Annotated in this window: 96 protein-coding genes and 1 other RNA gene (1 of these 97 running past the window's edge); 57 read left to right on the top strand and 40 right to left on the bottom strand. The window is 31.9% G+C overall.

Annotated features, from left to right (window positions below; all coding sequences use genetic code 11):
- The 12 genes from GQS07_RS11980 to GQS07_RS11925 all read right to left on the bottom strand — a co-directional run.
- Window positions 1–823: the 5' portion of a LysR family transcriptional regulator gene (locus tag GQS07_RS11980; protein WP_158211023.1), read on the bottom strand. It extends 119 nt beyond the left edge of the window; 823 of the gene's 942 nt are visible here — the first part of the coding sequence; the start codon lies at window positions 821–823; the stop codon falls past the left edge of the window.
- A gap of 47 nt (window positions 824–870) precedes the next feature.
- Entirely contained in the window at window positions 871–1,152 is a 282-nt protein-coding gene (locus GQS07_RS13790) for a hypothetical protein (protein WP_233269275.1), read from the bottom strand.
- A 346-nt stretch (window positions 1,153–1,498) separates the two neighbouring features.
- Entirely contained in the window at window positions 1,499–1,993 is a 495-nt protein-coding gene (locus GQS07_RS11970; RefSeq protein WP_158211021.1) for an RNA polymerase sigma factor, read from the bottom strand.
- Between the two features lie 252 nt (window positions 1,994–2,245).
- The gene (locus GQS07_RS11965) at window positions 2,246–3,358 is read right to left on the bottom strand and encodes a TlpA disulfide reductase family protein (protein ID WP_158211020.1); all 1,113 of its coding nucleotides are present in this window, start codon (window positions 3,356–3,358) and stop codon (window positions 2,246–2,248) included.
- Window positions 3,359–3,466: 108 nt separating this feature from the next.
- On the bottom strand, window positions 3,467–4,591 hold the full coding sequence (locus GQS07_RS11960) for a TlpA disulfide reductase family protein (protein WP_158211019.1): 1,125 nt from the start codon (window positions 4,589–4,591) through the stop codon (window positions 3,467–3,469).
- Window positions 4,592–4,694: 103 nt separating this feature from the next.
- The gene (locus GQS07_RS11955; RefSeq protein ID WP_158211018.1) at window positions 4,695–5,078 is read right to left on the bottom strand and encodes a DUF423 domain-containing protein; all 384 of its coding nucleotides are present in this window, start codon (window positions 5,076–5,078) and stop codon (window positions 4,695–4,697) included.
- 8 nt (window positions 5,079–5,086) lie between these two features.
- On the bottom strand, window positions 5,087–6,028 hold the full coding sequence (locus GQS07_RS11950) for a transglutaminase-like domain-containing protein (protein ID WP_158211017.1): 942 nt from the start codon (window positions 6,026–6,028) through the stop codon (window positions 5,087–5,089).
- A gap of 15 nt (window positions 6,029–6,043) precedes the next feature.
- Window positions 6,044–6,889 carry a substrate-binding domain-containing protein gene (locus GQS07_RS11945; protein WP_158211016.1) on the bottom strand — a complete coding sequence of 282 codons (846 nt, stop codon included), beginning with the start codon at window positions 6,887–6,889 and terminating at the stop codon, window positions 6,044–6,046.
- Window positions 6,890–7,002: 113 nt separating this feature from the next.
- On the bottom strand, window positions 7,003–8,514 hold the full coding sequence (locus GQS07_RS11940; RefSeq protein ID WP_158211015.1) for a succinate CoA transferase: 1,512 nt from the start codon (window positions 8,512–8,514) through the stop codon (window positions 7,003–7,005).
- Window positions 8,515–9,360: 846 nt separating this feature from the next.
- A complete protein-coding gene (locus tag GQS07_RS11935) occupies window positions 9,361–10,230 on the bottom strand; it encodes a nucleoside phosphorylase (RefSeq protein WP_158211014.1) in 870 nt (289 codons plus the stop codon).
- A gap of 15 nt (window positions 10,231–10,245) precedes the next feature.
- Complete coding sequence (locus GQS07_RS11930; protein ID WP_158211013.1) at window positions 10,246–10,593, bottom strand: translation initiation factor; 348 nt, start codon at window positions 10,591–10,593, stop codon at window positions 10,246–10,248.
- A 196-nt stretch (window positions 10,594–10,789) separates the two neighbouring features.
- Window positions 10,790–11,737, bottom strand: coding sequence for an isopenicillin N synthase family dioxygenase (locus tag GQS07_RS11925; protein ID WP_158211012.1), 948 nt, complete (start codon window positions 11,735–11,737; stop codon window positions 10,790–10,792).
- Between the two features lie 245 nt (window positions 11,738–11,982).
- Between GQS07_RS11925 and GQS07_RS11920 the strand changes: the two genes are divergently transcribed.
- The 3 genes from GQS07_RS11920 (at window position 11,983) to GQS07_RS11910 (ending at window position 13,784) form a co-directional block, all read left to right on the top strand.
- Complete coding sequence (locus GQS07_RS11920) at window positions 11,983–12,219, top strand: hypothetical protein (RefSeq protein ID WP_090410308.1); 237 nt, start codon at window positions 11,983–11,985, stop codon at window positions 12,217–12,219.
- Between the two features lie 37 nt (window positions 12,220–12,256).
- Window positions 12,257–12,739 (top strand): Cys-tRNA(Pro) deacylase, encoded by a 483-nt coding sequence (gene ybaK / locus GQS07_RS11915; protein WP_233269274.1) that lies wholly within the window; start codon window positions 12,257–12,259, stop codon window positions 12,737–12,739.
- 262 nt (window positions 12,740–13,001) lie between these two features.
- Window positions 13,002–13,784: a hypothetical protein gene (locus GQS07_RS11910; RefSeq protein ID WP_158211011.1), complete on the top strand. Its 783-nt coding sequence runs from the start codon at window positions 13,002–13,004 to the stop codon at window positions 13,782–13,784.
- A gap of 33 nt (window positions 13,785–13,817) precedes the next feature.
- Here GQS07_RS11910 and GQS07_RS11905 read toward each other — a convergent pair whose 3' ends face one another.
- Window positions 13,818–14,801 (bottom strand): PhoH family protein, encoded by a 984-nt coding sequence (locus GQS07_RS11905; RefSeq protein ID WP_158211010.1) that lies wholly within the window; start codon window positions 14,799–14,801, stop codon window positions 13,818–13,820.
- 96 nt (window positions 14,802–14,897) lie between these two features.
- On the opposite strand from GQS07_RS11905, the gene GQS07_RS11900 reads away from it, so the two are divergent.
- From GQS07_RS11900 to dnaN, 5 genes are all read left to right on the top strand, one after another.
- Window positions 14,898–15,734: an S-adenosyl-l-methionine hydroxide adenosyltransferase family protein gene (locus GQS07_RS11900; RefSeq protein WP_158211009.1), complete on the top strand. Its 837-nt coding sequence runs from the start codon at window positions 14,898–14,900 to the stop codon at window positions 15,732–15,734.
- A 10-nt stretch (window positions 15,735–15,744) separates the two neighbouring features.
- Window positions 15,745–16,041 (top strand): putative quinol monooxygenase, encoded by a 297-nt coding sequence (locus tag GQS07_RS11895; RefSeq protein WP_158211008.1) that lies wholly within the window; start codon window positions 15,745–15,747, stop codon window positions 16,039–16,041.
- 7 nt (window positions 16,042–16,048) lie between these two features.
- Window positions 16,049–16,765, top strand: coding sequence for a gliding motility-associated ABC transporter permease subunit GldF (gldF, locus tag GQS07_RS11890; protein ID WP_158211007.1), 717 nt, complete (start codon window positions 16,049–16,051; stop codon window positions 16,763–16,765).
- Window positions 16,765–18,450: a gliding motility-associated ABC transporter substrate-binding protein GldG gene (gene gldG, locus GQS07_RS11885; protein WP_158211006.1), complete on the top strand. Its 1,686-nt coding sequence runs from the start codon at window positions 16,765–16,767 to the stop codon at window positions 18,448–18,450. The genes gldF and gldG overlap by 1 nt, the downstream gene beginning before the upstream one ends.
- Window positions 18,451–18,530: 80 nt before the next feature.
- Complete coding sequence (gene dnaN, locus GQS07_RS11880; RefSeq protein ID WP_158211005.1) at window positions 18,531–19,649, top strand: DNA polymerase III subunit beta; 1,119 nt, start codon at window positions 18,531–18,533, stop codon at window positions 19,647–19,649.
- Between the two features lie 495 nt (window positions 19,650–20,144).
- On the opposite strand, the gene GQS07_RS11875 is transcribed toward dnaN, so the two are convergent.
- Window positions 20,145–20,627 (bottom strand): hypothetical protein, encoded by a 483-nt coding sequence (locus GQS07_RS11875; RefSeq protein ID WP_158211004.1) that lies wholly within the window; start codon window positions 20,625–20,627, stop codon window positions 20,145–20,147.
- Between the two features lie 338 nt (window positions 20,628–20,965).
- Between GQS07_RS11875 and GQS07_RS11870 the strand changes: the two genes are divergently transcribed.
- Window positions 20,966–22,441: a hypothetical protein gene (locus GQS07_RS11870; protein WP_158211003.1), complete on the top strand. Its 1,476-nt coding sequence runs from the start codon at window positions 20,966–20,968 to the stop codon at window positions 22,439–22,441.
- Window positions 22,442–22,449: 8 nt separating this feature from the next.
- Here the strand turns inward: GQS07_RS11870 and GQS07_RS11865 are convergent, their stop codons facing one another.
- The 5 genes from GQS07_RS11865 to GQS07_RS11845 all read right to left on the bottom strand — a co-directional run bounded on the left by GQS07_RS11865 (window position 22,450) and on the right by GQS07_RS11845 (window position 27,326).
- Window positions 22,450–23,775, bottom strand: coding sequence for a hypothetical protein (locus GQS07_RS11865; protein ID WP_158211002.1), 1,326 nt, complete (start codon window positions 23,773–23,775; stop codon window positions 22,450–22,452).
- An 8-nt stretch (window positions 23,776–23,783) separates the two neighbouring features.
- Entirely contained in the window at window positions 23,784–24,728 is a 945-nt protein-coding gene (locus GQS07_RS11860) for a metallophosphoesterase (protein ID WP_158211001.1), read from the bottom strand.
- 216 nt (window positions 24,729–24,944) lie between these two features.
- Window positions 24,945–25,784, bottom strand: a complete 840-nt coding sequence (locus tag GQS07_RS11855) for a flagellar motor protein MotB (RefSeq protein ID WP_158211000.1) — start codon at window positions 25,782–25,784, stop codon at window positions 24,945–24,947.
- Window positions 25,785–25,855: 71 nt separating this feature from the next.
- Window positions 25,856–26,863, bottom strand: a complete 1,008-nt coding sequence (locus tag GQS07_RS11850) for a glycosyltransferase family 2 protein (RefSeq protein WP_158210999.1) — start codon at window positions 26,861–26,863, stop codon at window positions 25,856–25,858.
- 10 nt (window positions 26,864–26,873) lie between these two features.
- A complete protein-coding gene (locus GQS07_RS11845) occupies window positions 26,874–27,326 on the bottom strand; it encodes a type I restriction enzyme HsdR N-terminal domain-containing protein (RefSeq protein ID WP_158210998.1) in 453 nt (150 codons plus the stop codon).
- A gap of 56 nt (window positions 27,327–27,382) precedes the next feature.
- On the opposite strand from GQS07_RS11845, the gene holA reads away from it, so the two are divergent.
- Together holA and GQS07_RS11835 are read left to right on the top strand one after the other, a co-directional pair.
- A complete protein-coding gene (holA, locus tag GQS07_RS11840; RefSeq protein WP_158210997.1) occupies window positions 27,383–28,387 on the top strand; it encodes a DNA polymerase III subunit delta in 1,005 nt (334 codons plus the stop codon).
- 11 nt (window positions 28,388–28,398) lie between these two features.
- The gene (locus GQS07_RS11835; protein WP_090410321.1) at window positions 28,399–28,587 is read left to right on the top strand and encodes a CAL67264 family membrane protein; all 189 of its coding nucleotides are present in this window, start codon (window positions 28,399–28,401) and stop codon (window positions 28,585–28,587) included.
- Window positions 28,588–28,801: 214 nt separating this feature from the next.
- Here the strand turns inward: GQS07_RS11835 and GQS07_RS11830 are convergent, their stop codons facing one another.
- Entirely contained in the window at window positions 28,802–28,984 is a 183-nt protein-coding gene (locus GQS07_RS11830; protein ID WP_158210996.1) for a hypothetical protein, read from the bottom strand.
- Between the two features lie 308 nt (window positions 28,985–29,292).
- On the opposite strand from GQS07_RS11830, the gene ettA reads away from it, so the two are divergent.
- A complete protein-coding gene (ettA, locus tag GQS07_RS11825; protein ID WP_158210995.1) occupies window positions 29,293–30,981 on the top strand; it encodes an energy-dependent translational throttle protein EttA in 1,689 nt (562 codons plus the stop codon).
- Window positions 30,982–31,053: 72 nt separating this feature from the next.
- The gene (locus GQS07_RS11820) at window positions 31,054–31,788 is read left to right on the top strand and encodes an MBL fold metallo-hydrolase (protein WP_158210994.1); all 735 of its coding nucleotides are present in this window, start codon (window positions 31,054–31,056) and stop codon (window positions 31,786–31,788) included.
- Between the two features lie 448 nt (window positions 31,789–32,236).
- On the opposite strand, the gene gltS is transcribed toward GQS07_RS11820, so the two are convergent.
- Complete coding sequence (gene gltS, locus GQS07_RS11815) at window positions 32,237–33,442, bottom strand: sodium/glutamate symporter (RefSeq protein WP_158210993.1); 1,206 nt, start codon at window positions 33,440–33,442, stop codon at window positions 32,237–32,239.
- 247 nt (window positions 33,443–33,689) lie between these two features.
- On the opposite strand from gltS, the gene guaA reads away from it, so the two are divergent.
- From guaA to GQS07_RS11795, 4 genes are all read left to right on the top strand, one after another.
- A complete protein-coding gene (gene guaA / locus GQS07_RS11810; RefSeq protein WP_158210992.1) occupies window positions 33,690–35,216 on the top strand; it encodes a glutamine-hydrolyzing GMP synthase in 1,527 nt (508 codons plus the stop codon).
- Window positions 35,217–35,288: 72 nt separating this feature from the next.
- Window positions 35,289–37,355, top strand: coding sequence for a LysM peptidoglycan-binding domain-containing protein (locus tag GQS07_RS11805; protein ID WP_158210991.1), 2,067 nt, complete (start codon window positions 35,289–35,291; stop codon window positions 37,353–37,355).
- Between the two features lies 1 nt (window position 37,356).
- On the top strand, window positions 37,357–37,581 hold the full coding sequence (locus GQS07_RS11800; RefSeq protein WP_090408560.1) for a DUF3820 family protein: 225 nt from the start codon (window positions 37,357–37,359) through the stop codon (window positions 37,579–37,581).
- A gap of 325 nt (window positions 37,582–37,906) precedes the next feature.
- Complete coding sequence (locus GQS07_RS11795) at window positions 37,907–39,214, top strand: NAD(P)/FAD-dependent oxidoreductase (protein ID WP_158210990.1); 1,308 nt, start codon at window positions 37,907–37,909, stop codon at window positions 39,212–39,214.
- On the opposite strand, the gene GQS07_RS11790 is transcribed toward GQS07_RS11795, so the two are convergent.
- On the bottom strand, window positions 39,215–40,285 hold the full coding sequence (locus GQS07_RS11790) for a DUF3810 domain-containing protein (protein ID WP_158210989.1): 1,071 nt from the start codon (window positions 40,283–40,285) through the stop codon (window positions 39,215–39,217). It abuts the gene before it with no gap.
- Between the two features lie 651 nt (window positions 40,286–40,936).
- Between GQS07_RS11790 and GQS07_RS11785 the strand changes: the two genes are divergently transcribed.
- From GQS07_RS11785 to GQS07_RS11755, 7 genes are all read left to right on the top strand, one after another.
- On the top strand, window positions 40,937–42,316 hold the full coding sequence (locus GQS07_RS11785; protein WP_158210988.1) for a hypothetical protein: 1,380 nt from the start codon (window positions 40,937–40,939) through the stop codon (window positions 42,314–42,316).
- A 24-nt stretch (window positions 42,317–42,340) separates the two neighbouring features.
- Window positions 42,341–44,950 carry a hypothetical protein gene (locus GQS07_RS11780; protein WP_158210987.1) on the top strand — a complete coding sequence of 870 codons (2,610 nt, stop codon included), beginning with the start codon at window positions 42,341–42,343 and terminating at the stop codon, window positions 44,948–44,950.
- Window positions 44,951–45,183: 233 nt separating this feature from the next.
- Window positions 45,184–45,447, top strand: a complete 264-nt coding sequence (locus GQS07_RS11775) for a (2Fe-2S) ferredoxin domain-containing protein (RefSeq protein WP_090408553.1) — start codon at window positions 45,184–45,186, stop codon at window positions 45,445–45,447.
- 54 nt (window positions 45,448–45,501) lie between these two features.
- Complete coding sequence (locus tag GQS07_RS11770; protein ID WP_158210986.1) at window positions 45,502–46,053, top strand: hypothetical protein; 552 nt, start codon at window positions 45,502–45,504, stop codon at window positions 46,051–46,053.
- Between the two features lie 59 nt (window positions 46,054–46,112).
- Complete coding sequence (locus tag GQS07_RS11765; RefSeq protein WP_158210985.1) at window positions 46,113–46,412, top strand: thioredoxin family protein; 300 nt, start codon at window positions 46,113–46,115, stop codon at window positions 46,410–46,412.
- 322 nt (window positions 46,413–46,734) lie between these two features.
- Entirely contained in the window at window positions 46,735–47,367 is a 633-nt protein-coding gene (locus GQS07_RS11760) for a helix-turn-helix domain-containing protein (RefSeq protein ID WP_158210984.1), read from the top strand.
- 111 nt (window positions 47,368–47,478) lie between these two features.
- Window positions 47,479–48,705, top strand: a complete 1,227-nt coding sequence (locus GQS07_RS11755) for a DUF6051 family protein (protein WP_158210983.1) — start codon at window positions 47,479–47,481, stop codon at window positions 48,703–48,705.
- 70 nt (window positions 48,706–48,775) lie between these two features.
- Here GQS07_RS11755 and GQS07_RS11750 read toward each other — a convergent pair whose 3' ends face one another.
- Window positions 48,776–50,968 (bottom strand): S9 family peptidase, encoded by a 2,193-nt coding sequence (locus GQS07_RS11750; RefSeq protein ID WP_158210982.1) that lies wholly within the window; start codon window positions 50,966–50,968, stop codon window positions 48,776–48,778.
- Between the two features lie 197 nt (window positions 50,969–51,165).
- On the opposite strand from GQS07_RS11750, the gene GQS07_RS11745 reads away from it, so the two are divergent.
- Complete coding sequence (locus GQS07_RS11745; protein WP_158210981.1) at window positions 51,166–51,876, top strand: SDR family oxidoreductase; 711 nt, start codon at window positions 51,166–51,168, stop codon at window positions 51,874–51,876.
- Window positions 51,877–51,971: 95 nt separating this feature from the next.
- Window positions 51,972–52,376 (top strand): DoxX family protein, encoded by a 405-nt coding sequence (locus GQS07_RS11740; RefSeq protein WP_158210980.1) that lies wholly within the window; start codon window positions 51,972–51,974, stop codon window positions 52,374–52,376.
- A gap of 75 nt (window positions 52,377–52,451) precedes the next feature.
- On the opposite strand, the gene GQS07_RS11735 is transcribed toward GQS07_RS11740, so the two are convergent.
- Complete coding sequence (locus GQS07_RS11735; protein ID WP_158210979.1) at window positions 52,452–52,697, bottom strand: VF530 family DNA-binding protein; 246 nt, start codon at window positions 52,695–52,697, stop codon at window positions 52,452–52,454.
- A gap of 491 nt (window positions 52,698–53,188) precedes the next feature.
- Between GQS07_RS11735 and GQS07_RS11730 the strand changes: the two genes are divergently transcribed.
- The gene (locus GQS07_RS11730) at window positions 53,189–54,499 is read left to right on the top strand and encodes a gliding motility-associated C-terminal domain-containing protein (protein WP_158210978.1); all 1,311 of its coding nucleotides are present in this window, start codon (window positions 53,189–53,191) and stop codon (window positions 54,497–54,499) included.
- Window positions 54,500–54,865: 366 nt separating this feature from the next.
- Here the strand turns inward: GQS07_RS11730 and GQS07_RS11725 are convergent, their stop codons facing one another.
- Window positions 54,866–55,654 carry a helix-turn-helix domain-containing protein gene (locus tag GQS07_RS11725; RefSeq protein ID WP_158210977.1) on the bottom strand — a complete coding sequence of 263 codons (789 nt, stop codon included), beginning with the start codon at window positions 55,652–55,654 and terminating at the stop codon, window positions 54,866–54,868.
- Between the two features lie 127 nt (window positions 55,655–55,781).
- Here GQS07_RS11725 and GQS07_RS11720 point away from each other — a divergent pair, with 127 nt between their 5' ends.
- The 4 genes from GQS07_RS11720 (at window position 55,782) to GQS07_RS11705 (ending at window position 61,692) form a co-directional block, all read left to right on the top strand.
- Window positions 55,782–57,119, top strand: coding sequence for a TolC family protein (locus GQS07_RS11720; protein ID WP_158210976.1), 1,338 nt, complete (start codon window positions 55,782–55,784; stop codon window positions 57,117–57,119).
- A complete protein-coding gene (locus GQS07_RS11715) occupies window positions 57,119–58,192 on the top strand; it encodes an HlyD family secretion protein (protein ID WP_158210975.1) in 1,074 nt (357 codons plus the stop codon). Before GQS07_RS11720 ends, GQS07_RS11715 begins: the two co-directional genes overlap by 1 nt.
- On the top strand, window positions 58,182–59,777 hold the full coding sequence (locus tag GQS07_RS11710; RefSeq protein WP_158210974.1) for a beta-carotene 15,15'-monooxygenase: 1,596 nt from the start codon (window positions 58,182–58,184) through the stop codon (window positions 59,775–59,777). Before GQS07_RS11715 ends, GQS07_RS11710 begins: the two co-directional genes overlap by 11 nt.
- A 355-nt stretch (window positions 59,778–60,132) precedes the next feature.
- Window positions 60,133–61,692, top strand: a complete 1,560-nt coding sequence (locus GQS07_RS11705) for an NAD(P)/FAD-dependent oxidoreductase (protein ID WP_158210973.1) — start codon at window positions 60,133–60,135, stop codon at window positions 61,690–61,692.
- A gap of 65 nt (window positions 61,693–61,757) precedes the next feature.
- Here the strand turns inward: GQS07_RS11705 and GQS07_RS11700 are convergent, their stop codons facing one another.
- Window positions 61,758–62,258 (bottom strand): hypothetical protein, encoded by a 501-nt coding sequence (locus tag GQS07_RS11700; RefSeq protein WP_158210972.1) that lies wholly within the window; start codon window positions 62,256–62,258, stop codon window positions 61,758–61,760.
- A 205-nt stretch (window positions 62,259–62,463) separates the two neighbouring features.
- On the opposite strand from GQS07_RS11700, the gene GQS07_RS13715 reads away from it, so the two are divergent.
- From GQS07_RS13715 to GQS07_RS11690, 3 genes are all read left to right on the top strand, one after another.
- The gene (locus GQS07_RS13715; protein ID WP_199269099.1) at window positions 62,464–62,601 is read left to right on the top strand and encodes a hypothetical protein; all 138 of its coding nucleotides are present in this window, start codon (window positions 62,464–62,466) and stop codon (window positions 62,599–62,601) included.
- 406 nt (window positions 62,602–63,007) lie between these two features.
- Complete coding sequence (locus GQS07_RS11695) at window positions 63,008–64,204, top strand: hypothetical protein (protein ID WP_158210971.1); 1,197 nt, start codon at window positions 63,008–63,010, stop codon at window positions 64,202–64,204.
- The gene (locus GQS07_RS11690) at window positions 64,191–64,892 is read left to right on the top strand and encodes a hypothetical protein (RefSeq protein WP_158210970.1); all 702 of its coding nucleotides are present in this window, start codon (window positions 64,191–64,193) and stop codon (window positions 64,890–64,892) included. Before GQS07_RS11695 ends, GQS07_RS11690 begins: the two co-directional genes overlap by 14 nt.
- A 286-nt stretch (window positions 64,893–65,178) precedes the next feature.
- Here the strand turns inward: GQS07_RS11690 and GQS07_RS11685 are convergent, their stop codons facing one another.
- Window positions 65,179–65,412, bottom strand: a complete 234-nt coding sequence (locus GQS07_RS11685) for a hypothetical protein (RefSeq protein ID WP_158210969.1) — start codon at window positions 65,410–65,412, stop codon at window positions 65,179–65,181.
- Between the two features lie 526 nt (window positions 65,413–65,938).
- Here GQS07_RS11685 and GQS07_RS11680 point away from each other — a divergent pair.
- The 6 genes from GQS07_RS11680 to GQS07_RS11655 are packed head-to-tail and all read left to right on the top strand — an operon-like array spanning window position 65,939 to window position 78,505.
- Window positions 65,939–71,194 (top strand): beta strand repeat-containing protein, encoded by a 5,256-nt coding sequence (locus tag GQS07_RS11680; protein ID WP_158210968.1) that lies wholly within the window; start codon window positions 65,939–65,941, stop codon window positions 71,192–71,194.
- A 17-nt stretch (window positions 71,195–71,211) separates the two neighbouring features.
- Window positions 71,212–71,715, top strand: coding sequence for a hypothetical protein (locus GQS07_RS11675; RefSeq protein WP_158210967.1), 504 nt, complete (start codon window positions 71,212–71,214; stop codon window positions 71,713–71,715).
- Window positions 71,716–71,718: 3 nt separating this feature from the next.
- Window positions 71,719–74,295 (top strand): hypothetical protein, encoded by a 2,577-nt coding sequence (locus GQS07_RS11670; RefSeq protein ID WP_158210966.1) that lies wholly within the window; start codon window positions 71,719–71,721, stop codon window positions 74,293–74,295.
- Between the two features lie 8 nt (window positions 74,296–74,303).
- Window positions 74,304–75,629, top strand: coding sequence for a gliding motility-associated C-terminal domain-containing protein (locus GQS07_RS11665; RefSeq protein ID WP_158210965.1), 1,326 nt, complete (start codon window positions 74,304–74,306; stop codon window positions 75,627–75,629).
- Between the two features lie 12 nt (window positions 75,630–75,641).
- Window positions 75,642–76,577, top strand: a complete 936-nt coding sequence (locus GQS07_RS11660; RefSeq protein WP_158210964.1) for a type IX secretion system membrane protein PorP/SprF — start codon at window positions 75,642–75,644, stop codon at window positions 76,575–76,577.
- Between the two features lie 8 nt (window positions 76,578–76,585).
- Entirely contained in the window at window positions 76,586–78,505 is a 1,920-nt protein-coding gene (locus tag GQS07_RS11655) for an OmpA family protein (protein WP_158210963.1), read from the top strand.
- A 92-nt stretch (window positions 78,506–78,597) separates the two neighbouring features.
- Here GQS07_RS11655 and GQS07_RS11650 read toward each other — a convergent pair whose 3' ends face one another.
- Window positions 78,598–79,995: a LuxR C-terminal-related transcriptional regulator gene (locus GQS07_RS11650; protein WP_158210962.1), complete on the bottom strand. Its 1,398-nt coding sequence runs from the start codon at window positions 79,993–79,995 to the stop codon at window positions 78,598–78,600.
- 944 nt (window positions 79,996–80,939) lie between these two features.
- On the opposite strand from GQS07_RS11650, the gene GQS07_RS11645 reads away from it, so the two are divergent.
- Genes GQS07_RS11645 through GQS07_RS11630 form a run of 4 tightly spaced genes read left to right on the top strand, consistent with a single transcriptional unit; the run spans window position 80,940 to window position 85,412 of the window.
- Window positions 80,940–83,018 carry a hypothetical protein gene (locus tag GQS07_RS11645; protein ID WP_158210961.1) on the top strand — a complete coding sequence of 693 codons (2,079 nt, stop codon included), beginning with the start codon at window positions 80,940–80,942 and terminating at the stop codon, window positions 83,016–83,018.
- Between the two features lie 51 nt (window positions 83,019–83,069).
- A complete protein-coding gene (locus GQS07_RS11640; RefSeq protein ID WP_158210960.1) occupies window positions 83,070–83,822 on the top strand; it encodes a hypothetical protein in 753 nt (250 codons plus the stop codon).
- 4 nt (window positions 83,823–83,826) lie between these two features.
- The gene (locus tag GQS07_RS11635; protein WP_158210959.1) at window positions 83,827–84,573 is read left to right on the top strand and encodes a hypothetical protein; all 747 of its coding nucleotides are present in this window, start codon (window positions 83,827–83,829) and stop codon (window positions 84,571–84,573) included.
- Window positions 84,574–84,578: 5 nt separating this feature from the next.
- Complete coding sequence (locus tag GQS07_RS11630) at window positions 84,579–85,412, top strand: hypothetical protein (RefSeq protein ID WP_158210958.1); 834 nt, start codon at window positions 84,579–84,581, stop codon at window positions 85,410–85,412.
- A gap of 349 nt (window positions 85,413–85,761) precedes the next feature.
- Here the strand turns inward: GQS07_RS11630 and ssrA are convergent.
- Window positions 85,762–86,160: a transfer-messenger RNA gene (ssrA, locus tag GQS07_RS11625) on the bottom strand.
- 187 nt (window positions 86,161–86,347) lie between these two features.
- On the opposite strand from ssrA, the gene GQS07_RS11620 reads away from it, so the two are divergent.
- Entirely contained in the window at window positions 86,348–87,556 is a 1,209-nt protein-coding gene (locus tag GQS07_RS11620; protein ID WP_158210957.1) for an NAD(P)-dependent oxidoreductase, read from the top strand.
- Between the two features lie 17 nt (window positions 87,557–87,573).
- On the opposite strand, the gene GQS07_RS11615 is transcribed toward GQS07_RS11620, so the two are convergent.
- On the bottom strand, window positions 87,574–89,841 hold the full coding sequence (locus tag GQS07_RS11615; RefSeq protein WP_158210956.1) for an FUSC family protein: 2,268 nt from the start codon (window positions 89,839–89,841) through the stop codon (window positions 87,574–87,576).
- Window positions 89,842–90,003: 162 nt separating this feature from the next.
- Here GQS07_RS11615 and def point away from each other — a divergent pair, with 162 nt between their 5' ends.
- Together def and GQS07_RS11605 are read left to right on the top strand one after the other, a co-directional pair.
- Window positions 90,004–90,591 (top strand): peptide deformylase, encoded by a 588-nt coding sequence (gene def / locus GQS07_RS11610; RefSeq protein ID WP_158210955.1) that lies wholly within the window; start codon window positions 90,004–90,006, stop codon window positions 90,589–90,591.
- A 62-nt stretch (window positions 90,592–90,653) separates the two neighbouring features.
- Window positions 90,654–91,073, top strand: coding sequence for a DUF5606 domain-containing protein (locus GQS07_RS11605; RefSeq protein ID WP_090408460.1), 420 nt, complete (start codon window positions 90,654–90,656; stop codon window positions 91,071–91,073).
- Window positions 91,074–91,542: 469 nt separating this feature from the next.
- Here GQS07_RS11605 and GQS07_RS11600 read toward each other — a convergent pair whose 3' ends face one another.
- From GQS07_RS11600 to GQS07_RS11585, 4 genes are all read right to left on the bottom strand, one after another.
- Complete coding sequence (locus tag GQS07_RS11600) at window positions 91,543–92,439, bottom strand: hypothetical protein (protein WP_158210954.1); 897 nt, start codon at window positions 92,437–92,439, stop codon at window positions 91,543–91,545.
- Between the two features lie 92 nt (window positions 92,440–92,531).
- On the bottom strand, window positions 92,532–92,861 hold the full coding sequence (locus tag GQS07_RS11595) for a winged helix-turn-helix transcriptional regulator (RefSeq protein ID WP_158210953.1): 330 nt from the start codon (window positions 92,859–92,861) through the stop codon (window positions 92,532–92,534).
- A 22-nt stretch (window positions 92,862–92,883) separates the two neighbouring features.
- On the bottom strand, window positions 92,884–94,944 hold the full coding sequence (locus GQS07_RS11590) for a TonB-dependent receptor (protein ID WP_158210952.1): 2,061 nt from the start codon (window positions 94,942–94,944) through the stop codon (window positions 92,884–92,886).
- A gap of 74 nt (window positions 94,945–95,018) precedes the next feature.
- Window positions 95,019–95,330, bottom strand: coding sequence for a hypothetical protein (locus GQS07_RS11585; RefSeq protein WP_233269273.1), 312 nt, complete (start codon window positions 95,328–95,330; stop codon window positions 95,019–95,021).
- 363 nt (window positions 95,331–95,693) lie between these two features.
- Here GQS07_RS11585 and mazG point away from each other — a divergent pair, with 363 nt between their 5' ends.
- Window positions 95,694–96,467 carry a nucleoside triphosphate pyrophosphohydrolase gene (gene mazG, locus GQS07_RS11580; protein WP_158210950.1) on the top strand — a complete coding sequence of 258 codons (774 nt, stop codon included), beginning with the start codon at window positions 95,694–95,696 and terminating at the stop codon, window positions 96,465–96,467.
- A gap of 151 nt (window positions 96,468–96,618) precedes the next feature.
- Window positions 96,619–98,670: a S8 family serine peptidase gene (locus tag GQS07_RS11575; protein WP_158210949.1), complete on the top strand. Its 2,052-nt coding sequence runs from the start codon at window positions 96,619–96,621 to the stop codon at window positions 98,668–98,670.
- A gap of 50 nt (window positions 98,671–98,720) precedes the next feature.
- Here the strand turns inward: GQS07_RS11575 and GQS07_RS11570 are convergent, their stop codons facing one another.
- A complete protein-coding gene (locus tag GQS07_RS11570) occupies window positions 98,721–100,184 on the bottom strand; it encodes an amino acid permease (RefSeq protein WP_158210948.1) in 1,464 nt (487 codons plus the stop codon).
- 637 nt (window positions 100,185–100,821) lie between these two features.
- On the opposite strand from GQS07_RS11570, the gene GQS07_RS11565 reads away from it, so the two are divergent.
- From GQS07_RS11565 to acs, 7 genes are all read left to right on the top strand, one after another.
- Window positions 100,822–102,435 (top strand): CTP synthase, encoded by a 1,614-nt coding sequence (locus GQS07_RS11565; RefSeq protein WP_090409831.1) that lies wholly within the window; start codon window positions 100,822–100,824, stop codon window positions 102,433–102,435.
- Between the two features lie 60 nt (window positions 102,436–102,495).
- Window positions 102,496–104,403, top strand: coding sequence for a membrane protein insertase YidC (gene yidC / locus GQS07_RS11560; protein ID WP_158210947.1), 1,908 nt, complete (start codon window positions 102,496–102,498; stop codon window positions 104,401–104,403).
- 57 nt (window positions 104,404–104,460) lie between these two features.
- Window positions 104,461–104,574, top strand: coding sequence for an NAD(P)-binding domain-containing protein (locus GQS07_RS13785; RefSeq protein ID WP_262885441.1), 114 nt, complete (start codon window positions 104,461–104,463; stop codon window positions 104,572–104,574).
- A 48-nt stretch (window positions 104,575–104,622) separates the two neighbouring features.
- On the top strand, window positions 104,623–105,276 hold the full coding sequence (locus GQS07_RS11555) for a pyrroline-5-carboxylate reductase family protein (RefSeq protein WP_233269272.1): 654 nt from the start codon (window positions 104,623–104,625) through the stop codon (window positions 105,274–105,276).
- Window positions 105,277–105,380: 104 nt separating this feature from the next.
- Entirely contained in the window at window positions 105,381–106,595 is a 1,215-nt protein-coding gene (gene mnmA, locus GQS07_RS11550) for a tRNA 2-thiouridine(34) synthase MnmA (protein ID WP_158210946.1), read from the top strand.
- A gap of 18 nt (window positions 106,596–106,613) precedes the next feature.
- Window positions 106,614–107,552 (top strand): NAD(P)H-dependent flavin oxidoreductase, encoded by a 939-nt coding sequence (locus GQS07_RS11545; protein WP_158210945.1) that lies wholly within the window; start codon window positions 106,614–106,616, stop codon window positions 107,550–107,552.
- Window positions 107,553–107,683: 131 nt separating this feature from the next.
- Window positions 107,684–109,594, top strand: coding sequence for an acetate--CoA ligase (gene acs / locus GQS07_RS11540; protein WP_158210944.1), 1,911 nt, complete (start codon window positions 107,684–107,686; stop codon window positions 109,592–109,594).
- Window positions 109,595–109,678: 84 nt separating this feature from the next.
- Here acs and GQS07_RS11535 read toward each other — a convergent pair whose 3' ends face one another.
- Window positions 109,679–110,548, bottom strand: coding sequence for an EamA/RhaT family transporter (locus GQS07_RS11535; RefSeq protein ID WP_158210943.1), 870 nt, complete (start codon window positions 110,546–110,548; stop codon window positions 109,679–109,681).
- 203 nt (window positions 110,549–110,751) lie between these two features.
- On the opposite strand from GQS07_RS11535, the gene GQS07_RS11530 reads away from it, so the two are divergent.
- The gene (locus GQS07_RS11530; protein WP_158210942.1) at window positions 110,752–111,624 is read left to right on the top strand and encodes a helix-turn-helix domain-containing protein; all 873 of its coding nucleotides are present in this window, start codon (window positions 110,752–110,754) and stop codon (window positions 111,622–111,624) included.
- A gap of 66 nt (window positions 111,625–111,690) precedes the next feature.
- Here the strand turns inward: GQS07_RS11530 and GQS07_RS11525 are convergent, their stop codons facing one another.
- The 4 genes from GQS07_RS11525 to GQS07_RS11510 all read right to left on the bottom strand — a co-directional run bounded on the left by GQS07_RS11525 (window position 111,691) and on the right by GQS07_RS11510 (window position 114,803).
- Window positions 111,691–112,725 carry an o-succinylbenzoate synthase gene (locus GQS07_RS11525; RefSeq protein WP_158210941.1) on the bottom strand — a complete coding sequence of 345 codons (1,035 nt, stop codon included), beginning with the start codon at window positions 112,723–112,725 and terminating at the stop codon, window positions 111,691–111,693.
- A 7-nt stretch (window positions 112,726–112,732) separates the two neighbouring features.
- Window positions 112,733–113,419, bottom strand: coding sequence for a metal-dependent hydrolase (locus GQS07_RS11520; RefSeq protein WP_158210940.1), 687 nt, complete (start codon window positions 113,417–113,419; stop codon window positions 112,733–112,735).
- A gap of 12 nt (window positions 113,420–113,431) precedes the next feature.
- Window positions 113,432–114,343, bottom strand: coding sequence for a 1,4-dihydroxy-2-naphthoate polyprenyltransferase (locus GQS07_RS11515; RefSeq protein WP_158210939.1), 912 nt, complete (start codon window positions 114,341–114,343; stop codon window positions 113,432–113,434).
- Window positions 114,344–114,491: 148 nt separating this feature from the next.
- Complete coding sequence (locus GQS07_RS11510) at window positions 114,492–114,803, bottom strand: hypothetical protein (protein ID WP_158210938.1); 312 nt, start codon at window positions 114,801–114,803, stop codon at window positions 114,492–114,494.
- Window positions 114,804–115,343 lie beyond the last annotated feature (540 nt).

The raw sequence follows: 115,343 nt of genomic DNA, 5'->3' as shown, positions 1-115,343 counted from the left end.
TATATATTAAACTAATTTCTCTTGCTGGTTTAGGGTCTGTAAACTGAACTAAATTAGCTTGATCATCATTATTAAGACTTAAAGTATGTAAGTAAGGTAGTAAGGTGTAGCCTAAACCTTCTTTTGATAAGTTTATTAATGTTTCAAAACTTCCACTTTGTAGTTTAAAATTGCGAGACTCAGTTTCAATTTTATTATTGCAAATATTGATTATCCCATCTCTAAAACAATGCCCGTCTTGAAGTAATAAAAGCTTTTTCAAATCAAGTGTATCGGCTGTTAGTTCCTTGCCAATATTCTGACGAAACATTGGTGGAATATATCCTACAAATGGCTCATAGTATAATACACGCTCTTTAATATCCGACTCTATTAATGGTGTAGCTACAATTGCAGCATCTAAATAACCCGTTCTTAATTTTTGAATTATCTCTTCTGTTGTATATTCTTCTATAATTAAGTTTACTTTATCGTGTTTACTTAAAAATGTTTTTAAGAACATTGGCAATAAAGTAGGAGCTACAGTCGGTATTATTCCTAATTTAAACTCTCCTCCAATAAATCCCTTTTCTTGATCTATTAAGTCTTTAATTCTATCTGATTCATCAACAATCTTCTGTGCTTGTTTAATAATGATTTGTCCAATAGCAGTAGCTTGTATAGGTTTAGTTGTACGATCAAATATTTGAATTTCTAATTCTTCTTCTAATTTTTGTATTTGCATACTCAACGTTGGCTGAGTAACAAAAGTTTTTTCTGCTGCCAAGGTAAAGTTTTTGTGTTCTGCAACAGCTAAAACATATATTAATTGTGTGATTGTCATTGTTAGTTTATTTTGCTGTAAGTTAAATAAAATAAGGCAAAATGTCTTTATTCGTATTCTATTTTTTCCAGCTCTTTATAGTTCTTCATTAACTTCTTTATTAAGAAGCCGTAAATCACTTTATAATAAAGCCATACGATGCATATGAAAGTAGCACATATAAAAAGAATGATACCCATAAAAACAATAGTCAGTGTTATATTAGAGCTGTATTTTAAATCAGTTGTAAGTATATCAATAATTGTAATTAAGAATGCAATTGTTAAGATACCAAGGTTTGTGTAGATGTAGTAGTTTACTGTCTGCTTGGTTTTTAAAATATGTGTCATTAGTTTTTTGGTAGAATCGGCAACACATATTTTACGATAATTCAGATAGAATAATATTATAAAAAAGACTGACGTAATTACCGATATATAATCAATGTATTCAATTAAAAAATTGAATACAGGGCCTGTTTCTTGCTTGTTTTCTGCTTCAGAATCAAAATAAAAAACACTAAGTAGGTTTAAGCATATAAACTCAACTATACTAATGACAAATATCCACATCACTATAGATGAAGATTTTTTGTGTATCATTTTGTGTATTTCTTGAACTGATATTTTTGGAAAATTCTGGTTTTCATTCCAGTGTTTTTTCAATAAATCTAACTCCTTCATATTCGTATAGCTTCTATGGATTTAATATTTTTTTCAATTTTGATTTAATTCTATTCATTTTAACTCTCGCATTTACTTCACTAATACCGAGTGTTTCAGCTATTTCTTCATAGTTTTTGTCTTCGAGATACATGAAAACTAAAGCTTTTTCAATGTCATTAAGCTGATGTAAGGCTTTATACAATGATTTGAGTTGTTCTTCTTCTTGATAATTGTATTCTGAATACTCAAATTTATAGTTTGCTGTGTCAAATGGAATAGTATTTATATCGCGTTTTTTCTTTCGATATAAAGAAATGGCAGTATTTAATGCTACGCGATAAGCCCAAGTAGTAAATTTTGAGTCTCCTCTAAATTTGGGATATGCGTTCCATAATTGAATAGAAATTTCTTGAAACAAATCCTTGTGAGAAGCTTCGTCAACTGTATATAGGCGACAAACTTTATGGATAAGATTTTGGTTCTTATCCAATAAGGTTACAAATTCTGTTTCAAATTTTTTGTTCATATGCTATTGGACGGAAGTTTTATCATTTTGTTACAAAACACCTTAATTATTTTACTATTTAAAGATAGGGTGACTTTTATAGAAGTAATAGACTCTTATTAATTTCAAGAAAGCAATGGTTAAATTGTATATTATTTTAAATCTATAGTGTTGATTTTTAGTTAGATGGTTTTTAATATAATTACATAGTTTATTATAATAAAAAAACTCCTTTTTATGTTTTTGAAAAGGAGTTTACATTAAAATAATCAATTATTTTGTTATTAAATCTTCTATTATACTATTCAAGTTATTTTCTAAATGATTTGTTTCGATAATAACTCCGTTTTGATCTAATACATAAATTGTAGGAATAGAACGAATACCAAATTTAGAAGCATAATCTTGAGTATCAAGAATATGTGACCATGATAGGTTTTCTTTACTTATAGTGTTTTTCCAATCAATTTTGTCTTCTGTTAAGCCAACACTAAAGATTTTTAGACCTTTATTTTTAAAATTATTATTTAGCTCTTTTACTTTAGGTAATGTTTCGTGACAAGAAGAGCACCAAGGAGCCCAAAAATGTACAATTGTAGCTTTTGCTGAAGTATCATATAAAGTGATTTTTTCATTATCTTGATTCCATCCCTCCAGGTTAGGCATTTTACTGCCAATTACCATTTTGGATGATTGTTGCTTTTCAAGAATATGTTTTATAGCTTCTCCGAGATTTGTAGCTTTAATATCTTCATTAAGGTTGTTGTAGAATGCTGTCGCTTCTTGTATTTCAATATTATTATTTTGTAGACGTTGATAAATTACAATAGCACTTGTCATTGACTTAGGGTTTGTATTGACTTGATAAGTTATTGCATTATTGATATTTTCAACATATCCTTTAAACTCATTAGATAATCTTCTTAAAGTAATAGTGTCATTATCTTTAATAGCAGAAGTTAAAGCATCTTGATTTTTATCTTGATATTCTTTTGCTTCTTTTTGGTACTTTTTAACTTTGATATAAAAGTTACTTAATTCATCGTTATTTTTAGTACCTAAGACGCTGTTAGAGTCTAATTTGTTGGTGTTTAGCTTAACATTGATTGTGCCTTCTTCTAAAATGATTATGTCATTTATATCTTCAGAAAGCATAATCATACTATATAAAGGCCTTTCTGACTTTCCTTTAAATTCAAATTTTTCTTTATGAATAGGAGTAGAGTCAAGAGAAATAAATTGATGTGTATTGGAGTCAAGTACTTTTAGGTAAACCATTTCTCCTTCTTTTACATTTGTTGTTTGTCCTATAATTTTATAATTCTTCTCTTTTGGTGTAAAACTCATAAGAAGTAAAGCCATTAGAATAGATAAAGTATATTTCATTGTTTTAAAAAAGTTATTTTGATTTTTAACTCACTAAATATAATAAAAAAAGGACGAGTAGTTTTAGCTTTAAACCATTCGTCCTTTTTATATTATATTCAAAATTAATTATTTTAATAATTCTTGAATTTTAGCTTCTAATTTTTTACCTCTTAGGTTTTTAGCTACTACTACACCATTTTCATCTAAGATAAAAGTAGCAGGGATAGCTTTAATTTCATATTCTTGAGCGATAGGGTCTTGCCAAAACATTAAGTTTGAAATATGATTCCAAGCTAATTTATCTTTAGCAATAGCTTCAATCCATTTGTCTTTATCTTTATCTAAAGATACTCCAATAATGTTTAAACCCTTATCGTGATATTGATTATAAATTGCTACAACTTTTGGATTTTCAGCTCTACAAGGACCACACCAAGAAGCCCAGAAGTCTATGATTGTAACTTTACCAAGACTTTCTTTTAAAGAAATTGTATTTCCTTCAGGACTTTTAGCAGAAAAGTCAGGTGCTTTGTCTCCTATTTTAATTTTAGCGTCAGGCATTTCATCTAACATAACTTTGAATGCTTTACCGATAGTTGTTTCTTGTAATGCTTTATCAAACTTATTGTATTTTTCAATTAATTCTTCTTTTTGAAAAACCCCAGAAGAAGCATTCTGAGCTAATATAGTTAGTGTAGTGTAAGAATTAGGGTTCTGATCGATATACTCATCTGTATAATCTTCTAACTTCTCAGCTAATTTCATAAAACCATTGATGATACCTTCTGCAGCTTCTCTATCTTCTTTTTCTTTAGCTTGCATAAAAGCAATTTGATTGTCAGCTTGATATTGAATAATGTTTTTGTTTAGTTCTTCTGCTTTTTTAGAAAAAGCTGAAAACTCATCATTATTTTTTGTTCCTGTTGCTCCACTTTTAGTAATATCTTCTAAATTATAAGTAAAAGCTATATTTCCTTTTTCAAGTATAAATGGAACTCTACCTTCTTGTTCAGAGAATGTTATAAAGCTTTGCTCAATATTATCGGCTTTTCCTTTAAAAGCGAAAGCGTTGTTTTTCACTTCAGTAGAATCTACCTTTATTGGCATACCTGTTGTAACGTCTATTTTTTCAATATAAACTTTTGTTCCGTCATTAATTCCATTCGCATCACCGTTTATTGTGTATGAATTAGAATCTCCACAAGAAGCCAGAATTGTAGCAGCTCCAAGTAATGTAAATACTTTTTTCATTTAATTATAATTATTTTATAGGGTTTTTAATATAAAGTATGTTCTACTTTTTAACAAATATACTGAAAATAGTAGAAGTTGTACTTGTTTTAGTTTTAAAGACTTATAGAGTGATGAAATAGTATAATAACATTAACCATCCAATGACCATACAAAGTCCACCAATTGGAGTGATAGGACCTAATATTTTAATTTTTTTTCCAAAAGTTCCACTCAATGTTAGTCCGTAAATACTGAAAGAAAAAAGTAAAACTCCAATACTGATTATATTACTTGCGTGTCGTATAATTTCGGCATTTGGCATTAAACCAAGAATCAATAGAAGAATAGCATGATACATTTGATATTTTACGCCTACTTCAAAACTTTCAAGCTGGTCCTTATTCATATGTTTTTTTAGAGCGTGTGCTCCAAATGCTCCAAATATGATAGCAAGAGCGCCATAGATAGAACCGATTATAAGTGGAGTTGTATTTGTGATTAGCATATTATAAATTAATTTAAAGTTAGTTGTCCTAATATTTCTTCAGACATAAATGGGCCTCCAGGATATCTTGCTGTGTAATCTAAATTTAGCCAGATTTGTCCACGTTCGTCTATGTGATAATGAATTTCTTTTCCTTTACTTTCTTCTTTGAATAGTTCCTGCTTAATTAGATATATCACTTGTTCTAAATCTCCTTTATTAGGAATCAACATTTCAGGATACATATGTTCTTTAGTATGTATTAATCTTGGAGTTCCGCCAATTGCTCTAATTAATGCTGCCATTAAAATTGAGTAGTCGTCACAATCGCCTGAGAAGTGTTGTAATGATTCAGAAGCCGTAGCAATATATTCTCTACCTTTTGGATCATTTACATAGTTCCATCGTGATCTCACCTCTTTAAATATAGCCATTGATTGAATAATTTGACGATATTGATAAGCATTTGGCACATTTGTAAAATGCTTTCTTGTAGTAGCTAAAGCAAAGTTTCTTACTTCTGGTTTATCGTATTCAATAGCACTTATAACCTTACTCTTATTAGGAAAAGGGAGTAGTTTGGAGATAATAATATCTTGTGGAGAAGGATTTTCTGCCATTGAAAATATCATTGCTCTGTAATCTTCATAAACGGAATTATATCCATAGCCTCCAAATAACGATCCATAAATTAAAGCTCCTAAATAAATGAAAATAAGAATAAATAAAACTGTTTTCATTTTTTGTAGCAAAAATTGTAATACGGCTACAATAGCGATAAATAGGACAACACGGTCAATATGATATTGCCAGTCTGGATCAATTAAGTTTTGATGTGCAATTATAAAGATAGGAATCGTAATCAAGACGTTAAGAATAAGTATAACAATATTGTCCCAAGGCTTCGGAAGCCTTAGGTACATATACCATTTCTTTTTTGAGGAGTTATTCAATTCTTGATTATGCGTCATTTTATATTTGCTCTATTATAGAACGACTTTTTTGTAATCTGTAGTATGTGGAATAAGGTTTAATTCTTTCAATTGAGTTTGAACTTTGTCAAAATTTTTCTCTGAAAGCTGTTTTTGAGACCATTTAGTTATCATTAACCATTCTTTGATATCTTCAATTTGTAGATTAAACTTAGTTGCTAAAGTTCTGTCAATACTTGGAATATGTTTAAATTCACTTGTAGTCATATTTATACATTCCAATAAGTTGTCTATTAAACGTTTGTTTTTTGATGCAAACGTTTTAGTTGCAACTACAACAAAAGAAGGCCAGGGAGTAGGGCAGTCACCTAAACGTCTAAAAATTTTCTGGTCAACTAATGGTTTAGTCATAAAATGTTCCCACATAAAGTAATCAGCCTCACCATTAGTAAGTGCAACCACAGCATTATCTATATTGTTTACAATGACAAACTCTAAACTATTGATATCCCAATTCATCAGTTTAGCGTGAACGATAGCCATAAGATGAGAGCCTGAGCCGAAGCGACTTATGGCAATTTTCTTTCCTTTTAGGTCTTCTATTTTGGTATACGGTGAGTTTTCTGCAACATGTATTCCCCAAAGTAGAGGAGAAGCCACATATTCTTGAATAATTGTAGAGTTGTTACCATCAATTATATCTTTGATAATCCCTTCAGTCAGAATGACAGCTAAATCAGTTTCCTCATTGCGGAGCATTTGACACATTTTACCTGTTCCTTCAGGAATATCTTGCCAATGTAAATCAATTCCAAGCTCATTAAATTCCCCGTTTTCAATACATAAGTGCCAAGGAAGATTAAAATGTTCTGGCACTCCTATAATATTTACTTTTTTCATTTTTACTTATACATTTTACTGCTAAGATAGTAAAATGCGTAATGCTTTGGCGAATAAAATGGGTAGAAATAAAAAAATCTCTACTATAGAAAACAGTAGAGATTTTTGGTGTTTTATTCAGGTTTCATAGAACCTTTATCTTTAAATCTAATGTGGAATTTGAAAGCTTCTTCTAAAATGTGAGGAGTATGTCCTTGATTTAGTTTTGCTCTTTCAAAGTAATCTCTTAGTTCAGCTTTGTAATCAGGATGAGCACAGTTTTCTATAATAACTTCGGCGCGTTCTCTTGGCGATAAACCTCTTAAGTCTGCTAAACCTTGGTCTGTAACTAAGATATCAACATCATGTTCTGTATGGTCTGTATGTGAAACCATTGGTAACACGTGAGATATAACGTTGTTTTCTTTAGAAGCAGCTTGTGTAACGAAGATACTTAAATAAGCATTTCTTGCGAAATCTCCAGAACCACCAATACCGTTCATCATTTTACTACCACCAATATGAGTAGAGTTTACGTTACCGTAAATATCAAATTCAATAGCTGTGTTAATTGCAATAATACCCAATCTACGGATTACCTCAGGAGCATTACTGATATTTTGTGGTCTTAAAACAAGCTTGTCTTTATATTGGTCAAAGTTCTTAATTAATCTTTCATAGCATTCTTCTGTTACTGTAATAGACGAACCTGAAGCAAATACCATTTTACCAGAATCAATTAAATCAAAAGTACTGTCTTGCAATACTTCAGAGTACATTGTAAGGTCTTTAAAAGGACCATCAATAAATCCAGTTAAAACAGCATTAGCTACTTTACCAATACCAGCTTGAAGTGGAAGTAGAGAATGTGTTAGCTTTCCTTTTTTCACTTCTTCTTCGAAGAACTTTAATAAGTGACCTGAAATGGCAGAAGTTTTAACGTCTGGTTCTGGCAATAGAGCAGGAGTATCTTCAATACTTGAAAATACAATACCAACCACATTATCAGGGTTTAAACGAATGAAAGTTTCTCCAATTCTATCTTCACAATTGTGAATAGGGATAATCTCTCTACGAGGTTGTTTAATAGGCACACAGTTGTCGTGGATACCCTCAATACTCAATGGAATAGCAGAGTTTACCTCAATGATAATTTTCTTTGCAACACTTGCAAAGTACGCTGAGTTTCCAATAGAAGTAGTAGGAATAATAAAACCATCTTCATTAATATAAGTAGCCTCGATAATAGCGACGTCTACTTGTGGTATATGTTTTTCTTGTAACTGTTCTATTGTTTCACTCAAGTGCTGATCGATGTATTTAACCTGTCCACTATTAATAGACTTTCTTAAAACAGCATCAGCTTGAAAAGGCATTCTACGAATTAGAGCATTATTTGTTGCTAAATCAGCATCAGTTGTTTGTCCTAATGATGCACCAGTAATTAAAGTAATTGCAACATTTTCTTCAGCTGCACGTTGAGCAAATGCTGGTAAAACAGATTTACTATCACCGGCTTTAGTAAAGCCACTAGCTCCAACTACAGCTTGATCATGAATTAGGAGAGCTGCTTCTTCTGCAGAAATAATTCGTTCTCTATACGGAGCGAATTTTATTCTCTCTAATCTCGAGTCTTCTTTCGTCATTTCAAATAAAAATTTTAAGCACCTTAAATTTAAGGATATTTATATCAAACAATCAAATAAAAAAGAGTCTTACATAATTTATGTATTAATTAGTAGTATTTACCATATTCAATTCTATTTATGCTGTTAAAATTAAGATAGCAAAACTAAAGTTTTGTGTTTTGTATTTTTCACTGAATTTAATTCAAACCTTTAGGAGGGAATGATTGATAGATTCGCAAAAAAAAGCCTTAAAACGGGACTTGTAACCTATAATATTCATTTTTTAGTCAAAAAGTGACGTTATTATGTCGTTGTTGGGACTTGGTTTTTGAAAAATATTTAATAGTAATTAAACTTGTGGAATTACTGGTAGAAATTCCAGACTAAGGAAGATATAAAGTGTAAATAAAAGTTCAGTAATTAATTTGGCAAATATTTTTAAGAGCTATATAAGTGGAGTTATAGCACAATCCTTCGAGGTTTCTCTGAGAGTTGTTCGACAAAATGGCTTTCAGCCCACTATTCTCGAAGGAATGTCCCACTATTGTCGGAGAATTGTCTTAAAAGCATTAGACAAGAATAAAGGAGGTTTTTAGCTGTATGCTTTATATATAAAGGAGTTAGAGAGAGGAGAGCATTGAAAAATGTTATATAAGAAAGTCTGTGAATGGATTGTTTTTAACTAAAAAAGGAAGCTGAAATAATAGAAAATGAAGTGTTTATACTCTTTTGTGTACATTTTTTAATTAAAAAATGTAGAGATAGAATCTAAATTAGATTGAAGTGGTGGTATATAATGAAATAAAAAAAGCTACATTTTTACAATGTAGCTTTTCTATAATAATATTTGATGGAGCCCTAAAACTATTGAGCTAACTTATCTAATGTATATATGATCAATTTATCAACTGCAGCATAAGGATCTTCTGAGAAAGTACCATTAGCTCTATTTGCAATAATTGTATTTAAAGAAACCGCATGGTGTCCTAATAACTTACATAAACCATAAATAGCAGAAGTTTCCATTTCAAAGTTAGTAACTCTGTAATTTTCGAACTTAAAGTTGTCAATTTTGTGGTTTAATTCAGGATCTTGAATAGCTAAACGCAATACACGTCCTTGAGGACCATAGAATCCACCAGCAGTACCAGTAATACCTGTGTAAGTAAGGTCAGATGCTAATTTAGCCTCTAATTCAGGACTGTTTTGTACAAAGTAAGGACGTCCTTTTCTTAAATCCCAATTAGTGTGCTCGATAAAAGCATCCTCCATTGGAACGTTGATGATTTCGTCAATAACGTAAGAACGCATTAAGTTATCAAGACCTAAACCATATTGAGATAATACAAAACTATTAACAGGGATATCAGCTTGAAGTGATCCAGAAGTACCAATACGAACAATATTTACTGAAGTAAGTTCTTTTTTAATTTCTCTTGTTTCAAAGTCAATGTTAAACAATGCATCAATTTCGTTGATAGCAATGTCAATATTATCAGGACCGATACCAGTTGAGATTACAGAAAGTCTTTTACCTTTATAAGTACCTGTTGTTGTTTTAAACTCTCTTTTTTGTGTAGAGAATTCAATATTATCAAAGTGTTTAGTAATACGATCTACACGATATTGGTCACCAACAAAGATGATATCAGTAGCAATATTTTCAGGTCTTAAGTTTAAGTGATAAATACTTCCGTCAGGATTAAGTATTAATTCAGATGATTTTATCTTCATGATCTATTATTTTGATTATGAGCCTACACGTTTAACTTTGTAGCCTTCTTTAATTAAGTATTCCATTATTTTATCTCTGAAATTACCTTGAATGATAATCTCTCCATCTTTAGCGCTTCCTCCAACACCACATAAGGTTTTAAGTTTTTTAGCTAAAGTTTTTAAATCGTCATCAGACCCTTCAAAGCCTTTAATTATAGTGGCTATTTTACCACCTCTATTTTTTTTATCTAAATGAGCTTCAAGTCTTTGATCTTTATTATTAAGTGTCTCAACACTTTCTTCTTGTTCAAATTCAAAATCTTTATTGGTAGAAAAGACAAAGCCTCCTAAGTCTTCCAAGCTATTCATTTTTTTGCTCATAGATAATATTAGTATAAATATAGAGTTGTTAATATCTGATTACTATCAAAGATACGAAATAAGTAAAGGTTTAAAAAGACAAATGTCCTAAAAACGATATAAAAAAGGAATACAATAGTAGAATTACTATGTGATTAAAAACAAAGAGGAAGTAAATAAATACTTCCTCTTATGAGTCTTATTATTGTTTGTTTGATTATTTGATCAATCCTAATTCTACAAGTCTTTGGTGTAGAAATTCTCCTGATGTAATATCGTCATACAATTTAGGGTTGTTGTCATCAATACAGTTCTCTAAACAGTTCAATGGCATATCGCTCACTGGGTGCATAAAGAAAGGGATTGAGTATCTTGAAGTACCCCATAATTCTTTTGGTGGGTTAACTACTTGGTGAATAGTAGATTTCAATCTGTTGTTAGAATGTCTTGATAACATATCTCCAACATTGATTACTAATTCATCTTCAGCAGCGATTGCATCAATCCATTGCCCATCGTGGTTTTGTACTTGTAAACCTCTACCTTGAGCTCCCATTAATAGAGTAATCAAGTTAATGTCACCGTGTGCTGCTGCACGCACTGCATTTTTAGGTTCATTTACAATAGGTGGGTAGTGAATAGGTCTTAGAATACTGTTTCCGTTTTTAACGAACTTGTCAAAGTAGAACTCATCTAAGTCTAAGAATAGAGCTAAAGCTCTTAATACATAAACACCAGTTTTTTCAAGCATTTGGTATGTTTCTTTACCAATAGAATTGAAATTAGGAAGTTCTTTTACTTCAACGTTAGCTGGGTAAGTTTCCTCTAATTTCGGATCATTGTCAACATACTGACCAAAATGCCAGAATTCTTTTAAATCTCCTTCAGTTCTTCCCTTTGCACTTTCTTTTCCAAAGGCTACATAACCTCTTTGTCCTCCAATGCCAGGAATTTCATACTGTTCTTTAGTCTCCAAAGGAAGATTAAAAAAGTTACGAACCTCTGTGTATAGATTTTCAACTAATTGATCATCTAAAAAGTGTCCTTTTAATGCTACGAATCCAATTTCTTCGTAGGCTTTTCCGATTTCATTTACAAACTTTTGTTTACGTACCGGGTCATCCGATAGGAAATCACGTAAGTCAACACTAGGAATGTTTTGCATTTTCTAAGTTGTTATATATGCTTACTTGAGTTATTTGTCGCAAAAGTAAATTATTTTTCCACAAAATGATGTTGATAAGTCTATAAAATTTATTGATTGTAATTAATAAACGACAAAAAAGTACACTTTGTGACTATTTCATTTCTTTAAAAAACGTATTCTCCCTATAAAATATTTTTAAGAGTAGTGAAAATGTGACGTTTTTTTTTATAAATTGCTTCAATAACTGATAAAATAAGAAAAAGATGAAATTACCAATAGAATTAAAAGGAAACGAATTTGTTGTGTTGGTTACAGTAGAAATAGACCATAAGTATGCAGTAACTAACTTAGAAGAGTTTTATACCACATTGCCAAAAAGTTTTAAACCAATTTTTAAGAAGGCAGAAGGTTCAACTATTCGAATTTATTGCATTTGTGATAAGGAAGATGATTTTATGTTCTGTTTAAGACAAACAGGATACAAGACAACACTATTATAATTTAATAGTGTTTTTTTTTACTTTTGTCCAAAATAATATGATGAGTAAAAAAGTAAATAAAACGAATGCAATTCGTTTTTTAGATAGTAAGAAAATCAATTATGATCTTTTTGAATATGAGATAGAGGATGGTCTTATAGATGGTGAATCTGTATGTGCAAAGTTAAATGTTGCTGCAAATGAATCGTTGAAGACATTAGTAGCGAAGGGTAAAGGGAATTCTTTTTTTGTGTTTGTCGTTGCAATTGATAGAGAACTTGATTTAAAAAAAGCAGCAAAAATATCAGGAGAAAAGAAGATTGAGATGTTAGCTGTCAAAGATTTGCTTGATGTTACAGGGTATATTCGAGGAGGATGCTCGCCAATAGGAATGAAAAAGCATTATGCAACTTTTATAGATGAAAGTGTAAAAGACTTAGCTAAAGTGTATGTAAGTGGAGGAAGAAAAGGAATAAGTATCGGAATAGATCCAAAGGTATTAAAAGATATTACTTTAAGTGAGTTTGGGGATTTGACATAAAAGCTAAGTCATTTAATTAAAAACAGAAATGAAACAGTTATAGTATTGAAAAATAGCTTTGTTGTATTAATTTTATGTTATAATTTGTCAAATGTTGACGTCACGTGATTTTTTATAATTGCAGATGTGTTATCTTTGCAACCGAAAAGAATTAGGGTTTAATAAATTGCAGTGTATATTGTTAAAAAAAGCATAAATTAATGATAAATTTAAAGTTTGGCATTAGTTTGGATTTACCTTTGTACATTGAAAATAGAAAAATATGATATTGGCATTAACAGTTTCATTGTTTCCATCTTGTGGAGTTGACCATGTAAAGGAGAAAAATTATAAAGAGGGCAGTAATAAGCAAATTGATTTGTTGAATAAAAACGATCTTGATGGTACGTTTTTTAAAGCAGTTGCTCAAGATTCACCTCAGGTAGTTTCTATTAGTAGAAAAGGTATTGTTTATTCAAGTACAAAACCAAATCAAAAAATAGTGTTTCCTTTTGTAGAACCTTTGGTTGATGGAGAATGTAGGATATATAAGTCTCAAACTAAACATGAAGAGATTGAAATAGTTATTTATGAAGATGAGACAGCACGTGAATTTGCTGATGGTAGATTTGATCATTCTGTTGCAGTTAGATTAGTTAAGAAAGTTGATGATGTTGAAAACATTAATGATTTCGCTTGTTTTGGACATTATATTTATACGGAAAAATTATCAGGTAACTGGATTTTTCAGTCCTATGAAGATAAAAGGGTAGAGGAATTAGGGATTAATCAAATACCTATGATTTGTATTGATATCAATACAAGAAGTTTTTCTGGAAGTGGTGGCAACCATATGATTTATGGTGATATTCGTTGTGAAGGTGATTCTATATTTTTTAAAGTAGTTTTATCTCCGGAATATGTTACAGAAATGTATCAAAAAGAAAAAGAGTTACTTTCGGTATTGGATAGTTGTGATAAGTTTGAATTAAAAGATGATTACTTATATTTATTTGAAGGCAATAAACAAAAATTGACTTTTTTAAGAGATACTTATTCAATGTAAGAATTATAATGATACTTAATAAAAAATGGAGAACTATGAGTTCTCCATTTTTTTTATCTCTTCAATAGACATTAAATCGGGTCTATCTTCTGTTTTTTTGTATGCATCTACAATTTTCTTAACTAAACGGTGTCGTACGATGTCCTTATCATCTAAATACAACATTCCTATACCGTCTACATCTTTTAATATATATAGTGCTTCTTTTAGGCCAGAGGATACTTTGCGTGGTAAATCAATTTGTCCTGGATCACCTGTAATTATAAACTTAGCATTTTTTCCCATACGAGTTAAGAACATTTTCATTTGAGAATGTGTTGTGTTCTGAGCTTCATCTAATATTACAAAAGCGTGGTCTAAAGTTCGTCCACGCATAAAAGCAAGTGGCGCAATTTGAATAACTCCTCTTAAAATATAATCATCTAAAGTTTGAGGAGGAATCATATCTCTTAATGCATCATAAAGTGGTTGCATATAAGGGTCCAACTTTTCTTTCATATCACCAGGTAAAAAACCAAGGTTTTCTCCAGCTTCTACCGCGGGTCTTGTCAGAATTATTCTTTTAACTTCTTTATTTTTTAATGCTCTTACAGCAAGGGCAACACCTGTATATGTTTTACCCGTACCAGCAGGCCCTACAGCGAAAACCATATCGTTCTTTTCAACAAATTTTACAAGTTTATGTTGATTTGGAGTTAGGGGTTTAATGATTTTACCAGAAACTCCGTGAACAAGAATATCGTTAGACGGGAGTGAAGGTGGAGCGCTATCCATTACTAATCTTTCGATTGCATTTTCATCAATACGATTATATCGCGTAAAATACTTTATAAGTCGGTCAAAACTCCTTTCAAATTCATCAAGAACCTCTGGATCTCCATAAATTTTTAAGAAATTACCTCTTGCAACTAATTTTACTTTTGGATATAGCTTCTTAAGTATATCTAAATGAGTGTCTTGTGGTCCCCAAAAGTCTTTGGGACTAAAATCTGTGAGTTCAATTATCCTTTCGTTCAATACCAATGAGAGTTAATTAAAAAAAATAATCTAATTTTGTAGTTCAAATCTACTATAAAAAAACCATTTTTCTTAAAAATATATTGAAAAATAAAAATGCAAAGAATAATTACACTAACGACAGATTTTGGATATAGAGACCATTATGTAGGAGCTTTGAAAGGGAAGATCTATTCAAATATCATTGGATGTAATTTGGTAGATATCTCACATGGAATAGGGAAATATAATACGGAAGAGGCAGGATTTGTTATTGGTGCAGCTTATAAACAATTTCCTAAGGGAACAATTCATATCATTGCTGTTGATGCGTCTATTACGGAGTATTCTAAAGCTCTTTGTGTGAAATATGATGGACATTATTTTATTACATCAGATAATGGAATAATAAGCGTTGTATTAGGGAATAATGATTATGATGAGGCGATTTTCATAAATCACGATGGAATTATGAAATCAAATGATATTTTTGTTTATTGTGCTTATCAATTACACGAAGGAAGAGCTTTGAGAGATATAGGTGTTTTTACAGACACTATTTATGTGCCTAATCGTTTAGCAAGTAACCTTGTTGTGGGAGAAGACCGAATTTCAGGAAAAGTTATATACGAGGATTCTTACGGAAATCTTGTTACAAATATTACAAAAGAGTGCTTTGAATCTTTAGAAAAAGGAAGGGAATATGCCGTACGCTTTAAAGATTATAGAGTGAATAGGGTGAGTCATTATTTCGCAGATTTTAAAAATGCGGATTGGGCATCTTTAAGGGATAGAGCGGGAGAATTAGTCGTTTTATTCAACGATGTTGACTTGTTGACAATTGCTTTGTTTTATTCTAAACCTGATTCACCAGGAGGTACACCTCGTAATTTGATGAACATTAATTTGAACGATAGTATCGTAATTGATTTTAATCAGGAAGAACAAAATTAAAGAGAAAGATATGTTTATAAGAATTGTAAAGTTGACTTTAAAAGAAGATAGAATTAATGATTTTCTTGATCATTTTAATTCAGATAAGGAGAAAATTCGCCATTATCCAGGCTGTCAATTTTTAGAAGTATATCAAGATAAACATCAAGCTAATATTTTCTTTACCTATAGCTATTGGGATGAAGAACAGAGTCTTGAAAATTATAAAAAATCAGAATTGTTTGGACAAATATGGCCTAACGTGAAAACAATGTTCAAAGAAAGGGCAGAGGCTTGGAGCGTAGATAAGGTTGTTACTCTAAATTAATAGTTTTATGAAAGCAATTTGTCTTAGAGAAATAAAGTCCTTCTTTGGTTCATTAACTGGTTATTTAGTTATAATCAGTTTTTTAGCTATTAATGGAGGCTTGTTGTGGTTCGTTGATGGAGATTTTAATGTTTTGCAGAGTGGATTTGCAGACTTATCTCCATTTTTTAATTTAGCACCTTGGGTATTGATTTTTTTAATTCCAGCTGTTACTATGAAGAGTTTTTCAGAGGAAATTAAAAATGGAACTATTGAATTATTGTTGACCAAGCCATTGAGTGTTTGGCAAATAGTTTTAGGGAAATTCTTTGGAGTATTCTTTTTGATTGTTTTAGCTATTTTACCAACGATTGTTTACGTTTTTGTATTAAAGGACTTAGTGTTGCCAGGTCAGTTTTTTGACTTAGGAAGCATAGTTGGGTCTTTTATTGGACTACTTTTTTTAGTTAGTAGTTATGCTGCAATTGGTGTGTTTTCATCTTCAATTACAGAAAACCAAATCGTTGCTTTTATAATTGGAATAGTTTTATGTGCTTTCTTTTCTATAGGAATTGATATGATGTCTGGAGTATTTGGAGAATGGTTTGCAAAAACAGGAATGTTCTATCATTTCAGAAGTATATCAAGAGGTGTTTTAGATACTCGTGATTTGTTGTATTTCGGTTCTGTCGCTACTCTATTTCTTGGATTTACCGTTTTTAAAATTAAAATGCTACGCAAATAATGAAGAAGTTTTATAGAAAGGACGTTTCGTTACTGTTAAGGCTATTCGTTGGGTTGGTAGTTTTAAATGCTTTAGGGGCTTATTTATATGTTCGACATGACTTTACTCAAGATAAGCGTTATACTTTGTCTAAAGCCACTAATAACATTGTAGATAGAATTGAAGAGCCTATAGAGATAGATGTGTTTCTAAAAGGTAACTTTCCACAAGAGTTTAGAAAACTACAAAGCGAGACAAAACAGTTGTTAGAAGAGTTTCAAGCTCGTAATTCTAATGTGCGTTTTAGATTTATAGATCCAAGTGAAGAAGGTGGTTCACAAGAACAAATCTTGGAAGAATTGTTTAATTTCGGATTAAAACCTGTTACTGTTTCTGTTAATGATAAAGGGACTCAGAGTCAGCAATTAGTATATCCTTGGGCTATTGTGTCAAAAGGAGAGAAGGCTACTCGTGTTCAATTGTTGAAAAATTTAATGGGGGCTAATACAGAAGAGAAAGTGATTTCTTCTGTGCAACATTTGGAATATGCTTTTGCAGATGCATTGCATAAAGTTACAGAAGAGAAGAGTAAGAAAATTGCGATTCTAAAGGGTAATGGCGAATTAGAGGATATGTATATCGCAGATTTTTTGATGTCTGTAAGAGAGAGTTATCATATCGCGCCGTTTACATTAGATTCTGTAGCAGTAGCTCCACAAAAAACATTAGAGCAGTTAAAAGAGTATGATCTTGCTGTTATAGCAAAACCGACTAAAGCCTTCACAGAAGAGCAGGTAGAGGTTTTGGATCAGTATATAATGAATGGTGGGAAAACAATGTGGCTGTTGGATCAAGTACAAGCTGATTTTGATAGTTTGAAAAATACTGGTTCCTTGTTAGCTTATAATAAAGACCAGAGTTTAGGGGAGATGCTTTTTAAATATGGTGTGCGTTTGAATGCTAATCTTGTGAAAGATGAGATAGGTACTCCAATTAAGTTGGCTATTGGAAAACAAGGAAGTGAAACACAATATGGGGATTTTGTGTGGAAGTTTGCACCATTTGTTTATCCAGAGTCAGAACATCCGATCGTAAAAAATATAGAAGGAATAAAGCTTGATTTTGCCTCGTCAATTGATACATTGAAAAATGGAGTGAGTAAGACAGTATTGTTAAGTTCATCTAAGTACTCAATGTTGGTTGGAGTGCTAAACGAAATAAGTTTTGAAGTTTTAAATGAAGAAACAACACCCGAGCTTTTTGAAGGTAAAGGGAGTTATATAATGGGGGTTTTATTAGAGGGTAGTTTTACTTCTGTTTATAAAAATAGGGTTCTGCCATTTAGTTTAAAAGAACCTCAATACGAAAGTAAACCAACGCAAATGGTTGTAATTTCTGATGGAGATATTGTTCGTAATCAAGTCGATAGTAAAGGTACTCCGTTAGAATTGGGATATGATCGTTGGGTAAATAAGCTGTATGGAAATAAAGAGTTTTTATTAAATACAGTGAATTACTTGTTAGATGATAACGGCTTAATAGATTTACGAACAAAAGAAGTAAAGATACCAATGCTTGATAAGATGAAGGTCTCTCAAGTGTATAATACTATACAATTAATGGTTTTAATTATTCCAATTGTGATAGTTATGGTTTTTGGTGTTATATTTATAGTGTTAAGAAAACGTAAGTTCGTTAAAAAGTAGTCTAATATTGCTTTTATAATTGACAATTATCGAATATATTTGTGGCTGTAAAAGCATTTTACATATAAAATAATTATAGTATGAAGTTTATAGTATCGAGTTCCTACTTGTTAAAGCAATTGCAAGTTCTAGGTAGTGTAATCAACAGTAGTAATACCTTACATATTTTAGATAACTTCTTATTTGAGTTAGATAATAATATATTGAAGGTTTCTGCTTCGGATTTAGAAACTACAATGTCAGCTACTTTAGAGATTGAATCTACAAGTCAAGGAAGTATAGCTGTTCCTGCTAAATTGTTGTTGGAAACATTGAAAACATTTCCAGAACAACCTTTGACTTTTTCAGTTAAGGAAAACAATACCATTGAAATCAGTTCTGATGTAGGTAAATATGTGTTAGCTTATGCATTAGGAGAAGAGTTTCCTAAAGCTGAGTCTTTAGAAGATCCTTCTAAAACAGAAGTTCCTGCTGGAGTATTAGCAACAGCAATTAGTAAAACTATCTTTGCTGCTGGAAATGATGATTTAAGACCAGTTATGTCTGGTGTATTTTTTCAATTTTCACCTGCGGGATTAATTTTTGTTGCTACAGATGCTCATAAATTAGTTAAGTATTCAAGAGCAGATATTACTTCTTCAAATGAAGCAAGTTTTATTATGCCTAAGAAACCATTGACTATTTTGAAAAACATCTTAATGTCTTCAGGTGCAGATGTAACAATTGAGTTTAATGAATCAAATGCACAGTTTGCTTTTGAAAATTACTTCTTAACTTGTCGTTTGATTGATGGAAAATATCCTAATTATGAGGCTGTTATTCCAAAAGAAAACCCGAATAAGTTATTGATCAACAGAACACAGTTTTTAAGTTCGGTTAGACGTGTGGCTATCTATGCTAATAAAACTACACATCAATTAAGACTTAAAGTTGCTGGTACTGAGTTAAACATTTCTGCAGAAGATATTGATTATTCAAACAAAGCAGATGAGCGTTTAACTTGTGATTATCAAGGTGATGATATGCAAATTGGATTTAACTCTCGTTTCTTATTAGAGATGTTAAATAACTTGCAATCAGATGAAATCTTATTAGAGATGTCATTGCCTAATAGAGCAGGAATTTTAACTCCAGTAGATGGATTAGAAGATGGGGAATCTGTAACTATGTTGGTTATGCCAGTAATGCTAAACAATTAGTAAATAGTATTCTCTTATCTGAATAGATATATTTAAAAGGATCTTTATTTTATAAAGGTCCTTTTTTTATAGAGTAAATTTTAGAAATGGACGGTATTTTACAAAGTAAGTTAGCTTTTGTTTTTAGATTCTTTTAACTGAGTATATTTCTGTATGGAATTAAAAGCTGTCCATATAATGTAAGAGAGAATAAAAAGCGAACTTGTTAAGGAGATTACAAGTATGAAAATTGTAATTAAAAAAAGGTTGTCAGTACCGGTATATAAATTATTTGCAATACTATTAAATGAGTATATACTAATTTTAATTAGTACAAAAGCTATTATTGCTAAAAATATATTAGTGAAAAATTTCATGTGAAGTACTGTATAGTATTATTGTAGTAAAAAGTATGCCATTCTTTAATAGTAAATAAATTTTATTAAATGCTTATTATTTCTATCTGGAAAATGCAATATTTGCTTAAAGTAATAAAGAGTTTAGTTGTTATTTCTATTACATTGCTAATTCTATATTTGATATATCAGTGAGTGTGCTCTTGTGTGAAAGAGTAGTGTCACCATTGATTGATATACCTAATAATGATTGGAGGATATTTAGATGTCTTTTATACTCTTTTCTATTGGTTAAATACATAAGTTGATTATTGATTATAAGATCTATTTCCTGTGATTTATAATGAAGTAGTTCATTATCATTAATTTGAAATAATCGTTTTATAATCTTTAAATCAATAATGTGTTCTTCTTTAAAATAATGGTGTTTTTTAATGATTTCATTTTTGATATCAATAAGCAAGCTTAAAAAATATTTTTTTAAGCTTTGTGCATTGTATATGCCATTGTTTTCTAATAAAGAGTAAAAACCTAAAGAGGTAACATTATCACTAATGAGATAGTTAATTGCTTTTTGTGTAATGATATTATCACTTTTAAGTAGTTGAATTGATTCTTTAATATCTGAATTAAATTGTATCATAAGAGGTGTTCTTTTTTGATTTAAGTTGACTACAAAGGTAGGTTATAATGTTAAAATTGTGAATTTTAATTACATAATTATCTTAAATTATATAATTTATAACCAAAACTACCTTGTGTTGAGGTTTATTGTAATTAGTGTCTTTTTTTTCTTTTTTATTAGTATTAATGTCTTTTTTAATGAAAATTATCTATTGAAGATAATTGGCAATAATGAAAAATGAACGTTTTTAAAAAGTATCACTTAGAAATAAAGACAGATTTATGTAAAAAGAACTTGTATAATGAATATATTTAATACCTTGAGGTTAATTTATATTTTATGTCTTAAGTTAGTTTATGATTGAGATAGAAGCGAGTATCCACGATCCTTTTTCTTTAGAAATTAAAGTAGGGTTTAAGACGGATAAAGTAGGTGAAAAGAGAGAGTTTGATATTAATACTTGGATGTTTATTCCAAATTCTTTTGATATCAATGCCTCAACTTATTTAAAGCAACAGTTTTATTCAGACGTGAAGTCTAAGGTTAGATTTATTACGCCTGTATTTCATTTAAGGGAGATCGCAGATAATGGTGCTATACCATTAAATAATTTACGCGCATCGATGAATTTATTAAATAAAACAGCAGATGATCTAATTGAAAATAGTATGGAATACGAGTTTCAATTAAAAATGTTTATGGCTATTTTCAGAAGTTCAATAAGAGACAGCGTAAGTGAAATTAAAAACAAAAAATATACAAGTGAGTTATCTGATTTGTGTTCAGAGTATATAAAGAATTTACAAGGAATTATCGATTCTTTTAGAGAAGTAAAGGAATCAATTAAAGAGTTTGAAGGTAATTCTGATATAATGAATTATTATAGCTTTGGTAATGAATTCTTATCCTATTCTTCAGTGAATCATACATTCCAATTGATGGATGTCATAAAGGACGTTAAGGATAATCTTTCTACTGGTATATATAAAGAATTAGTTGATTCAATTATAAGAGAGAAAGAATATAGGAAATCAGAAGGGTTTTTAGATGTATTAATTGGTGATAGGGAAAACAATCAAAAGGTTGTCTATCGTCACGATATGCTTAATAAATACGTTGAATCTGATTTAGTATTGGTGTCTAATAAACGAAAAGATGAAGATGGTGTAATTGCGCAACAAATTTATTATAGTATAGCAGCTGGTGTATCAATGATTTTTGCTACTATGATTGCATTTTCATTTCAACAAAAATTCGGGAATTTCACAATGCCATTATTTGTAGCTTTAGTAATTAGTTATATGCTAAAGGACAGAATTAAAGAGTTGATGCGATTTTACTTTGCAGGAAAATTAGGCGGTAAATATTTTGATAATAATACTGTGATAAGTGTAAAAGATCAGAAAATAGGATGGATGAAAGAAGCTTCTGATTTTATAACTGAAGATAAAGTTCCAGAAGAGGTTTTGAATCTTCGTGATCGATCGGCTTTATTAGAAGTGGAGAATAGAATTCATAATGAGAAAATAATGCTATACCGAAAAAAAGTGTGTTTAGAAAACAGTAAGGTACTACAAGAAAGTACATATGCTTTTGATGGTATACACGATATTTTAAGATTTAATATTACTCGGTTAACACAAAGAATGAATAATCCTTATGTTTCTCTGTATACACTTAAAAAAGATGGAGAGCCTGATGCGATCTTAGCAGATAAGGTATATTATTTAAATATTATTTCTCAGATTAAATATGAAGATAAAGTTGAATATAAGCGTTTTAGATTAGTATGTCAACGTACAGGAATACAACGAATTGAAGCGTTGATGTAATTTTTAAGTTAAAAGATATAATCGTCTAAATGGCTCTTAAAAGGGATTGGAATATCTCTTTTAATTTGATCTTCAAATAGAATAAGAGAGTTAGAGTAAGATTGTAATACATCTAACAGTGTATCATTAGACTTTAATTTTACACATAATTTATATATAAGTATATTGCCCTCACTTATTGTAGAATGAAGGGAAAAGTATTCTATTTCTTTACGTGGTATTAAATGTGTGTATAAATCATCAGAAAAACCAACTTCATCATTGTTTTCGTCAATCCAAATGAATGTTTTATTGTGTGATATCTCTTGTATAAATGTAGGGATTCTATAAATATTAGGGTTTTCCTTATAAGCTTGAGTGTCTAAATAAATAGAATCATCCAAAGTAGTACAATGACTTATAGCAAGTTTTTGTGTATGTTTAGGATAAATAACAGATTCAGGGTATTCCTTTAGATTGGTAACTAAGAAAAACACCTTCATATTACCAGCATCTAAAGAGGCAGGATAAGCATTTGATAGATAGAACTCTTGATTTTCTGTTTGTATAGTAGTGCTTAAAATATATTCGTTCTCTTCAGTTTTATTAAGTTTTAAGCTATTTAATTCTTTGTAGTTTAAAAGTAGATTTTTGAGCTCAATGTAAGGTTTGTTGCAGGGGTCACTGTTTTCACAATATGAAAAGTAAGAGCTAACTGCAATATTTTTTCTATGACAATCATAAAAAGAAAAATTATTTAAGATAACATCTCCAACTCGTACTGGTGTAGTAAAAGTGTACTTAATTAAGTCGTCTTCATTGTCAGGTGTACAGACTGCTATTTCTTTTAAATTAATGACTTCGTCATAAGTTGTATCCCAAGATATAAAAGTTCTTTGTGAATTTTGAATTTCATAACCTTCTACTATATCAGTAGATGTTTTACTGTCTATAATAGTGTAATTTGTTTCGTTTTTTCTTGCCCAAATGAATAGATTTCTATCACAAAATGTAGTGCTTGTGAATTCAGGTAAGAGTTGTTTTGAAAAGCCTAAAACAATTGATAATTGCTCAAAAGTGTTAGCGAAGTTTTCAGAAAATATAGGGATATAACTATTATGTTTACCTGCAATAAACAACAATCCTTTGTTGTTTATGCAGGTAAAGTATAGAACTTGTATGTCGTCAATAGACTGATGACAATTATAATAGTTGATTTTATTTTTACTTATTAAATAACCATTTTCTATATAAATAACATCTTCATTTTTTAATAGAGAGTAATTGTCCACAGAAGTAATCCTTTCTCCTGTAGATACATTAGGTTTTAAAAAATGCTTGACGTACTTAAACATAAAAACTACTATTTTATAAAAGCAATTTTAGCTGAATCTAAAATGTTTTCACCTGAATAGCGGTAACAGATAAGTTTACCGTCTTTGGCGATGCTAAAATCCAGACAACAAACGTTATCTTTTAATACTGTAGGTTTCTGATTTTCAGAATATGGCATCCAGTAGTGACCAAAGAAAACAGGTTTTTCACCTTGTTTATAGTAGCTTTTCTCTTCTGATTGAAATGGTGTATTGGGCAAATTATCGATTGGGTGTATGCTCATATTGCTATAAGTCATTTCTTGAGGGTTTTCCCACCATTTAATACGGAATTCAGTTCTTAAAATACGATCATTATCAATAAAGCTCAACCCTTCAGGTAGAGTCGCTTCTTTTCCTTTTAAAGCGTGTTCAACAGCTAAATGAAGTTCCGTACCCATAGTACTTGATTCTTCTAATAGTTCATCTGTTAAACAATTATTGACTAACTTCTTTTTAAGGACATCAATCCCTTTATCATCCCAACAAGCGTGTACAGCTCTAAAACTATCATTCTCAAAGAAAAGAGGAAGTGTTTTAAACCATTCAATATACATTTTATACAATTCAGCGTCTTGCATAAAAGCTGCCATTGTAACCGCGTGTTGATTAAAGTTTTTCTTGTTATGTGGACGAAGGTATTCGCCCTTAGAAGATTTTGTGTTGTAACAAATAGCGTTATACTCGTGGTTACCCATTAGAGCAATGGCTTGATTGTTATCAACCATTTTCTTTACTATATCAAGTACTTCAATTACATTAACTCCTCTGTCAATATAATCTCCAATAAATAGTACTTTTCTTTCAGGATGTTGAAAATAGCCATTAGAAGTGGTGTATCCTAAAGCTGATAAAAGTTGTTTTAAATCGTTACTGTGACCGTGAATATCTCCAATGATATCAAAGTTGGTAAAGTTTGTTGTTATGCCGTTCATAATTAAATTAAATATCAATACTAAAAGTACGATAATTTATTCATATATGACTGTTATTGTGGGTAAATAAAGACATTAAACTTGTAAAGTATCTAAAAAGTAACTTTTTAGTAATACTTGCTTATAGAATTGTAATAATAGAGGTGGAGGGAGGTATAGTAGGAAAAATAAGGATAGGGTATAAAAAAAGCCACTCAATTAAGAGTGGCTTTATAATTAGTTTCCTTTTGCAAGTTCTTTCATTTCTTTTTCGATCATATCATAGAATTGATCGATTTTTGGTAGAAGAACGATTCTTGTTCTTCTGTTTCTCGCTTTGTTTTCTGCGCTGTCATTATCAACTAATGGCACATATTCTCCACGTCCTGAAGCTACTAATTGACCTGGGTTTAAACCAAAATCACTTTGTAATACTTGTACGATAGAAACTGCACGTTTAACACTTAAGTCCCAGTTGTCTCTCATCATAGCGTTTTTGATTGGCACATTATCAGTGTGTCCTTCAACCATAACTTCGAAGTCTGGTTTGCTTTTCGCGATAGCAGCAACTTTAGCTAATACTTTTTTAGCTTTATCGTTAACTTCATATCCTGCTGTTTTAAATAATAATTTATCAGCAATAGAAATGTAAACAACTCCTTTTTCTACGTTTACTTGAATGTCCGGATCGTCAAAACCTACTTCTTTCTTAACGCTTCTTACTAATGCTAAAGTAACAGAGTCTTTCTTAGTAATTGCATCTTGTAAACGAGAGATTTTTAAATCTTTCTCTTTTAAGCTTTCTAAAGATTTCTCAAGGTTTTCAGCCCCTTTAGAAGATAACATTGTTAAGTTACCTACATTGCTAATTAAGTCATTCGTGTTCTTTTTCAAGTGATCAACTTGATTTGCTAATGCGTTCTTTTCTGCTAAAGTAGAATTTAATTTAATAGTACAAGTGTTTAATAAATCTTGAACTTCTTTATTTTTTAATTCTAAATCAGCAATCTTTTGTTTAGTACCACATGATGTCATTACTAAAGCTAAAACTGATAATCCTAAAAATACTTTTCTCATAATTAAAAAAATGATTGAATTGTTATGTCAAATATAGCAAAATGCGTGCAAAATAAGAAGCGATTGAATAATTATTTTGTTTCGAATATTTTAAAATATTCTTTCTGATTCTGAAGATAATACAATTTTACTATAGACTTTGTTTTATAATAATCACATTTTGGCGTTTTACTGACTTTGTTTTTGAAGCTTGAAATACGCTTGTAAAATGCAAAATGTGAGCGTACAATAGCAAAACAGTGCTTTGGCTGAAACATTAGCATATATCTTACTCCTGCAATACCGTCTAAACATAACCGCAAAAAGATTGTACTAAACTTTCTCTTCTTAGGTAAGTTCTTATATAATGTCAATAGTGAGTTTCGAAAATTTAAATATGTTTTCTTTGGACTTTGGTATTGTAGCGTAGCCCCTCCAACGTGGAAAACTGTGGAAAATCCACAATATTTAATGTGGTGTCCTATATTATGTGCACGCCAACATAAGTCTATCTCTTCTTGATGGGCAAAGTAGTCTTCATCAAAACCTCCTAATTGTTGGTAAACTTCGTTACGAATGAAGAAACAAGCTCCAGATGCCCAAAAGATATCAGTAATGTCGTTATACTGACCATTGTCTTGTTCTATTGTGTCAAATATCCTCCCTCTACAAAAAGGGAAACCATATGAATCTATAAAACCACCTGCTGCACCTGCATATTCAAAATGTGTTTTTCTTTTATAGTCTAATATCTTGGGTTGAACAATTGCTACTTCTGGTTGACTATCTAATATCTCTTGCACTGGAGGTAACCAATTTGGGGTAACTTCGATATCAGAGTTAACCAAAACTAAGTATGGTTCTTTGATTGACTTTAAACCTTCATTATATCCTTTTGCAAATCCGTAGTTTCCTTGATTTACAATAATGTTAATCGTTGGAAATTCTTTTTGTAATACATCTATAGAGTTGTCTGTAGATGCATTGTCGATCACGTATATATTAGCTTGTTGTGAATTGTCTATAACGGAAGGTAAAAATTGCTTTAATAACTTTTCTCCATTCCAATTTAAGATAACAACCGCAAATTTTTTATTCATAATACAGTTCTTATAACCCAGTTTTATAATCGGGTAAGTTTTTTAAAAATATGTATTTACTTTGCTCATAATCCATCTTACAATAGTAGTGATTAAGGCCGTTTGTTACATATAAAAAGTCGGCTCGCAACTGAAAATTGTATCGAGCTATTTGGTCAAATGTTTGTTGCGTAATATTTATTTGTGGAGCTTTGCATTCAATTAGGATTGCAATCTCACCATTGGGTTTAAATACAACTACGTCGTAACGCTTTGTCATTCCGTTAATTCGCACTACTTTTTCTACACTTATTAGTGAAATAGGGTAGTTCTTAACGTATAGTAAATCGTGAACAACGTGTTGGCGAACCCATTCTTCAGGAGTAAGTAGTATAAACTTTTTACGAATAACATCAAAAATAGATAGCTTATTTTCACTATTTTTGAACCTGAAATCAAACGAAAGAAAATTAAGTCTTTGCATAATGCAAAGATATTTTTTTTTCTACATGGATTGAGCAATTTAATAAAACTAATATTTTGGATCAAGTTAAAGAGATAATTAAGGGTATAAAATCAGGGCAAACTGCACCGATATACTTTTTAATGGGCGAAGAGCCTTACTATATAGATAAGATATCTGAATATATTGAACAAAATGTATTGACTGAAGAGGAGAAAGGGTTTAATCAAATGGTGCTTTACGGAAGAGATGTTACTATTCCGGAGATAGTGTCTAATGCAAAGCGTTTTCCTTTGATGGCAGAAAAACAGGTTATTATTGTTAAAGAAGCTCAAGAGTTGGTAAGAACTATAGATCAACTTGAAAGTTATGTTGCAAACGTACAACCTTCTACAGTATTAGTTTTTTGTTATAAATACAAAACATTAGATAAGCGTAAAAAGGTTTATAAGGCTATTGAAAAAGCTGGTGTAATTTTTGAAAGTAAGAAACTAAGGGAGTATCAGATTGAAGGATGGTTAAAAAAACACCTAACTTCTATTGGGTATGATATTGAGCCAAAAGCTTTGGCAATGTTGGTGGAATTCTTGGGTACAGATTTATCTAAGATTGCAAATGAAATTAATAAGCTTACTATTATTTTACCTAAAGGGACTCAAATAACTGGAGATGTTGTTGAAAAAAATATTGGTATTAGTAAAGATTTTAATAATTTTGAATTAATTAAAGCAATTGTAGATCGCAATCAGTTAAAAGCTTATAAGATTGCTAATTACTTTGCTCAGAATACAAGAAATAATCCAATTGTATTAACAATGGGACTTGTGTATTCTTATTTTTCTAAGCTTTTATTATATCACGGGTTAAAAGACAAGTCGTCTGCCAATGTGATGAAACAATTAAAGGTTAGTCAGTATGCTATAAAAGACTATGAAATTGGCTTTAGAACTTATAAGATGAAACAAGTAAGTGCAATTATTGCACATTTAAAAGACATTGATTTAAAAAGTAAGGGAGTAGGAGCTCAAGCAATGCCCCACGCTGACTTGTTGAAAGAGATGTTGGTTAAGATTTTTAATTAAAAATACATATAATGGCTTACAAATTAAACAAAAACAGAATTTTAGGATATGCGACGTTGATTATGATTTTAATGGGAGTTCTATTAATCTGTTTGGGTGCATTCAAATACTCTGAAATAGCAGGATGGGGTTTCACAGCAGTTGGAATTGGTTTCTTTGCTATCGCTTGGGTCTTTAACGCATTGAAAGGTAGAGTTTAAATACAATACGAGTCATCTGGAAACAGATGACTTTTTTTATGCCATAAGGTGAAGTATTGAGCGTAGACTATAATGAATAACAAGCAATAGAAAATTGTTTTGAAATGTAAACGTTTGAGCCGTGTCTAAAAGGCTATATTATATAGGTAAAAAAAAATCTTGTAAACGACTCGTCTCACAGTAAGTCGCTTACAAGATTCTATAAAGCACTGCTTTAGATTCCAATATGATGTTCATACTCATCTTCTGTTTTGTCCTCTGCGTGGAATATAGAATTCGCAGGCGAAATAGCCTCGCAAGACGGACAAACGTATGCGTCGATTGATGGATCATAATAGTTGTTTTCGTGATTGTTTTCACAAAAATCTTTTTCTGTAAATAGAGAATAATTTGTCATAGCTGTGAGCTTATTTATTTTGACTACAAATTACTATTTAAAACACAATACTACAATAGATTTATGAAATATTTTTGTTAATATTTCGGTAAAATATATCGTGTATTATTTAGAAAGTAATCTTCTGTTGAAAGATTAAGTAAATCGCATTTTTACATAAAAAGATGTACTAAAGGACAATTATAACCTCAAAATAGAAAACAGCTTTTTAATCTGAGTAATAAATCTTATTTTTGGCTGGTCTGCTATGGAATTCCACTTGGAATTGTAGTAGGTTAGTAATCATTAAATTCAATATATTTTACTTTATGTCAGACGATAAAAAGGTAATTTTCTCGATGTCGAAAGTGAGTAAAACTTACTCATCGACAAATAAAACTGTTCTTAAGGATATTTATTTAAGCTTTTTCTATGGAGCTAAAATTGGTATTCTTGGTTTAAACGGTTCAGGTAAGTCTTCTTTGTTAAAGATTATTGCAGGGGTAGACAAGAACTATCAAGGAGATGTTGTATTCGCTCCAGGATATACTGTTGGATACTTAGAACAAGAACCACAGTTAGATGAAACTAAAACGGTGATTGAAATCGTTAGAGAGGGAGCTGCTGAAACTGTAGCTATTCTTGACGAGTTTAATCAGATAAATGATATGTTTGGTTTGCCAGAAGTTTATGAAGATGCAGATAAAATGCAAAAACTGATGGATCGCCAAGCTGAGTTACAAGATAAAATTGATGCAGCAGGTGCTTGGGAACTTGATACGAAGTTAGCAATTGCTATGGATGCATTACGTACGCCAGAAGGAGATACACCTATTAGCGTGTTATCTGGTGGAGAAAAAAGACGTGTGGCTTTATGTCGTTTGTTGTTACAAAACCCAGATGTATTATTGTTAGATGAGCCTACCAACCACTTAGACGCGGAGTCTGTACATTGGTTAGAGCAACACTTACAACAGTATAAAGGAACTGTAATTGCAGTAACCCACGACCGTTATTTCTTAGATAACGTTGCTGGATGGATTCTTGAATTAGACAGAGGTGAGGGTATTCCTTGGAAAGGAAACTATTCTTCTTGGTTAGATCAAAAGTCTAAACGTTTAGCTTTAGAAGAAAAAGTAGCTTCTAAACGTCGTAAAAACCTTGAGCGTGAGTTAGATTGGGTACGTCAAGGTGCTAAAGGGCGTCAAACTAAGCAAAAAGCAAGGTTACAGAATTACGATAAATTATTAAATGAAGACCAAAAACAATTAGAAGAGAAATTAGAGATTTATATCCCTAATGGACCTCGTTTAGGTACAAATGTAATTGAAGCGAAAAATGTTGCTAAAGCATTTGGAGATAAATTATTATATGATGATTTAAACTTTACTTTGCCTCAAGCTGGTATTGTTGGTATTATTGGACCTAACGGTGCTGGTAAGTCTACTATCTTCCGTATGATTATGGGAGAACAAACGCCAGACGGTGGTACATTTGATATTGGAGAAACTGTTAAGATTGCTTACGTTGACCAGTCTCATAGTAATATTGATCCTGAGAAATCTATCTGGGAAAACTTCTGTGATGGTCAAGAATTGATTATGATGGGTGGACGCCAAGTGAATTCACGTGCTTATTTAAGTCGTTTTAACTTTGGTGGATCCGACCAAAATAAGAAAGTAGCTACATTATCAGGAGGAGAGAGAAACCGCCTTCACTTAGCAATGACGTTAAAAGAAGAAGGTAACGTACTTTTACTGGATGAGCCTACGAATGACTTAGACGTAAATACACTACGTGCTTTAGAAGAAGGTTTGGAAAACTTTGCAGGATGTGCAGTTGTTATTTCCCACGACCGTTGGTTCTTAGACCGTATCTGTACGCATATCTTAGCGTTTGAAGGAGATTCGCAAGTTTACTTCTTTGAAGGGTCGTTCTCAGACTACGAAGAAAACCGTAAGAAGCGATTAGGAGATGTTGCTCCAACTCGATTGAAATACAAGAAATTAGTTCGCTAATGAATAGAAAAGCATAATTATAAATTTAATTATGCTTTTTTTATTTTATAATATCCCCAATTAAATTAATAAATGAGAATAGAAATATTAGAAATCAACGCACAATCGCCTGAAGGACTACCGGCAATTTTCACTCCTACATTAGTGAAATTCACTGATAAAACGAACTATTTAATCGATTGTGGTTTTACGTATAATTACCCTGAATTCAAACAAGAGTTAGAGAAATTTGGTGTTTCAATAGCGGATCTAACAGGTATAATTATTTCACACGATGATATAGATCACTTAGAAGGATTACATTGTTTTAAAGAAGAGAATGCAGCTATTAAAGTGATCAGTAGCGATGCTGAGGCAGATTCTGTAGCTGGTGTAATTCCTGCTGAACGATTAGTACAAGTAGAGGGAAGCCTTAATTTTATTCCGCAAGAAATGAAACCAATGATGGAAGGTTTTGTAAAGGAGCTTAAGGCAATTAAACGCTTCCCGGTAGATAGTGTTTTAAAAGATAAGGAAGTGATTAATGATACTTTAGTTGTTGTGGCTACACCAGGGCATACAAAAGGACATATCTCTTTCTATGATACAGCGAGTAAAACCGTAATTGCAGCAGATGCAATTGTAGTAGAGGAAGGCGAGTTTAATATTGCTAATCCACAGTTTACTTTAGATATGGATGCTGCTTTGGCATCAGTAGAGCGTATCAAATCACTACAGCCTACAAGAATTATTTGTTATCACGGAGGAATTGTAGAAGACGATATTCAAGATAAGTTACAAAGACTATTAGATCGTTATAAGCAATAAAATAAGTTTAAATGAGTAAAAGGGTAGCAGTAATGCTATCCTTTTTTTATGGAGTAAAGTGAACGGAAAAGGGGCATTGGAGCTGTTTTTTGAGAAGTGGATTACAGTGTTTTTTGATTAAAACATCTCAAATAACTAAAATATATAAGACAGGTGTTACACAAGTTTTAAGGATGTTTTAATATGAGTGCTTGTATAATGTATGTATACTCTATGTATAGTGGTTGTATACTTTTTATGTAAAAATATACAAGCAGTTTACATAGAATATATAAAGATTATACAAAGGGGCTGTATAAGATAGTTATAGGAAGTTGATAAGTGCTGTATTTGATTTAAGTAGAAGGCTGGTATGCTAATATGTATTGATGCCTATTGAGGAGAAATAAGGCAATAAAAAAAGGACTATCATCCGATAGTCCTTTTGTATATATTTTTTAAGTTTCGCTTAGATGAAACTAATAAACAAGTTTAATATTAACGCGTTTAAAATGTCGATAAAAAACGCTCCCACCATTGGAATGATTAAAAACGCTTTATATGATGGTCCGAAACGATTTGTAACAGCTTGAATATTGGCAACTGCCGTAGATGTAGCACCAAGTCCAAATCCACAATGTCCGGCACTTAAAATGATTGCATCATAATCTTTCCCCATTACTCTATACGTTACGTTTGCTGCAAACAACCACATTAAGATAACTTGTACAATTAAGATAACTAAAACAGGAAGAGCTAAATCAACAATTAACCAAAGTTTTAAAGACATTAATGCGCAAGCTAAGAAGATTGAAAGTCCAACGTTCCCTAAAATATCAACAGGTTCATTATTTATTTTAACTTTTAAAGCGTTGCTTAAAACGTTTCTAATGATTACACCTACAAACAAACACCACACAAACGTTGGTAGTTTAAAAGAGTACTGTGCATTCCAATCAGCTAATACTTGTCCAAGCACCAAACAAACAGAAAGCATTGTTACCGTAATCATAATTGACTTATAAGTTACTTTTTCTGCAGGGAAAGCTTCGTCAGACATCTCGTGAGTTTCTTCTCTAAATTCAATTTCCTCAGGGCTTAGTTCAGTATAGTTTTTCTTCTTTAACAAACGATGTGCTAAAGGACCTCCAATTGTTCCACCAAAAATTAAACCGAAAGTAGCACAAGCTAATCCAATTTCTTTTGCTCCCAGTAGTGGGTTTCCGCTTGCCATGAAGTCGTTAGCCCAAGCACCAGCAGTACCGTGTCCTCCTGTTAAAGTAATAGAACCAGCAATTAATCCAAATCGAAGGTCGATGTTCATTAATTTTGCCATCAGTACTCCGAGAGAATTTTGACATAAAATGAAAAGAGCTGCAATAACTAAGAATATTACAAGAGCTTTACCTCCTTTGATCAATTTAGAAAAGTCAGCGTTAAGACCAATCGAAGAGAAGAAGATGTACATCATACTATTTTGAAGACCTTCGTGAAAAGTGAACTCTTTGTCAAGTAATGCAAATACACCCCAGCTGAGTAAAGCTACAAGGAACCCCCCAACTACGGGTTCTGGAATGTTATATTTTTTGAAGAAATTAATTTTTTGAACCAAAAAACGACCTAATAAAAGCACTAAACAGGCCAACATAAGCGTTTCGTATATTCCGAATTCCATATAACGATAAGTTTTTTTGTAAATAATTAAGTGAAGAAAATAAATTCTTTGACAGGCAAATATAACTAATCGAGATTGTAAAATAATAGAAAACGATGTATAATTACCATAAAATTAAAAAATTAGTATTTATTTTCAGGTTCTCTTGTTAAAAAGAACTTCAAGCTTTAGAATACATATATTATACCAAATTGAAAGAAATATAAAAATCTTTTTTTAGATACGGTTGAAATAACTATTTTTGCGCATGCAACACAATGTACTTATTTTAGATTTTGGATCGCAATACACTCAGTTGATTGCGCGAAGAGTTCGTGAGTTAAATATATTCTGCGAAATCTTACCTTTTAATGATTTACCACAGGACTTATCAGCTTACAAAGCAGTAATTTTATCAGGAAGTCCTTATTCAGTTCGCTCGGAAGAAGCGTTACACCCTGACTTGTCTAATATTAAAGGAAAAATGCCTTTATTAGCTGTGTGTTATGGTGCGCAATATCTTGCTCATTTCTTTGGAGGAGAGGTTGCACCATCTAATACAAGAGAATATGGTAGAGCGAATTTAGATTTTATAGCTGAAGACGTTTTCTTTAAAGACATTCCTCAAAACAGTCAAGTGTGGATGAGCCACAGTGATACTATTAAAACTTTACCTACTAATGCTGTTCTTTTAGCAAGTACAAAAGACGTTACTAACGCTGCGTACAAAGTTGAAGGAGAGCAAACGTATGCAATTCAATTCCACCCAGAGGTTTATCACTCAACGGATGGAGCTACATTGTTGAAAAACTTTTTAGTAGATATCGCAGGAGTAAAACAAGATTTTACACCTAATGCTTTCGTAGAGGAAACAATTGAAGATTTAAGAAATAAAATCGGAGATGAGAAAGTAGTTTTAGCACTTTCTGGAGGAGTAGATTCTACTGTAGCTGCTGTGTTATTACACAAAGCTATCGGAGAGAACTTACACTGTATCTTTGTAAACAATGGTTTATTACGTAAAAACGAGTTCCAAAGTGTATTAAACCAATACAACGGAATGGGATTGAACGTAAAAGGAGTTGATGCTACAGACCTTTTTATGACTGCATTAGCAGGATTAGAAGATCCAGAGCAAAAACGTAAAGCTATTGGTAAAGCGTTTATCGATGTTTTTGACGCAGAGTCAAAATTAATTGAAGATGCTACTTTCTTAGGACAAGGAACTATTTACCCAGACGTTATTGAGTCTATTTCTGTAAAAGGACCTTCTGCTACTATTAAATCTCACCACAATGTAGGTGGATTACCTGACTTTATGAAGTTGAAAATAGTAGAGCCTTTACGTATGCTTTTCAAAGATGAGGTACGTAGAGTAGGAGCTTCTTTAGGAATTGATCCTGAATTGTTAGGAAGACACCCTTTCCCAGGGCCTGGATTAGCAATTAGAATTTTAGGAGATATTACACAAGAGAAAGTTCGCTTATTACAAGAAGTTGATGCTATTTTCGTAGAAGGATTAAAAGAGCACGGATTGTACAACCAAGTATGGCAAGCTGGAGCTATTTTATTACCTGTAAATAGTGTTGGTGTAATGGGAGACGAGAGAACGTATGAAAAAGTTGTAGCACTTAGAGCAGTTGCTTCTACAGATGGTATGACTGCTGACTGGGTTCACTTACCTTATGAGTTCTTAATGGAAATCTCTAATAAAATTATTAACCGAGTAAAAGGTGTAAATAGAGTGGTTTACGACATTAGTTCAAAACCACCTGCAACAATTGAGTGGGAATAATTAAAATATTTGAATAAGTCGCTGTAACTTTGTTGCAGCGACTTATCGTTTTTTATAAATTCATATTGCTACATGAAAAAGAAATTATTTATAGCCTTAACGGCGTTTGTTTTTACTACTACTGCATCTTTTGGTCAACAGGGATCTTTTGTTCAATACAGAGTGAATAAGGGGGATACTGTTAGTAAAATTGCAAGAGAGAATCAGGTTCCTGTATCTGAAATCTTGAAATATAATCCAGATGCTAAGAGTGGTATAAATGAAAATAGCTTTTTATTAATCCCCACCAAAGAATTTTTAGAAAAGGAGAGTAATAAAAGTTCAAATCCACTGAAAAAAGAAACGGTTAAACAAGCTGTGTCTCCTGCTTCTGCAGATACACATACTGTTCAACCTAAAGAAACGCTTTATAGTATTAGTAAAAAATATGGCGTATCAGTTACTGATTTATACACTTGGAACCCATCTTTAAAAGATGGTGGTTTGAAATCAGGAAGCACTATTTATATTGCTGCGGCTGATACTTCTAAAAAACAAATTTTTGAAAGTAAAGAGGTAGTTGTGTCAAATCAACAACCTAAGCGTATTCCTGCTAAGTTACCTTCGTCTACAGCAGATACTATTAAAGATATTAATAATATCTACTTTAAAACAATTGACGTAGAACCACAAGCTACTTTGTATAGTTTGGCTGTGATTAATAATACTACTGTGCAACGATTATTGGAGTTGAATCCAGAATTGAAAGACGGTTTAAAGAGTGGTCAAAAGATAAAGGTGCCTGCTTATGGATATAAAGCTGGTGAAAAGGTAGTAGAACTTACTGCTGGTAAAGCTAAGCCTACGCCAAGTAATACGACAACTATTATTGTAGAGCCTAAACAGACGTTATATAGTATTAGTAAACAATACGGTGTTTCTATCACTGATTTAGTTAAACAAAACCCAGAGTTAAATCAAGGATTGCGCAGTGGAATGGAATTGATTATTCCTACTGATGGTACTCCTGCTGTGAAAAAAGAAGAGTCAAAAGTAGATTTTGATATTCCACAAGCAAGTGTTAGTACGGGAGGATATGTTGATTTTTCAACTTCTGTGGTTCGTTCAAATAGAAAAGAAATAGCTTTATTGTTGCCTTTTAATGCCAATAAAGCAGGTATTGATTTAGATACAAGATTACAGTCTGATGGTTTTTTAAACCTAACATTGGATTTCTATACAGGAGCTTTAATGGCAATTGACTATGCTAAGAATTTAGGTCTGCCATTAACAGTTAATGTGTATGATTCAAATGAGACAAAGAATAGTTCTTCTGTAAAGAGTATTTTTAAAACAGAGAACTTTGACGATACAGATGTTATTATTGGGCCTTTCTTTAAAGCGAATGTTGATGAGGCTGTAAAAGTGTTGCCGAATGATAAAGTGGTTGTAATTTCTCCATTGTCAAATGAGAAAGCTACAGCGTCTAATCGCTTGGTGCAGACTATGCCTTATAGCGATGTATTAAAGAGCCAATTATTAGATCATTTTATCAGAAGTGGTGCTAAAGTAACTGTGGTTGTAGATGATAAAAAGACATCGACAAAACAGTTTATGCAAAGACATTATCCTAATGTAAAAGTAATTAGTACAACCTTGATTAAGGATGTTGATAAAACATTAGTTTCAAGTCAAAACAATGTGTTTATATTGGATTCTAATAGTATTGCATCAGCTTTACTATTAACTGATAAATTGAAAAATAAAGTACGAGATTTCAATGTTCAAGTAGCTTCGTTTGATAAGAATGATATATTTGATTACAGTGAAATTAAAATACAAACATTAGTAGATTTAAAATACACATTCCCATCTGTAACAAGAGATAGTGAAGAGTCTAAAATGGAGTCAGAATTTGCAAAAGAATACAAGGATAAATATAACGTGTATCCAAATAGATTTGCTACACGAGGATATGATGTTACTTTAGATGTTATTTTGAGAATGTTCCAAAAAGATGGTTTCTTGAAAACAGCAGGACAAAAAACACAAGAAGTAGAGAATCGCTTTATCTATAGTAGAAATCCTGAAGGAACAATTAGAAACACAGGTGTTTACTTAATGCAGTATAGCGATGATCTAACAGTGAAAGTATTGTAATATGCTTGGTGATCAAAAGTATTTAATAGAGTTAGCTCACGCAAAAATGCCCTTTGGTAAATACGAAGGAAAGTATCTGATAGATCTTCCGGAGTATTATGTGGTTTGGTATCACAACAAAGGATTTCCAAAAGGAAAGTTAGGAGAGCAATTAGCATTGGTTTATGAGTTGAAATTAAACGGCTTAGAGCCAATGATAAGAAATATTCGCAATAACTTTAAGTAAAAGGTTATTAGTATAAAAAGAGAAAGATAAGTTGTTTATAATGACTTATCTTTTTTTTTATAGATATTTTCCGTTAAATCTTAGTGATCTAAAGGTTGTAACAGAAAAATAACAAAAATTGTAAAAAAAACAGAATAGCTTGTTTTTTAGCATTAGAAGTAAAAATTCTATAATTTGATTAATTCAAATTGTCAAAATGATAAAAAAGGACAATATTATTTGCTTTGTGTCAATTATCACAAGGCTTTAAGCAGGGGTAGAACGAATGTGAAAAATGCGAATAACAATAATATGTTGTAAATTTGTCGTGTAAATTCGATTGATTATGATGAATATTCCTACTTCTAATCGTCCACGTGTTGTTATCATCGGTGGAGGATTTGGAGGGTTAGCTTTAGCAAAAAAGCTTAAGAATAAAAACTTCCAAGTTGTGTTGTTAGATAAGCACAACTACCATACTTTCCAACCATTGTTATACCAAGTAGCAACAGGAGGGTTAGAGTCTGGGTCTATTGCGTACCCAATTCGTAAAGTAGTACAAGGTTTTGAAGAGATATACTTTCGTTTAGCGAATGTACAACGTATTGACACAGTCAATAAAAAGGTAGTAGCTGATATTGGTACTATTTTTTATGACTATGTTGTAATTGCTACAGGATCTAAAACAAACTTCTTTGGAAACGAAGCAATTAAGACGAATAGTATGGCGATGAAGACAATTCCTCAGTCGTTAAACATTCGTAGTTTAGTATTAGAGAACTTTGAGTCTGCGTTATTGACTACAGAAGATACAGAGCAACGCGCATTGATGAATTTCGTTATTGTTGGAGCAGGACCTACAGGAGTAGAGTTAGCTGGAGCATTAGCAGAAATGAAGAAGCAAGTGTTGCCTAAAGATTATCCAGACTTAGATTTAAGTAAAATGGAAATCAACGTTATCCAAGGGGCAGGTAAGGTGTTAGACGCAATGTCTGATAATTCATCTAAAAAAGCACAAGAGTTTTTAGAGAAATTAGGAGTAAATGTTTGGTTAAACGAGATTGTAACAGATTACGACGGTAAAGTTGTATCTACTAAATCTGGTAAAACATTTACAGCTGAGACTGTAATCTGGACAGCAGGAGTTATGGGAGCTGCGGTAGATGGATTTGACTCTACTGTAATTCAAAGAGGTAACAGAATTAAGGTGAATGAGTATAACCAAGTAGAAGGTTTTACTGATATTTTTGCTATTGGTGACGTTGCAACAATGATGACAGAAAAAACGCCAATAGGACACCCAATGATGGCACAACCAGCAATTCAGCAAGGGCAATTATTAGCAAATAACTTAATTAACCTTAGAGATGGTAAACCGTTGAAAGCTTTCGTTTACAATGACAAAGGATCAATGGCTACAATCGGACGTAATAAAGCAGTTGTAGATTTACCTAAGTTTAAGTTTAGCGGATTCTTCGCTTGGTTTGTATGGATGTTTGTTCACTTAATGTCATTAATTGGATTTAGAAACAAATTAGTTGTTTTCTGGAACTGGTTATATAACTATTTAATGTTTGACAGACAAGCGCGTTTAATTGTAAGACCATTTAAACGTAAAACAGAGGAGAGCTTCAAAGATCATAATGAAGATTAACTACTCATATAAAGCATATAGTTTATCGTAATTGATTAATAAGTCAACAAACTTATTATAAGAATGAATACCTTCTTTTTGGTTGTTTATTTTTAAAAAATTACTGTAAAAAAGTTTAAAAAATGAATCAGTGATATTCTTGTAAGAATTCCAAAATATAGTATTCTCGTTTATATTTTCCATTACACCTGTATTGAGCATACTAAGGAGTTCTTCAAGTTCATCTGGTTCATTTTTTGCAATATTAGATAGGCAGTATCTCAAAGCGAAGATATTTGCCCCATATCTATATACTTCATTCGGGTGATGGTATGCTGCCATAAACCCAACAAAATTAGCATCACTTTCTTTTGCATATCCCAATTGATGAGAAACTTCGTGAGAAGCAGTAACGATCATTGTTGTTTTGGGTATTAAGTAATTTACTTGAGCTTCATTAGTAAACGGATTGATGTATCCTGAAAATCCCATATAAGTAAGAGGCTTACTAAAAAGCGACTCTTTAATAGAGGTAGGAACATTGCCAAAGTTAAATGTTGATTCAATCTGTTGTAAACCAATTTTTGCATCTCCCAGTATTTCTTCTGTTGTAAATTGATTATTGACCGCTTTAAGGCTATCATTTGTCAAAGACAACTGAATTGTGTTCGTTTCTGTAATAATGCGTTTAGTAAGCGTTATAAGCTCTGTATTGTCATATCCTTGTGCTATTTTAAGTTGTGAATGCAAAGAAGGTCTGAAATTGTTTAATCCCCAGCCTATAGTAAACAATATATAAAAAGTAATAGAGAATTTAATAGTTCCAACTGCAATTGTTTTCACCCTTATTTTCCATTCTTTCTTACGTCTAAATACGATTATTAGACTCTTTATAATTTGAAGAATTGCGATGAGGTAAAGCAAATCTCCAATAGAAAAGGGTATCCAATGCGTTATGGAGTCCCACATTGCACTATAATATTTATAAAATCCCGTTGTGTAATATGATTCGATGATATTAGGATAAAGCGTGATGCTTTGAATACCAATAAGGAATAAGATTAAACAAAGTATCCAATAACGTAATTTCATAAGGAATGTAATTTTACAAAAACAAAAGTAAGTGTATTTGTTATAAGTATCAAAAATGAAGTACAAAGTTAAGATAGGGTAAGAGCAACTTTATTTAATGCCAATAAAAAGTTATTTAAAAAGGAGCGTGAACTCATAAGTATGAATGACTTGTATAGTAAAAAAGATAATTGATGTATTTAGATACTTCTGTTAAAGTAATAGAAATGAAAATAACTGTTGAAATCATATTTTTAGTTTATTTCAGTTATGAAAGTTGACTCCTAATTTGTTACTAATTTCAAAAAAGTATAATATTTTTTTACCGTAAAATAGACATTTCTAAAATTTTGATTTAATATAATTTATTCTTTTGTTTATTCTTTTGATTTATATTGCTTATTTCGTATTTATTTTATGTATTATGTTGTAATTATTCGCAGGAATTGAAAATAAAGTGCATTTATTTTTTGTATTTCACAACAAGGTAGAATTTAATTCATTCAAAAACTTGTGTGGTTAACTAAATATATTTATAATTTGTTAAAATTTAGAAAATAACCAAAATAATATATGTTGTATTGTAAATAATATGTTTTTGTTGGCTATTTTAAGTTAAATATATGTGCTGTTTGTATATTTGATAAGATTATGATAGTAAATAAAAACAGCATGAAAAGAATATTACTTACACTATTTGTGTTTGGTTATACTGCGATAGCCTTAGCACAAGAAAAAGGAGGAATTGGAATAGGTATTCCATTGCCTGATCAATCTGCAATATTGCATATTCATTCTTCAGATAAAGGTGTGTTAATACCAAAAGTGTCTCTGGAAAATGAAAAAGACATTAAAACTATTAAAGGAGGAGGTATGATGCCTGAAAGTTTATTAGTTTATAATACGAATACAGCTAATGGCTTGACACCTGGGTTTTATTATTGGAAAAAAGATGAAGTAGATACAGCAAATTCAAAGTGGATTAAGCTTTTGACAGATGTTGATAAGGGAACTTTATTAGAAGGACAAAAATTGCCTGAGTTTATTAATCAATTAGGTGCTGATGGGAAGTTATCAGATAACTTCTTATACACTCCAGATAGTGCTAAACCTAATGTTGATACATTGTCTATTAAAATGCCTGAATTAGTAAAAAAACATCAAACACTTACAAAATTAGATGTTCAGTTGCGTAATATATGGCATTTAAAAGATGGTTCTAAGTTAATAGTGCAAACAGATAGACCAATTGACAACGACTTACCAATTATCGATATAGAAGAAAGAATTCCTGTGATTTCATACAAAGATGAAAAAGGATTGACGCAAGATGTTGTTGTGAAAGATTTATTGTCTGTTGGAGAAACACCAATTACTTCTTTAGTCTATTCACAAGGAGATGCAGCTTTGCTATTTACAAATGAGCAGGGAACAACAAATAGTATAGGTTTAAAATTGCCTATAGAAAATCTTCAAACTTTAACCAAGTTTGAATATGATGAGGGTATGAGTACTATTGCTTATACAGATGAAAAAAGACGTACACATACGTTTAATATATCAGGAGTTGTAAAAACTCCTTGGTTGTCAAAAGAGAAAGAAGATATAGTACAAGCAAATACAAGAAGTACAAATGTTTTTACAAATGCGGAATGGGTTGGTATTGGTTATGATGAGAAATCTACAATTGGAGGTGAGGCACTTAGAATAAAAGGAGCCATTACAGCAACTAACAGTTACTATGCCGATTATGTTTTTGAAGATTATTTTGATGGTGAATCTCTAATTAAACCTGAATATTCTTTCAATGCTTTAGATGTAGTAGAAGAGTATATAACAACAAATCGTCATTTACCTGGAATTACACCGATTGATGCTTTAGAGAAGAATGAAAAAGGATATTCTTTTAATGTTTCTGAATTAAGTATTCAATTGTTAGAGAAAACAGAGGAGTTGTTTTTGCATACAATAGAACTTAATTCTAAGTTGAAGCAATATGAAAAAGATATAGAATTGCTAAGACAAGAAATACAACAATTAAAAAATAAGTAGGTATTTACTAAAAATAAATATACAATGAAAAATATACATATATATCGAATAATACAACTTCTGTTATTATGTTTTGTTTTTAATGTTTCTTTTGCACAAAATGGTAAGAATTTAGGTACAAAGATTTCGGATAAAACAGAAGTTCAACCAAGTAATTTAAAGAGTAATTCTATTTTAGAATTAGAAAGTAAAGCTAAAGGTTTTTTACTTCCTCGTATGACAACGGCAGAGAGAAATGGAATTAATGTTGATGTAAATAATAGTGTTGATACTGGATTAGCAATTTTTAATATAGATAATGATTGTGTAGAGTATTATACTGCTATTTCTAAAAAATGGGTGAGCTTATGTGGTACATTACCTCCCGCTAAAATAGAGTTTAATGGTATCTGTGATCAGTTACAAATTACTAAGCCAAATGATTTTAAATTTGTAGCAGGTACTCCTATAACAGGGCAGAATGTACAAGTTACTGTACCGGTTAAAATTAATGAAGTAGGTACCTATCAAATAGATGTTTACTCAAGAAAAGAAGGAAAGAGTAACGGATATTATTTTTCTACTACAGGTACGTTTCTAAGTAAAGGTACAATAGAAGTAGCTATTATTGGTCAAGGAACTCCTATTGATGGATATGATGATCTGAATCAAGGAGATACGTTTGTAGTTAATTTAAATGGTACTGAGGTCTTGGTTTGTGATAATAAGCAGTATGTAAAAAAAGCAGCTACAAAGTTTACGATTATCCCTAAAGAGTACCAGGTAAAGGGGCCTTTATATTTAGGAGTAAATACAACTAATTTAAATACAGTTGAAATAGGAGTAAATGTAACTGGAATTGGGAAATATATAATTGAATCATTAGGAGATGGAGTTAATGGAGTATCTCTATATGGTGAAGGAGAGTTTACAAGACTTGGAGATAATATTGCTGTTTTAAGAGCAAGTGGAATACCTGTGTCGAATCTCCCTTCTGATAATAAAGGTTTTGAAATTCCAATAAAAACTAATTCTGGTACACAAGGTAGTGTTCCTGTTGGTACACATATTTATGCAAAGGTTGAACCAACTAAACTAACACCAATTTGTGTAAATATTGAAAAAGAAGGGCAATTTGTAAAAGGAAGTGCAATAGATGTAAAAGGAAATGTTCTTAGAGTACCTGTAAAGGTTTTATCACCAGGTAAAGCATCTTTAAAAATGGTTTCAAAAGATGGATTTATTTTTAAATCTGATGAACATAATTTTACATTTGATGCAGATAAAGACAATATTACTGAAGTTGTTTTAAGACCAGAAAGTAAGGTTATACCTTTTACATTAGACTCTACAGAATTTACTTTTGAAACAAATTCAGCTTTAGATTTAACTGGATGTAAACCATTTAGAATTGATTTCGAACAACCAGCAGTTGATTATGAAATTGAGAATTGTAATATTATTCTTAGAAGTAAAAATTACCCAGTTGCAAAACCTCTTCCTGTTGAGAAATTTGGAATTGATATTAAGGTAAAAGTAAAAATTGCAGGACCTTATACAATTGCTACAAAAGATCTATCAAATAGTGGTGTTTCATTTACAGCAAGTGGTGTATTTAAAGTAGAAGAGCAAGGTAAAGTAGTACAAGTAACTTTAGTGCCATCTGGTGAATTCGGAGGAGATCCTAATGCAAGTACACCTTATAATTATTCAATATATAAAAATATTGAGCAGAGTGAAGTTTGTAATTTTACAATTAATGCGGGGTTAAGAATGTTTAATATATTGCATTACGGAAGTTATTCTTTACCTATTCATTTTAATCAAGTTTATAGTACCGAAAATTTTGGACCTAAAGGAAAAATTGCTGCAGTATTGGGGATAAATGCTTTTAGTAGAAGAACACAAGCAGCAGGTTTGTCAATTCAAGATGAAGCAATAGCTTTAAAACAATATATTTTAAACAATGAAATAGATATTGTTGTTTTTGATATATTTTATGGTGATCCTTTTGCTCGTAATAGTTCTGGTTCCGAGATTATAGATGTGTTTGTGGATTTGGTTAAACAGAAAAAAATAACTTTGTTATATTTTAGCGGTGCTTATCAACGTCCAGATCAGCATACGTCCAGATTAGGTTCTTGGATAAATAATGTTGGGCAAAAGTTTTATCCAAATGATAATCTTCGTCCAAGTTGGACTTATCAATCTAGGTTGGTCAATAGTGATAACGGAGTCTATGAAATGGGGATAACTAAAAAAGAGAGTACTCATAGGTATTTAAATCCAAAATATTTAAGTGCAAGTAATCCTAATTTAGGTGAGGCAATCAGAAGTATTAGTTTAAAAGATAAAAAAATATTTGCAGGATATAGTCGATTTTACTTTAGTAATGTGGTTTCTGATAATTTTATTGTTTTAAGTGAAAGAGTAGATTTTAAATATTCACAAGTAAATGGATCAGGCTATGTATATTATGCAATGAAAGATTATCCTGTTATAGTAATGAATGGTCAAACTCCTTCTGAAGGTGCGTTTGATAAAGTAACAGGTTTTCCAAGAACTGATAGTAGGGATAAAGGTGTTTCATACGAAGGTTTCCTATATATGTCAATTATTTCAGAAATGATAGAACAAATTAAAGAAGGATTATAAAATTTTAAGCATTTGATTTATGTAGAAAGGTCATCTCTAATTAGAGGTGACCTTTCTTTTTTTGTATATACGTTAGTTTGTAGCCATTATTATATAATGTAGAGTTATGCGAAATCAATTAGAAATGAAGGTAGTTAAGTATTAAATAGTGTTGTTATAGGAGAAATATAATTTTACTAAACTTTTAATTAGAATAGATAAAAATAGATATATTTGTATCAAATTCTAATACGATGAGTAAAGTTAAGAAAGGAGAGAGAACAATCTTCGTTTGTGACGGAAAAAAATGTTGTAGATATAACGATGAAGCAAAAAGTTGTTTCAAAGAGTTATTGGAGGAAAATGGTATGAGTGATAATTACAGCATTTGTAAGATGAAATGCCAAGGGATGTGTAAAAGTGCTCCTGTGGTTTATTTATCTGCTCACGATAAGTATAAGAAAGAAGTTACGAAGAAGAAAGCGAATAAGATATTTGAGAAATATATTAGTGCATAAAATTGTTAGATCGCTTTTTTCAAGTATGTTAGCTTAAATTTAAAATCAATAGATATGCATAGAGTAGTTTATTTAACACTGTTTTTTTTTGTTAGTATATTGAGTCAAGCACAATCAGTTAATTCAGAAGTGTTTTTAAAGAATTTAGCTAATCACTGTGGAAAGTCGTATAAAGGACAAATAATAAGTAATCCAATTCCGAAAGACTTTCAAGATAAGGAATTAGTGATGAAGGTGATATTATGTGAGAAAGGAATAGTAAAAGTACCCTTTTTTGTTGGAGATGATTTATCCCGTACGTGGGTTTTTAGTTTAAAAGACGAACGTTTAGAGTTAAAACACGACCATAGAAAAGAAAATGGAATGCCCGATGAGGTTACTATGTATGGGGGAACAGCTACAAATCAAGGATTAGTTGATACGCAATTTTTTCCTGCCGATCAATTTACAGCTAATTTAATTCCAAGTATTGCAGGTAATGTATGGTGGGTTACACTTTCAGATAAAGAATTTACTTACAACTTAAAGCGTGTTGATAGTGATGGAGTATTTAAGGTTGTTTTTGATTTAACTACTTCCATAGAATCGAATAAAACACCTTGGTAAAATTGTAAAGTAAAAAGACTTATTTTAATTTGCTTACTTTTAAGGTAAATTTCGAGAACATGACAGTAGAAGAACTTAATAGTTTAAATAAACCAATATTATTACAATTCTATGCAGATTGGTGTGGACCGTGTAGAATGTTAAAAGAGACAATGGTAAAACTTGAACCCGAGATAGTAAATTTAAATGTTGAGGTTGAGAAAATAAATATTGATGTTAATAGAGAATTAGTAGAAGAGTTTTTTATTCGTTCAGTACCAACACTTGTTTTACTTAATGCTGCAGGAGATATTATATGGAGACAAGGGGGATTACCTTCTCCTCAAAAGATATTGCAAGAAATACTACAAGTAATTTAGAAATTGTATTATAAAAAGGATTATTCGCCCTGAATAATCCTTTTTATATTTTTTTTAATACCTATACGTATTAGTTTTTACTTCTATATTAATAATGTATTTATAATAAATATAACTTTTGTGATAAAAAAATGATTTTTAATTCCTTATATTTGTTAAAATTAGTATTTAAAATTGTCTTGATTGGGAATAGAGACTGTTGCTATAAATTACTATTAAAAGGGAAAATAAGATTGTTTCAATAATTAAGCTTTACACCTTGCTAAACTACATTCAGTGGTGGTACTGAAGTCTGGTTATTGAGATATTAATAAAAAGGATTATGAAAAGTAGTATTGAGGTTATTAAAAAATTAAAGGAATTATTAGAAATAAAAACAGATTTTCAATTAGCTAAGTTGTTAGATGTTAAACCAAACACTGTATCATCGTGGAAGTCACGGGAATCTCTGCATTTTGAAAAGATTATAGCTTTATGCGAAATACACAAGATTGATTTGAATACTCTTTTTTTAGAGGGATCAGAAAATATTAATGGTTTTAATCTTCATAAAAGAAGGGTTAAAATGATATCTGTTGAGCATCATTTTGAATACTGTTTAGATGCTAAAAATGCATTAGCAATTTGTCCTACTTTTATATTTCCAACAGAAGAAGAAATTGATACAGCATTTCAGATATCAAGCGAAAATATGTATCCTACAATTAAGGTAACTTCTTATGTTTTAAGTGAGAAAATCAGTTTACAAGATCTAAAACCTTGGAATGTATACGTATTAGTCTTAAAAGATAAAGGAATTGTTTGTTATAGGTTCAAACGTAAGACTGATACAAATGAATTATTTTTTATAAGTGATAATGAAAATTACGAAAATTTAATTGTACCAGAGAACCAAGTAAAAGAAGTTTTTTGTGTTCGCGGGGCATTTATCGGTAATAATAAAAATATGAGTTAATAAAACTTTAATTAAAAAAATAAAAAAGGACTTTCTTTTCTTTGAAGAAAGTCTTTTTTTTTGAATTATTCCCGAGACAAATGATTACTTTTAGTAAAATATTTTTGACTTATGCAGTATTACCAACTTTATGACGCCTTAAAAGAACTATATTCAACAGAACAGAATTACCTTGAAAGTTCTGAGTTAGGGATAGAAATTTTTAATTATGACTTTTTATCTCAAAAAGGTAAAAAAGTATTGTATGGTTCTGATGATTTGAGTTGTGGTAAACACGATATTGACTACAAGGAAGAAGTAACTAAAGGTGAAATAGAAGATCATTTGTTGGGATGTCCTGATTTTAATATAAAACAGAATGAACGATTTAAGATATCAGTCTTAAGAACTAAAGAAAGTAAAGTTTCTAAGGGTGTCATTGTGATGTTTCACGGTTTGAATGAGAAAAAGTGGGACAAGTATTTACCTTGGGCGTATGAGTTGGCTAAGCAAACAGGAAAAGCGATTGTTCTATTTCCGATTAGCTTTCACATGGATAGAACTCCAGCGGAGTGGTCTGATCGTAAGTTAATGTTTGGTATTGCTCAGAAAAGAGCAGAAGACTGGAAGACTAATTCAGATACAAGTTATGTGAATGCGGCTATTTCAACGAGAATGGAAGATAATCCTTTACGTCTTTTTTGGTCTGGTTTACAAACGTACTACGACTTTATACAATGGGTAGAGGAAGTGAAGAAGGGAACTTATCCTACCATTGACAAGAATGCTACTATTGACTTGTTTGGTTACTCTATCGGCTCGTTTTTATCGCTAATCATCTTAATGGCCAATCCTAAGGGGCTTTTAGACTCTTCTAAGTTGTTGTGTTATTGTGGGGGAATGACAATAGATCGTATGGCTCCAATATCAAAGTACATTATGGATGCTCGTGCAACTATTATGATGCAGAAGACATTTGCACAATTACTGACAACTTCTTTTGTGTCTGAACCAAGATTAGAACACTATCAAGATATATTGAAACATCCAGAGGAGAGTTGGTTTAGAACAATGTTGCGCTATTACCATTATCAGGAGAATAGAGAAAACCGATTTAAAGAGCTTGAAGGACGTATTAAGTCTATAAACTTGATGAAAGATGATATTGCTCCACCCGTAGAGGCATTGAATACGCTTCAAGGGGCCTACCGCACTATAAATATTGAAGTAGATGTAATAGACTATCCGTTCAATTATAGTCATATGATTCCGTTTCCTTTAACTGTGAAGAACGCAGATGAGGTAACAGAGGCGTTCAATATGACCATAGATAAGATGGTCTCTTTTTACAAAGAGTAAAGTATAAAACAGAAAAGGCGAACTATATAGTTCGCCTTTTCTGTTTTTATAGTCTTACAAGAAGATTGACTTACTTTTTAGCTGGTTTAGCCAAGTAATCAAAGAAGTAATTAGCAATCTTCGTATTCAAGTGAACTCTGTCTATCCCTGATACATTGTGTTCGTGAGATGGGTATAAAAAGAAGTCAACTTGCTTTTGTCCTTTGATAGCTGCTTCAATAAAGTCCATTGTGTGTTGTTGAACAACAACTGGGTCTTGAGCACCGTGTATTAACAATAACTTATTGTCTATTTTATTCGCTTTATTAATCAAGCTTGTTTTCTCATATCCTTCCGGATTTTCTTGAGGCATGTCCATGTATCGCTCACCGTACATAATCTCGTAGTACTTCCAATCCATCACAGGACCACCAGCAACACCTACTTTGAATATTTCAGGGTGGTTGATAGAAAGCGTAGTAGTCATAAATCCACCAAAGCTCCATCCGTACACACCAATTTTATCTTGGTCAACAAAAGAAAGTGTTTTTAGATAATCAACCCCTTTTAGTTGATCAGCCATTTCATTTTGTCCTAACTGTCTGTGAATTACTTGTTCAAAATCACGTCCTCTGTTGAAACTACCTCTGTTGTCCACGGTAAACACTATATAACCATTTTGTGCCATGTAATGGAAGAACAAGTTAGCACCTCCTAACCAAGAGTTAGTTACCAACTGTGCGTGTGGTCCTCCATAAACGTAAACCATCACAGGATACTTCTTAGACGCATCAAAATTGGTAGGGTAGATAACACGTGCATTCAGATCCGTTTTGTTGTCAGCCGCCTTAATAGTTACCAATTCCATCTTAGGCATAGTAATAACCCCATCATACGGATTCTTAGAAACTAACAAAGCATCTTCTTTTTTGTTGTCTGTATTGACAACAGCAACCTTATTAGGCGTATCAATATTATTAAACTGATCGATGAACAAGGTTTTGTTTTTGTTCAATACAACATTATGTGTTCCCGAAAGCGTAGTAATTTGCTCTGTTTTACCCTTTTTAAGGTTTACTTTAAACAATTGTCTATCCAACCCTTTATTAGTAACTCCAGTGTAGAACGCATTTTTACCATCCTCATCAAAACCTAAAAACTCAGAAACAATCACATTCTCGTGTCCTAATTTCTTTTCAAGCTTTCCATCTGTATTGTATAAGTACATTTGTCTGTACCCTTCATTTTCAGAGAAGTGAATAAAAGTCTTATTGTTACCTGGTGTAAACACTAAACCTTGAGATGGCTCAACATAAACACTTGACTTCTCTTCAAACAATGTTTTCTCAAAAGCACCAGTTGCCGCGTTGTATTGGTTAACTTTCAAATGGTTTTGCTGACGGTTTAATACCCCAACATACACATAGTTTCCTGACGGATCCCACGTAACCATAGTTAAGAATTGATCTTCAAAACCTGTTTGTAACGTTACCTTTTCCTGCGTTAAGACATCATAAACAACTAAAGAAACTCTTTCATTGCTCATACCTGCCATAGGGTACTTAATATTTTTGTTTTCAGCCACGCGACCTCCCCATTGTACAAGAGGATAATCAGTCACTAAACTTTGATCTTTGCGGTAATACAACAATTGGTCTTGTTTAGGACTCCACCACATTCCTTTGTTGATTCCAAACTCATTGCGGTGAGTATCACTACTACCATTAACAATATCGTGTGTAGGATCATTGGTAACCTCAATATCAGTTCCATTGTGAGAAGTGATTACAATGTTGTTATCCTTTAACCACGCTAAATAATTGCCATTGCGAGAAGTAATCTCTTGCTCTGCATCTGCATTATATTTAAAGCTATTCGTTACCTTTTGCTCTTTAATATTAACTTGAATCGCATATTTAGCTTTGCGCTCTTTATCAACTTGCGTAAAGCTAATCTCGTTATTGTTTAACCATTGTAAATCATAAGGCAACATACGCAATGCAAACGTTGCATTCTTGATATTCTTATTTAAAATTGTCTCAAGTTCTTTTGCAGTAAGGATAGTCTGGTTTTCCCATTTATTCTCTTTGCTTTTGATCAATAAGCTATCTCTATTAGTAGTAACGATAGAAAAAGCATTGTCACTTTTCCATTTCGGTTGAAGTATCTTTTCAGGAGAAAACTTAAAGTATTGTCCATTAGTTGCTTCCGTAATCGTAAGGTCGCGTTGTGCAAACATTACGTTTCCTGCTAATAATAGAAATAATAATGATTTATTTTTCATGTTGATTTACGAGTTTATATTGTCGCTAATTTAAACTAATTCCGTGCTGAGCACAATTTTTATGCAAGCAAATTAGCTTTCTTTTCTTTTTAACTATAAAATCGTCTTAATATAAGCTATGTGATATTTGTAAAAAAGTATATTCTTAATACCTTTATTACAATAATTAATGTGTAATATAAATAAACAAAGCATATATGAGTAATTCTTTGCAAAAAGTAGCCTATATAACAGGAGGAACAAAAGGAATTGGAAAAGGGATAGCTGAAGCCCTATTACAGAACAATTATAGAGTGGCTATTTCTGGGCGTGAGCTAAGTGTAGTGCAAGAGATCGCAGCACAATTAGGTAAATCAGACCAGGTGATTGCTATTAAGTCAGACGTAAGAAACTACCAAGAGGAAGAAAAAGCTATTCAAACGATAGTAGAACAATTTGGTCGTGTAGATGTTGTAATTGCAAATGCTGGATTGGGAATATTTGCTTCTATTGAAGACCTGTCTTTAGAAGATTGGAATGCGATGATAGACACGAATCTAACAGGGGTGTTTCACACACTAAAAGCAAGTATCAAGCAGTTAAAAGAGCACAAAGGGTACTTTATTAGTGTAGCGAGTTTAGCCGGAATCAACTTTTTTGCAAGTGGTGCTGGATATAATGCAAGTAAGTTTGGTGTAGTTGGTTTCTCACAAGCGGCAATGTTAGATCTGAGAAATGCTGATATAAAGGTTACAACAATTTTACCGGGGTCTGTTACCAGTAATTTCAATAACCACGAACCATCAGAAGCAGATGCTTGGAAGATTCAACCAGAGGATATTGGCGAATTAGTAGTAGATATCTTGAAGATGAATCCTCGTGTATTGCCAAGTAAGATTGAAGTACGTCCTTTAAAAACAAGTAAGTAGTTTTCGTTGTATTACATCGTTTCAATAAGAGAGAATAATGCTATAAATAAAGCAAGTAGAGCAGTAGTCGTTTATTAATTATAAAAAATAAAGATATGAGTACAGATTTAGGTAAGTTTATCCTGCGTTTAGGAGTAGGAGGCTTAATGATATTTCACGGGATATTTAAGCTTATTCACGGCCATGATTTTATCATCAATCAATTATCGGCAAATGGTTTGCCCAAATGGTTGTGGTTAGGCGTTCCGGTAGGAGAGATTGTAGCGCCTTTATTTTTGATTGTAGGCTTTGCAACACGTGTTTCAGGTGCTATCATTGCTTTTACAATGTTTATGACGTTCTTTTTAGTTAAAGGAACTGCAGGTTTTGGTATTGATCCTAATACAGGAGGATTAAATGCAGAATTGAATATATTGTATTTAATGAGTGCCTTAGCTATCGCATTTATTGGTCCGGGTAGTTATAGAATATACAAAGGGAAAAGCGGTATATTATCATAAATCAGTGTGATATTAATATCAAGGTATTAAAAGCTTTTTTAGTTATCACTATCTTATATAAAAACAAACCTCAACTTATTGTTGAGGTTTGTTTTTTTTTGCCTTTTGGCGAAGTACATATAAATATAAACTTTCCGTCTTTTCTCTTGCCCAAGGAGTTTTTCTTAAAAACTTCAAAGAAGAGTTTATGCTTGGGTCGTGTGTAAAACAACGAATATTGATTTGATTCCCCAAACCTTCAAAACCGTCGTAATATTCCACTAATTCTTCTAATATATCAACAAGCTTTTTGCCGTGTAATGGGTCTTTCGAAGTCTGCATATTATTCTATTTTCAACAAAGATACAGTTATTCAGTATAATGTGTCAAACAATTTGACCTAACAATAAATTATAGTTTGTTCAATAATGGCTTTTTATAAAGCCAATTCACTCTAATAAAGAGAAAAATATTACTTATGAGATATAGTAAAATATTTGCTTTAAATACAATATGATAAAGAGATATTGAGGAATGCTTAATGAAAAATAGAAGATTGTATTTGTAATGTAATAAATCCATATTTCAATAAATAGATCAATTGTTGCTTTTGTTCGCAATATGTATTTTTTTATATTAAAGTGTAGCGTAAATAATGTATTTTAGCATAAATGTTTTTTTATTTATAGTTCAATTCGATTTCTACAGGGGTAATTTTTTGTAAATTATAAGAAAAATAAGTAGGCTTTGTTGATTATAAAATTAAAACAGATACAAGAAAGTAGATAGCTAATTTAAAGAGTTGTGCTGTGGGGATAAAGCACCAATTTAATATGAAAAAGAAGTTTTTAATAACCTCAATTACAGGTGTTCTATTACTTGGGGGAACGATTTATGGTCAAAATGATTTAAGCAACTTTAAGTTGCGAAATACAGGGATGGTAACTGTAGCTCCTAATACTGTAGTATCTACAGGTTTTGACTTTATTAATGAAGAAAAATCATCTGTTAAAACAGATGGAATAATCTATTTCTTTAAAGACTTTACTAATAAAGGAGTCTTTGATTTTAGTTCTAAGCTTAAAACATCTACAGTATATTTCCTTTCAAAGGACTCTGCTACGAAAGCTAAAGTACTGCAAGGAGATGAGGTTTCAAACTTCTATAATGTTGTGTTTGATAATCCTACGTACGGAATAGACTTAAAAAACAATATAGAGATTTTTGGTGTAGCTGATTTTAAAGACGGAATAATCAAAGTTGACTCTACCTTAAATGATAAGACAAAATTATCATATGGTATGGTTAGTTTTCGCAATGGAGCTACGCATAAAAATGTAAGTGATAAAAGTTATGTTGAAGGCGAGGTAGAGAAAGTAGGAAACGAATCTTTTGTATATCCAATTGGTGATAAAAAAATGTATCGTCGTGCTTCTATTTCAGCTCCAAATAATATTAAAGATGCAATAAGCGGAAAATATATAGTTCGTGATAAGAAATTCTTTGAAAAGCATACTGCCGTTTCAGGGGCAATAGACAAAATAAATACTGCTGAGTATTGGGAACTAAAGTCAACTAAAACAGGTACAAATAGAGTAGTTCTTACATTGAGTTGGGATGAGCGTATTACACCCGCGGAGTTATTAAATAATCCAGAGAAAAATCTTCACATTGTTCGTTGGGATAAACAGCAAAAAATGTGGGTTGATGAAGGAGGAGTGGTTGATATGGAAAAGAAAGAAATATCTACTTTAGCAGAAGTTAGTGGCTTTGTATATTTTACCTTGGCAAATGTAAAAGATATCTTGTTAGATGGAGACGTTGTTATTTATAACCTGGTAACACCAAACGGTGATGGTATGAATGACTACTTTATCATTGATAACATTAATAAATACCCGAATAATAAGGTACAGATATTTGACCGTTGGGGAGTATTAGTTTATGAAACGACTAATTATGATCCGAAAGGCGATGGTAGTGAGAATGTTTTTAATGGGTATTCAGAAGGAAGGGTTACTTATAACAAGAATAAGAAACTACCAAGTGGTACTTATTACTACATTGTTATTTATGAATACAAGGATAAAAATGGTAGTCGTATGATTAAAAAAGCGGCTAACTTACACTTAGATAATAATTAGTGAAATTATAATGATAATGGAGCTGTCTCATAACTTGAGACAGCTTTTTTTATTTCTACTATTGATGGTTAGATGCTAAAGTAAGTGTAGTACTGTACTTTTAACTTTTGATTCGGCTACAGATACTAAAGTCTAACAGCATACACCCAATAGTAACTGTTTTCTATTTTATAAAGCTATTATGCTATATTTAGTAGGATGATGTTCGAGACACCTACCACTCAAGTACCACACTACTTCGGATTTAAGCCTTTTTCTCGAACATATCTGGTATATGTGTGGTACTTGTTTCGAATATGTCCCGTGTAAGACCCGTATTTGTTTGGATTAAGAGTGCTTGATTGACTTGTGAAAAACTAATTATTATTATTTATTCTTTCTCATCTCTAAAGGGCGTCTTCCTGTAAATTCACAAAAAGCGTTGCTAAAAGCACCTACGGTATTATATCCAACATCATTGGCTATTTCACTAACCGAGTATTCTGTTTTTAATAAAAGTTCTATTGCCTTTAAAATGCGCAGTGCTTTTAGATATTGGAGAAAAGAAATCTGTAGTTCTGCCTGAAATAAACGTGAGACAGAGCGTTCGCTTAAATTGAAGTGATCGCTAATATCTGATAACGTCAACGGCAGTCCAAAGTTGACATCTAAGTAATCCGTTATCTTGACCATCCGCTCATTATCGCTAAAGGGCAATTGCAACTGCATATTCTTACTTACAAAAGTTGGCAGTATATTCTTCAATGCTTGTAAGAAAGCAAAGTTATACGTTTGTTCATCTACCATTTGCTCATGCCAACATTGCGTATAAGCAATCATTTCAACTACTAAATCAGAAGCGGCATATATTCCCAATTCGTTATAGAACGGATTTTTATCATCGTCATCTGTATAAAAGTAGATAGAGTGAAGAACGGTAGCGGAATGACTTAGGCGCAATACGTGGGGTACACCTTTAGGAATCCAGAAAAAGTAGTGAGCAGGCACAACGTGTGTTACATTGTCCACAATTAAATACGTGATGCCCCCTTCTACATAAGTAAGCTGCCCTTTTTGATGTTGATGTAAAGGGTATCGCTTCTCTGATTTTTCATGTTTGATATAAACACCGTTGGGGACAGTATCGATTAAATCAAGGGAATCAATAATCTTCATTTGAGGTTTGTTTTTTTCTGATACAAAAGTATACAATGATTTTGTCTGGTTTCAATAAAAAATTGACTATTTAAGAAACACAACATATTGCGTCTGCATTATACTTTTGTGCGGTTAAAAATAATTTATGAAATCCGATAGTTTCTACCTCTTTGCATTGCTCGCAAGTGGCATTATCACTGGCTACAGCCAAAATAAAAATCCGTCAGACATTGATAGAGATACCTTAAAAATAACCTTAAAAGAGGTTTGGCAACAAACGGATGTTCGCAGTAAAAAAGTCTTAATACACCAGAAGGAAATAGAAATACGCCAAGAGAACACGAAAGACGCAAAAATGGAGCGTTACCCTGTATTTAACGCTTTTGGTCGTGTAGAAAAGGCAAGTAATATTCCCGTGTACACAAATGGTCTTTTTCACAAACCAGAACAGCACGATGTAATACACACCTTGTACAACAGTGGCGTTTCAATGTACCTCAACTTATACAATGGTAATAAACAGAATCTGGAAATAGAAGAACGAAAGACGCTGGAAGACAAAGCGGTTATTACAGCAGAACAATCTCAGTCTGAGGTTCGCTTAGAAGCAGCTAAAAGTTACCTCGCTCTTGCCAAGGTGATGAGGTTTAAAGAGGTAATGATAGCCGATATCGCAGACCAAAAGAAACAGCTTGGTCAAATGGAAAACCTATACAAGAATGGTGTAGTGCTAAAAAGCGATGTACTTCGTGCTTCAATGGAAATATCTAAAAGAGAAATGACCTTGGTTCAGATTGAAAATGATATTCTAATCGAAAACCAGAAACTCGTACTGCTTATGGGAATAAGTGACTCAGATTTCATTAAACCTCAAGATATATATGCTGAAGTTGCACCTGTAGAATCGTATGAGGAGGCTTTAGAAATAGCAGAAGAACACGCTCACAAACACTTGTTGTCTGAAGAAGACTTAGCCTTAAGTGAGATAGAGCTTAAAAAGGTGAAAGCAAACACCAAACCAAGTATTGGGTTAATAGGGAACTTTACAATGGCTAATCCACAAATCTTCCTTTATCCTTATAATCCAAGTTGGTATAGTTTAGGAACAATAGGAGTGCAAATATCCTTTCCGATTTCTTCACTTTACCACAACGTTCATAAAAAGCGCAGCCACGTGTTAGAACATCACAAAGAAGAAATACAACACTTACACGTACAAGATCAAATTAAACAAGAGGTGCAAGAGGCTTATCTACGCTACCAAGAATCGCTTGTGCAAATTCAGGTGTGTACCAAGAATCAAGAAGAAGCATTTGAAAGTGCTCGAATCATAAAAAACACATATTTCAATAGTACATCTCTATACATCGATTTACTCGATGCAGATGTTCAATATTTACAAACACAATTTGAACTTGAAGCTGCAAAGTTAGACAGCATTTACAAATATTATTCTCTACAATTAGCTAAAGGCTTACTATAATGGACATTAAAACTCGCATCAAAATTACAGACCGTTTTATTACACGTATTACGCGTTATATCGCATCGATAATCATTATCGTTGGTTGTATTTGGGGAATTCACACGCTTTGGATTTATTGGAAGTATGAGCAAACAAACGATGCTCAGGTGCAGGAATATATCAATCCGGTTATTGCCAGAGTAGGTGGCTATTTGACAGAAGTGCGCTTTGAAGAAAATCAAATGGTTAATAAAGGAGATACACTATTGTTAGTAGATAACAGAGAGTATATCTATGACCAAGCACAGACAAGAGCAGAAATAGAAAAACAATATGCACAGATTAAAGAGCTTGATGCGCGTCAATATACTTTATCGCAAACTGCCGCTGCTGCTGAGAGTCAAATTCAAGGACGCGAATCTAAGTTTCACCAACAAGAATTAGACTATAAACGCTATAAGAAGTTATATGATGTAGAGTCTGCTACAGCGCAACAGTTGGAAGAAAAACAAGCTCAGTTAACCATAGATAAGAGTAATTGGGAAAGTAGCATAGAAAGTGCACGTGCCGCTACAGCAGGGCTTGCAGATATAGAAGCACAAAAGAGAGTGCTTGAAAAGGAAATTAGCCGTTTAGAGCAACTTGAAAAGCATAAGAACCTAAATGTAGATTACACAGTAGTTACTGCGCCATATCGCGGTAGAATGGGTAAACGCAGTATAGATTTAGGACAAATGATTACACCTGGACAAGTATTGACCTATATTGTGAATGATGAAACACCAAAATGGATTGTTGCCAACTTTAAGGAAACACAAATACGCAATATCCAAACAGGCGATGAGGTAGATATTGTGGTAGATGCTTATCCGGATACAGAGTTTAAAGGTCGCGTTATTTCTATCGCACCCGCTACAGGTTCAAGTTTTTCTTTACTACCACCAGATAATGCAACAGGAAACTTTGTGAAGATTGTACAACGTATTCCCGTTCGTATAGAAGTAACATCACCTGCAGATTCTGAAGAACTACTAAAAGCTGGTATGAATGTAAATACTTACATCGCCAAAAAACAAGCTTATGCAAAATAGTGAAGTTCCTAAGTTATTTGCAGATTGGGTACCAGAATGGATGATTCGCATTATTCTGTTTGTACTCCTAATGCCAAGTATTGTATTATTCTTTTTGCCCGCGGCAAATCCAGTTGCAGCGGCAGGTTTTTTTGGATGCGACGTTAGAGATATTCAGTTTTCTGTATCTCTTCTTTATGCAGGGTTTGTTTCGTTCTACAGCCTTGAACGTCGCTTCTTTACCTATTTAGCTACAAAAGAATATTTTATCATATTTAATATATTACAACTTTTAGGGTGTGTAGCACTGTACAATACGCAGGCGTTGTGTATTATTTATCCCGTGCGTTTTTTACAAGGAATGCTCTTTGCAAGTACGGTGAACTTGAGTATCTCTACAATGTATATGCGCCTTGAAAGTTCAAAAGCCAGAGAGATTACCTTTTCGTGTTTCTATGGTATTCTAATTTGTGCAACCCCCGTAAATCAATTGATAACAGCTGATTTTATTGACCAGTACGACTATTCGTTTCTGTTTAAAATGGCAGCGTTATCTTTTGTGCCCGGGTTGTTCTTAGTCTTGATGAGTATGCAGTATGTGCGTCTAAGCAGAAAGCTTCCGCTGTCTAATTTAGATTGGGAGAGTTTTGTGCTCTATGCCGTAGCAGTTGTTCTATTTGGATATATCACTATCTATGGGCAACAATACTATTGGTTTGAAGATGCAGATATACGTTGGGCAGGATTAGGAATACTTTTAGCAATGTTGTTTTTCGTTATCCGTCAAAAGCATTTAAAAAGACCTTATATCAATTGGACAGTGTTGAAATATAGAAACTTTAAAGTAGGGTTGTTCTTGCTTTTTATTCTTTACATCTGTCGTTTTGCCTCAGGAATATCAAATGTACACTTTACAACCTCTTTGCGATTAGACCCGATACACCTATCATACCTAAATATCTTTAATCTGATAGGGTTGGTAGCCGGAGTAACGCTTGCGTGTATGTGGCTTATCAAACGCTTACAAATGCGTTTAATATGGAGTTTAGGCTTTCTGTTCTTATTCATCTTTCACTTTGGAATGTATTTGCAATTTGCACCAACGGCCAATCCAGACTCATATTTTATGTTATTGTTCTGTCAAGGGTTTGGCGTAGGGCTGTTAATGGTACCGACAATTATTTACTGTGTAGCCTCAGTGCCAATTGAATTAGGAGGATCTGCTGCCGCTGTTTGTTTAGCAATTCGCTATTTAGGCTATACCAGCAGTACAGCTTTGATGAATTACTACAACTTGTATAGTTCCAATCAACATAAAAATAGGTTCTTAGATTATATGAACTTTTCAAATCCTATTTTGCAAAGTAAGTTATCTCAGAATGCGGCAAAACTTCAAGGAAGAGGTTTGCTAAATACCCCAGCTGAAAAAGCAAGTGAAAAACTGCTGATGCTTGATTTGAATAAGCAGATTCAATTGCGTTATGCGATGGACTATTATGAAGTAATGTGCTGGTTATTATTGGTGATTTTACTATTAGTAATATTCACCCCATACCTAAGTAAAACTTGGGTGTACTTAAAATCGAAAACACTTTCGCCATTTTAAATTTTCTCTCTCAAAAGCACGTAGGTTAGATATGCTAAGTATCTAATTTATGTGCTTTGTTTTTTATACGTCATTATCAAGCAAAAAATAATAAAAAGATTGTGTTGCGTTGACTATGTTGTAAAAATGTAATAATTATCATTAAAAAGTTTTGTTTTAATAAACTACAAGACGTTTTACGTGATGTAAATAATAAGGAAGTTGTGCTGAGGTAGGGTAATATTTTAAAAAATATGCTGTAACTTTTTATATTACAGTAAGATATCTTATTTTGCAGGATAGCGCATTTTGTTGTAAATCATTGTGATTTTAGTTTATTTTTGCGCTTTAATTATAATTATTGCCTAATAGAAATATGCCAAAAGAATTACAATTACAAGTACTACCTGAAGTTGCTGCTTCAGCAGAATTATTGAATCAATATGTAGCCAATAATTTGGGGTGTTCTACGATAGATATTCAGCACATCACCATTTTAAAAAGGTCTATTGATGCCAGACAACGTACTGTAAAGATAAATTTGACAGTTGACGTCTTCTTACAAGGAGAAGAGGTCGTTCATAGACAAATTGATTTCCCTGAATATAAGAATGTAAAGGATGCAAAGCGAGTTATCGTTGTAGGAGCAGGACCTGCAGGTTATTTTGCCGCTTTACAGTTGATTGAGTTAGGTGTAAAGCCTATTGTGATAGAAAGAGGAAAAGATGTAAGAGGAAGACGTAGAGATTTAAAAGCAATAAATATTGACCACGTAGTTAATCCAGAGTCAAACTATTGTTTTGGAGAAGGAGGAGCAGGTACATATTCAGATGGAAAACTGTACACTCGTTCTAAGAAACGTGGAGATGTAAACCGTATTTTAGAATTATTGGTTGCCTTTGGAGCAACACAAGATATATTAGTAGAAGCACATCCGCATATTGGTACGAATAAGTTACCAAAGATTATGCAAGATATGCGTGAGAAGATTATTGAGTTTGGCGGCGAGGTATTATTTGAAACCAAAGTAGTTGATATAGTCGTTAAGAATAGCGAAGTACAAGGGGTTGTTATAGCAAATGGCGATACTATTGAAGCCAATAAAGTTATTTTAGCAACAGGACATTCGGCTCGTGATATCTATGAGATGTTAGACCGCAAGAATATTTTGATTGAAGCGAAACCATTTGCCTTGGGAGTACGTGCAGAACACCCACAATCGCTTATAGACAAAATACAGTACTCTTGTGATTACAGAGGAGAGTTTTTACCACCAGCGCCTTATTCTATCGTAAAACAAGTGAATGGTCGCGGAATGTATTCATTCTGTATGTGTCCAGGTGGTGTAATTGCACCGTGTGCTACAGCTCCAGGTGAAGTTGTAACAAATGGTTGGTCGCCTTCTAAACGTGACCAAGCAACGGCAAACTCTGGAATTGTAGTAGAGTTGAGGTTAGAGGATTTTAAACCATTTGAAAAATTTGGAGCCTTAGCAGGAATGGAGTTTCAAAAGTCAATTGAACAAAGAGCATTTTTGTTAGCAGGGGAAACACAACGTGTACCCGCTCAACGAATGGTTGACTTTTCACAGTCTAAAGTGTCAGAGTCAATTCCTAAAACATCTTACTTACCAGGTACTACATCTGTGGAATTAGGTAGTGTATTTCCAGGCTTCTTAACACAGATAATGAGAGAAGGGTTTCAAGAGTTTGGTAAATCAATGAAAGGATACTTTACCAATGAAGCTATTTTACACGCTCCGGAGAGTAGAACATCATCTCCAGTCCGTATTCCTCGTGATAATAAGACATTAGAACACCTTCAGATTAAAGGATTATATCCTTGTGCAGAAGGAGCAGGATACGCAGGGGGAATCATCTCAGCGGCAATTGACGGAGAGAAATGTGCTATTATGTGTGTTGAGAGTATGTCATAAAAATTAGATAAAATCCCATATAAATAAATAAGCCTAACTATTTACTATAATAGTTAGGCTTATTTTTATTGTACTATTCTGTACGAGATTACTTTTGTTAGTTCACTATCGTATATCCATTCAATTGTCACGATTACTTTAGCATTAGCTGTGTTATTTGCTCTTAGTTTTTGTATAGATTTCATTCCCTGAAAAGGAACAAACTCAGCTTCAATTCTCTTTAAATCATTTCCTAAGTCTTCTAATTGTTTAAACTTATTACCATGTTTTAAGTAAGCATATTCTAAATTAGAATTACCAATCAAGGCATCCAGGCTAATTTCTCCGACTAACTTATCTAATTGTTCGTATTTTTCTTTTTTATCAATAAACTCAGGATCATCCGAATAAGTAATAGTTACGATTGCGGGCTCAGAAATCTCGATATTCTGATAAGAGTCGTAATCATTTAAAAAAGAGAATAGTTCCTTTTCACTTAGTTTTAATGCTTTATCTGTAGGGGTTTGACAATTAGCAAATAATAAGCTACTAAAAATGGCTATAATATATATTTTTAAATTTCGCATGCGTATTCTTTTAATATCTGAAGCGAATATAAAAGTTATCTAATGTTGAGGTGTGAATTATTATTTTAGATGAGTCTTTTTTTTAGTTAAGGCATGAAAAGTAAAATGAAATAGATAATTATTTTATTTAATGTTCTGTAGTAAGTTATAGCTGTAAAATTTAAATTTGTATAAAATTATGTCCACTTGATTAATTGTTATAAGTATGAGTAGAAATACCCCTGCAAACAGAAAAGCAGCAAGCTTGAAAATAGCTCAAAAAAAGAAGAAAGAAAAAGAAGCTGTGGCTAATAGAAAAGCTGCACTAAAAGCTATTGTTACTCAAATGAATAAGAAGGAGTAAATTAAGGAGGTGTTAGATTATGTCAATGAAACGCTTATAGGTTATAGTAAGTAATTCCTAATTCTTTACTTAAATAAGACAAAACAAGCCTAACTGTTAAAAACAGTTAGGCTTGTTTTGTTTTTGGGCTTATTACTATGAAAGATAGATGTTGTATTGTAATGCTTTTTTTGAAGAGTCATTGATTGCAAAGTGTTTTTATTAACATTTTTTATAAAGTCAAATTATTTAAAAAAAAGTAAATAAAAGAAAGAGAATATTATTGTAATAATGAATATTTATTAGAAATATGTTGTATTAAATCATGTTAAATAGTTTTGTATTTATGTAAAATTCAGAAAGTAAGTATGTTAGGTTATTTTAATATATAACTTTGCTTTGATATTTTAAATAAATCTAAATAAAGATGAAAAACATAACTAAAAACTATCTATTGACCAGTGTATTATTGATACTAATAATGACAATTTCTTGTTCGTCAGCTGATGATCAGCATATAAATCCATCTGAAGATAAAGAGGTAATATATGAGGGAGTAGAACTAAAAGACCTAAAGTTAGGTCAGCGTGGTGCAAAACAGTTGAATTATGATTCTGATTTTCCAATTTCATTTGAAGTTAAGTTAGAGGATAAAACAGATCAATTGTTAACTGTAGACGTTGTATTGAAGGATAAAGAGACTATTCTTTATAATGAAACATTTAAAGAAGTAACTACTATGTTTTCAGAGCATATTATTGTTTTAAAAGATGAGAAAAAATTTGAAGATAATAAAGAGTATATCTTGGAGTTAAAAGTTTCAACGCAAAAAGGAGTAACAAAGAAAATAGAAGAAAAAGTAACTTTTGCTGATTTTTATATTGAGAAAGTAGAAGTAGGGAGTTATGATAGTAAAAATGACTATCCTAATCAAATTATGATTAATAGTAATAATAATAATTTACAGTATTTAGACCTACATTATAATGGAACCTTGCAAGAAGTACGTTATTTATTTGAAAGTAAAGAAGATCCTACAAAAATATTTTACATAAACCTTGATCCCAGTGACTTTAAAAATGATGAAGAAAATTTGGTTAATTTACTTATTTACAAAGATAATCAGTATAGTAAAGAAGGTGAAGAATATAATATAACACCAGGTAATTATAATTTATACTTTGAATATAAGGTAGAGGATATTTTTAAAAAACCAATATTGATAAAAGAAGACATAAAAATAATTGATTCGCCATCTATTTATGACTTGAATAAGTTAATAATTGCGTCTGATCAAACATTCGTGAATGTTGGGAAATATACAGTTAATAATAATGTACTTCAGCTTTATGTGAAGGGGTTAAAGGAGTTGATGATAGAAAATGAAGAGATTGTTTCTATAGGCTTAAGGATTATTAATAAAGACAATGGCACTATAACTGCAAGTTTTCAAAACTTAATTTTTGTGGATGAGGGTGTTGAGGCACTAAAAGAAAACTATGTATTTAGTTTTGAACTTAGAAATGTGATTTCATCATTTGAAGCCTTTATTGATATAGAATATAATAATCGTTTAAGTGAATCTATTAATTATGGAAAAATAGAGCTTTATGAAAAAAAATAAACTTAGAAGATGGTGGTCAATAGGTGCTCAATGTTTAGTCATATTGAGTTTACTAACAAGTTGTAGTTCAAATAGTAGTGATAATGATGTAACTGAACTTTCAGAAATTAAGAAACAAGCTATAGAAAAAATTGACCACGCCACTAATTTGGATCAAAATGAAAAAAAAAGATTTAAAGAAGACGTGAAAAATGTGCAAGATGAATTAGTTGTCAATGTTCTGAAGGAGGTAAATTCTCAATTACCACTTTCGTTCAAAGATTTAAAATTTACAACTATTCAGAAAGAGGAATTAATTGATGGAAAAAGTACAGGATGGAAAAATATTAATGATTTAGAAGGAGATCAAGAGACCATTTTTGAGTTTATTAGTAATACTGCTTTACGTGGGAAATTTTATATTGATGCATCAAGAATAGCTGATTATAAAAATACATATGATATAATAATAGGTGATAAATATGTTTATAATAGAAGTGATAAAACGGTAATGATGACAATTTCTTCTTTAAAATTCACTTATTCTATAAAAGAATATGACCACGAAAAAGGGGAGATTTTTCTTCATTTTATTAATTATAATAATGGTAAAGATTTTCCACCTGGGATTCCATATTATTATGAAGGAGCATTCAAGGATAGATATCTCCAAAATATATATACACTGCGAATGAAGGTGATTAAATAAAGTCATACTAAGATTTTATTTAATTCGTGGTAAATTTGCCATAAAATAATTAATGGTCTTCGCTCTCCTGTAAAAAATCTGAATTATCAGTGTTGTAAAGTGTTACAAGATGATGTTGCTGATTTATTTTAATAAGAAAAAATTAAAGATAAAATAGCTGTAGACATATAGCAGAGAATTAGTATAGTACTCAGTTATTATAAAAGAAGACTTTAGTATTTGATATAAATATTAAAACAAAAGAAGTTGTTTGTAAATCAGGCAACTTCTTTTGTTGTTATATTCATTAATGCTTATACTTTTTAGAATGTTTGTTTTTCTTTTGTCCTGGAGCATATGGTTTTGCCGATTTTGAACCTGTTACTTTTTTTACTTGTCCAGGAGGCATACCTTGATTTCCATTAGACTTTACTTTTCCATGTTGATGTTTGTGGTTCTTATGTGATTTAACCTGTACTGAACATGATGCTAACAGCATTGTGGTTAAAAGTGTAACACCAATTTTCTTTATTAGTTTCATAGCTATTTTTATTAATGTTTAAGAATATAAGAAATACGCATTTTTATTAGGGTATCTCATATATAGAAACAAAAGTAAGTAAATTTTAAAACTGTAGCTTGAAAATTTGCTAAACAACAGATCTGGGGCTATGTGTCATTTTATAACATATTCAAAAGAAGGAGATAAAGATAAGCACCAAATAACATATATTTTTCTTCTTTTAAATACCTTAAATGACATATAACGCAGATTATTTTAAAAAAAAAGAAAATGTAAGAATAGGTTTAGTCTTTTGTATGGATAGTTTTATTAATACTAATTTGGATAGGTTTGTTTTTGTTTTAAATCGTTGTTTATGAGCTTGTTGTGTTTTTAAAGTATTGTTTTTTATTTAGAATAGTCTAATTGTTTTCAGGTCTAACAGTTTGCTTCACCAATAAAATGAAACCCATTTAACATTTCGTTTTATAAAATTTGTTCGTATTAAACAGTGAAAATTGTTTTGTATTCAATCGTAAGAAAACCTAATAATGAACTACAAATTATGAACAAAAAATTACTTTCAATAGCGTGTTTGATGGGGACATTCTCCATTTATGCACAAGTTGGAATTGGTACGAAAATTCCAAATAAATCTGCAGAATTAGCTGTGGTTTCTGACAAAAGGGGATTGTTGATTCCTAATGTTTCTTTAAAGAGTAAGACTGATATAACAACAATCCAAGCAGGTAATATAGAAAGTTTATTGGTCTATAATACTAATAAAACTGATCAATTAAGTATCGGATATTACTATTGGCACAATAATTTATGGAATAAGTTACTTGTAGAAAAGGATATTCCTGAATTAGTAATAAACTATTTTGAAGAAATTACGCAAGGTGGTGATGTTACCAATATTATTAAAAATATTGTAAGAAAGACAGAAGGAAATGTGTTTTATGAAAATGGTAAGTTTTACTATATAAATGTAAACGGAGATAGAGTAGAAATTGATTTTTCAAATATTCACTTTAATGAAACACTTACTATTTTAAAGTATGATGCAACAAATGGATTACTTACTTATACCAATGAGAAAGGACAAGTTGTAACTATTGACATTAAGGCATCAGTTAAAGCATTTGAAACTCTTACTAAAATTGTGCAAGATATTGATAAAGGGACAATTACATTTTATGATGAAAATGGAGATTCTACTGTATTGTTAATTGCAGATTTTGTTCAAAAGTATGAGACAGAAACAACTTTAGTTAGAAATAGCCCTGGAAACTATAGTTATACAAATGAAAAAAATGTTGTTACTGAGATTACAGTTATAGGAGATTTTGTAGAAGTAATAAATAATAAGTTAGATCAATTATTATATCAAACATTAAAAAACTTTGTTGATTTAGAAGAGACTGTTACAAAGTTAGAGTATAATGCATCTACAAAGATGTTAGTTTATACTGACGAAGATAGACAATTGCACAATATTGATATTACTCAAATAGTAAAAGACAATCAAGATATCACTCGAATTGACAGCAGCAATTCCAAAAACATTACTGTAAGCAGTATACAAAGTGGTAATATACTGACGTATGTTTTAGAAGTTAATGCTGCTACAACTTCTGACTTAGGTGTGGTGAAGCCAGGAAGTGGATTAATTGTGGACGAATATGGAGCATTGAGTGTAGATGTTACAACAATTTTAAATGGGAAGCATTTAAGTGGAAATGAAAAAATAGTTGTAACAAATGGTGCTGGTTCGGTTTTAAAAGAAGTATCCTTAGATATTAATGAAGCTAAGCTAAGTCTTCAAAATATTGGAGGAGTATTAAATTTAAATCAATTATATAGTGGCAATTCGGGTGATATTCTATTTGTAGATGCATCAGGTAATGTTGTTTGGTCTGCATTAGAAACAGTAACATCAAATAAGCTAACTCTAAATCAGGCAGAATTGAGTTCTAATGTTAATGGAGTTTTATCATCAGTAAGTCTGGTTGATAAAATCTCAAATGAGATGATTCAAAGTCGCGCAGTAACGCAAGAAAAATTAGGTGCTTTAGAAAGCCAAGTGTCTATGGTACCTGTTGTTCAAATTGACGGTAGTGTTAAGTATCAAAAGATAAATGAAGAACAAATTGAAGGTAAGTTATTGGAGTCTGCTAATAATTTATTGACCGTAACTTCGGGTGTTGGGTCTATTTTAAAGGATGTAACTTTAACTGTAAATCAATCTAATTTCGAGCTCAATAAGATTGGAGGAACTTTAAGTATCTCTAAGATTGAAGCAGGACAAAACAATACTGTTCTAATTACCAATAATACTGGAAATGTTGAATGGGTTGATCAGAATTCACTTGTACCTACAACTACTAACGCTTTAGGATTAGCAGGGAATACACTTACAAGTACGGTAAACAATATATCATCATCTGTTGATTTGGATGAAAGCAATGTTATTTCAAGCAAGGCTATTACGGGAACAGGTATTACAGTTGACGGTGGAGCTGGTGCTTCCTTAACAGATGTGAGCTTGAAGATTACCCCAGGAGCAGAAGAGCAAGTGTTAATTACACGCAATAACGCTACAGAATGGGTTGATCAGAATTCTCTTACTCCAACAACCACTAACGCTTTAGGATTAACAGGGAATACACTAACAAGTACAGTAAACAATATATCATCATCTGTTGATTTGGATGAAAGCAATGTTATTTCAAGCAAGGCTATTACGGGAACAGGTATTACAGTTGACGGAGGAGCTGGAGCATCCTTAACAGATGTAAGCTTGAAGATTACCCCTGGTGCAGAAGAGCAAGTGTTAATTACACGCAATAACGCAACAGAATGGGTTGATCACAATTCACTTGTACCTACAACTACTAACGCTTTAGGATTAACAGGGAATACACTTACAAGTACAGTAAACAATATATTATCATCTGTTGATTTGGATGAAAGCAATGTTATTTCAAGCAAGGCTATTACGGGAACAGGTATTACAGTTGACGGTGGAGCTGGTGCTTCCTTAACAGATGTGAGCTTGAAGATTACCCCAGGAGCAGAAGAGCAAGTGTTAATTACACGCAATAACGCTACAGAATGGGTTGATCAGAATTCTCTTACTCCAACAACCACTAACGCTTTAGGATTAACAGGGAATACACTAACAAGTACAGTAAACAATATATCATCATCTGTTGATTTGGATGAAAGCAATGTTATTTCAAGCAAGGCTATTACGGGAACAGGCATTACAGTAGACGGTGGAGCTGGTGCTTCCTTAACAGATGTAAGCTTGAAGATTACTCCTGGTGCAGAAGAGCAAGTGTTAATTACACGCAATAACGCAACAGAATGGGTTGATCAGAACTCGCTTACTCCAACAACTACTAACGCTTTAGGATTAGCAGGTAACAAACTTACAAGTACGGTAAACAATATCTCTTCATCTGTTGATTTAGATGAAAGTAATGTTATTTCAAGCAAGGCTATTACGGGAACAGGTATTACAGTTGATGGTGGAGCTGGTGCTTCCTTAACAGATGTAAGCTTGAAGATTACCCCAGGAGCAGAAGAGCAAGTGTTAATTACACGCAATAACGCTACAGAATGGGTTGATCAGAATTCGCTTGTACCTACAACTACCAATGCTTTAGGATTAGCAGGGAATACACTTACAAGTACGGTAAACAATATATCATCATCTGTTGATTTGGATGAAAGCAATGTTATTTCAAGCAAGGCTATTACGGGAACAGGTATTACAGTTGACGGTGGAGCTGGTGCTTCCTTAACAGATGTGAGCTTGAAGATTACCCCAGGAGCAGAAGAGCAAGTGTTAATTACACGCAATAACGCTACAGAATGGGTTGATCAGAACTCGCTTACTCCAACAACTACTAACGCTTTAGGATTAGCAGGTAACAAACTTACAAGTACGGTAAACAATATCTCTTCATCTGTTGATTTAGATGAAAGTAATGTTATTTCAAGCAAGGCTATTACGGGAACAGGTATTACAGTTGATGGTGGAGCTGGTGCTTCCTTAACAGATGTAAGCTTGAAGATTACCCCAGGAGCAGAAGAGCAAGTGTTAATTACACGCAATAACGCTACAGAATGGGTTGATCAGAATTCGCTTGTACCTACAACTACCAATGCTTTAGGATTAGCAGGGAATACACTTACAAGTACGGTAAACAATATATCATCATCTGTTGATTTGGATGAAAGCAATGTTATTTCAAGCAAGGCTATTACGGGAACAGGTATTACAGTTGACGGTGGAGCTGGTGCTTCCTTAACAGATGTGAGCTTGAAGATTACCCCAGGAGCAGAAGAGCAAGTGTTAATTACACGCAATAACGCTACAGAATGGGTTGATCAGAACTCGCTTACTCCAACAACTACTAACGCTTTAGGATTAGCAGGTAACAAACTTACAAGTACGGTAAACAATATCTCTTCATCTGTTGATTTAGATGAAAGTAATGTTATTTCAAGCAAGGCTATTACGGGAACAGGTATTACAGTTGATGGTGGAGCTGGTGCTTCCTTAACAGATGTAAGCTTGAAGATTACCCCAGGAGCAGAAGAGCAAGTGTTAATTACACGCAATAACGCTACAGAATGGGTTGATCAGAATTCGCTTGTACCTACAACTACCAATGCTTTAGGATTAGCAGGGAATACACTTACAAGTACGGTAAACAATATATCATCATCTATTGATTTAGAAGATGTAATTCAAGGTGCACAAAATACCTATGCAGTAATAGATGGAGTAAATACTACTGTTGTTAGTACAACCACTGCTAAGCATACTGATTATAGTGTGAATGTTAGTAAAAATGCTATTCAAAATGCACAAAAAATAAGTGAGGTTATAGCAGGTAATGGAGTGTTAGTTAATTCTGCAGTTGTTGATGATACAACATCATATACAGTTGCAGTAGATCCAAGTTCAATTCAATTAATCGGAGATGTAACAGGACCACTAAACTCAAATAAAGTAGTTGCTATTCAAAATGAAAACGTAAGTGCAACTACCCCATTGAATAAACAAGTGTTGATCTATGATGGAGCGTTACAAGAATGGACCCCAGCAACACCTCAAGTAAATGTAGATGATATTTTAGATGGAAAAGCATTGACCTCAACTGATTTAGAATTGTCAACAAATGCACCAACAGCATTGTTAAAAGCAGTTACAGCTAATATTAAGACAGGTGCAGTTACATCAGATAAAATTTTAGATGGAACTATTTTACCAATTGACATAGCAAAAGCAGGATCACTTGAAGCGTTAATCACAGATAGTACAGGAATGCCTAAATGGAGTAGTCAGCAGACACTTGTACAAGATAACCAGAAAATATCACATGTTGCAGCAGGTGAAAATGTTAATGTAGTTGAGTCTTATCTTGATAATACGACAACATATACAATTGATGTTAAATCAGCATTACCAAAATTCTTCTATATGCCTTCAGTTTTAATACCAACAGCAGAAGGACAATCAAGTCAAAACGGAGTAACATATAGTAACGCAACAAGAAAAGGATCAATCAACTTATATGAAATCTACAATACACAATTTAGTACCCCAGTACTAAGTAGTCGTAGTGGGGTTACGTTACCTGTTATTGATGTGGCTGATTTAGATTTCATTATCACTTACATTGATAGTAGTGTGTTTTTTAATCTACAGTTAACTGAACAAGGACTCTTAACATACGAAGTTAGGTCAACAGCAAATGTAACAAATGGCTCGTTTATGAATATTGTTTTTAGCATTCGTTAATTTAAAAATTAATAGAGATGAGAAAATATAAGTTAATAGTCTGTCTTTGCTTTTTAAGTATAAATGTATGGGCTCAAAAAATCACCGTAACAACATATCAAGATATTGAAACTATGCTGTCTAAAGAAAAGACACAAGAGTTAAAGAAATTGGTAAGTGGAGAAAGAACTTTTATGAGTTCTTATAGCGACGGTACTGTTGAACGTTATCAAAGAGATGATAACAATGTGATAAAAGCATTGTTTATGGAAGGATATTTTTCACCTTCTATTATAGAAAACAATGAGGAGTTTACAAGGATTGCAAGGGATATTGAAGTTGTATCGATCAACTTACATAAAAGTCCAATGCAAAGTGAAGTAAAGTTTGACCTAAGTCTTTTTAAGGGCTTAAAATATGTTGTTGTAAATTCTTTTAAACAAAGTGATTTAACACAAATAACAACAGATTTTAAAGCTTTGAGTAAAGAGAATGGGCAAGAGATTATTGTTGTAAGTAATTTAATGGAACAAATAAGGTAAGCTATGAAAAAACAATATAAAAAAATGTTTAAGAACACTTCCTTTTATACTTTCCTATTAGTGCTATTGATGATAAGTAATGCTTTTGGACAAGTTATAAATAAAGTTCCTTTTACATTGAGAACATCATCAATGGCACCCGAACCATATAAAAATAAAAGCATTTACAATCTACGAGGAGATTTTACAATGATAGGTAATGCTAACTTATTTGATAGTAGAGTATGGGGAAATAAACCAAAAGATGCAAATGCTAATAATGGTTTAAATAGCTATATGGCTTTTTATAAATTACCAAATGAGATAAGTAGTATTAAGAACTCATCTTCCTCTACTTTAGTACATCCTTCAGGATTTGACGCAAGCTGTACTACTATAGTTTATGTGGGCTTATATTGGTCTGGAAGAGGGGATAATACAGATGCGGATGTTTTACCAAATGGGTTAAACAAAAAAAAGATAAAGCTGAAACTACCAGGTCAATCGTCATACCAAGAGTTAACAGCAAACGGTATTTATAAAGGAACGTCTACTGAAAGTGGGATATACTCATCATACGTAGATATCACTGATAAAGTTCGTGCATTAGGAAATAATGCTTGGGGAACGTATAGCGTTGCTGATGTAGCTACTACTATTGGAGATGGCGGTTCTGTAGGATATTTCGGAGGATGGGGAATGGTTGTGATCTATGAAAATTCGATGATGAAATGGAGAGATATTACCGTTTTTGATGGTTATAGCTTTATAGAAAGTAGTAATGAACAGTATAGGACTGGGATATTAAATGTTCAAGGATTTAGAGCAGCGCAGAATGGAAATGTAAATATTAAAATGGGGATGATGGCTGGTGAAGGAGATAGTCCTATATCAGGAGATTCATTTGAGATTAAAAAAAGACTTTCAAGTGACTGGGAGAAATTGAAACATTCAAGTAATGGAGTAGATAACTTCTTTAATTCTACTGTTTTGATATCGCCTAACACACGTGTGCCCAATTATACCAATAACTATGGGACTGATATAGTAATGTTTGATTTGGGAAATACTGGGAATAAGTTCATTGACAATGGACAAACAGAGACCAGTTTTAGATTTGGTACAAATCAAGATACTTACATTATTTACAACATAACATTTGCTGTGGATGCATATGTGCCAGAAGTTGAAGCAGAGAATAATATTTTAACAAACAATGTTGTACATAATGCCAGTATAGTTCCCGATCAGCTGTTAGATTTTGAAATTGCATTGAGAAACAAAGGAACAGAAGCCGTGAAGAATGGTAAATTAGAAATCCCTATTCCTCCATCAATGCATTTTGTCTCTGCAAGCGTTGATCAAACATTACCTGTGAAGGGAACTGTTACTTGGACACATCCAAATTCTACAGATTCAAATATAACACCCGGAGGTACGCTGACTTGGGAGTTTGATCAGAATTTACCTTTTGGAGATATTTTAAAAATTCTGGGAAAACTAAAGTATAAATTAAGAGTATCTAATGATTGTACCTTACTAACTACTTCAGCGAATGGTTGCATTTTAAATATTAATATAAATGGAAAAGTAACAGGAACAGGAGTTACTTCTGGCAATGCAGTTAATGCACCTTTAGTACGTGGATACGGACAAGGAGCGTGTCCTGCACCAATATTTGATGATTTGCAATTAAAGATTATAGTGGATAATTCATTTTTAGCAAATTGTCCTAATGAGATTATAAATAACGAACGTGTGTTTACTGCTTTTTGTGCTAATGTCAGTGACGTTATTCCGCGTAGTGATGTTGTTAATTCATATCCAGCAGGAACAAAGTTTTATAGTCAAGAACCAGGTACTTCAGGTTACGAAAGCTCAATAGTTACAGGAGATTTTCCTTTAAGTACTTCAGGTAAATTATTTTACGCAGTGGTTTTAGGAGCACAGCAAGGATGTTATTTGAAGTTAAGGACAGTATTAGAAAACATAGAAACAGTACCAACTGTGTCATCTGTGCAAGTGTGTGAAGGAGAGTATTATGAGTTGAATAACCAATTATCAGCTAATGGAGTACAAAGAGGGTTAAGTCTATATTATTTTGCAAGTGAAAATGCTACTGTTCCATTAGAAAATATTCCTAATCCTACACAAGTAGGAAGTCATATATATTATGTGTCAGAGGGTAAAGTTAGTAGTTCAGGAAGTTGTTTTGGAAACAAAGTAGCCTTTAATATAACAATCAATGAATTACCTGTAATTGACTCATTACCTGTTATATGGGAGTTTTGTCCAAATGCAGATGCAACATATCAATTTACTTCAGATGCAAACCAAACTATTATTTGGGAGTACACATTATCATCACAACCAACAGTTTGGTATAGTTTACTTTTAGCTCCGTTAGGAAATAATGTACTAACAGCTAATCAAGGGGAATTAAAAGTTTCTCATGCAAATAGTATGATTGATAAACTACAGATTAGAGCTAAAGTTATAAATGAAAATGGTTGTGCAACTTACTCAAATCCAATGCTTTTATCGTTAAAATCGTGTAATGCAATTACTAATCCATCCTTGCCAAGTAAGGCAGGTAAATAGTTTAAAGTATGAAAAGCAAATTAAATATAACGGAAGTATTATTGTTTGGATTAGGTATAATGCTAACAATAACGAGTAATGCTCAGAATCCAAATAATGAATATTTTGTTAATGCTGGACTAATGAGTGTTGGGACAGAAGGAGTTGTGGGAATTGGTTATGATTTTTCAAATGAAGAAAGTGCAAGTGTAGTTACTGATGGAACCATTTATTATTATAGAAATTTTAGTAATGACGGAACGTATGATATTACTATTAATAAAAAAAATAGTAAAACAATATTTACTCGCATTGATGAAGAATATGGGACACAAGAACTTACAGGAAATGGAGTAAGTAATTTTCACGATGTCGTGTTTGACAACGAACAAAATACGATAGCCTTTGATTTGAAGAATAATATTGATATCCACGGTGAAGCAAATTTTAAACAAGGAATTGTTAAAGTTGATTCAACAGAAAATGCAAGAACGCAGTTATCAAAAGGTATGGTTAGTTTTTTAAATGGTTCAACGGTAAAAAATGTGAGTGATAAAAGTCACGTAGAAGGAGTTGTTGAGAAAATAGGAAACCAAGATTTTACGTTTCCCAAAGGAGATGAAGGTTATTATAGACCCGCAATAATAACGTCTGCAAGAAATGAATCAGATGTATTTACAGGTAAGTATACTTTGAATGATTATGCTTTCTTTAGAGCACGTTCTACTGCTGCAGGAGTGATAAACAAATTAGATAACAAAGAGTATTGGATAATTGAGAAAGGGAGCAATAATAGCAGTGATATTATATTGACTTTAAGTTGGGATGATAGAACAACACCATCAGAATTACTAACTAATCCAGAGCGTGATTTACGTATTGTTAGATGGGATACTAAGCTTCAATTGTGGGTTGATGAAGGAGGAATCGTTGATGTGTCAAATAAATTAATTACTACTCCTACTACAGTCAAAGGGTATGGTTTTTTTACACTTGCTACAGTTAAAACAGATTGGTTGATTGAAGGAGATGTTGTTATTTACAACTTGGTCAGTAAAAACGATGATAGTAAAAACGACTATTTCTTGATAGATAATATATATAAATTCCCTAATAACACGGTTCAAATTTTTAATAGATGGGGAGTAAAAGTGTATGAAACAACGAACTATGATTCAACAGGAAATGGTACTACAAATGTTTTTAGAGGCTACTCAGAAGGAAGAGGTACAATTGCTAAAAAAGAACCATTACCTACAGGAACATATTACTATGTTGTGTCTTATGAATATAAAGATGCATCAGGAACACGAATGATTAAGAAAACAGGGTATTTACACTTAGACACCCAATAAAAACAGAAAGAGATGAAACAATATGACAATGTTAAAATCGGCATATTCAGTATCTTACTGTCTATTGGTGCTGTAGGAACTGTATTTGGTCAGCAAGACCCTCAATATACTCAATATATGTATAATCATGCTAATATTAACCCTGCCTATGCAGGAAGTTTAGAGTCTTTAAATATTTACGGACAATATAGAGCACAATGGGTGAGCCTTGATGGAGCACCCAAAACTGCAACTATGTCTGTGACATCAGCTATAGGCGATACTGGCCTTGGAGTAGGAGCTCATTTTTACAATGATAGATTAGGAGCTATGACAACAAATAATTTTGCGATTGATATTTCATACTCAGTTGATTTGAACGTAGATTATAAATTAGCATTTGGGGTAAAAGGATCTGGGAATTTATTGGATGTTGATTATAGTAAACTGAATATTTATAACCCTTCAGACCCTGTAACACAGCAAAATATTGATAATAAATTTACTCCAAATATAGGAGCAGGACTTTTCTTATACTCTGAAAAAGCTTATGTAGGTGTTTCAGTTCCTAATTTTTTGACAATGACGCGCTATGATGATAATTTGGTGAAGACAATGAGGCAAAAGATGCATTACTATTTAACAGCAGGGTATGTATTTGATGTTAACGAGTCTTTAAAACTAAAACCAAGTGTACTTATAAAAGCAGTTGAAGGAGCTCCTTTGCAAGTAGATGTATCAGGTAATATGTTGTTTAAAGAGAAATTTACCTTAGGTATTGCTTACAGATGGGATGCATCAGTTAGTGCATTAGCTGGTTTTCAAATTACAAAAGGGCTATTTATAGGGTATAATTATGATATGGATACCACAAAACTTAGTAATTATAGTGGTGGATCACACGAGGTTTTTATGAGATTTCAATTGTTTAATTTACCTAATCGCACGAAAGCGCCAAGGTTCTTTTAAAGGTAATTATGATGAACAAAAAACTACTTAATATCGGACTATTTATTGCCTTTTTTATAGTTAATCCATGCGTTTTTTTTGGACAAATTAGACAAGATAGAAAGGGAAGTAAACAATTTGATAACTATGCTTATAGTGATGCTATAGAGACATATATGAAGATTGTGAAAAACGGAAAGGCAACTTCCCAAACATACGCGAAGTTAGGAGATGCTTACTATTTTAATGCAAAATTACCTGAAGCGAATCAGTGGTATGACGAACTGTTTAAGTCAAATGATAAGGAGGTAATTGATGGACAGTATTACTTTAGATATACTCAAACTTTAAAAGCAGTAGGAGATAAAGAGAAGGCTGCAGAGATCATGCAGTTTTGGCTCAATAATTACGCTACAGAGAAGCAAAGAAGCTATTATCAAGATCAAAGAGTTAACGATTATGGTCTTATTGAGAAAAACAAACAAATGAAGCTTAGTATAGTAGATTTTAATAGTGATTTCTCTGATTATGGAGCTTTTGGAACTAATGAAGGTGTCTTTTTTACTTCAGCGAGATCAATAGGAAGTAATAAAAAAAAGGTTGATAGATGGACAAGAGAACCTTTTACAAGCCTGTTTGAAGTAGGGACAATGGCAAATGGAGAAGTTGTGGCAGTAGACTTAGAACCAGCGTTGAAATTGGTAAATCAGTCAACTGTTGCAATTTCTAAAGACGGGCATACGATGTTTTTTACGAGTAATAGTTTTAATCGTAAAGGAAAAAGACGATATAATAAGAAAGGTACTTCCTTGTTAAAAATTTTCAAAGCGTCAAAGTTAGCAAATGGTACTTGGGGAAATATTAAAGAATTGTCTATAAACTCGGATAACTTTAATACAGCTCACCCAAGTTTATCTCCTGATGAAAAACTCTTATATTTTTCGTCTGATAGACCAGGAGGCTTTGGTGAATCAGATTTGTATAAGGTGGAGTTAAAGGATTTAACTCCAGTAGGTCAAGTTGTGAATCTCGGAGAAGGAATTAATACAAGTGAAAGAGAAACATTCCCATTTATAACAGATGATGCCTTATATTTTTCATCAGATAGCCGAATTGGTTTTGGTGGTTTAGATATTTTTAAGGTGGATATTCTGAGAAATGGTACACTGGGTGAGGTTAAGAATTTAGGAGAAAATTTTAATAGTGCATTCGACGATTTTGCCTTTTTTAAATTGAATAAAAGTACTGGATACCTTAGTTCAAATAGGCCAAATGACAAGTTTAAATCGGATAATATATATATTTATTCGCTTTGTATCACTGAGCTTTTTGGACAAGTTAAAAATGAACAAACACTTGAGGGAATAGGTGAAAGTCAAATTAAAATAAAGGGGAATGGAAGGGAACTTAAATTATTGACTAATGCGTCAGGTGGCTTTTATACAGAAGATTTATCATGTGGAGAAGAATATAATCTCTTAGTAGAATCAGTAGGGTATGAGTCTAAAGTTATATCACTAAAGTTTAAAGAAGAATCAAGCGTAATTAAGCAAGATATTTTACTTAAACAGATAAATAATGCAAAGTGGGAAGATATTGTTATCGAACCAATCTATTTTAATTTTGATAAAGCATTTATACGCTCTGAGTCTATAGCTACTTTAAATAAGATTTTAAACGTATTAGATACTTATAAAGATGTCATTATTGAAATACGTTCACATACTGATAGTCGTGGTACGCAGGCGTACAATTTAAACTTATCAAATAAGAGAGCCTTGGAAACAGCTAATTGGTTGATTTCAAACGGAGTTGATAAATGGCGTATTATTTATAAGGGAGTAGGAGAGTCTGAACTTCTTAATGAATGTAAAGATAATGTTCTATGTACAAATGAAAAACATGCAATTAACAGACGAAGTGAGTTTAATATTATAAAAAAGCAATAAACAACAGCCAATAATATCCCCCTTTTCTTAGCTGAGAATTTTTTAAATAAAAAATCAGTAAGAAAGAGAAAGAGTGCAAAGCGCACTCTTTCTTATTTTGCATATGTTTTTTTTAAATATAGTGCTTCAGAGCGATTGTTTATTTCAAGCTTTGTATAAAGATTTTTAACATGATATTTGACTGTACTGACTGATATAAAAAGCTTTTCGGAAATTTGGTTGTTGCTCATTCCTTCCCATAAACACGTTAATACTTCTGTTTCTCTATTTGTTAGATTATACTTTATTTTTAGAGAATCTAAAGGACTTATTTGTTTATTGCTTTTAATTTCTTCAGATTTTTTATCAAGTACAATTAAATAATTATCAATTTCTTCTCTATAAATTTGATTTAAGTCTTGAAGATCTTTTACTCTGTAGATAATTGCAAAAGTTATAATAATAGTTTCTAAAGCGCTTACAAAACGGAAAGCATTGATATTGAAGTATCCAAACTGTTCCATATTTATATTCATAAATAAAACAAATCCAATACCAAAAAGAATCATAGCTCCAAAAGAAATTAATAAGAAACGGGCATATATATTCTTTTTTATAAGTGTTGCTGCAAGTATAAGGCAGAAAAAAGGACTTATAAAGCTTAGAATAGTAATTAAGTCAAGTACAAATTTATAAGGAAAAATAGTAAATATTATAGAAGCCAAAAAAGTAATAGAAAATAGTGAAATAAAGATTACTCTATATTGTTTGAAATAGTTTCTACTGTCAAGAAAATGAACAGTAAAGAGGCAAGCTAATAGAGAAGTAATAGGAATATTCCATGCTAATAAATATTTCATTTGGAATTGGCCATTAGAAATATAATAGATCATTCCATCTTCATAAAACAAGGAAATAAAGATGCAGAATTGTAGAGCAGTGTAACTCAAAAATCGCTTATCTCTAAAAATAAAATAGAAAATAAAGTTTACAATAATTGAGAGTGTTGCTATACCATAGTAATAACCAATGTATAATAATTGCTTTGCTTCGTGTGCCGCAAATAAACTCCGTTCAGTAGCAATTACTTTTAAATTTTCAATTGTATTTTGATGGAGGTTTAAGTAATATGTTTGATTATCGGTTATTATATAGTATTGGGCATATCTGCTTCTAACAAGATTGTCTTTACTATTTAAGTTTGGTTCAATAAAATGTAAATCGTTTCTATTATAGATATACATATCGTAAGAAAAGATATGAGCATTGGGTATTTGATATATAATTGGAGCGTAGATATTTTCTTTTTCAAATTTACCTTTTATCCAAGTATTGTTTAGTGAGTCAATGGCTATCATTAAGTTAGTTGAGCCATTAAGAGGACGATAGGTTAAAGATTCTATTTGTTGTTGAAGGTTAGTTGATATTTTTGCTTCACTATAAGTAAACTGAGTTAATATTACAATAAACAAGATAGACTTCATTAACTTTTTTAAATTAATAAGCTTCATTTATTAGGTGTTAGTGTGTGGTATTCAAATGTAATATTTTATTGTATATTTTTATTTTAAAAGTTTGTAAATCAATTATTTATGCGAATTTATTTAAGAAAAATTAATAAAACATTTAAAATTAGTTTTTTTATACAAATACATAGATAATTTGTTCTGTTATATTTAAAATACTGATTTTAAGACATTTGTTTTTAAAGAGTATTGTAATTGAGATAAAACAAAAAGGGAATTTATTAGTTTGTCAAGTGAAGATGTAGAATGGCAAAAAATATCCACTTATATGTTTGTATTTTTTAGATTGACTTTTTTATTTGTTTGGAATCACACGGTTTTGCTGATTTCAAACCTGTTACTTTTTTTCTTTGTATAGAAGTTATACTACAATAATTATTAGACTTTATTTTTCAAGCTGTTTATAACGATCTAAAAATGTATAGGTTACTATTTCGTATAATTTCGAAGTTGTTCTAAACCTTTTTTTTATTGGTTTTAGGTTTTAAAAGTGAGAAAATCAAAGATGGTTGAAATTGTATTTGTGAAAAATATTTGTATTATATGATTATTCTTTAATCGTTTGTTTTTTGTTAATGTTCTGGTTTTTAGTCTTTTGTCTTTTTGGGTTTATTGGTTTAGAATAAATTTATTCACATTCTGTAAATAAATAAGATTGTTTTATTGCGATTGGTATAGTATTTGATTTTGACGATTTAACAAGTCTTACTTTAATATTAATGAATATAGTATCAGTAAACAGTAAGGTTAAAATTTAAAGTAAAACAACCTTTTTGATACTGATTATTGTAAAAATATGTGTTGTATTAGAGATAAAATAAACTCTTGAATTTTCCAATTCTATATTCTGATAGTAGGACAAGGATATAGTCGTCTTTTAGTTTAAAAGCTAAGGAAGAGATTATTCAATAAAATAAAAATAAAGTCAAATGAATAGAAATCTATTACCGTTATCATTGCTGTTTATGTCGAGTATTGCTGTGGCACAAGTAGGAATAGGTACTCCCAATCCAGACAAATCAGCAATGCTTGATATAGAGGTGTCATCAAATAACTTAAAAGGGGTTTTAATCCCAAGAGTTCCTCTAAAGTCCTTAGCAGATAATACTAATATTAATAATGGAGTGACAGCTAATAGTTTATTGGTATTTAATACAACTCAAAATTCCGAGTTAAGTGTAGGGTATTATTATTGGTTTGAAACCACTTGGATACGTTTAATTACAGATCAAGATTATCTGTATAGAGATATTCCTAAAAATGAAGAATTTGCAGTAAATCAGATAGAAGAAACGCTATATCTAAAAGATTCTTTTCAAAATACGGTATCTGTACCTTTAGTAGATGTTAACATTTTAACTACACTGGAGAATAAAGGGAAGGGGAAATATGTTTATACTTCTGAAAACGGTAGTGAAACTCTTGTTGACGTAGTAGGAGATGTTATCAACAATTTCGAGGAGATCATTAGTAATGAAGACGTTCAACACACTTTAAACGAGTATTTCAACAATGCTTTGCCTTTGGGTAACGTAACCTACGTTAAAGAGGGGGATAACTTTGTGTTTAAATACTTAGATGAAAAAGGAGAGAATCAGGTAATTGATATTTCATCTATTGTCAAAGCGAATGAAACTGTTACTACGATTACTCCAGAGGTAAAAGACGGTAAAAAGACAGGTAAGTACGTTTATAAAAACGAGAGCTTAGATGAAGTAACTATTGATGTAGTAGGAGATGTCATCAATAACTTCGATGAAATCATTAACAATGAAGATGTACAAAATATCTTAAACGAGTACTGGGAATTACATGAACCAATTGGAAATGTAACCTACGTTAAAGAGGGAGATAGCTATGTGTTTAAATACATCGACGAGAATGGAGATAGCCAAGTGATAGATGTAGAGGCAATCGTAAAGAAATATGAAACTGTTACTACGATTACCCCAGAGGTAAAAGACGGTAAAAAGACAGGTAAGTACGTTTATAAAAACGAGAGCTTAGATGAAGTAACTATTGATGTAGTAGGAGATGTGATTACTAACTTCGATGAAATCATTAACAATGAAGATGTACAAAATATCTTAAACGAGTACTGGGAGTTACATGAACCAATTGGTAACGTAACCTACGTTAAAGAGGGAGATAGCTATGTGTTTAAATACATCGACGAGAATGGAGATAGTCAAGTGATAGATGTAGAGGCAATCGTAAAGAAATATGAAACTGTTACTACGATTACTCCAGAGGTAAAAGACGGTAAAAAGACAGGTAAGTACGTTTATAAAAATGAGACCTTAGATGAAGTAACTATTGATGTAGTAGGAGATGTTATCAATAACTTCGATGAAATCATTAATAATGAAGATGTACAAAACGATTTGTATTTAACAGTTGCTAATAATGGAAAGAAACTATCATCAGATAATTCAATTACTGTTGCATCTGAGAACAAGGCAGTATTACAAGATATAAAAATTGCGGTTGCGATTGAAGGAATTCAAACAACACACTTAACTAATGCAGCTGTAACAACAAGTAAAGTAAAAAACAGTGCAATTAATATTTATAAAATCAATTCAGGGAAAACATTTAATGAAGAGGAAATAGCAAGTAACTTTGAAGAAGGTGAAGTGCTAACAGCAGATGGTAAGGGAGGTGTAATATTTAAAAGACCAGAAATGAAAAACACATTGGTAGATTATTCTTTTGAAGAACAAGTTACAGGACAAAAATGGATAGGTACTGATAAAGAAGTGATTCAGAGAGTTTTTGAAGTAGAGTTTTCTCAAGCCGAGAATAAAGTAACATTAGATGGTGACTTTATAGATGTTGTATTAGATGCGAGATTTATAAATCAATCAACCAATTCTTCTACGCGTGGCTTAATTAAGAAAGAGATTGTAAATGGCAAAACAATTCTAACACTTGGGACACCAGGAACTTTAACGGTGAAGCATCCCAAAGGGAAATACTATCTTATATTAGAGTACGTGAAAAAATAAACATAAGGGTGGTTATTTCAAAAGTAATCACTCTTATTAAAAAAGGGAAAGATGAAAAATAAGATATATTTATTAATAAGCATACTTACTTCATATGTAGGTATGGCACAGATTGGTATCGGTACAGAAAATCCAGAAAATGGAATCGAAATAGAAGGAAGTATAAGATTTCGAAATTTAGAAGAAGGAGACTTGAATGTATTTAACAGAGAAGTTCTGATGGATAAAGAGGGAAAGTTAGGATACTTAGAAATTGAAAACGATCGTTCTTACTTTGTTAAAATGATTTATGATGAAATGGAAGATAGTGTTGTGATAAATAAAACAGATGAAAGTAAAGATCTGTTGTTAGATATTGAATTAGAATTATTACCTAATACCATTTCTGTATTCGAAATTCATTACAATGTTCCTCTTTATTTTGAAGTGAAGCAAAAAGAGTCTTTTCACGAAATTCCTTTAGTTAGTGAAGTTGGAGTTAGGTTGATGAAAAAAGAGGAGGGTAAAGATAATAGCTATGTTAATTTAGTTGAGGGTAATAGAGCACTATCTTTATCAGTAGACTTTGAAAATGCTTCTCGTAAATTTGAATATAGAGATATTTTTATTGAAGGGATGAATGTTCAAGAAGTCGTAAACTCAGGAACAGAATTAAAAAAAATAAGTTATAAATTAATGAGTTATTCTAAAAGTAATCAAGGAGTTATACAATATGGGGCAAATGGTGATAAAGGATCAGGTGTAGGGATGATGTTGGTAAAAGTATATCACAAACCTTATTATGGGAATAAAAATAAAATGTAAAAAAATGAGAAGGATAATTTGTGTTTTTTTGATGTTTTATGGCTTTGTTTGTGTAGCTCAAGTGGGAATTGGAATTGAAAATCCAACAGCAGCAGTTCATTTTGGACAAAATGTAAAACTAAAAGATATAAGTAATGTAGTTGGGTCGATGGAAGAATATCCACAACACTTAATTGCTGATGAAAAGGGAAATTTAGCAGTGTTTTCAGGGTTGCCAACTAATTTACTGTTTAAAAATGTTGTCACAAAAAAAATGAATGAAATAGTAGAAATTTTTTTAAATGATGTGCAAGGAGGGAATAATTACGATTATACCGAGAAGGCTCTAAACTTGAATACGTCTATTGTAATACCACCAAATAAAACTTTTGTATTTGAAGTAACGTATAGTGTTCCTGCAATGCTTCCAGGATTCGGAAACCCTAAAGGAGAGTTTGGTGTATTTGCAAAAAGGAAACTTGGAAATCTTGAATTTGAAAAGATAGAAGAGTCAGTTCGTGTGTTTTCTCCTACTTCAAGAACACCAGGTACAGCAACAGCAAATGGTAGGGCTGTTGGTTTTACTTATGTAGATACGGTGCGCAATGATACTGATCAACCTCTTGAAGTAATTTATGATATATATGGATTTACTGATCATATCAACTTAAGTAATTATAGAATTATATTTGGAGCTTATTCAAATAGAGGTGAAAATTATAATTGGGGAAAAGGATTGCTGATGATTACTATCAATGAATTATTAAAATAGAAGAGATGAACAAGTTTATATTAATATTTTTCAGTTTATTAAGTGTTTCTGTTTTGGCACAAGTGGGAATAGGAACAGAAGATCCCAAAGTGAGTTTAGATATTGATTACAAGGGGGTTAAAGTAGAAAAATCAGAAGATAGTTTTATACGTTTAGAAGGTTTGGAGAGAAGACAGGATTACTTGCGAAAAATAATTTTAAACACTGAGGGTGATGTAGCAACAATGGACTATGAGGATGATAACTTTAATCTTAAAACACTAAAGTATGCTAAAAGTCAAAAGACAATTCACACAGAGAAAAGCGCGAATGTAATGAAAGACCAGAGTAATGTTAATGCACATATTGATATAGAATTGGATATAGAAGTGATTTTATCTCCAAATACAGAGAATATTATTTTTCTGGAATATGACGTGCCTATCTATATTTATAATAATGTTGATAATAATTCAAATAGCGATTTAAATTATGATTTAATGGGGAAAAAGGTAAGTATTGGATATATGGGAGTAACAATGGTTAAAGTTGGCGATGATGGTATACTTGGTGAGTTAGATCAAGGATCGAGAAAAATAACAAATTATCAAAATAGATCGTCAATAGAAGGGGATAATTTGATGGGGGTATCTATTACAGGTAAAGCAGTTGATCAAATTAGAAATACGGAACCAGTAGAGAAAAAAGTGATGTATAAATTATATGCTTACGTTGAAAAAGGAAACTCAAGTCCAAATAAGGACATATACTTTGGTAATGCCAAAGGAGAGATAGAGTCTTTAGGGCAAGGGATTTTTAATGCTGTTGTTTATGAAAAAGTTATTTCACGAATTAATTAATAAAGTTACCATAGAAATAAGAGGGTTAGTATAAATTATTTTCTAACGAGAAAGTTTTAGTTAGTTGTTTATATTGATTACTTCATATAAGAACTTCAGGCTGTATAAAACTGTAGTAACACAGCTTTTAAAATACTATTGTGAATACTGTCTATTCTAAATAAATAGAGTATAATTTATACAATTAATAATATGTGACTAAAAAAAAGTAAATTTAATTTTCAAAAAAAGTGAGCTAAGAAAAAGTTACATATAAAAGTATCTAAAAAGCAAAAGTCTACAAAAAGTCTACAAATCCAATTCAATAAAAAAGCCTAACTATTTAAAATCAAATAGTTAGGCTTTTTTTCTGTGGAGTCGCCGAGAATCGAACTCGGGTCCAAACAAGCAATCAGGAAGCTTTCTACACGCTTAGTTCCTTATTAAATTTTCGATTGTGAGCTTGGCAAGAAACAGCCACTCACAACTTAGTCTCTAAGATGTCAACCTATGTACGAGACGCTCGTAGGTTTAGGTTTACTTTACGGTTCCTCTGGACAAAGCGCCATAAACCAAGGCTCTTAAGAGGAATCTAGCTCTCCCACCTGGTGGGAACTAAAGGCAAATCTTACTATAATTCAGATTAAGCAGCTAAAGCGTAATTATTTTCGCCGTTTAAAAAGTTCGTTACATGATATTTACGAGCTACATAACAACGCTCGACGTGCTTACTAACTAATTCCACTCGCTGTCAATACCGATCGACCCCTTTGTTTACTTAGTTTAGTAACTTGTGGCAAAAGTACAACAATATTTGTTTTCTTCAAAAGATTCTTAATAATGTTTTAACTATTGTCATTTTCTTTCTACTTTTTTGTACAAGTCAGAAATAATTCTATATTTGAATTTCCAACCAAAACCAAACAAATAAACTATAACTAACCAAACTATTTATTATGAAAATAGGAATTATTAAAGAACGGAAAAACCCTCCGGATAAGAGAGTTGTGCTTTGTCCTAATCAAGTGAAAAAGGCTTTAGATCGCTATAAAGACCTCACTATTAAGATAGAGCGCTCCGATATCAGAGTTTTTTCTGACCAACAGTACGAAGCTTCTGGCTTTGAGTTATCAGACGATATGTCTGATTGTGATTTACTGTTAGGGGTAAAAGAAATTCCAGTTGATGCACTCATTCCAAATAAAACTTATGTCTTTTTTTCGCATACAATAAAAAAACAAGAACATAACCGTGAGCTTTTAAAAGCTTGCATTGAGAAGAACATTACATTAATGGATCACGAGACATTTGTAGACGGGAAGAACACGAGAATTATAGGATTCGGTAGGTATGCCGGAATCGTTGGTGCCTATAACACACTAAGAGGATTTGGATTAAAATATGAATTATTTAATCTTGCTAAAGCGGAAACGTTATTGCATAAAGAAGATTTGATATTTCGCCTTAAAAAACAATTCTTTCCTCCGATTAAAATTGTATTGACAGGACAAGGAAAAGTAGCAAAAGGTGTTATGGAAATCCTTGACGGAATGAAGATGAAAAAGGTTTCTGTGGAGCACTTCTTGACACAGAAATACGATAGACCTGTGTACACGCAAATTGGTGTAACAGACTATTACAAGAGAATTGACGGTACAGAAGGTAGTAAACAAGATTTTTACGAAAATCCGGAGTTGTACACGAGTGATTTTGAGAAATTTTCTCAAGTTGCTGATATTCTTATGACTGGGCATTTCCACAAAACAGGGTCGCCTGTGATTTTGACAAAAGAAATGCTTAACTCTCCTAAAAATCAGATTAAACTTATTGGTGATATTTCTTGTGATGTAGATCAAGGACCGATTGAATCTACTTTGAGAGCATCTACTATTGCAGAACCTTTTTATGGGTATCATCCAAGACAAGATGAAGAGGTGGAGTTTGATCATCCAGCGGCAATAACTGTAATGGCAATTGACAACTTGCCTACAGAGCTTCCTAAAGACGCAAGCGAAGGCTTTGGTGAAGTGTTTGTAGAAGAGATTATGCCAGCTTTTTTTAACGGTGATAAAGATCAAGTGTTAAAGAGAGCGACAATTGTAAAAGACAAAAAACTTACAGAACGTTTTGATTATCTACAAGATTATGTAGATGGTAAAGAGTAATAAAAAAAATCCTTCCATTACGGAAGGATTTTTTTTCTTAAGGACATTAACCTATTTGGGTCTTCCATTTTCTTTTGTTCAGCTATACTCGCTGTAATTTTAAATATCTTCTCTGATAAATTAGAAAGCCAAATCAACTGTTCAATTACCAAGATAGATTCTTCCATCATATTCTGAATCTGTTTATCATCTGAATATGACTTCTTCAATTCATATTCACGTAGATCTTTTAAGTAAGTAACACTCACATTAAAGTTATCTGGTCTTTCAATAATATTAATTTCTTTGCCTGCATTGGCATCACTTAGCAAGTCAATCGTCTGTTTTAAATTACTGTCGATGTAGTCCATTACGATATTAAACGCTTCAGAAGCTTTGGTAGTTGTACGTGATTGTACATAAATACCAATTGACGCAGCAGTAGATAAGAAGGTGTGGTTTAATACAGCCAACTCATATAATTCAGTTCGGTACTTTTGTTTAGACTTCGGTTCTTGAATCATACGTTGGAACGATGCCATCAAGTTTCCGATCTCAATAAACGCATATTTTCTCGCTATCTTATAAGGTAATGTTACTTCTCCTTTTTCATTATAATAAAGTGTAATTTCTTTTACATATTGTCTATTAGCTTGAAGCGATTTAGATAGATGCGTATTAATGTTTAAGAACTCCCAAGATGGCCACAATAAGTAGTTAGCGCCAAAGGCAAGTAATGCACCAATTAAGGTATCAATCACCCTAAAAATAAGTAAGTCCATGAAATTCGGAGTTAATATTCCGTAAATCAACACAACATACATTGTAATGAAGGTAACTCCAACTTTATAATCGGTATGTGAAAACCAATAGCCAATAATCATTGTAATTACAGTTATATAAGCAATTACGGTTACATTATCAATTACGTATAGCAATCCAAAAGCCAATAAACCACCAAGTACAGTACCTATCACACGTTCAAAAGAACGCTGTTTCGTCAGTCCAAAACCAGGGCGCATAATTACCACAATAGTCAGTAAAATCCAATAACCGTTTAGTAAATTAAAGATATTACTGATTATTAACCCAACTAAAATTGTAAGCGTTAAACGCGTTGCATGTCTAAAGATGGTAGAAGTAAAGTTCAAGTTTTCCTTTAGTGTCTCTAAACGATAGTGAACAGGAGTAAGGAACTTCTCTAAATCTTTAAACTTATCCTCAACATCCATTGAGAATGCTTTTTCAGTAAGCGTTTTTTCAAGGGTGTGAATCTTTATGATCTGGTTTTCAGCATAGTGTAAAACGTTTGAAAACATCAGTACAGCCTCCATCATATCAGGAGACTTATCACTTTTAACAAATTCACTTAATTTAGCTTGTAAGTTCGTAAACTCAGTAGTTAAATCGTGTTTTGCAGTGTATTTACCACCCATATTCAACGTAGTACCAATATTCTCAATTGTATCAGAGAAGTGGTAAGCTAACTGCTGGTAATCAGTAATAATATCAAGGCGTTCTTCAAAAAGCTTATGTAATTTTTTATGTTCAAAAGAAGTAGAAACAGCAATTTCCAAAATCTCCACTAAAGAAGAAAAAGCAACCAACAAACGTCTATTGTTAGAGGAGTTTCCTGTATTTGCTTTATTTCGCACTAAATACTCACGTAAGTTTTCGTGTACCTCGTTTAATTGAACCTGAATATTAAGTTGTTCTTCTGTAATCTTTTCAACATTTGCCTCCTTGTCCCAAAGTTTTGCTCGGTGTTTTAAGTAGTCTGCTGTTAGTTCCATACATTCAGATGTTTGTAACACAGCATATCTACGGGGTCTTGCATAATAGAAAATTACAGCTACAACTAAATAGAGTAATCCTCCTAAAAGCAACATCAAACAATGCATCCACAAGGCTGCTCCTGTATAGTCGTGTGCCAAACCTAAGCTGGCCGCTAATAATCCGGTAAACGATAACATATTTGCTCTGTGCCCATAGACAGAAATCATACTTAGGGAGAACAAAATAAACACGAAAATCGGGTAAAAATACCAATGTCCGTGCGTTAAAGATAGAGCAAGTGTAACCGCTGGTACAGTAAATGCACCAACAAGAAGCCCGATAGTTTTGTCTTTTATGTTACTCGGAATATCGACTGGGGCGGTAAGCATAGCTCCAATGGCTGCTGCAAATGCCCAGTTAAACTCCTTATAAGGCATTAAAAGAAGGAAAGGGACAACCGCTGATATTGTAATTTTTAGGGAATCGCCAAGGTGGGAATTATCTGTGAATTTTCTCGCTTTGCTTAGCATAGATTTAGTTTCCTATTGGTTAATTAGGTTAGAATTCTTTTCAGTAAGCAAGATAATACAATTTAGAGGCCAAAAATAATTTGTAATGTTATTTATTCGTTTATTTTTAAGTAATTTTGCATCTTTGAATTTTAGGACACAGATTAAAAATAATTAAGTAATATGATATTATCAATAGTTGGATATGGAGATCCTGTTTTAAGAAAAGTAGGAGAAGACATTTCTAAAGATTATCCAAACTTACCAGAATTAATCAACAATATGTATGAAACAATGTATTCAGCACATGGAGTTGGACTTGCAGCACCACAAGTAGGTTTACCAATTAGATTATTTGTAGTAGATGCAGCGCCATTTGCAGAAATGGAAGACAATACAGAAGAGGAAATAGCGTTCTTAAGTACATTCAAGAAGACTTTTATCAACGCTAAGATTCTTAAAGAAGAAGGAGAAGAGTGGACGTTTAACGAAGGTTGTTTAAGTATTCCTGATATTCACGAACCAGTGAAAAGAAAAGAAAAGATCACAATTGAATACTACGACGAGAATTTTGAGAAACACGTAGATGAGTTTGACGGATTAGCGGCAAGAGTTATTCAACACGAGTATGATCACATTGAGGGTGTTTTATTTACAGATAAAATTCCTTCATTAAAAAAGAAACTTATTTCTAAGAAACTTAACAATATTTTGGAAGGTAAGATATTTACTGACTACAAAATGAAGTTTACAAAGAAAAAAGGTAGATAAAAAATTGTAAATTAATAACTATTTAAGATATTTGCGACTCTTAAAGTAAAATTTAGAAAAAGATGAGTTTAGAAAAAGTTTTAGCTATTTCAGGAAAACCAGGATTATATGAGTTATTAGTACAAACTCGTACAGGATTTGTTGCTGAATCATTGGCAGATGGAAAGAAAAGTACTGTGGGATTGAGAAACAATGTTAGTTTGCTTTCTGAAATTTCTATTTATACTTACAATGATGAAGTAAAGTTATTTGAGGTATTTAGAAATATTGCAGCAAAAGAAAACAATGGAGAGGCTATTTCTCACAAGGAAGATAATCCTACATTAGTAGCTTACTTCAGAGAAGTATTACCAGAATTTGACGAAGACAGAGTATATGTTTCTGATATCAAAAAAGTATTAAACTGGTATAATATTCTTCAAAAAAGAGGAATCATTGCTGATGCATTTACTGAAGCAGAAAAAGTAGAAGAAGCAAAATAATTTTTGCCTTTGAACAAAATAAGAAAATGGATTACTATGTATAGTAGTCCATTTTTTTTGTCTATTAAAATCTATTTTAATTTGATAAAATGTATCTTTGTAGTAGTAAACTACTTGATTTCAAATCATTAAGTAGATTTAAAAATAATTGTATACAATACGTGATAGAAGTATTTACTTAATGACGTATTGCATTGTACTAAGAAATAGTATTCGCAATTATTTCTATTATTCTTTCTCTTTTCTTGTCTGTAAAAGAGCTTAGCATTAGTGTTTTAAAAAGTATGATTTAACAATTGTGTAATATTTGTTCGGAAAAGTACCCTTTTTTCCGAAGCTGACTCGAACCATTCCCGAATAGTTCCCGAATAAAGTCAGTTTTAAACTTATGAAATTCTCTTATTCCTTTGAAAAAAAAGAGACTAACTTAAAATATAGTTAGCCTCTTTTACTCATTTAGTAATTCTCATTACATGTAGTATTTACTACTGTCGTGTGGAGCATCAAATGATTTATCCCAATCATCATAAGCTTCTTCTTCTGTAATATTGAACTCTCTTGCAATATCTTTAATAAATTTATCTACTTCTGCATCTGAACCTCCTGGGTGTTCTGTATAGATTTTTACAGGAATTTTGATGTTTAAATCTTGTGTTCCAAGAATTCTTTTACTTGGTTTGTCAAACGGATAAGGATTACCATTGTCATCTAATTTAGTTCCTTTAACAACATGTACCAATAAAATATTCAAATCAAAAGTCTTATACTTATCTGTAATATAAAAATAACCTTTAAGCCCTATAGGATCATTCTTTGGACGTAATTTGGCATTCGGTGAAATATAGAACATTTGATCTTCGGGATCTGTATCTCTATATGAGTATTTAAATATATCTAAGTGATTTCCAAGATCTTTATTTGTCAATAAATCTTTAACATTTTTATTTAAAAAGAAATGTTGGTGTATTGGAACCATTTCTGCATTTGTAAACTCACTATTCATACGCTCTCCATTTTTATTGTAATAAGTAATTTCTAATCCATAGTGTACATCTTTGATAAAACGGATTGGCTCTGTTGTAGACGGCACAACATTTCCTTTCTCATCAACTTCAAATGAAATTTCTTGTTTAGATACAAAATATTTTGTTTCTGGATTTATTGGATCTCCATGAAACAATGATCCGTGTAAGTGACCTTTTGTAAATGTGAAAGTTACTTTACCCCATTCTTCGTGACCTTTGTCCACTGTTTCATCTACTGGTGGTGACGGTGATACACTGTCTTTAGAACAGCCAACAAAAGTGGTTAATGAAATAAAAGCTAATAGAATAAGTAGTGTTTGGTAAAAAGATTTAAGTTTCATAAAATAAAATATTTAATTAATAATTGATTGTGATTTTTTAATAAATGTTCCTCCTAAAAGAATAAGAGGAGGAAAAGGGGACTTAGTATTATTTAATCGTTTTTGAGGTATTCTCTATGTCTTGCTCCCCATTGAGCAAGCTTCTCAAGAAGTGGAATTAAGTTGATACAATGCTCTGTTAAGTGGTAAACCATATAATTATCTACTTTTTTCTTTTTTATTAAAAGGTTGTCTTCTAAGTGTTTTAGTTCTTTTGAAAGCGACTTATCAGATATCTTATCTACACTATAGAGAATTTCTTTATATCTCATCGGTTTTTTTAAAAGTTGTAGAATTATTTTCACACTCCATCTACCTGATAAAACATAGAGGGTGTCTTCAATACTTCTTTGTTTATTTATGTCCATTTGGAGAGTTTCCATTTGTTATTTTTTTTACAAAAGCTTAAAAATTATAAACTATATTTAACCTAATATCTCTTCCTTTAGCATGAATGAAATATCGATGATAATCCATATAATCTTTATATTCTGTATTTAATACGTTATCTATACGCAGTATTACGCTTAGCGTTTGATTAGATATTTTGAAATTTAATCGCCCTATTAAATTGTATAGTGATGAAGCGGCAGGAGTATCTTTTGAAAGTTCATAATCTTCACTAATTTTTTTCTTTTTGGCAGTATATTGATGCTCCAATCCTATTTGATATTTTTCATTAGGCCAAGTATAATCTATCGTTGTTGTTCCTTTTAAAGGTGAAATATTAGGCAAATACTTATGTCCTTCCGCAGTTGGACGTATAGCAGACCATTGTGTTTTTAGAAAAACTCTATCTGTAATAGGTCGCTCAAATCCCCAGTCAATCCCCATAAGAACAGCCCTACTTTGTTGAAAATTAAATATAACAGCTGGTCCTGAAAACAGTTGTTTATAGGTTTGGGTAGGAACAGTATAGATAAAATTGTCGAAGTGATGGTAAAAAGTATTTACTTGAAATTTTGATTTACCCACATAGTAGGTAAGGTGGTTAAACCACTTTATTCCAACTTCTTGTTTTATGTTTTTATCTCCTATGAAAAAAATAGGTAACCCGTGTTGTTTTCCATTTACAAATAACTCGTAAGGTTCAGGAACTCTATTACCATAACTAATAGCGCTTGATAAACTCCCATTTTTAAAAATGTATTTACCTCCTATTTGAGAAGACCAATTATTATATTGTTTCGCTTGTCCATATGCAATGCCTAAAAAGTTTATTCCCAATGCATTCATATATGTTTGATCATATCTTATCCCATAATCGATGTACCAATTCTTTATTGTAGACCCTCCCAATAAGAATGCTGATTTGGTTTGGAAATCATAATTTGGTATAGCAGGCACAACCCCTGTACCTGGTTGATTAAAGTTTTCTTTACGTCTATAAGCAAGTCCAATTTCACCTTTCCAATTATTTTTAGTGTACTTTAAAGACAACTCAGCGAAATGAGATTGTAAATCAGTATCCTGACTTGGAATTGTTGTGCGATCCATACGTCTAACCTCATACTCTTGTCTATGGTTTTTTTGGAAAGCATAGATTGCATCAATAGACATTGACTTTTGAAGTTTCCATTGTGCTTTACCTAATAAAAGTTGATGTTTTATATGCTGATAAGGTGCTTGAATAGTATAACTAAAAGGGATTGTTTTTGCAGGTCTACCTAATGCTATAATCTCTTCTAATTCTTCAATATTACCTGATAGAGCACCATAGAAACTTCCTTTTCTTTGATTTTGGTTTAAGTACAAGAATTGAACATCAAACGGAATAGAAGAGTAGTTAATTTCTGTGTAAAAGTCTTTATCACGAACTCCTGTATTACCAATGTTGTATTTAGAGGTATGATAATCACCCTCTTTACTCCACGAAAATTGCGTTCTAAAACTTAAAGAAGGTAGTTTTTTAACACGCTTTTCTACTAATAAATGTTGTTTAATTCCTCTTGTATTAGATAAAAATGCAGTGCTATAAGCTCCTTTAAAATCAACAGAATCTTGTATTTTGGGATTGTCAATTTTTATAACTCCTCCTAAAGCATTTGCTCCATAACGCACAGTTTCTGCACTGCGTTCAAGTTTTATATTTTTACTAAAGAACGTATTAATTTCTGGACCGTGTTGATCCGCCCAATCTTGATTTTCTAAGCGAACTCCATAAGTTAAGTAAAGAACACGAGAACTGCCTAAACCATCAATGATAGGTTTAGCTACATTACCTGTTCGTCTAACTGAAACGCCTGCTGTATTAGAAAAAAGATCTGCAATATTATCGCCTAATTTACTTTCTTTAAATTGCTGTGTTATAGGTGTACTTTCTCTAACCGATTGATTTTTAATCGGTTTAATGGTGATCAATAATTCGTCAATAAAATTTTTATTTAAAAGTGTATCAGTTTGACCATAAGAAAAGTTACAAACACAAAAATTTATCAAAGCGACTAATAAAAATCCTTTGTACATATTTGTATTATTAATTTGACAGATTTAAAACGGATTATTGTTGATAAAACAATAAAAGTTTGCCTTAATTTCTATTAAATTAATACAGGTGGTGGTCTTGATGTAAATAAATGGTAGTAATTACTACTATTAACTTTGACTAATAAGAAATAATCTTTCTTAAAATTTGAAACAATGTTAGTAGTAATATTTTTATAAATAACTGAAGTAGTATAAACTTTTGTAAAACTAAAATACTCACAATCACATTTATGTGCTTTGTCAATCGCACTTTTTACATGTGTGCAACTTTCATAATCATTTAAGTCACTATTTGATTGTAGAGCTAATTCTGATTGAGTGAATAATTTATCTTGGTGATATAAAGCATGCACCATCCCTTGCATTACCTCGAGTAAGGTAATGGATGCTATTATACCTATAAATAGGTAAGAATATAATATGTAGTGCTTATGCTTCAAGTGTATAATTTAATTCAGGACAAAAATAAAGTTTTTAGTGAAATAAGGAAATAGCCCTTTAGACAAAGTAAAAGTAATGTTTGTTTAAAGTATTGATATATAATGTTATAGTGTGGTGATTAACTATCCTAAAAGTTAGTAGAAACTACATATTTTGCACAAGTTTTATTGTTTCTGCGTTTATTATTAAAACTTTGCGAATTATTTTGCTCACTTTTTTAAATAGGTTTAACAGTTGAGAAGGTTGCTTATTGTTTTATCTTTATAGCTTGTAAAAACTGTTATATTATGCATAGTAGAGAAGAACAATTAGCCGCTTTAGATAGACTATTAACAATCTTAGACGAATTACGTGTAAAGTGTCCTTGGGACAAAAAACAAACATTTGATTCGCTTAAAAACTTGACAATAGAAGAGGTTTATGAATTGGTAGATAGTATTACTGAAGGGGATACGGATGAAATGAAAAAGGAATTGGGAGATGTACTGATGCACATATTCTTCTACGCTAAAATAGGTGATGAGAAAGAGTTGTTTGATATTAAAGATATAGCAGACAGTATTTCTGATAAACTTATTTTTAGACATCCACATATTTATGGAGATGTAGAAGTGAGTACGGAAGAAGAAGTAAAGCAAAATTGGGAGAAGTTAAAGTTAAAAGAAGGTAATAAGTCTGTATTAGCTGGAGTTCCTAAAGGATTGCCTGCTTTGATTAAAGCGCATCGTATACAAGAAAAGGCAAGTGGTATTGGGTTTGATTGGAGTGATAAAATAGACGTTTGGAATAAGGTTGAAGAAGAAATAGCGGAGTTTAAAGTAGAGGAAAAAGCACAAGATAAGGCGAAGATGGAAGATGAGTTTGGTGATATTTTGTTTTCATTAATTAACTACGCTCGTTTTGTTGGTATCGACGCTGAAAAGGCATTGACTATATCTAATAATAAATTCATTAGCAGATTTACTAAAGTTGAAGAATTAGTTAAAGCAGATGGTAAAGAGATTTCAAATTTGACTGAGAAAGAATTAGATGAATATTGGGAAATTTCGAAGAAAAGGTAATTCTATTTTTTAAAAACTTATATTTATTTATAACATTGTGTATTCTTTAATGATGTTTTTGTAAAATTGTGTTTTTTTTGTTATTTGGTGTGCTTTTTGGTGTATTTATTATATAAATAGAAATGTTTGTGTAATTTAAAAACCACGCACTATGAGTAGATATTTAATTTTTATAATAAGTTTTTTACTTGTAAGTACTGTGGTTTTTGCGCAGTCCAAACAAGCTGAAAAGCAAAGAATAGAACTGTATCGTTATCATCAAGAAGATATCAATAAAGTAGAGCAAAATGCTGAAAAGCAAAGACTCTCTGTAGATCAGTTAGTTAAACAAACAGGATTAGAACGGAGTTTTGTAAAAAGTACAGGGGAATATGTAGAGCTTGTAGGGGTTGATTTAGGAGGGAATCCTGTGTACTATGAAACAATGAACCACAAGGCTGCACAAATCTCAAACTTTCATCAACTTAAAAATAATTCAGAGATTACTTTAGAAGGAGATGGTGTACTAATAGGGGTTTTTGATAGTTCTTTGTTGTTTGCAGAACATCAAGAATTTACAGCCAATAAAAATATTGTATTGAAATCAGATTATCCTCAAAATTTCACTAATTGGTTGGTACGAAGAAATTATCGTTTCGCACAGTTGCATAGTACTCATGTTACTGGAACTTTGTTGTCTGCCGGTATTCAAAGTGAAGCAAAAGGTATAGTGCCTGGAGTTAATTTATGGTCTTTTGATTGGTTAAAAGATATTCGTGATATGTACTATTCATCTCTTGAAGGAATGATAGTATCTAATCATTCTTATGGCATTGCAGCAGTTGGTATTTTTGGAGAGTTAAAAGTAAATAGAAAATCTGTAGGAGCTTATGAAAGTAGAGCTGTAGATTTTGACTATGTTACACAAAAAAATGACTATTATACTGCGGTTGTAGCGGCAGGAAATAATCAGGAATATGATGAGCTGTTACGGCCAGGTGGTTTGGGACATTGTATTATTTTAGGAATTGCTACTTCAAAAAATGCAATTGTTGTAGGCGCGGGGAAAGATTTTGTAGGTGATGGCAATATAAATGATTTAAAATTAGCAAATTATAGTAGTCGTGGCCCCACACTTGATTTTAGAATTAAACCAGACATAATTGCCAATGGTACTGATTTGTTTTCAACTCTAAGTGATATTGAAGAATCAGAAGATTATGTCCTTAAAAAAGATTTGTATGGTTTTAAGTCAGGAACCTCAATGGCAACTCCGATTGTAACAGGTGCAGTTGTTATTTGGCAACAATGGTCTAATAAGTATTTTGGTGATATTTTAAAGGCAGCTTCTATTCGTGCTTTATTAGTGCAATCAGCTCACGTTAATAATGATATGATAGTTGATAATAAACAAATTTCTCTCAATAATAATATGGCTCCAAATCCTTCTTACGGATGGGGAGTACTCGATGTTATGAGGGGAATAGAGATGCTTAAGGAAACTATTTCTGGAAGAACATATTTAATAGAGGATGGGATTACAAACAAGAATGACCGAGTGTATGTTTTTGAAAACTATCAAAATAATAATTCACTTAATCTGACTTTGGCTTGGACAGATCCACCTGGGCCATATGATTATAATTTGGTAATGAGCGGTGTAGTGACAAAAGCATTGGTGAATGACTTAGATATAAGAGTTAAAGTAGGTAATACAATATTTCTTCCTTGGACATTACGTAAGAATTTAAAAAATCCATCTCCCATAATTAGTGACAATGATGTCGATAACTTAGAGAGAATTACAATAGCTAATCTACCAAAAGGAAAAGTAGAAATAAAAGTAACTCATAAAGGTAATTTAGAAAAGCAACAACAGAATTATTCTTTGATATTATCTACTAAAGAAAGGATGCAGTTTGTGTCTTTAAATCGTCAGGTGGATGATGTTTTTAAAAAAGTAGATGAAAGTTTAATTAGCGAGTTAAGTGTTAGTCCAATAGTTTTATGGCCTAATCCTGTAATGGATAAGGTTAATTTGCTTTATGATTCTAAACTTAAAATATATCGCATTGCATTGTTTAATAACTCTGGACAACAGATACAAGTTCATAACAATTTTTCAGGAGATATCCTCGATGTTAGAAATTTAACAGCAGGATTGTATATTGCTAAAGCAAATACCAGTGAAGGTAATTACGAGTTTAAGCTTATAAAAAAATAAAAGAGGGGTTATAGCATTACACTATAACCCCTTTTTCAGCTTAAAATTTATTACTTACTTAAATCAACTTCTTCTAATGGTATTAGTTTTGTTTTGTGTTTTACCTTGTGGTAAATGTAAAAGCCTAAGAAGAAAGGAATACCCATATAGGTAATTAATATTCCTTGCCAATCAAACTTCCCTTCAAAGATCAATTGTGAATCTTGTCCGATAATAACTAAAATACACAATAACAAGGCAAATAAAGGTCCGAATGGGAACCATTTAGCTTTGTAAACTAAGTCTTTGATGTCTTTTCCTTGACGTGTATAGGCTCTTCTAAATCTATAGTGGCTGATTGCAATACCTAACCAAGCTATAAATCCTGTTAATCCAGATGCAGCAAGAATGAAATCAACTGCTTGTGGGTGAATTGTTTGAATTAAGAAAATTAACAATACAATTACTCCTGTTACAACTAACGCAATCATAGGAACTCCTTTTTTGTTGGCAGTACCAAATGCTTTTGCAGCCATTTTGTCTTTTCCCATCGCATATAACATACGGGTAGAGGCATATAGTCCTGAATTACCAGCAGATAAAATTGATGTTAGAATAACTGCATTCATAATAGCTGCTGCAATAGCTAAGTGAGCGCGTTCAAATACTAAAGTAAACGGTGACTTAGCAATTTCAGTAATCTCAGCTCCTAATAAAGAAGGACTTGTGTACGGAATAATTAATCCGATTACAAAGATTGATAAGATATAGAATACTAAAATTCTCCAGAAAACTTGTTTGATAGCTTTAGGGATATTTTTCTCAGGGTTTTCTGATTCTCCAGCTGTAATACCAATAAGTTCAGTTCCTTGAAAAGAGAAACCAGCAATTAAGAATACACCTAAAACAGACAGAAACTTACCAGAAAAACCACCCCCTAAAAAAGGAGCTTCTCCTAATGTAAAGTTTTTCATTCCGATATATTCCCCTCCTAAAATACCGAATATTGTAAGTAGTCCTACACCTAAGAATAAAACTACTGTTACTACTTTAATAATAGCAAACCAGTATTCTGACTCACCATATGCTTTTACAGATAAAGTGTTTAATCCAAATATAATTAAGAAAAACAATAAGCTCCATCCCCAAGTAGGTAAGAAGTTCATAGGCTCCCAATAAGATACTACTACTGCGGCTATTGATATATCCACAGCTACTGTAATGACCCAGTTAAACCAATAGTTCCACCCCAAGGCAAAACCAAGAGAAGGATCTACAAATCGAGCGGCATACGTACTAAAAGAACCAGAAACTGGTAAGTATGTAGCCATCTCTCCTAAAGAAGTCATTAAGAAATATACCATTAATCCAATCATCGCATAAGCCAATAAAGCACCTCCGGGTCCTGCTTGATGAATTGCTTCTCCACTTGCCATAAATAGTCCTGTTCCAATACATCCACCTATGGCAATCATAGATATGTGTCTCGCTTTTAAACCACGAATTACTTTTGAGTTGTCTTTACCTTGTTCCATTTCTTAAATTTGGTACAAAAGTATAAAAACCAATTGTATTATAATCTGTAAAAAAGCATAAAATATAATTTTTATTCAATAAATTATTTATTTAAGTGTGTTTTAGGTAATAAAAATAGCTATTTTTAATGTATTTGATTGAATTTTATTTAGCATAGTTGTGTAAAAACCAAATTAAATTCTCTTTGGTAGGGGGTAAAGAGAATAATATTAAGAATAATGTAATTAGACGAGTTTGCTTAAAAACTATGTCAAAAAAGGTGAAGAAGTTTTGCAATAGAGAAAGAATAAGTCAGATTGTCAATAATAGATTATAAGAATAGGTGTGTTTTTTCTCTATTTAATAGTACAATGTGGCAGTTATCTGTTTCTTGGAACAACTATTGTGATAGAGTTAATCGTTGTTGCTGTTTTAAATAGCCGTAAAATGGCAAATCAGCAAGGTATAAAAGGAATAATGTTTTAAAAAATGAAATAGCTAACTTTAATAATGGTATAAAAGTATTTATAAATCAAAAGTTTACTCTTATATCTTGTAAAGTTGACTTTTTTAAATTCGCTAAAATTAGAAGAATAGCTTGGAAAGTTGTATTTTTGCCAAGTTTTATTTTTAACAACACAACAAATAAACGACTAAATGAAACAAACTAAGTATATTTTTGTTACAGGAGGAGTTACATCTTCTTTAGGGAAAGGAATTATCGCTGCTTCGTTAGCGAAACTATTGCAAGCACGTGGATATTCCGCTACAATTCAAAAGTTTGATCCATACATTAACGTGGATCCAGGAACTTTAAATCCGTATGAGCACGGAGAGTGTTTCGTTACTAATGATGGAGCAGAGACAGATTTGGATTTAGGACATTATGAGCGTTTCTTGAATGTGCCAACATCTCAAGCGAATAACGTTACAACAGGTAGAGTTTATTTATCTGTAATCGAGAAAGAACGTAGAGGAGAGTTTTTAGGTAAAACTGTTCAAGTTGTTCCTCATATCACTAATGAAATTAAAGAGCGTATGCAATTACTTGGTAAATCAGGTGATTATGACATCGTTATTACTGAAATTGGTGGTACAGTAGGGGATATTGAATCATTGCCATACATTGAGTCTGTTAGACAGTTATTATGGGAGTTAGGAGATAACAATGCAATTGTTGTTCACTTGACATTAGTTCCTTATTTAGCAGCTGCAGGTGAGTTAAAAACAAAACCTACACAGCACTCGGTTAAAACATTGATGGAAAGTGGTATTAAAGCTGATATCTTAGTTTGTAGAACTGAGCACAACTTAAGTACTGAAATTCGTCAAAAATTAGCTCAATTCTGTAATGTTAAGCCAGAAGCTGTAGTTCAGTCTATTGATGCTGATACTATTTATGATGTGCCTAACTTAATGTTGCAAGAAGGGTTAGATAAAGTAGCGCTTAAAAAATTAGATTTACCAGAGAGAACTACGCCAGATTTAGTAAAATGGAACGAATTTATTCACCGTTTGAAAAATCCAAAACACGTAGTAAACATTGGTTTAGTAGGGAAATATGTAGAATTACAAGATTCTTACAAATCTATTTTAGAAGCATTAGTTCACGGTGGTGCTGAAAACCAAATTAAAGTGAACATCATTTCTATTCAATCTGATAATATTACTGCAAATAATGTTACTGAGAAATTGAAAAACTTAGATGCTGTATTGGTAGCACCAGGTTTTGGTTCTCGTGGAATTGAAGGAAAAATAGAAACTATTAAATACGTAAGAGAGAATAATATTCCGTTCTTAGGTATTTGTTTAGGTATGCAGATGGCAGTTATTGAATATGCAAGAAACATTCTTGGATTTACAAATGCTAATACTACTGAGGTAAATGAGAGTACTCAATATCCTGTAATTACGTTCATGGAAGAACAAAAGAATATTACAGACAAAGGAGGAACAATGCGTCTTGGTGGATGGGATTGTAAATTGAAAGAAGGAACTAAGGCATTCGATATTTATGGAGAAACAATGATTAACGAACGTCACCGTCACAGATATGAGTTCAATAATCAATATTTAGAAGATTTCGAGAAAGCAGGATTAGTAGCTTCAGGATGTAACCCAGACACAGGATTGGTAGAAATCGTAGAATTAAATACGCACCCATTCTTTGTAGGAGTTCAGTTCCACCCAGAATATAAGAGTACAGTAGCAAAACCACATCCTCTTTTTGTGAATTTTGTGAAAGCTGCTATGGAGAAAAAAACTAATTAAGCATATTGCTTAGTAGAAGGTTAATTTCAAAAAAACATTTGATAAATTACAAATTAAATAATGGAAGGAAAAAAAATAGATCGTAACAGTATTGTCGGCTTTGTTGTCATAGCCGGGTTGCTGATTTGGATGATGTTTAACAATATCAACAAAGAGCAAGAAGCTATTGTGAAAGACAAAGAGATAGCGCAAAAAGAAGTTATTCAACAGACAGAGTCAGAAAGTATATCTAATGCAATAAGTAATCATATAGAGAACGATTCTATTATGACTGAAGCGTTACGTTCGAAACTTGGTCCTTTCGCTTTTAGTGCAACTTTACCTTCTGCTCAAGAGGAGAAAACAGAATTAAAAACTGATTTTCTTACTTTAGTAGTTGAAAATAAAGGAGGTAGTTTATCTAATGTAGTTGTAAATAAATTTGATAGTTTTAATAAAAACTCAGGAAAAACTGTTGAGTTAATTAAAGATGGAAATTCAAATTTCAACTTAGAATTACATACTTCAGATAATCGTGTGTTTAATACACAAGATTTATACTTTGAACCAGAAGTATCTAAAGAAGGAGAAAATCAAGTGTTATCTATGCGTTTGAAAGTATCGGAAAACCAATTCTTGGAGTACCGTTACGTTTTAAAACCAAATGACTATATGATTGATTTCTCAATCCGTACACAAGGTTTAAACAAAGTTGTTGATTTAAGTAAAACTCCACAGTTAAAATGGGATTTAAAATCATATACTAATGAAAAAAGTATTTCTTACGAAAACCGTTATACTCGTTTATACTACGAATATGAAGGAGGTAAGGATAACGATTTAAGTCCAACAAGTAAAGACGACAATAAAACAGTAAAAGATGTTTCTTATATTGCATATAAACAACATTTCTTTACGTCAATTTTATTGACAAACAAAAACTTTACGTCTGTTGACTTAGTTTCTAAAAACTTAGTAATTGACGAAGATGTAGATACTGAATTTACAAAACAATTCTCAAGTACTATTCCTTTAGAATATTCTAACGGAGAGTTGAGCTACGATATGAATATGTATTTTGGACCGTCTGATTACAAAATCTTGAAATCATACGACAAAAACTTAGACAATATCGTACCATTAGGATGGGGAATCTTCGGATGGGTTAACCGTTTCTTATTTATTCCAGTATTTGGATTATTGAGTTCATTCTTACCTTACGGTATTGCTATTATCGTATTGACAGTATTAGTGAGATTGTTAATTTCACCTTTAACTTACAAGTCATACGTTTCTCAAGCTAAAATGAAAGCTATTCGTCCAGAGGTTACTGAATTGAATGAGAAGTACAAAAATGACCCGATGAAGAAACAACAAGAAACAATGAACTTGTATTCTAAAGCAGGGGTTAATCCAATGGCAGGATGTGTACCAGCGTTGTTACAAATTCCGATTTTCTACTCGTTGTTCCAATTCTTCCCGTCTGCTTTTGATTTAAGACAGAAAAGTTTCTTATGGGCAACTGACTTATCATCGTATGACTCGGTTTTAGAATTACCATTTAAAATTCCATTCTATGGAAGTCACGTGAGTTTGTTCCCATTATTAGCTTCTATTGCAATCTTCATCTATATGAAAATGACAACAGGAGATCAACAAATGGCGCAACCAGCACAAGAAGGTATGCCAGATATGAGTAAAATCATGAAGGTGATGATTTATATCTCTCCATTAATGATGTTATTCTTCTTTAATAACTACGCGTCTGGATTGAGTTTATACTACTTTGTTTCTAACTCTATTACTATCGGAATTATGTATGTGATCAAAAATCACATTGTAAAAGAAGAGAAGATTAAAGCTAAGATTGAAGAGAACAAAACTAAAAAAGACCGTCCGAAAGGAAGATTTCAACGTAAGATGCAAGAGATGATGGAACAAGCACAAGAGCAACAACGTTTGAAAGAACAACAAAATAAAAAGAAATAATCAAATATATTTTTTTACATTTAACACCCCTGATCTAATTCAGGGGTGTTTTTTTTTATGAAAATAGCAATCATTGGAATGGGGAATATGGGGAGTACGTTTGCTAACGGTTTTATCAATTCACGTTTCATTCTTCCGGAAGATGTTTTGATCTATACGCGCTCACAATGAGTAGCAAATGATAGTAGAAACATTCATCAACTTTCTTATCGCTATGTATTGGATAGCGAATTAAGTAATCGTGATATCGTAATTATTGCTGTGAAACCACAGGACTTTAATCAATTGGCTTTAAACTTAAAGCCCTTTTTAAAGCCCGAGCAGATTGTAGTTTCTGTTATGGCAGGTATTTCAATAGAAGGGATAAAAGAGAAATTGGGTATTACTAAAGTAGTGCGTTCTATGCCAAACTTGCCCACACAAATAGGTAAGGGGATGACAGTATTTACGGCTTCTGAGGAGTTAGATAGAAAAGAGCTATTTATCATTCAAAACTTAATTAACACAACTGGTAAATCTGTTTATGTTGCAGAAGAAAATAAAATTGACGCAGCAACTGCAGTATCGGGTAGTGGACCAGCTTATGTGTTTTATTTTATGCAAGCAATGATTCAATCTGCTTTAGATTTTGGATTTGAACTTTCACAAGCGGAGTTATTGGTAAAACAAACCATTTCAGGAGCATTGGGGTTATATGAGTCAAACTCTTTATCAACACAAGATTGGATTGCTAAAGTATCATCAAAAGGAGGTACAACAGAAAAGGCAATTGCTTTTTTTAATCAATGTAATCTTGAAAAATCATTGATTGAAGGAATAAACAAGGCTAAAGAACAGTCTGAATATCTTGGAAATAAAATGAATCAAGAGTAAGGACAATAATATTAATATTTTCTTATCATAATTAAATGATAAGGTAATTGAAAAGCTTTCTGTATTGTGGCATTTAATGTAAATTTGTTGCAATATTTTTTATTATGAAAAAAAGAGTAGTAGTAGGACTTTCAGGAGGGGTAGACTCAAGTGTTGCCGCTTATTTACTGAAAGAACAAGGATATGATGTAATTGGATTATTTATGAAGAATTGGCACGATGATTCAGTGACAATTTCTAATGAATGTCCGTGGTTAGAAGATAGTAATGACGCCTTAATGGTGGCTGAGAAATTGGGTATTCCATTTCAAACAGTTGACTTAAGCGAACAATATAAGGAGCGTATCGTTGATTATATGTTTAACGAATATGAGAATGGACGTACACCAAATCCAGATGTTTTATGTAATCGTGAGATTAAGTTTGACGTTTTTATGAAAATAGCGTTGAGCTTAGGAGCAGATTATGTTGCTACAGGTCACTATTGTAGAAAAGGAGAGGAGGTAATCACTAAAGCTGATGGAACACAGGAAACTGTTTATAAACTGTTAGCAGGTGTTGACCCTAATAAAGACCAATCTTATTTCTTATGTCAATTGTCACAAGAGCAGTTAGCAAAATCTTTATTCCCAATTGGAGAGTTGTTAAAACCACAAGTGCGTGAGATTGCAGCTCAAATGGATTTAATTACAGCAGACAAGAAAGATTCACAAGGATTGTGTTTCATTGGAAAAGTGCGTTTACCTGAGTTTTTACAACAACAGTTGAAACCAAAAGACGGGTTTATTTACGAGATTCCAAAAGATGCCGCTGTATTTAAAAGTCAGGAGGGAGTGGAGTATGCTACTTTAGAAGAACAATTACAAGCAGAGGCTAAGGCATTTGTGTACACACCTGAAATGGGTAAGAAAGTAGGAGAGCACTATGGAGCACACTTTTTTACAACAGGTCAGCGTAAGGGACTTAATGTAGGAGGTACGGTTGAACCATTGTTTATCATTGCTACCGATGTGAAAGATAACGTGATTTATACAGGTCAAGGTCACCAACATCCAGGATTATTTCACAAATCACTTTTTGTAAAAGAGAGTGAAATTCACTGGGTAAGAGAAGATTTAGCTTTGAAAGAAGGGGAGTCAATGGAGATTTATGCACGTATTAGATACCGTCAACCATTACAAAAGGCAACTTTACATAAAGTTAAAAATGGTATGTATGTACGATTTGATGAGCCACAATCTGCAATAACTGAGGGACAATTTGTATCTTGGCATATCGCAGACGAACTAATCGGTTCGGGGGTGATATCAAAAGTATAACCAACCAATCAAAAAATTATGAATAGAATTAAAGAACTCTTTGGCATCGAATATCCTATTATTCAAGGTGGAATGATCTGGAATAGTGGGTATAAGTTGGCAAGTGCTGTAAGTAATAGTGGAGGACTTGGTCTTATTGGAGCCGGTTCTATGTATCCAGATGTGCTTAGAGAACATATTCAAAAGTGTAAAAAAGCAACAAATAAGCCATTTGGCGTAAATGTTCCAATGCTTTACCCTAACGTTGAGGAGATTATGAATATCCTTGTAGAAGAAGGCGTAAAGATTGTTTTTACATCAGCGGGAAATCCAAAAACGTGGACCCCTTTTTTAAAGGAACACGGAATTACGGTTGTTCATGTTGTGAGTTCTTCTAAATTTGCTTTAAAAGCACAAGATGCAGGTGTAGATGCTATCGTAGCAGAAGGATTTGAGGCCGGAGGACACAATGGAAGGGAGGAAACAACGACTTTTACATTAATTCCGATGGTTAAAGAGAGAATTTCGATTCCGTTGATTGCAGCGGGCGGAATTGCGTCAGGAAAGGGTATGCTTGCAGCGATGGTTTTAGGAGCAGATGGAGTTCAGATGGGAACACGCTTTGCAGCATCAGTGGAGAGTTCGGCACATGATAATTTTAAAAATCTCTTATTAGATACACAAGAAGGAGATACAATGGTAAGTTTGAAAGAACTTGCGCCAGTTAGACTTATTAAAAATGATTTCTATTTAGGATTACAAGATTTGTATAAAAATGGAGCTTCTGTAGAAGAACTGAGAGAATACTTAGGACGCGGCCGTTCAAAAAAAGGAATGTTTGAAGGTGATCTTGTAGAAGGAGAACTTGAAATTGGACAAATAGTTGGTCTTATTAATAAAATAGATACAGTTCAAAATATTATCAATGAGGTAGTTGCTGAGTATAACGAAGCAAAAAAAGGACTCTATAATATTTAACATAGAAAATTAGTATATAAAAAAGTCATACATTATTTTTATAAATAATGTATGACTTTTTGTTTTTTACCTCTAATATCATATATTTAGAAACTTAAAATAACATAACATAAAAATATTACTACTAAACCATGAGTTATTATAAAATAGAGAACCTTGAACAGTATTTTAAACACTATAAAAAATCTGTTCGAGAGCCACGTAAATTTTGGAGTAAAATAGCTGAGGAAAACTTTGTATGGTACCAAGTATGGGACAAAGTTTTTGACTTTGATATGGAGAATTCAAAATTTCAATGGTTTGTAAATGGTAAACTTAATATTGTAAAAAACTGTATAGATAGACATCTTGCAAAACGCGGAGATAAAGCAGCTATTATATTTGAACCTAATAATCCGGAAGAAGAAGCACAAACAATCACTTATAACGACTTATATATCAGAGTTTGTAAAATGGCAAACGTACTGAAAGATCAAGGAGTTAAAAAAGGGGATAGGGTTTGTATTTACTTACCAATGATTCCGGAGTTATCTGTAGCTATGTTAGCTTGTGCAAGAATTGGTGCAATTCACAGTGTGATATTCGCAGGATTTTCTTCATCTGCTGTTTCAAAACGAGTAAACGATTCTGAATGTAAGTTTGTTATTACATCAGATGGTAGCTTTAGAGGAAGCAAGACTATTCCGTTAAAACCAATTATTGATGAGGCGTTAGTTAACTGTCCTTCAGTAGAAAGAGTATTAGTTGTTAATAGAACTGGGGCTGAAACAAAAATGGTAGAAGGTAGAGATTTGTGGTTAGAGCCATTATATGAAGAAGCATCAACAAATCACGTAGCTCAAGTTATGGATGCTGAAGATCCTCTGTTTATTCTTTATACATCAGGATCTACAGGTTCACCTAAAGGAATGGTTCATACAACGGCGGGTTATATGGTACAAACGGCGTATTCATTCCGCAATATTTTTGACTATAAAGAAGAAGATATCTTCTGGTGTACAGCAGATTGTGGTTGGATTACAGGTCACTCATACATAGTTTATGGTCCTTTATTAAATGGCGCTACTACTGTAATGTTTGAGGGAGTTCCTTCTTATCCGACACCAAGTAGATTTTGGGATATCATTGATAAATATAGAGTTACACAGTTTTATACTGCACCAACGGCAATTCGTTCATTAATGACGGAGGATTACAAATATGTAAATTCACACGATTTATCAAGTTTAAGAGTAATTGGGTCTGTAGGAGAGCCAATTAACGAAGAAGCTTGGCACTGGTACAATGACCATGTTGGTAAAAAGAGATGTCCGATTGTGGATACTTGGTGGCAAACAGAAACGGGAAGTATCTTGATTTCTCCGTTGCCTTTTATTACACCGACTAAACCAACTTACGCTACATTGCCATTACCAGGTATTCAAGCTGTTTTGATGGATGAGAAGCGAAATGAAATTGAAGATAACCAAATTGATGGAGCTCTGTGTATTAAGTTTCCATGGCCATCTATGGCAAGAACAATTTGGGGAGATCACGAAAGATATCAAGAAACGTATTTTAGTCAATTCCCTGGTAAATATTTTACAGGAGATGGTGCATTAAGAGATGAAGTAGGATATTATAGAATTACTGGTCGTGCAGATGATGTTGTGATTGTTTCAGGTCACAATTTAGGTACAGCTCCAATTGAAGATGCTATAAATGAGCACCCAGCAGTTGCAGAAAGTGCGGTTGTTGGTTATAAGCACGATATTAAAGGAAATGCACTGTATGGCTTTATTACGCTTAAAGTAGAAGGAGAATACCGTGATCGTGAGAATCTTATGAAAGAGATTAATAATCAGATTTCAAGTCACATTGGACCAATTGCTAAATTAGACAAGATTCTATTCGTAGAGAGTCTTCCTAAAACGCGTTCAGGAAAGATTATGAGAAGAATATTAAGAGCGATCTCAAATGGAGAAACACAGGAATTTGGAGATGTTTCTACATTAATCAATCCAGAAGTAATCAAAACAATTATAGAAGGACATAATCAGTAGTAATACAGGTTTATAGATATAAAAAATCCCTCGAATAGTAAGATACTATTTGAGGGATTTTTTTTATATGATATATTCGAGAGTTTATTTTAGACTATACATTAATAACGCAATTGCAATAATAGCAAGTATTAAACCTATGACATTCTTTTTACTAAGTTTTTCTTTAAACCCAAAATAGCCGATTAAAGTTCCAAATACAATAACACCATAATTCATTCCTGCGAATACAATTGTTGGGTTTTGTGCAAAAGCTTTGTGAGCATTTAGATAGAAATATATATTACCAAAATTTAAAACACCTATAATTACCCCAAATAGTAAGGTGTATTTTGTGATATTTAGTTTTATTTTTTTGACAAAGCAAAATATGCCATAAAATAGTAAAGACAATAATAAGGCAAGGATAAAGACAGAAGATAGAGTAGTAGTATAAGGAACAACTGAGTATAATGCCATTTGTTTAAATAGAATATCAATTACACCAAAACCTACAAATACTAAAATTAGAAATAAGATATTTTTAGAATTTATATTAGCTGCGTCTTTTTCTGCTTTACTAAGTATGAAGTAAACCGCTATAAAACCGAGAAATAACGAAATATATCTCAACATCGTAATATTCTCTTTAAAAAGAAATATTGAAGCCATGATAGGAATAAAAAGAGACATTCGTTGAGCAATATCTGTTTTTATAATTCCTGTATGTTTAATACTTAAATATTGAAATATAAATATTGATGGCAATAAAAGTCCTAAAACTATAACTAATAGATAAGGGAAATTACTATCAACCATAGTGTAATTAGGTTTAAAAATAAAGCTTGATAAAGCTACAGTTGAAATATAGTTAATGATAATTATTTGATAAATATCAATTGGAAGTTTCTTGATTATTTTAAGTAATACACCAACAGAAAGACTGCCAATGATACTCAATATAAGGTATAGCATTGTTTGAAATTTAGGTTACAAATATATATAGATTTAAAGGATGTGATAGTGTTAGAGTAGTATTTTAATAATCTATTTTACATAATATGTATTATCATATATACTAATTGTTAATTAAATGTGATTTGTTTGGGAATATTTACTAAATTTGTAGATATAGTATGTTTATTTGATACTATGATTAGTAATTATAAAAGAATGAAATGAATAATATTCCTCGTTTTAATAGCTGTAATTTATTAGATCAATATAACAATCATAAAGATTGTATAATCTTTGATTTAAAGGATGTTGTTGAATCTCAAAATAGTTTAGTTTCAATTGCTCATCATCATTTATTCTACCAAATACTATTTATTACAAGCGGAACTGGTAAGCATTTTATTGATAATAAGACATTTAATATTAATAAAGGTGATTTATTCTTTATTGCTCCAGGTCAGGTTCATAAGTGGGATTTTAATGAGTCTACACAAGGTTATGTATTAAATTTTACAATTGATTTCTTCTATTCTTATTTAGTTGATAAAGATTTTTTAAATAATTTCAAATTCTTTAGTCAACACAACACTGAAAATCTATTCAAAGTTAATAAATTTTTCAATGAATTTGATAGAATGTTCAATAGTATAAAGATAGCTTTTAATGATAAAAGAAGAAAGGAATTCAGTTTATTACACGTTTATGTTTTAGAATTGCTTTTGACTGCTGTAGAGTTATATGAGTCTAAAAATAAGTTATCTGACGATAGAATCCACTACTCTGCTTTGGTTAATAATTATGAAAAATTAATAGATAAGCATTTTTATGAGCTCCGATTTCCTAATGACTATGCAAAACTACTACACGTAAGTCCAAATTATTTAAATTCAAAATGTAAAAAATTCAAGGGACAATCTTCTGGTGAATTGATCAGAAATAGGATTTTATTAGAAAGTAAAAGATTACTTGTAAACACGAATTTAAGTGTTGCCGAGATTGCTTTCAAGCTTAGCTTTAAAGATAATTCTTATTTTTCAAGATTCTTTAAAAAGTACATTGGTGTTTCACCAGACGGATATAGACGAAGTAAATAATTACCATAAAAAATGCCTGGAAACAAACTAAGTTTTCAGGCATTTTTTATGGTCTTATAAGTAATTTTATAGATTAACTTTCCAGTCTTCTTCTGTATTATACCACAACTCTCCATTTTTAACTTCTAATGGACAATCAAAATTATTAGTATAAAGAGCACCTGTTCCTAACCCTTGAGGTAAATTTGATTGTAAAGTATAGGTCCATTGAGCTATTGCATTTAGTCCTATATTACCTTCTAAAGCTGATGTAATCCACCAACCAATATTGCGTTCTTCAGCAAGTTTAATCCATTCCAAACTACCTTTAATTCCACCTACTAAACTTGGCTTTAAGATAATATATTGTGGGGCAATTTTATCTAATAAATCAACTTTGTCATGGAGGTTGATTACACCTATTAACTCTTCATCAAGTGCAATAGGTAATGGAGTGTTTTTACATAGTACTGACATACTGTCATACTGCTTTTGTTTGATAGGTTGCTCAATGCTATGTAATTCTAATTCAGAAAGTTGTGTTAGTTTACTTAAAGCATCACTTGCCAAGAAACCACCATTTGCATCAACCCTTAATTCAATGTCTTTTGATGTGAAATGCTCACGAATATAACGCAATAACCCGAGCTCTTTTTCAAAATCTATTGCTCCAATTTTAAGTTTAACACATTTAAATCCTTGCTTTAACTTCTCGTCAATTTGCTCTTTCATGAAGGCTTCTTCCCCCATCCAAATCAATCCATTAATAGGAATAGAGTCCTCCCCTTTTGTGAATTGTGAAGGGAATAAAATATACGGGTTATTACTTTCAAGTGATAGAAAAGCTTGCTCTATTCCGAATTGAATTGAAGGCCATTCAAGTAACTCATTCCACAAAGCCTCTTTTCCTAAATGAATATTTTGAACAACCCATTTTAGCTTGTCTTCATAATCGGGTCTATCATCAAAACTAAGAGAGCGCAGTATACCGCACTCTCCTATTCCTATTTTGCCATTATGCTCGAGTTTAATAAACCACGTTTCCTTTTCTGTAAGAACCCCTCTTGATGTTCCTGAAGGTCTCTTAAATTCAAGTAAATGTCTTTTATAACTTGCTTTCATAATTCTTTTATAATGTTAAGCTTTCTCCAATGTTTAAAAGCATTAGATCTTTTCCTTTTTCGAAAAACTTACGCTTAGCTTCTTCATGATCAATTTCAATATAACCAAACGTATCAAAGTGATAGCCTAAAACTTTATCACATTGCACAAAATTTGAAGCAATAACAGCTTCGTCTACATCCATTGTAAAATTACTTCCAATAGGTAAAATAGCTAAATCAAGCTTAGTAAACATTGGAATTAATTGCATATCCATCGTTAATGATGTATCTCCTGCTATATAGATATTCTTGTTTTTACTTTCAATAACGAATCCTCCTGGCTGTCCTCCATAACTACCGTCAGGAAAAGAACTTGAGTGTATAGCTGGAGTATATTTAAGTTTACCGAAATCAAATAACCAGCTACCTCCATGATTCATTGGATGTGCTTGAAGTCCTTTAGCTTCATAATGACCTGCAATCTCTGCATTTGATACAATTAGAGCATCAGGATTATTTTTTGCAATTCGCTCTACATCTGCGATGTGATCACCGTGTGCATGTGTAATTAAAATATAATCAGCTGTAATTGTATCTATGTCAATTGCTTTTGCCTCAGGTAATGGATTTCCTGTGATAAACGGGTCAACAATAATATTGATATCTTCTATTTGAATGCCTAAACAAGCATGTCCGTAATACGTAATTTTCATAATTTATCTTTTTTAGAATACTAAAGCTAATGAAAATAAAACAGACAATAAGAAAGTTGATAAAGCAACAATCTTCATTTGTGTGTCTAATTCTTTAGGAATAGTGTTTTGTTTTACAAATATTAAATGTTTGATTAAAGGAATATAAGCTATTACAAATAGATAGTTAATAGCACTGAAACCAGCGTGTATTCCGTAGACTACTAATGCTGTTAGAGCGAATAGAATGATGAAATAATGGTATTTCTTAGCTTCTTCTCTACCTAATTTAACTGCAAGTGTATTTTTACCTACTACTTTATCCGCATCTAAGTCTCGCATATTGTTGATGTTTAAAACAGCAATACTCAAGTTTCCAATAGCAATGGCAGGTAAGATTACCCAGAAATCGAATACTTGTCCGTATAAATAGAAACTACCTAATACACTTACTAATCCGAAAAAGATAAATACAAATAAGTCACCTAAGCCTCTATAACCATAAGCTCCTTTTCCAACTGTATATTTAATTGCGGCAACTACACACGCAATTCCTAAGACAAAGAAGAATAGAGAAGTAAAGAAATTGTCTTTACCGAATGATAAATAGATTAAGATTAATGCAGCTATTAGAGAAAGGATTGATGTTACAATAACCCCTTTTTTCATCTGTTTAGCAGATAAGATTCCGCTTTGCACTGCGCGTTGTGGACCAATACGATTTTCGTTATCAGTTCCCTTTACACCATCTCCATAATCGTTGGCAAAATTTGAAAGTATTTGTAGCAATAATGTAGTCAAAATAGCAAACAAGAAGATACTTGTGAATAGTGTATTTGCCGAAAAAAAAGGATAAGCACAAGCTGATCCAACTATAATACCTGATACTGAAAGTGGTAGTGTACGCAGTCTTGCTGCACTAATCCACGCTTTAGTTTTAGTCATAAACTCTTTTAATTATTTTAAGCTTTTGTATTACTGCTTGCAGTAATCAAAGTCCAAAATTAAAGAGAAAATATGAAAGTTACTCCTTATTATTAGAAAAGCATGCAAATCAAAAGATAAAGAAGAACTGATGTGGCTTTGAGAAATGTTATTTTGTAATGCTATGTAACTTAAACTTCAAGTACTTATTCGGTTTTACTAACGTATAATAAATAGCTGAAAAAGGATTTGCAGTAGATAAAGTGAAATGAATAGTATCGTTTTCTTGTACTTCAAAAACAATCGCATTAGAAGAATTCCAATCAACTTTAGCACTTATAATATGCTTACCTGGATTGATATTAAAAGTCAATTCCTCGCCATTAGGTATTAATGCAATCTTATCTCCATCTAAAAAAACACTGTAGTTTCTGTTTCTATCTACAACTGCTTTTTTACGTTTCACTATTAATTGGGCCATTTTTTTTGGTTTATAAAGTGAAGTAAAGTTACATTGAATAATAAGATACCCCAAGCTATTAACTAAATAAATTATTCAACTTATTTTACTTGTGAAAAAAGCATTACGAAGTAGTAAATTAGAAGGAGTTACTTAAAGTGAAGGTTTAAGTGATTTAGTAGCTTTGATTTGTAGGTGTAAATCAGTCTTTTTAAGGTTGTTTTATACCTATAACAAAAAGTTATGTGTTGTTTTTTGTAAGTGTATCTTGTTGATTTTCAAAACAAATGAATTGATTGCTTAAACTATAAGATGCATTGATTTGAGAAGAGCTTGTAGTTGACTATATTCATCTCATAACAAGGTATAAGCCTATGTTCAAGTGGGCAAATATACTCTTTTTATGTAATATTAATAGATTTAAAACCATTCTTTTCCTGAGTTTATAAATGCTCTTTTTGGACTAATAGTACATTGAATTATCACTAAATTAGACCTCTTATTTGACAATATATTCTTGACAAGCATCTAAGTTCTTTCTGAAATGATGCTCTTTTTGAA

Source organism: Myroides phaeus (genome assembly GCF_009799805.1).
Classification (GTDB): Bacteria; Bacteroidota; Bacteroidia; order Flavobacteriales; family Flavobacteriaceae; genus Flavobacterium; species Flavobacterium phaeum_A.
The sequence above is the reverse complement of the archived record's forward strand: the minus strand, read 5'-3'. Positions and strand labels throughout refer to the sequence as shown.

Excerpts from the sequence above, each read along its gene's own strand:
- GQS07_RS11605 (WP_090408460.1), top strand. The coding sequence starts at position 90,654 with ATGAGTTTAGAAAAAGTTTTAGCTATTTCAGGAAAACCAGGATTATAT.
- GQS07_RS11895 (WP_158211008.1), top strand. The coding sequence starts at position 15,745 with ATGTTTATAAGAATTGTAAAGTTGACTTTAAAAGAAGATAGAATTAAT.
- GQS07_RS11670 (WP_158210966.1), top strand. The coding sequence starts at position 71,719 with ATGAAAAAACAATATAAAAAAATGTTTAAGAACACTTCCTTTTATACT.
- GQS07_RS11715 (WP_158210975.1), top strand. The coding sequence starts at position 57,119 with ATGGACATTAAAACTCGCATCAAAATTACAGACCGTTTTATTACACGT.
- GQS07_RS11590 (WP_158210952.1), bottom strand. The coding sequence starts at position 94,944 with ATGTACAAAGGATTTTTATTAGTCGCTTTGATAAATTTTTGTGTTTGT.
- def (WP_158210955.1), top strand. The coding sequence starts at position 90,004 with ATGATATTATCAATAGTTGGATATGGAGATCCTGTTTTAAGAAAAGTA.
- GQS07_RS11615 (WP_158210956.1), bottom strand. The coding sequence starts at position 89,841 with ATGCTAAGCAAAGCGAGAAAATTCACAGATAATTCCCACCTTGGCGAT.
- GQS07_RS11800 (WP_090408560.1), top strand. The coding sequence starts at position 37,357 with ATGCTTGGTGATCAAAAGTATTTAATAGAGTTAGCTCACGCAAAAATG.
- ettA (WP_158210995.1), top strand. The coding sequence starts at position 29,293 with ATGTCAGACGATAAAAAGGTAATTTTCTCGATGTCGAAAGTGAGTAAA.
- dnaN (WP_158211005.1), top strand. The coding sequence starts at position 18,531 with ATGAAGTTTATAGTATCGAGTTCCTACTTGTTAAAGCAATTGCAAGTT.
- GQS07_RS11935 (WP_158211014.1), bottom strand. The coding sequence starts at position 10,230 with ATGAAGATAAAATCATCTGAATTAATACTTAATCCTGACGGAAGTATT.
- GQS07_RS11585 (WP_233269273.1), bottom strand. The coding sequence starts at position 95,330 with ATGCAAGGGATGGTGCATGCTTTATATCACCAAGATAAATTATTCACT.
- GQS07_RS11820 (WP_158210994.1), top strand. The coding sequence starts at position 31,054 with ATGAGAATAGAAATATTAGAAATCAACGCACAATCGCCTGAAGGACTA.
- GQS07_RS11965 (WP_158211020.1), bottom strand. The coding sequence starts at position 3,358 with ATGAAATATACTTTATCTATTCTAATGGCTTTACTTCTTATGAGTTTT.
- GQS07_RS11510 (WP_158210938.1), bottom strand. The coding sequence starts at position 114,803 with ATGGCCCAATTAATAGTGAAACGTAAAAAAGCAGTTGTAGATAGAAAC.
- GQS07_RS11910 (WP_158211011.1), top strand. The coding sequence starts at position 13,002 with ATGATATTGGCATTAACAGTTTCATTGTTTCCATCTTGTGGAGTTGAC.
- GQS07_RS11720 (WP_158210976.1), top strand. The coding sequence starts at position 55,782 with ATGAAATCCGATAGTTTCTACCTCTTTGCATTGCTCGCAAGTGGCATT.
- GQS07_RS11805 (WP_158210991.1), top strand. The coding sequence starts at position 35,289 with ATGAAAAAGAAATTATTTATAGCCTTAACGGCGTTTGTTTTTACTACT.
- GQS07_RS11525 (WP_158210941.1), bottom strand. The coding sequence starts at position 112,725 with ATGAAAGCAAGTTATAAAAGACATTTACTTGAATTTAAGAGACCTTCA.
- GQS07_RS11855 (WP_158211000.1), bottom strand. The coding sequence starts at position 25,784 with ATGAGAAAAGTATTTTTAGGATTATCAGTTTTAGCTTTAGTAATGACA.
- GQS07_RS13715 (WP_199269099.1), top strand. The coding sequence starts at position 62,464 with ATGAGTAGAAATACCCCTGCAAACAGAAAAGCAGCAAGCTTGAAAATA.
- acs (WP_158210944.1), top strand. The coding sequence starts at position 107,684 with ATGAGTTATTATAAAATAGAGAACCTTGAACAGTATTTTAAACACTAT.
- GQS07_RS13785 (WP_262885441.1), top strand. The coding sequence starts at position 104,461 with ATGAAAATAGCAATCATTGGAATGGGGAATATGGGGAGTACGTTTGCT.
- gltS (WP_158210993.1), bottom strand. The coding sequence starts at position 33,442 with ATGGAATTCGGAATATACGAAACGCTTATGTTGGCCTGTTTAGTGCTT.
- GQS07_RS11680 (WP_158210968.1), top strand. The coding sequence starts at position 65,939 with ATGAACAAAAAATTACTTTCAATAGCGTGTTTGATGGGGACATTCTCC.
- GQS07_RS11750 (WP_158210982.1), bottom strand. The coding sequence starts at position 50,968 with ATGAAAAATAAATCATTATTATTTCTATTATTAGCAGGAAACGTAATG.
- GQS07_RS11755 (WP_158210983.1), top strand. The coding sequence starts at position 47,479 with ATGCAGTATTACCAACTTTATGACGCCTTAAAAGAACTATATTCAACA.
- GQS07_RS11655 (WP_158210963.1), top strand. The coding sequence starts at position 76,586 with ATGATGAACAAAAAACTACTTAATATCGGACTATTTATTGCCTTTTTT.
- GQS07_RS11845 (WP_158210998.1), bottom strand. The coding sequence starts at position 27,326 with ATGCAAAGACTTAATTTTCTTTCGTTTGATTTCAGGTTCAAAAATAGT.
- yidC (WP_158210947.1), top strand. The coding sequence starts at position 102,496 with ATGGAAGGAAAAAAAATAGATCGTAACAGTATTGTCGGCTTTGTTGTC.
- guaA (WP_158210992.1), top strand. The coding sequence starts at position 33,690 with ATGCAACACAATGTACTTATTTTAGATTTTGGATCGCAATACACTCAG.
- GQS07_RS11520 (WP_158210940.1), bottom strand. The coding sequence starts at position 113,419 with ATGAAAATTACGTATTACGGACATGCTTGTTTAGGCATTCAAATAGAA.
- GQS07_RS11695 (WP_158210971.1), top strand. The coding sequence starts at position 63,008 with ATGAAAAACATAACTAAAAACTATCTATTGACCAGTGTATTATTGATA.
- GQS07_RS11645 (WP_158210961.1), top strand. The coding sequence starts at position 80,940 with ATGAATAGAAATCTATTACCGTTATCATTGCTGTTTATGTCGAGTATT.
- GQS07_RS11595 (WP_158210953.1), bottom strand. The coding sequence starts at position 92,861 with ATGGAAACTCTCCAAATGGACATAAATAAACAAAGAAGTATTGAAGAC.
- GQS07_RS11635 (WP_158210959.1), top strand. The coding sequence starts at position 83,827 with ATGAGAAGGATAATTTGTGTTTTTTTGATGTTTTATGGCTTTGTTTGT.
- GQS07_RS11640 (WP_158210960.1), top strand. The coding sequence starts at position 83,070 with ATGAAAAATAAGATATATTTATTAATAAGCATACTTACTTCATATGTA.
- GQS07_RS11925 (WP_158211012.1), bottom strand. The coding sequence starts at position 11,737 with ATGCAAAACATTCCTAGTGTTGACTTACGTGATTTCCTATCGGATGAC.
- GQS07_RS11745 (WP_158210981.1), top strand. The coding sequence starts at position 51,166 with ATGAGTAATTCTTTGCAAAAAGTAGCCTATATAACAGGAGGAACAAAA.
- GQS07_RS11950 (WP_158211017.1), bottom strand. The coding sequence starts at position 6,028 with ATGACGCATAATCAAGAATTGAATAACTCCTCAAAAAAGAAATGGTAT.
- ybaK (WP_233269274.1), top strand. The coding sequence starts at position 12,257 with ATGATGAGTAAAAAAGTAAATAAAACGAATGCAATTCGTTTTTTAGAT.
- GQS07_RS11770 (WP_158210986.1), top strand. The coding sequence starts at position 45,502 with ATGCATAGAGTAGTTTATTTAACACTGTTTTTTTTTGTTAGTATATTG.
- GQS07_RS11570 (WP_158210948.1), bottom strand. The coding sequence starts at position 100,184 with ATGGAACAAGGTAAAGACAACTCAAAAGTAATTCGTGGTTTAAAAGCG.
- GQS07_RS11620 (WP_158210957.1), top strand. The coding sequence starts at position 86,348 with ATGAAAATAGGAATTATTAAAGAACGGAAAAACCCTCCGGATAAGAGA.
- GQS07_RS11685 (WP_158210969.1), bottom strand. The coding sequence starts at position 65,412 with ATGAAACTAATAAAGAAAATTGGTGTTACACTTTTAACCACAATGCTG.
- GQS07_RS11830 (WP_158210996.1), bottom strand. The coding sequence starts at position 28,984 with ATGACAAATTATTCTCTATTTACAGAAAAAGATTTTTGTGAAAACAAT.
- GQS07_RS11780 (WP_158210987.1), top strand. The coding sequence starts at position 42,341 with ATGAAAAATATACATATATATCGAATAATACAACTTCTGTTATTATGT.
- GQS07_RS11565 (WP_090409831.1), top strand. The coding sequence starts at position 100,822 with ATGAAACAAACTAAGTATATTTTTGTTACAGGAGGAGTTACATCTTCT.
- GQS07_RS11535 (WP_158210943.1), bottom strand. The coding sequence starts at position 110,548 with ATGCTATACCTTATATTGAGTATCATTGGCAGTCTTTCTGTTGGTGTA.
- mazG (WP_158210950.1), top strand. The coding sequence starts at position 95,694 with ATGCATAGTAGAGAAGAACAATTAGCCGCTTTAGATAGACTATTAACA.
- GQS07_RS11660 (WP_158210964.1), top strand. The coding sequence starts at position 75,642 with ATGAAACAATATGACAATGTTAAAATCGGCATATTCAGTATCTTACTG.
- GQS07_RS11920 (WP_090410308.1), top strand. The coding sequence starts at position 11,983 with ATGAAATTACCAATAGAATTAAAAGGAAACGAATTTGTTGTGTTGGTT.
- GQS07_RS11730 (WP_158210978.1), top strand. The coding sequence starts at position 53,189 with ATGAAAAAGAAGTTTTTAATAACCTCAATTACAGGTGTTCTATTACTT.
- GQS07_RS11875 (WP_158211004.1), bottom strand. The coding sequence starts at position 20,627 with ATGATACAATTTAATTCAGATATTAAAGAATCAATTCAACTACTTAAA.
- GQS07_RS11850 (WP_158210999.1), bottom strand. The coding sequence starts at position 26,863 with ATGAATAAAAAATTTGCGGTTGTTATCTTAAATTGGAATGGAGAAAAG.
- GQS07_RS11955 (WP_158211018.1), bottom strand. The coding sequence starts at position 5,078 with ATGCTAATCACAAATACAACTCCACTTATAATCGGTTCTATCTATGGC.
- GQS07_RS11725 (WP_158210977.1), bottom strand. The coding sequence starts at position 55,654 with ATGAAGATTATTGATTCCCTTGATTTAATCGATACTGTCCCCAACGGT.
- GQS07_RS11860 (WP_158211001.1), bottom strand. The coding sequence starts at position 24,728 with ATGAACGGCATAACAACAAACTTTACCAACTTTGATATCATTGGAGAT.
- gldF (WP_158211007.1), top strand. The coding sequence starts at position 16,049 with ATGAAAGCAATTTGTCTTAGAGAAATAAAGTCCTTCTTTGGTTCATTA.
- GQS07_RS11665 (WP_158210965.1), top strand. The coding sequence starts at position 74,304 with ATGAAAAGCAAATTAAATATAACGGAAGTATTATTGTTTGGATTAGGT.
- GQS07_RS11940 (WP_158211015.1), bottom strand. The coding sequence starts at position 8,514 with ATGACGAAAGAAGACTCGAGATTAGAGAGAATAAAATTCGCTCCGTAT.
- GQS07_RS11515 (WP_158210939.1), bottom strand. The coding sequence starts at position 114,343 with ATGACTAAAACTAAAGCGTGGATTAGTGCAGCAAGACTGCGTACACTA.
- GQS07_RS11710 (WP_158210974.1), top strand. The coding sequence starts at position 58,182 with ATGCAAAATAGTGAAGTTCCTAAGTTATTTGCAGATTGGGTACCAGAA.
- GQS07_RS11735 (WP_158210979.1), bottom strand. The coding sequence starts at position 52,697 with ATGCAGACTTCGAAAGACCCATTACACGGCAAAAAGCTTGTTGATATA.
- GQS07_RS11790 (WP_158210989.1), bottom strand. The coding sequence starts at position 40,285 with ATGAAATTACGTTATTGGATACTTTGTTTAATCTTATTCCTTATTGGT.
- GQS07_RS11970 (WP_158211021.1), bottom strand. The coding sequence starts at position 1,993 with ATGAACAAAAAATTTGAAACAGAATTTGTAACCTTATTGGATAAGAAC.
- GQS07_RS11630 (WP_158210958.1), top strand. The coding sequence starts at position 84,579 with ATGAACAAGTTTATATTAATATTTTTCAGTTTATTAAGTGTTTCTGTT.
- GQS07_RS11575 (WP_158210949.1), top strand. The coding sequence starts at position 96,619 with ATGAGTAGATATTTAATTTTTATAATAAGTTTTTTACTTGTAAGTACT.
- GQS07_RS11700 (WP_158210972.1), bottom strand. The coding sequence starts at position 62,258 with ATGCGAAATTTAAAAATATATATTATAGCCATTTTTAGTAGCTTATTA.
- gldG (WP_158211006.1), top strand. The coding sequence starts at position 16,765 with ATGAAGAAGTTTTATAGAAAGGACGTTTCGTTACTGTTAAGGCTATTC.
- GQS07_RS11865 (WP_158211002.1), bottom strand. The coding sequence starts at position 23,775 with ATGTTTAAGTACGTCAAGCATTTTTTAAAACCTAATGTATCTACAGGA.
- GQS07_RS11760 (WP_158210984.1), top strand. The coding sequence starts at position 46,735 with ATGAAAAGTAGTATTGAGGTTATTAAAAAATTAAAGGAATTATTAGAA.
- GQS07_RS11545 (WP_158210945.1), top strand. The coding sequence starts at position 106,614 with ATGAATAGAATTAAAGAACTCTTTGGCATCGAATATCCTATTATTCAA.
- GQS07_RS11740 (WP_158210980.1), top strand. The coding sequence starts at position 51,972 with ATGAGTACAGATTTAGGTAAGTTTATCCTGCGTTTAGGAGTAGGAGGC.
- GQS07_RS11600 (WP_158210954.1), bottom strand. The coding sequence starts at position 92,439 with ATGAAACTTAAATCTTTTTACCAAACACTACTTATTCTATTAGCTTTT.
- GQS07_RS11930 (WP_158211013.1), bottom strand. The coding sequence starts at position 10,593 with ATGAGCAAAAAAATGAATAGCTTGGAAGACTTAGGAGGCTTTGTCTTT.
- GQS07_RS11795 (WP_158210990.1), top strand. The coding sequence starts at position 37,907 with ATGATGAATATTCCTACTTCTAATCGTCCACGTGTTGTTATCATCGGT.
- GQS07_RS11705 (WP_158210973.1), top strand. The coding sequence starts at position 60,133 with ATGCCAAAAGAATTACAATTACAAGTACTACCTGAAGTTGCTGCTTCA.
- GQS07_RS11900 (WP_158211009.1), top strand. The coding sequence starts at position 14,898 with ATGCAAAGAATAATTACACTAACGACAGATTTTGGATATAGAGACCAT.
- GQS07_RS11650 (WP_158210962.1), bottom strand. The coding sequence starts at position 79,995 with ATGAAGCTTATTAATTTAAAAAAGTTAATGAAGTCTATCTTGTTTATT.
- GQS07_RS11835 (WP_090410321.1), top strand. The coding sequence starts at position 28,399 with ATGGCTTACAAATTAAACAAAAACAGAATTTTAGGATATGCGACGTTG.
- GQS07_RS11870 (WP_158211003.1), top strand. The coding sequence starts at position 20,966 with ATGATTGAGATAGAAGCGAGTATCCACGATCCTTTTTCTTTAGAAATT.
- GQS07_RS11530 (WP_158210942.1), top strand. The coding sequence starts at position 110,752 with ATGAATAATATTCCTCGTTTTAATAGCTGTAATTTATTAGATCAATAT.
- GQS07_RS11690 (WP_158210970.1), top strand. The coding sequence starts at position 64,191 with ATGAAAAAAAATAAACTTAGAAGATGGTGGTCAATAGGTGCTCAATGT.
- GQS07_RS11675 (WP_158210967.1), top strand. The coding sequence starts at position 71,212 with ATGAGAAAATATAAGTTAATAGTCTGTCTTTGCTTTTTAAGTATAAAT.
- GQS07_RS11785 (WP_158210988.1), top strand. The coding sequence starts at position 40,937 with ATGAAAAGAATATTACTTACACTATTTGTGTTTGGTTATACTGCGATA.
- GQS07_RS13790 (WP_233269275.1), bottom strand. The coding sequence starts at position 1,152 with ATGACACATATTTTAAAAACCAAGCAGACAGTAAACTACTACATCTAC.
- GQS07_RS11775 (WP_090408553.1), top strand. The coding sequence starts at position 45,184 with ATGAGTAAAGTTAAGAAAGGAGAGAGAACAATCTTCGTTTGTGACGGA.
- GQS07_RS11945 (WP_158211016.1), bottom strand. The coding sequence starts at position 6,889 with ATGAAAAAAGTAAATATTATAGGAGTGCCAGAACATTTTAATCTTCCT.
- GQS07_RS11960 (WP_158211019.1), bottom strand. The coding sequence starts at position 4,591 with ATGAAAAAAGTATTTACATTACTTGGAGCTGCTACAATTCTGGCTTCT.
- mnmA (WP_158210946.1), top strand. The coding sequence starts at position 105,381 with ATGAAAAAAAGAGTAGTAGTAGGACTTTCAGGAGGGGTAGACTCAAGT.
- GQS07_RS11765 (WP_158210985.1), top strand. The coding sequence starts at position 46,113 with ATGACAGTAGAAGAACTTAATAGTTTAAATAAACCAATATTATTACAA.